This is a genomic window from Hyphomonas sp. (assembly GCF_018402285.1).
In the GTDB taxonomy this organism is placed as follows: Bacteria; Pseudomonadota; Alphaproteobacteria; order Caulobacterales; family Hyphomonadaceae; genus Hyphomonas.
This window is the reverse complement of record NZ_JAGYJH010000004.1, coordinates 57,672-170,336: the sequence shown is the minus strand read 5'-3', so window position 1 is coordinate 170,336 and position 112,665 is coordinate 57,672. Positions and strand designations below refer to the sequence as shown.

The following is a 112,665-nucleotide window of genomic DNA, read 5'->3' as shown; positions in this document are numbered from 1 at the left end:
AGCCGGGCCCGGCTTGCCTACATCATCGATTCCACCTGCGCGCCCGTCAGTGTACTGATCCTTATCAATGGCTGGGGCGCCTTCATCCTCGGCCTGCTGACCGCCAATGATGTCGACGCGCCGCTTGGCGTTCTTGTTGGGTCCATAGGCCTCAACTTTTATGCCTTCCTCACCCTCGTGCTTGTGTTCATGACGGTCGTGACCAACAGGACGTTCGGTCCGATGCGCGCCTTTGATGCCGCGGCTGTCCAGGCCGACTATGTAGATGACAGTCCGCAGCCACAACCGGGCGCGCTCCTGACCTTCATCCTGCCGATGTTGATTCTTGTCGGCGGCGCCATCGGCTTCATGTGGTGGACAGGGAACGGAAACATACTCCAGGGATCAGGCTCCAAGGCCATTCTCTGGTCTGTGATCCTCGCTACCGCGACGGCTTTCCTCCTTGCCGCCCGCAATCGGTCATTGCGCGGCAGCCTGCTCGATACGGGCTTTGACGGCATGGGCAAACTGTTGCCCGCAGTGATCATCATCTTCCTGGCCCTGGCACTGGGTGACAGCCTCAAAGCCCTTGGCACGGGCATTTTTCTCTCCAGCCTCGCCAGCAGCCTGCCTGCCCCCTGGCTGATCCCGGCGGCGCTGTTCCTGACCGCTTCTGTCACCTCCTTCACCACCGGCACCAGCTGGGGAACGTACGGCATTCTGGTTCCGGTCGCCATTCCCCTGGCCGTTGGCGCCGGCATTCCGCTTCCCCTTGTTATAGCCGCTGTCATGGGAGGGGGCGTATTCGGCGATCACTGCTCCCCAATCTCCGACACGACCATCATCGCCTCCCTTGCCTCTGGATGTGATCACCTTGACCATGTGCGCACGCAGTTGCCCTACGCTCTGCTCGCCGGCGGGGCGGCGACAATGCTTTACGTAGCGGCCGGATTGATGGCCTGACGCCTCACCTTGCGGCAGGATGCCCGATTGTCGGTTGATGGGGCTTCGCCCTTGCCCGATGGTCTGATCCAGACAGACACTGGAGGAAATCGATGGCTCGCAACCTGTTTGACCTGACTGGCAAGATCGCCCTCGTAACCGGGGGTAGCCGGGGTCTTGGCTTTGAAATGGTGAAAGCTTTTGCGGAGAATGGCGCCGATGTGATCATCGCCAGTCGCAAGCTGGATGCGTGCGAGGCGGCTGCCGAGCAAGTGCGCACGCTCGGCCGGAAGGCCTTTGCGTTCGCCGCCCATTGCGGACGCTGGGACGACATCGACGCCCTGATCGAGGCCTCCTACGGCCATTTCGGGCGGGTCGATATCCTGGTAAACAATGCCGGTTCCGGCCCGCGAATGGCCAGTCATGAGGTGACCGAAAGCCTTTTCGATTCGGTGCTCAACCTCAACTTCAAGGGCCCGTTCCGGCTCGCCAGCCAGCTGGCCAGGCGCATGGCCGATGGCGAGGGCGGCTCGATCATCAACATCTCGTCCTCGGGAAGCCTGGTGCCTCTGCCCCATGTGGTGCCCTATGGCTCAGCCAAGGCGGCGATCAATGCCATGAGCCTGTCTCTGGCGCATGAATATGCCCCCAAGGTGCGGGTGAACACGATCTGCCCCGGCCCCTTCCTGACCGACATTGCCAAGGCCTGGCCCGAGCAGATGCGCCAATCTGCAGACAACGCCCTGGGCCGCCCCGGATATCCCGAGGAAATCGTCACGGCGGCCCTCTATCTGGCGAGCCCGGCGTCGAGTTTTACGACCGGGTCGCTTCTTCGCGTGGATGGCAGCGCGGCTTGAAAAAGCCCGTCAGATCAGCGCCAGATACATGCAAAAGCCCGCCAATGGCGGGCTTTTTGTCTGCCTGAACGAGGACCAATCCGGCCACTTTCGGATAGTTTAGGCCCTTGCGCGGAGGGCTCCGTATCGATAATGCAATATTATTACATTACTAGAATGAGAGCCTCCCAGATGAAACGTACGCTGCTGCTGACCGCCATTTCCGGTCACCTCCTCACCGGCCTTGCCCTCGCCCAGGATACCGACGCCCCGCGCATCGAAGCGCCCGTCATCGTGACCGCGCCCGGGCCAGAGCGCTCCAGTGACGAGCTCATCGGCAACGCCACGGCCCTTGACCGGTCTGACATCGTCCGACGCCTTTCTGGCACACTGGGCGATACGCTGGCGGGGGAGCCGGGTGTCTCCTCCACCTTCTTCGGCCAGGGCGCGAGCCGCCCTGTGCTGCGCGGCCTCGGCGCCGAGCGGGTGCAGGTGCTGACCAATGGCATTGGCGTCATCGACGTGTCAGCAGCCAGCCCCGACCACCAGGTGAGCGCGGACGGCATCGACGCCGACAAGATCGAGATCCTGCGCGGCCCGGCGGCCCTTGCCTATGGAGGCCAGGCCATCGGCGGCGTGGTGAACGTGATCGACGGCCTCATCGTGGACATGGCGCCCGAAGCCCCCGTCAGCGGCGAAGCCTTTGGGGCCTGGAACAGCGTCAATGAGGGCACCGAGCTTGGTGCCCGGACGAGCTTTGTCGCCGGTCCCCTCGTCTTCTCCCTGTCAGCCTCCCAGCGCGACTTTGGCAACTATGACATTCCCGGCCTCGCCGAGTCCCGCCAGCTGCGCTTCCAGGAAGAACAGGAACATGCCGGAGAGGAGCATGACGCGGAGGCATGAAGAGGAGGAGCATGATCATGAAGAGGCCGGCAATGGCACGCTCGGCAACTCCTCCCTGGACACAAGGACACTGGGCGCGGGCGTGACCTGGGTGGGCGAGCGCGCCTTCGCCGGATTTGCCATCCGCCAGCAAACGTCCGAGTACGGCCTGCCCGGCCATGAACATGCGCATGAACATGCGCATGAAGAAGGCGAAGACGGCGAAGAGGCCGAAGAGGAAGAAGAAAATGCCTTCATCGATTTCGAGCAGACACGCTATGATTTCCGGGGCGGACTGACCTTTGACGGGCCGGTGATCCAGGCGCTCAACGCCACCCTCTCCTATTCCGACTATGCGCACACCGAATTTGAAGCGCCCGGCGAACCGGGCACGGTCTTTTCCTCGGAGGGCATCGAAGGCCGGATCGAGCTGGACCATGCCATCGCAGGCTTTGAAGGCGCAGTGGGCATCCAGTTCCTCGACAAATCTCTGGACGCGGTAGGCGATGAAGCCTTCCTGACTGCGACCGACACCAACTCCATCGCACTTTTCCTCTATGAAACGCGCGAATGGGACAGCGGCTTTGGCATCGAGGGCGGCGCCCGTATAGAGCAGCTGGAGCACGACAATGCCGTGGCCGGACAGGTCGAGTTTGATCTCTTCAGCGCTTCGGCCGGGGTTCACCAGCATTTCGGCGAGGGCTGGTTTGCCGGCGCGCAGCTGGCCTACACCGAGCGGGCGCCGAACGAGAGCGAACTGTTTGCCTTTGGCCCCCACCTCGCCACAAGCCAGTTTGAAGTGGGCGACGCCGGGCTCGGCAAGGAAAAAGGCCTGAATCTGGAAGGCACGCTGCGCTGGCGCTCTGACACGGCCAGCTTCGGCGTCAACCTCTTCCATACGAGCTTCACCGATTTCGTGTTCCTGACGCCCGGTACGATTGAAGAAGACGGCGAACTCATCAGCGAAGAGGACGGGCTGCCGGTGTTCCTGTTCACCCAGGATGAGGCGACCTTCACCGGCGGCGAAATCTATGGCGAATACTATCTGAACAATGGCCCGCTTGCCGCGGACTGGGTTTTCCGCTCCAGCCTCGACTATGTGCGCGCGGAACTCGATGCTGGCGGCGATGTGCCGTTCGTCCCGCCCCTGAGCATCTCGGCAGGCGCAGATGCCGACTGGGGCCTCTTGGAGGCAGGCGCCCAGATCGAATGGGCCGATAACCAGAAATATGTGGGCACCGGACAGCTTGGCACCAGCGACTACACCACGCTCAACCTGCGCGGCGCGCTGAACCTTTCCGAACTCGGCCATGGCAGGGAAGGCACGCAGCTCTTCCTGGAAGTGCGCAATGCCACCGACGAAGAAGTGCGCCTTGCGACATCCGTCCTTCGCGACACCGTGCCTATGCCAGGCCGCAATGTACGCGCGGGGTTACGGTATACGTTCTGATCCAGAAGGGCCTCTCCCGAACCCTCAAACAATAAGCCGCCGAAGCAGAACGCTCCGGCGGCTTCTTTTTAAGCGCACGCTGGCGTGTCAGACGTGGATCACACGGCCCTCGGCATCTAGAACAGCCTCATGCATCGTCTCTGACAGCGTCGGGTGCGGGAAGATCGTGTGGATGAGATCCTGCTCGGTCAGCTCGCCCTGCCGGGCGATGACATAGCCCTGGATCAACTCGGTGACTTCGGCGCCGATCATATGGGCCCCGAGCAACTCGCCGGTCTTCTTGTCAAAGATGGTTTTGACCATTCCATTCTCCGCGCCCAGAGCAATCGCCTTGCCATTGCCGATGAAGGGGAAACGGCCGACCTTGATATCATGCCCCTTGGCCCTGGCGGCGGCTTCGGTGAGGCCCACGCTGGCGACCTGCGGATGGGAATAGGTGCAGCCCGGAACGTTTGACACATCAAAAGGCTCGGCATGGTTTTTACCGTGGATGCCTTCAACGCACATAACGCCTTCATGGCTGGCCTTGTGGGCGAGCCAGGGCGGGCCGGTGAGATCGCCGATGGCATAAAGGCCGGGCACACCCGTGCGCCCGAAGCCATCGACGACGACATGGGTTTTCTCGATTTTCACGCCGAGTGCTTCGAGGCCCAGATTCTCCACATTGCCGACGATGCCAACGGCGAGAATGGCGCGGTCGAACTCCTTGGTTTCCTTCTTGCCGTCCTTCGTGGTGATGTCTGCCGTGAGCGTATCTTTTCCGGGTCTCAGGTTCTCCACCTTGGCGCCGGTGAGGATATTCATGCCCTGCTTTCTGAAATCCTTTTCGGCGAAGGCGGATATTTCGGCGTCTTCCACCGGCAGGATGCGTTCCATCACTTCGGCAACGGTCACGTCCGAGCCGAGCTCGTTATAAAAGCTCGCAAACTCGATGCCGATGGCGCCCGAGCCAATCACGAGGAGACGCTCTGGCATCACATCCGGCGTCATGGCTTCACGGTACGTCCAGACAAGTTTGCCATCTGCCTTGAGCCCCGCCTGCGGAATGTCGCGCGCGCGGGCGCCGGTGGCCAGCATGACATGTTTGGCCGTATATGGCGTATCCTTGCCATCCTTGCCCTTGACGATGACCTTGGGCGCAGGCGCGCCTTTCTCCAGCCGGGCGGTGCCTTCGATCACGTCGATCTTGTTCTTCTTCATGAGGAACTTGACGCCGCCGGAAAGCTGCGCGGCGATACCGCGCGAGCGTTTCACGATGGCTTCGAGATCAAATTCCGGCTTCTCGATTTTCAGACCGAAGGATTTGGCATGCTTGGCCAGATGCAGCACCTCGGCCGAGCGCAGCAGCGCCTTGGTCGGGATGCAGCCCCAGTTGAGACAGATGCCACCGAGGCTTTCGCGCTCCACAATGGCCGTCTTCATGCCAAGCTGGCTCGCGCGGATCGCCGCGACATAGCCGCCTGGGCCGGAACCGATGACGATGAGGTCATATTGGGTGGACATCAGGAATTACCTTTCAGTGCCTTCCACATCGCACGCGCATCATTTGCGCGTTGTTGTGTCGAGAAATAAAGTTCGACCGTGCAGACATATTCAGCTTCACCCTCCGCGACTTCCATGGAAACAGATGAGAGAATTTCAGACGCTCGTGCCGCGCTTTGGCCACTCAGGCTGGATACAAACAAGTCTGCGTCGAATACAGACTGCCGGGCCTCGCATTTGCGATCAATTTCCTGTTCATACGCCAGTGGGCGCATAATCGCTTCAATCTGACCGTCATCATATGTTGGCGCATGCGAACAACCTGCCGCGATCAGAAATCCGAGGATCACAAACCGCCTCACAGCAGCATCGCCTCAGGTGTTTCCACATAGCGCTTGAATGCAGCGAGCCATTTGGCGCCCTCCGCCCCGCCGATGACCCGGTGGTCGCAGGTGAGCGTGACGCTCATGACCGTTCGCGGCACGACATTGCCCTCCTCGTCGACCACCGGGCGCTTCTCGCCGGCGCCGACCGAGAGGATCATGCCTTCGGGCGGGTTGATGATCGAGGCAAAGGATTTGATGCCGAACATGCCGAGGTTCGAGATCGAGAACGTGCCGCCCATGTATTCCTGGGGCTTCAGCTTGCGCTCGCGGGCCCGGGATGCGAGGTCTTTCATCTCTTCGGAGATTTCAGCCAGCCCCTTGGATTCGGCCTTGAAAATCACCGGCGTGATCAGGCCGCCCTCGACCGCGACGGCCACGGAGATGTTGGCGTGCCTGTGATAAGCGATGCCTTTGTCCGTGAACGATGCATTGCAGTCAGGCTCATCGATCAGGGCGAGTGCGGCGGCCTTGATGAGGAGGTCATTAACCGAGACCTTCACGCCTTCACGCGCGGCGTTGTTGATGGCCGCGCGGCTGGTCAGCAGATTATCGAGCGTGATGTCCACGTTCAGCGGGAAATGCGGCACCTGCATGAAGCTCTGCGTCAGGCGCCTGGCGACCGTCCTGCGCATGCCATCGAGCGGCTTGAGCTCGTACGTATCCGGCGCATAGACGCGGTCGTCGAGGATCTGTGGCAGGATGAGGCCATCGGGCGAGGCTGGCGCGGCTGAGCCAGCAGACGCGGCCTGCGCACCCGGCTTGGCGCTTTCCACATCGCGCCTGATGATGCGGCCATGCGGGCCGGAGCCTTTGAGAACCTTGAGGTCGATACCCCTGTTGGCGGCGATACGCTTGGCGAGCGGGGACGCTTTCAGGCGCCCCCCATTATCTGATTTCGCAGGCGCGGCGGTTTGGGCCGGTCCGGGCTTTGCGGCTTCCTTCTTGGGCTCGGTCTTTTTTTCTTCGGCTTTCTTTTCCTCAGCCTTGGGAGCGTCAGCCTTCTTCGGCGCTGCGTCGGCAGACGGCGTCTTTACGGAAGACGCATCCTCGCCCTCCTCGGCGAGCACGGCGATCACGGCATTGACCTTTACGCCTTCGGTGCCCTCGGCAACGAGGATTCTGGCAACCTTGCCTTCATCGACGGCTTCGACTTCCATCGTTGCCTTGTCAGTCTCGATCTCGGCGATGATGTCACCGGACTTGACACTGTCGCCTTCCTTGACGAGCCATTTGGCGAGCGTGCCCTCTTCCATCGTGGGGCTGAGAGCAGGCATGGTGATGTTGATGGACATCAGAATGCTCCTTCACAGACTTTGCGGGCCGCCTCGACAATGTCATCCGCATTCGGAAGACTAAGCGCTTCCAGGTTTGCGGCGTAAGGCAGGGGCACGTCTTTCTGGTGCACGCGGACCGGGGGGGCATCGAGCCAGTCGAAGGCCTCGGCGACGACGGTGGCGGCGATTTCCGCACCGACGCCCATGAATCGCCACCCTTCCTCGCAGCAGACGAGACGGTTCGTTTTCTTCACGCTCTCGATAACGGTGTCTGTATCGAGCGGGCGCAGGGTGCGCAGGTCGATCACTTCCGCGCTGATGCCCTCTTCGGCGAGGCGCTCAGCGGCCTGCAGGGCAAAGCCGACCATGCGGGAATGAGCCACGAGGGTGACATCTGTACCCTCACGTTTCACCGCGGCCTTGCCGATGGGGACGATATAGTCGTCGACATCCGGCACCGGGAAGGACTGGCCATAGAGCAGTTCATGCTCAAGGAAGACGACCGGGTTGGGATCGCGGATGGCCGCTTTCAGGAGACCCTTGGCATCGGCCGCGTCATAGGGCGCTATGACTTTCAGGCCGGGGATCTGGGCGTACCAGGCCGAATAGTCCTGGCTGTGCTGGGCGCCAACGCGGCTGGCAGCGCCGTTGGGGCCGCGGAACACGATGGGGCAGCCCATCTGGCCGCCGGACATGTAGAGCGTCTTGGCGGCGGAGTTGATGATCTGGTCGATCGCCTGCATGGCGAAGTTGAAGGTCATGAACTCGACAATGGGGCGCAGGCCTGCAAAGGCGGCGCCAACGCCAAGGCCGGCAAAACCATGCTCCGTGATCGGCGTATCCACGACGCGGCGATCTCCGAATTCCTGCAGCAGCTCGCGAGTGACCTTGTAGGCGCCCTGATACTGCGCCACTTCTTCGCCCATGACGAAGACGCGCTCATCCTTGCGCATCTCTTCGGCCATTGCGTCGCGCAGCGCGTCACGCACGGTGGTGTCGGTGAAGGTCGTGCCTTCCGGCAGAGAAGGGTCTTTCACAACGGCGGCGCGGGGCTGTTCGGGCGTTTTCGGCTTTGGGTCCTCCTGCTCCGGAACGGCCTGCTTTGCTTCTTTCACGCTGTCCGCGTCAGATACGGCCCCGGCCTTGTCTGCCTTTGGCCTGGAGGGCGCCGCTTTCGTGACATCCTCCCCGTCAGCAGCGAGCACCGCGATGACGGCGTTGACCTTAACATTCTCTGTGCCCTCGGGCACGACGATCTTTGCGAGGACGCCTTCATCCACCGCTTCGACTTCCATCGTGGCCTTGTCGGTTTCGATTTCGGCGATCACGTCGCCGGACCTGATGGCATCGCCCTCTTTCTTAAGCCATTTGGAGAGCGTGCCCTCTTCCATGGTTGGCGACAGCGCAGGCATAAGGATGTCTACGGACATTAATTAGCTCCGGAAAACGGAAGAACCTGAAGGAAAATCATGACGAGGCCCGCCGCGCCAACACCAAAGGCCAGCGAGCGCAGGACAGGCACGCCAAACCAGTAGAGCGGCGCAAAAACGAGACGAGCGAAAAAGAAGATGGCGCAGCCAAGCGCCGTCCATTCATTGTCGCGACCAGTTGCCTCCACGATCAGGACGAGCGGCACAAACAGGCACATCGCTTCGATCATGTTGGCCGTTGCGCGTTTTGCCCGGCCAAACGCCGGGCCCGCTGGAGGAAGGCCGTCCCTCGGACCCAGAAGATCCTTGATCGGGTACTGACGATTTCCGGTTACGACTTCGCCGAGAATGTAAACGAGGAAGAGCGCCACCGTGGCAGATAACCAGGAAAGCTCGACACTCATCCTACAGCCTCTTCGATGAGAACATCCGTCCACAGCTCGCTCGCGTCCGGCTCCGGGCTCTCCAGGGAGAAGTCGGCTGCCTCTTTCACGATGGCCTTGATCTCGTTGTCGATCTTTTTCAGATCGTCTTCGGTCGCATGGCCAAGCTCGATGATCTGGCTTTTCAGGCCCTCGATCGGATCATGGTGCGAGCGGATGTCATCGACCTCTTCCCGCTTGCGATACTTCGCGGGGTCCGACATCGAATGGCCGCGATAACGGTAGGTCTTCATCTCGAGGATGTAGGGACCCTTGCCGCTGCGCGCATGCTTGACGGCCTTTTCGCCGGCTTCACGCACCGCAAGTACATCCATGCCATCAACTTCCTCGCCCTCGATCTCGAAAGAGATGCCGCGCTTGTAAAGCTCGGTCTCGGAGGCATGGCGCTCAACGCTCGTGCCCATCGCGTACATGTTGTTCTCGATCACGTAGACGACCGGCAGCTTCCAGAGGGACGCCATGTTGAACGCCTCGTAGACCTGGCCCTGGTTGGCAGCGCCATCGCCAAAATAGGCAAGGCTGACATTGTCGTTGCCGCGATACTTGTTGGCGAAGGCAAGGCCTGTGCCCAGCGGCACCTGCGCGCCGACGATGCCGTGGCCGCCATAGAAGTTCTTCTCTTTCGAGAACATGTGCATGGAGCCGCCCTTGCCACGGGACAGGCCGCCGATGCGACCGGTCAGCTCCGCCATCACGCCGTTGGGGTCCATGCCACAGGCCAGCATATGGCCGTGGTCGCGGTAACCGGTGATGACCTGGTCTCCCTCTTTCAGGCAGGCCTGCATGCCGGTGACGACCGCTTCCTGCCCGATATAGAGGTGGCAGAAGCCTGCGATCTTGCCCATGCCGTAAAGCTGGCCAGCCTTCTCCTCGAAACGCCGGATCAGCAGCATCTCGCGGTAGAAGGCAAGCATTTCTGCCTTGGTCGCTTTTATGGGTGCCTTTTTTGCACTCTTGGGTTTTGTTGCCATGACGATGTGCCTCCCGGAGGCCCTTATGACGCTGCATTTTTGCAACGACAAGTCAGAGCAACGTTGTCAATTTGCAGAGCTGCGTTCAGGTGTGAGGAGAACAATTTCTCCCGGATAGACGAATGCGAGCTTATCACGGGCCAGTGCCTCGACATAATCGGGGTCGACCGAGCCAGGGGTCAGCCGCCGGATATCGATCCGCAGGAGCTCGATTTCTTTTTGCAATTCAACGAGTTCAGTCTTGCGGGTTTCCAGTTCAATCTGGGCATCCGTCCAACGGCCGAGCCCCTTCTCCCCCGCAAAAGCGTGGAAGGCAAAGTAGAGCACAAGAAGACTGAGCCCGAGGGCCTGGAGCCGTGAAACCATGATCCGACACATACAGGCGCGTAGTAACCAATTTCTTACCCACACAATTTCCGGGCCGGGCGCTGTCTGGCGCCCCCGGCAGATCTCAGCTGGCAATTCCAAACAAAACAGGGTGTTGATCGATTACTTCAGGTCGACCAATCCAATATCCCTGGATCTGGTCGCAGCCGAACCCCGTGACCATCGCCGCAGTTTCAGGGCATTCGATTCCCTCTACTGAACAGATCATTCCAAGCTCATGAGCGAGAGATACAGTCGCCTTGAGAATCTTCTGGATTTCGGTGCGCGCCTTCAGTTCGCCCACAAACTCACGGTCCAGCTTGATCTTGTCGAGCGGTAGCCGGTCCAGCATCGCGAGCGATGAATACCCTGCGCCAAAGTCATCCAGCACGACTCGAAACCCGAGTGCCCGCGCTTCGTTCAGGACCGCGCAGTTCTCTGCCACATTCCGGAAGGCGACCTGTTCGGTGATCTCGAGTTCGATTCGGCCAGGCACAACCCCGTACTGCCGGACCAGAGCCATCAGCTTCTGCAGGAAATAGCTCGAGGTCAGCTGCGACGGCGACACATTGATTGCCAGCGACCAGGCCGTGCCAGAAAGGAGCGGAAGCGCCTGGCGCAGAGTGGACCACATCATTTCATTCAGCAGGCCCAGTCGTTCCGCGATTGGAATGAACTCCTGCGGACCCGGGTCCCTGTCAAAGCCACTGTCGGGCCATCTGGCCAACAGTTCCATCGTGACGATCTTCCCGCTTCTGGCCGAGATGATCGGCTGCAGCGCTGCCCTGATCCGTTCATTGGCCAGCGCCTGCCGGAAAGCGATCTCGATGGCAGAGGAAGTCAGCGCCGCAGAATCAGCGACCGGATCGAATTCCACCAGCCCCAGGCGCTCGACCTTTGCACGCCGCATGGCAACGTCTGCCCAATTGAGAAGGTCTGACGCGGCAGAAGCTGCATCGGCAGCGCGAATCCACCCGATCGAGGCTCCGACAGAAACGACACCTGCTGCCGAAGGGATCGGCGAAACCAGGCTGTTGCGGATTTCGGTCATCTGCCGATCGGCCACTGTTTCATCAGCGGGCAGCGGGCAGAGAAACGCGAATTCGTCACCGCCAAGCCGCGCCGCTGCCACGACGCCGGGATGCTGCTCCAGCCGCCGGGCGATCACTTTGAGAACCTCATCACCGACCGCGTGGCCGAATTCATCATTCAGGGGCTTGAACCTGTCGAGATCGACAAAAGCGATGATGAAGGCAGCGCCCGGCGCCGAATGTGCTTCCACCTTTTCAAAAAAGGATCTTCGATTGTGAAGACCTGTAAGCGGGTCTTCAGCTGCAAGCCGGGCGGTGGTGGCAATCAGGCCGCGCAGCGTTTCGCGGGTGCGCACACCTCGGTATACGCCAGTGCTGAGGTACGCGCAAAGGCTGAACAGCGCCACGCAGGCGACCACTTTCTCTCTGTCGTTCAGAAGTGGATCCGTAACCGCGGAGACAATCATCAGCGCCGCTCCGGCGACAGGAGGAGCGCCGGTTACCAGCGACTGCAGCCTGCTTTCATTGTAGAACAGGGACCCATGGATCAGGATGCCAATCAGCGTCGCTCCGGCGGTCAGCTTGTCGATGAAGTCCCCCCCCAGCCAAAGGGTCAGACACATGCCGGTCCAAAGCGCCGCCCCTGCGCCGAGATGCAGCATGTAAGGGACCAGTCTGGCGCGGTCGGACAGGCTGGTGTCACGCATCCGGTTGGCAAGCCTGAGCTCTGAGAGCTCATTCAGGCAGACCAGCACCACCCACAGCGCAGCCAGATTGAGCGATGCCGAGTAAGCCACCAGAGCAGCGACAACTGCGCAGGCGATCAGGCGGCCAGCCATGTCGGCGGCCAGTCTGCGAACAAGGTCCAGGCTGGTGATCAACTCTCCCTGGAGAGTCCAGCCTGTCCCAAGAATACGATGCCACATAGGACCGCCCCCATATCCTGAGGCGGTTGCTAGCAAATCTGCGTGATTATGTGGCTAACCGGCGCGGCAATCTTTCCGCGCCGGGTTAGGTTTTGTGCAACCAATATGCCCCGTCGCGCCGGTCAGCCTGCGTTGATCCGTGCAAGGCCGGCATACATGCCGATGGGGCCAAGCTCTTCCTCGATCCGAATCAGCTGGTTGTATTTCGCGATCCGGTCAGAGCGGCTGAGCGAACCGGTTTTGATCTGGCCGCAATTGGTGGCGACAGCGAGGTCGGCAATGGTCGAATCCTCGGTTTCACCCGAGCGGTGGGACATGACGGCGGTGTAGCCGTGCAGGTGGGCGAGTTCGACCGCGTCGAGCGTTTCCGACAGCGTGCCGATCTGGTTGACCTTCACGAGGATGGAGTTGGCCGCGCCCTTCTGCAAGCCGATGGCAAGGCGGTCAGGGTTGGTGACGAAGAGATCGTCGCCGACCAGCTGCACCCGGTCGCCGAGCAGCTCGGTGAGCGCCACCCAGCCATCCCAGTCGTCTTCGGCCATTCCGTCTTCAATGGAGAGAATCGGGTAACGGCCGCAGAGGTCTGCCAGATATTGGCCGAACTGTTCGGACGAGAGCGACTTGCCCTCCCCGGCCAGCTCATACTTGCCGTTCTTGTAGAACTCGGTGGAAGCCGCATCGAGGGCAAGGGCAATATCTTCGCCGGGGCGATAGCCTGCCGTCTCGATCGACTTCATGATGAAGCCGATGGCTTCGTCGGTGGAGGCAAGGTTGGGCGCAAAGCCGCCTTCATCGCCGACATTCGTATTGTGGCCGGCATCTTTCAGCGTCTTCTTCAGCGCGTGGAAGACTTCCGCGCCCATGCGCACGGCTTCCGAGATGCTCTGGGCGCTGACCGGCATGATCATGAATTCCTGGATGTCGATCGGGTTGTCCGCATGCGCGCCGCCATTGATGATGTTCATCATCGGCGTCGGCAGGATACGGGCGTTCGCGCCGCCCAGATACCGGTAGAGCGGCAGGGCGGACGATTCGGCGGCGGCCTTGGCCACGGCCAGCGACACGCCGAGGATGGCATTTGCGCCGAGGCGGGATTTGTTTTCGGTGCCGTCCAGGTCGATCATGAGCGAGTCGATCAGGCGCTGGTCGGTTGCGTCCATGCCGGCAAGCTCGTTGCAGATCTCGCCGTTGACGGCGTCGACGGCATTCAGGACGCCCTTGCCATTGTAGCGGCTCTTGTCGCCGTCGCGCTGCTCGTGGGCCTCGTAGGCGCCCGTCGAGGCACCCGAGGGCACAGCTGCGCGGCCCGTGGAGCCATCGTCCAGCGTGACATCGACTTCGACGGTCGGATTACCGCGGCTGTCGAGAATTTCGCGGGCGTGAATGTCGATGATTTCGCTCATGGAGAACGTCCCCTTACCGGCGTTTTGCGTGCAAATGAAAAGCGCCCCCTGCGAAGGTGCAGGAGGCGCCGGAACCCTTAGGCTGGTGCGCTGCTGAGCGCAACCGGGGAACTAGATGTCGTCGCTCGGCTCGAGGATCTGCTTTCCGCGGTACATGCCCGTTTTAAGGTCGATGTGGTGCGGGCGACGAAGCTCACCGGAGGTCGCGTCTTCGATGTAGGTGTTCATCGCCAGACGGTCGTGCGAGCGGCGCATGCGCGTGCGCGATTTCGATTTCTTACTCTTGGGGACTGCCATGGCACTTGCTTCCGGAATCTGGTGGGTCCGCTGCCCAAGAGGGATCGCGGGAAAGCGCGCCTGTTAACGCAGCCAATCGGCGATGGCAAGCGCGAAACGGCATCAATTTCAGCAGCGGGCCGCTTCTCCCCGGGCCAAAACAAAATGGCCGGCCCTAAGGCCGGCCAAGGTATGCAAGAAGGACGTCAGTGCTTTGCCCGGGCAAGCTGCCTGATTTGGCTCTGCGCTGACAGGTTTAGTTAATAAGGGATTAAGTCTGAATATTGGCGCACCGGTGTTGTTATTTGGGGTTCAGGTTCGGGATCACTCGCCTGTGAGGGGAACCGGGAACGCCGCGCGGGAACTGGCCGCAACCGGAGCCGGCGGATTGGCGCGCCGCCCAGGACCGCAGCGGAAGCCTGCTTCAGTCTTCTGCCGGCCGCGTGAAAATGGCCTCAAGGCTGCGCAAATTCATCCCGTTTTTCAGGTAGTTAGCCGGTGTCAGGTTCACCGCCTTGATGACACCCCGCTCGACAAGGGTGCCCTCCCCCGTCTCGGCCGGCACCAGGTCGAAATCGAGGATGTTGATGCAGCCAGTGTCCTGCTCGAAGCCTGCGCTCGCTCCCAGCGGCGCGCCGATCACGTCCGCCAGCAGCATCCGGTTCACGACTTCGTGTGCGACCACGAGCGCCGTTGCCCAGTCAGGACGGGCCAGGAGGTCGGCCAACGCCTCGCGAATCCGGATCAGCGCGTCCGCAAATCGCTCCCCGCCAGGCAGGAAGGCGGCTTCCGGCTCGCCGGCCTGCTCGAAGGTGAACGTCATCACCGCGGCAAGGTGCTCTGCCGAGTGAAAGTCCATGTAGCTGCCTGACCGCAGCTCGCCGAAACGCGCGTCTTCTTCAAGGGCGGGCGCAGTGGGATGCTCGGCCAGCACAAACTCCGCCGTCTGCCGCGTGCGTGCGAGGCCCGAACAGAGGGCAAGATCAAAATGGACTTCGGACAGGGCAACCCCGGCGGCGCGCGCTTCCTCGACGCCCCGCTCGGTCAATGTTGCCACCTTGGGATCGCGCGCGGCGCGCACGGCTGCCGACGTATAGTCCACAAAGCCGTGCCGCATCAGATAGATGCGCCGCCGCCCGGTCGTGCCGGGAAGCGCGCTCATCAGCGCGAGACGCCCCAGTCCCTGAGGATCGCTTCAGTATGTTCACCGAGGCCCGGCGGACGGCCCTGAATGGCGCCTGGTGTCGCGGAGAAGCGCGGCGCGGGCGCAGGCTGAACCACACCCTCGATCTCGACAAAGGTGCCGCGATCAACATTGTGCCTGTAGGCCGGCGCGTCGGCCATCGAGAGCACAGGCGCGTAGCAGATGTCGGTGCCTTCCATAATGGTGTTCCACTCGGCCTGGGTCTTGGTCTTGATCACCGCCATGACCTTCTGCTTCAGCTCCGGCCATTTGGAGCGGTCCATCTGGGCATCGAATGCCGGATCGGTGAGGCCCGCCTTCTCGCGCAGGATCGCGTAGAATTGCGGCTCGATGGAACCGAGTGAAATCCACTTGCCGTCCTTGGTCTCGTATGTGTCGTAGAAGTGGGCGCCGCCATCGAGCATGTTGGCTTCGCGCTCGTCGGTCCATACCCCCATGGCGCGCATGCCCCAGAACATGGCTGTCAGCGAAGCTGCGCCGTCCGACATCGCCACGTCGATAACCTGGCCCTTGCCACCATTCTTGACGTTTATGATCGCCGCCAGAACACCCATCGCCAGATAGAGCGCGCCGCCCCCATAGTCGCCGACAAGGTTCAGTGGCGGACGCGGACGCCCATCGCCGTCGCCCATCGCATGAAGGGCGCCGGTGATGGCGATATAGTTGAGGTCGTGGCCTGCCGAATGAGAGAGCGCGCCGGTCTGGCCCCAGCCGGTCATGCGCCCGTAAACGAGCCTCGGATTGCGGGCGAGCGCCACATCCGGGCCAAGGCCGTTGCGCTCCATCACGCCGGGACGGAAGCCCTCGATCAGGGCGTCGGCCTGCGCGATCAGTTTCAGCGCCACTTCGACATCGGCCGGATCCTTCAGGTTCAGACCGATAGAGCGACGCCCCCGGCCGACGACATCCTCAGCGCGGCCCGGCTTGCCATTACCCGGACGGTCGATGCGAATCACATCGGCGCCCATGTCCGAGAGAAGCATGCCGCAGAACGGTCCCGGACCAATGCCCGCAAATTCAACAATCTTTACGCCCGCGAGCGGCCCTTGAGCCATGACAGGTCTCCCTCATGTCCTGATGTTAATGGTCTGATTAGCGGAACTTTAAGGGTGGCAGGCGCAAAAGGAAGGGGTGCCGCGACGTCGCTCCCGGCCCGATTTCTAAGAGATTTCCGCGAGTTTTCACCGAGTTTCAGGCGCGTACCGGCATGCTGGATTTTTCCTTCTACGATCCTCCCATCGAGGTGGCTGGCGGAAGCCCTCGCCTGGAGCAGATCATGATCCGCCTAAAGGCGGCCGGCCTGCGCCCCTACACCGCGTCCCCCTCCATCGATTACTCTGCGCCCGACCCGCTGTTCGTTGACCGGGAAAGCGCCGCGCCGGAAACACTCGAACGCCTCGGCCGCGCCGCGATGATAGGTACGCCCCGCCAGATTGTCATCCTCAACACGCTGGCCCAGCCCGCGCCCCGGATCGAGGGCGCCATCGAGCTACGGCTCGACAAGGACATGGCAAGCCTGCGCAGCCGCCTTGCCGCCCTTTCCCGCCGCGCCAGCCGCCAGCGCGAAGCCGCTATCCGCCGCGAGACATCCCTGCAGCTCGGCACCAGGCTTCCGCCGGTCAATGTCGATGCCGTCCCGGCGCTGCTGTATCTTGGCGATGGCTCGCCCTTCTTCCTGTCGCTGCAGGGCGCCCTGCGCCATCGAGGCGTGGAAATCACCGCCGCCCTCTCCCGCGCCACAGCGCGCCAGCACATGGCCAGCAAGCGCTTTGCCGCAGCCCTCATCGACCTCAGCATGGCGCATGAGGACGCAAGCGGCATGGGCCGCTGGATATCGGAGGAAGACGGCCTTTCGGGCCTTCCCCTGATTGTTCTAAGCCGTCCGCAGGCAGAGTTTACCGAGCGCGAACTCGCCCTGCTCAGCCACGCAACGGACATCATCGACCCTGACGCTGAAGACGAAGCAAACCTGACCGCTATCGAAACCCATTGCCGCCGTCTGCACGCCAGCGCGCCGATGATGCCCCTGCCCGGCCTCTCTGCCATGGCCGTTACCGACATTGTTTCGGGCCTGTTTACGCGTGGCTTCTTCGAGGCCCACCTGCCGCGCCAGATGGAGGTTGCCGGTGAACAAGCCGAGGCCCTGTCTGTCCTCACGCTGCGCCTAGACGTGGACGCAGCCAAATCCCACACAGCCCAGCGCGCGGCCGGAGACATCATCCGCAGCCAGATACGCGACACCGATTGCGCCGCGCTGGTCCAGCCAGGCGTCTTTACAATTTCCCTACCCGCAACACCTTACCGGGGAGGCGTGCGCCTCGCCGAGCGCATCAATGAGGCCATGGGCCGCGTGGCCGACCATCCCGGCCTCAGCTGGCGCGTTACGGAAAAGCGCAGCTATCACACCCCGCAAACCTTCCTGGCCGCGTCCCTGATCGGTCCCTTTGTCCGGATGCGGATTGCCGCCTAGGCGGCCAGGCGCTCACTCCTCGCTCAGCAATCCGCTCCTGATCGGCTTTGCCCATTTGTCCTCAGGCGCGACCTCCTTGCGGGAAGGCATAGCCGCCACAGCGTCGGTGGATGCTGGTGAAACGATGCCGCAGGCCGCTTCCAGTTCGCGCAGGAACGCCTTGGCGCCTGAAAGCCGCCGCTCCGGCGTGCCGCCAAGTCCCGAATGCACCAGCTTGGAATCGGGTCGCAGTTTCATCTGCGCAGGCCGCGTGCGGACGATCTGCATCAGCTTCTGCGGGTCCATCACGGTGTCGCTGCGGAAGGTGAAGAGCGCGCCTTTCTCTCCCGCATCAAGCTTGGCAATCCCGAGCGTCTTGCACGAAACCTTGATCGCCGTCACATCCAGCAGCTGGCGTGTTTCGCTGGGCAGCGGACCGAACCGGTCGATCAACTCTGCCGCAAAGGCTTCGCGGTCCTGCGCTGTCACGATATCCGACAGGCGCCGGTAGAGCGACAGGCGCACATTGAGATCATCGACATAATCTTCCGGTATCAGGACAGCGACGCCCAGATTGATCTGCGGCGACCAGTCATCGGCCACATCGGCCTCGTCCGACGCCCCGGCGCGCAGCGCCTTGACGGCATCCTCCAGCATCGACTGGTAAAGCTCAACGCCAACCTCTTTCACCTGGCCGGACTGCTGGTCGCCCAGAAGGTTGCCGGCCCCGCGCATGTCGAGGTCATGGCTGGCCAGCTGGAAGCCTGCGCCGAGGGAGTCGAGCGATTGGAGCACCTTGAGGCGCTTCTCGGCGCTTTCCGTGACCACCTTGTCCTTGGGCGTGGTAAAGTAGGCATACGCACGAAGTTTGGACCGACCGACGCGGCCGCGCAGCTGGTAAAGCTGGGCGAGGCCGAACATGTCGGCCCGGTGGATGATCAGCGTGTTGGCACGCGGAATATCAAGGCCGCTTTCGACAATGGTGGTGGACAGAAGCACGTCATACCTGCCCTCATAGAAGGCCGTCATGATGTCCTCGAGCTCCCCCGCCGCCATCTGGCCATGAGCGACGATGAAGGAAACTTCCGGCACATGCGTGCGCAGGAAGTTTTCCAGCTTGTCGAGATCCTGGATACGCGGCGCAACGAAGAAAGCCTGTCCGCCGCGATACTTCTCGCGCAGCAGCGCCTCACGCAGCGTTACGGTATCTTCTTCGGTGATGTAGGTGCGTACCGATAGCCGGTCCACGGGCGGCGTTGCGATGATGGAGAGATCGCGAATACCCGTCAGCGCCATCTGCAGCGTGCGCGGGATCGGCGTCGCCGACAGCGTCAGGACGTGTACGTCCGATTTGAGCTCTTTGAGGCGCTCCTTGTGTTTCACCCCGAAGCGTTGCTCCTCGTCCACGATCATCAGGCCAAGGCGCTTGAACTTCATGTCCTTGCTGAGCACGGCGTGGGTGCCGACGACGACATCCACCGTGCCTTCGGCGAGCCCGTCTCGGGTTTCCCCCGCCTCCCGTGCGCCGACGAAGCGCGACAGCGGACGCACATTCAGCGGCCAGCCGGCAAAGCGCTCCTGGAAGGTCTTGACGTGCTGGCGGGCGAGCAGCGTCGTTGGCGCAATCACTGCCACCTGCTTGCCGCTCATGGCCGCAACAAAGGCTGCGCGCAGCGCCACTTCCGTCTTGCCAAAGCCCACATCGCCGCAGACAAGCCGGTCCATAGGTTTGCCTGATGCAAGATCGCCAAGCACGTCCTCGATGGCCGAAAGCTGGTCGTCGGTTTCCTCATAGGGGAAGCGCGCGGCAAATTCCTCGTAGAGGCCCTGCCCGCTCTGCACGGCGTCCGCGCGCTTGAGTTCGCGGGCAGCCGCGATCTGCATGAGTTCGGCGGCCATCTCAAGGATACGCTTCTTGGCCTTGGCCTTGCGCGTCTGCCAGCCTGCTCCGCCCAGCCGGTCAAGCTGGCTCTCGGACTCCTCGGAGCCATAGCGGCTGATGAGGTCGATATTCTCTACCGGGATGAAAATCATGTCGCCGCCGGCATATTCCAGCTGCAGGCAGTCATGCGGCGCGCCGGTCAGTTCCAGCGTCTTAAGGCCGATATATTTGCCCACGCCATGGTCCACATGCACGACAAGGTCGCCCGGTGTCAGGGAGGTGGCGTCGGTGATGAAGCTCGCCGATTTGCGCTTGCGGCGCGGGGCGGCCAGACGGTCGCCCAGCACATCCGCCTCGGAGATCATCGCCAGGTCCGGCAGATTGAAGCCTTCTTCGATGGGCACTTCGGCCACCGTGAAATCAGTCTTCTTCGCAGCCTCCAGCGAATGGACCTGCGCCAGCGCCGTCAGGCCATGATCGCTGAGCACATTGATGAGACGGTCGGCTGACCCGGTCGACCAGGCCGCAAACACCACCGGCTTGCCGCTGGCATAGAGCGCCCGCGCATGGCCGATCACCGTCTCGAAAATGTTTTGATCCGTCTTCAAACGTTCAGGCGCAAAGTCCCGGCCGCGCCGCCCACCCATGTCGAATGTGTTCGGACCAGGATCAGATGGCGAGAACCGCACCACGGCGTTCGTCGCCAGAAGATCGTCGAGTTCGTCCAGCTCCAGATAAAGCCGTCCCGGCGGCAGGACGCGCGCCTTGCGGATGTCCCCGCCACCCGCTTCGAGACGCGCGGCGTGATAATCGGCGGCCTGAGTCAGGCGCTCATGCGCAGCTTCACTCGTCAGGTGGCCGAGCCCGAACAGGGCGCCCTCGCCCACATAGTCAAACAGCGTATCGACCCTGCCATGAAACAGCGGCAGCCAGGATTCCACGCCCTGACGGCGAATAGAGGCGCGGGCCGCTTCATACATCTGGTCACCTGACGGCGGCCCGAAGACTTCCAGGAACCGGTCGCGGAAGGCTGCCAGCACATTGTCGTTGAACAGGATCTCGCTCACCGGCGCAAAGGTCACCGCCTCTGCCTTGCCGGTAGAGCGCTGTGTCTCGGTGTCGAAGGTGCGGATCGTCTCCAGCACGTCGCCGAAGAAATCGAGCCGGAAGGGTTCACCTGCCGTGGGCGGGAAGATGTCGATGATGCCCCCGCGCACGGCATACTCGCCCTGCTCGCGCACTGTGCCGGACCGCACATAACCATTGAAGGCCAGGTATTCGGTGAGCTCGTTCGCCTTCACGCTCTCGCCGGCGCGGATGGAGAGGGAGGCTTTCCTCAGCGTCTCGCGCGGCGCCGAGCGCTGGACGAGCGCGCCCGCAGTCGTGACCACCAGCAGCGGACCTTGCGCCTTCTCATAGCGCGAGATGCGCGCGAGGCCCGCGCAGCGGCGCGCCGCAACGGCCGGGGTCGGGCTGATCCGGTCATAAGGGAGCACGTCCCATCCCGGCAGGTCCACCTGTTCGAGCCGCGGCGCCGCAAACATCGCCATTCGCCGCGCCGCCTGCGCCAGCCGGTCATCACGCGCGACATAAACGCCAATGCCGCCGCGCTTCTGCAGAGCTTTGCAGAACACGATCAGGTCGGCCCCAAACGGCGCTCCGGCAAAAGCTGCAGGGCCGCTCGAAGATGAAAGGACATCGGCGGGTGTCATGGTTATCTCGTTTTTTGGTGGCCCCCCGGTGTGGTCAGCCACCCCGGGGGGCGTAGCGGAAGCCGATCAGCTGGTCCAGCACCGGCCCTTTATGTTTCTCAGGCACTGCCTCCTGCCCCACAAGCCAGGCGAAGATTTCCCAGTCCGGAATGTCCAGCAGCCGCTCGAACTCGTCGAGGCTTTCCTCGTTCATGCACGCCAGGGTCTCGTCGGCGAAACTGCCCATCAGAAGGTCGAGTTCGCGAAAGCCCCGGCGCCAGGCGCGGAATTTCAGTTTGCTGCGGCGGGAATCGTCCATGAGGGATCTGGTCCTGTTCATTTCGGCCAGAAACTCCAACGGCGTTGGAGTTTTCTGGAGTTTCTTGCCGCCCCGGTGCAGGGCGGTCGGAATTTTTAAGGCCCTTATTCACGGAATTGGCCTGGCGGTACCCAACTAGTTTCGTGTCGCCCCAAAGGCAATTGAAGCGCGGCAGATTGTTCCGCGCGCCGCCGCCGCCTAAACTCGCGCGACGATGCGAGACGAGCGACTCTTTCCGCTGTTTGCCGGCCTTGAGACGCTTACCGGCGTCGGGCCGAAACTGACGCCCCTGCTGCAGAAGCTGGTGGGCGGCAACACTATTTGGGACCTGCTCCTCCACCTGCCCGGCCGCTGGCTTGACCGGCGGGTCCGGGAAAGCTTCGAGGAGACGGTGCCCGGCGAGATCGTCACTGTGAAGGGCGAGGTCCATGCCTATCACCAACCCTTCAATGACAGGTCCCCTCACCGCGTCCAACTCGTTGATTCAACGGGCTTTTTAACCCTCTCCTATTTCCGCGCCGACCCGCGCTGGATGAAATCGCAGTTCCCGGTCGGCGCCACCCGGATCGTCTCGGGCCGTGTCGAGGAGTATCGCGGCGAGCGCCAGATCACCCATCCCGACTTCGTTCTGGACCCCGCCAAGGGCGAGGCCCCGCCTGCCGTGGAGCCGATCTATGCCCTCTCTGCCGGCCTCACCAATCGCCGGGTCCACACCCTCGCCGTTCAGGCCCTTCAAAAAGTCCCAGGCGACCTGCCCGAATGGGCTGACCGCCACCTGGTGACGCAGAAAGGCTGGCCCGCCTTCAAGGATGCGCTGGGCTGGCTGCATGATCCACAGGCCTATGACGAAGACCGCTTCGCCCTGGCACGGGAGCGGCTCGCCTATGATGAAGCTCTTGCCCGCGAAACGGCCTTTGCCCTTGCTCAGGCCGCCCGCCGCCAGCGCCCGGCGCCGGTCATCAAGGCCCCGCCGAGCGCGGTGAACCGCCTGATCGACACGCTGCCCTATCGCCCGACCGGCGCCCAGATGCGCGCCGCTGCCGACATCAGCTCTGACGTTGCACGCGGCTATCCCATGCGCCGCCTGCTGCAGGGTGATGTCGGCGCAGGCAAGACGCTGGTGGCCGCCTTCGCTGCGGTCGAGGCGGCAGCCGCCGGCTTCCAGTCAGCCTTCATGGCGCCAACCGAAGTGCTCGCCCGCCAGCAGTTCGATACGCTCGACACCCTCCTCTCGCCGCTGGGCTACACCGTTGCCGCGCTTTCAGGTCGCGACCGGGGCAGCGCCCGGGAAAGCACATTGATGGGCCTCGCCGACGGCTCGATCCAGATCGTTGCCGGAACCCACGCCCTCTTTCAGGACACGGTCAGCTTCCGCAATCTCGGCCTGATCATCGTCGATGAGCAGCACCGCTTCGGCGTTTCTGACCGGATGAAACTCGCCGGGAAATCGGAAAATCCCCACATGCTGGTGATGAGCGCCACGCCCATCCCGCGCACGCTGGCCCAGGCCGTTCACGGCGACCTCGATGTGTCGATCCTCGACGAAAAGCCACCAGGCCGCAAACCGGTGGAAACCCGCGCCGTGCCGGACTCGCGGCTGGAAGACGTCATCGAAGCCATCGGCCGCGCCCTCAAGCGGGGCGAGCGGGCTTTCTGGGTGTGCCCGCGCGTCGATGTCGAGGAAGACGATTCGTCCGCCGTGGCCCGCCATGCCGCACTGGAAGACGAATTGCAGGTAAAGGCCGGCCTCGTTCATGGCCGCCTGAAACCGGCGGAAAAGGACGGAGCGCTGGAAGATTTCCGCACTGGCAAGACCCGTATCCTCGTGGCCACTACCGTCATCGAAGTCGGCGTCGATGTGCCCGAAGCGACCATCATGGTGATTGAACGGGCTGAAGGGTTTGGCCTCGCCCAACTCCACCAGTTGCGGGGCCGTGTCGGGCGCGGCGACAAGCCGTCTTTCTGCCTGCTGCTGTATCGACCGCCGCTTGGAGAAACGGCGCGCGAACGCCTCGACACGCTCCGGCGCACCGAAGACGGATTTGAAATCGCCGAAGCCGATTTCCGCCTGCGCGGCGCGGGCGACATCCTGGGCCTACGCCAGGCGGGCATGACCGAGTATCGCATCATCGACCTCGCCAGACATGCCGCCCTTCTGGAGATCGCGCGGAAGGATGCCGAAGCGGTTCTGACGGGCGATCCCGAGCGCAAGGGCGAGCGCTGGCAATCCCTGCGCCTCGCCCGCGAGCTGCTCACCCCGCGCGTTGCGCAGGGCGCCGAGACCGGCTCCTGAACGACTTTACTTTGCGGGATTGGAATTTGGCGGGAGCGGCTCACGCGGCGGCTCCCATTCAGGCAGAACAAGGCCGTTGGAGATGATCGCCTTGGCAGCGTCCTCAAGGGACATGTCGAGCCGTATCATTTTGGATTCAGGCAGATAAATCAGGAAGCCGCTGGTTGGGTTCGGTGTGGTTGGCACGAACACGCCGAGATAATCGCTACCCAGCTTGGCTTCCAACTCCCCCTTTACCTTGGCCGTTACGAAAGCGATGCACCAGCTGCCCTCCTTGGGATACTCGACCATGACCACTTCACGGAATTGCCCCGTACTGCCAGTCTGGAAGACGTCCCGTATCTGCTTGAAAACGGAATAGATCGACCGCACGACCGGCACCCGCGCCATGACCCTGTCGGTCACATCGACGAGGTACTTGCCGAGAAAATTTGTCGCCACGGCGCCGAGCAGCGTAAGAAAGACCAGCAGGATGATCAGGCCGAAACCGGGAACGGCATAGTCGAGATAAGTCTCCGGCCGCAGCCCTGCAGGAAGGATGGGCACCACCCAGCTGTCGATCAGGTTGATCAGAAAATCGAGGATCGCAAAAGTTGCCACCATCGGCAGGGCGATGAGCATGCCGGCAACAAACCGGGCCCGCAGCCAGGCGAAAAGCCCCGGCTTTGGCGGCACAGTCACCACCACCATGCCATAGTCCGGCTTTTCGTTCTCTGACATTATCTGCCCCTCTGCCGCTGCGGCCTTCCTCAGCGTTACCGCTTGGCGCGGTTCTTCTTCCGCGCAATTGTGGCGAAGATGGGAACCGTGACCGACATAGAAAAGGCCCTGACTGACTGGGCCAGTGAGCATTATGGCGCAGGCGCAGCGATTACGGGCGTGCGGCGTCTTTCTGGCGGTGCCAGCCAGGAAACCTGGGCCTTTGAAGTCGAGGCGGGTGACAAGGGCGAGGCGCTGATCCTCCGGAGGGCGCCGGGCGGCATTTCTGCGCCGCGCGCTTCTGAAGCCGTCACCCTCGCCACCGAAGCCGCTTTGCTGGGCGCGACGGGCAAGGCCGGTGTGCGCGTACCCGGCGTGCGCCATGTCTCGGCGCCGGGCAGCGCTCTGGGCGAGGCCTTCATCATGAAGCGGATCGAGGGAGAAACCCTTGGCCGCAAGATCCTGCGCGATGCGGAGTATGAGATCGCCCGGACCCGGCTCACCCGGCACTGCGGCGAAGCGCTTGCCGGCATTCATTCGGTGCCGCTGCAAGGCCTGCCCGGCCTGCCGACAAGCCTTGGCCGCAACCAGATCGACAAATACGAGGCGGTCTACCGCGAGTTTGATCTGCCGCGCCCTGTCTTTGAACTCGCCTTCGCCTGGCTGAAAGCAAACGCGCCCGAGCCTGCCCCGCCGGTGCTCGTCCACGGCGATTTTCGGCTGGGGAACCTGATCGTGGATGCCAACGGCCTCGGGGCCGTGCTCGACTGGGAACTCGCCCATATCGGCGATCCCCGCGAGGACATCGCCTGGCTCTGCGTCAATTCCTGGCGCTTTGGCCAGACCGAGAACCGTGTCGGAGGCTTCGGCCAACTCGATGAACTCCTGGACGCCTATGCCGCCGCAGGTGGCGCCCGCTATCGCCCGGCCGACATCGACTGGTGGGAGATCATGGGCAGCCTGAAATGGGGTGTCATGTGCATGACCATGTACGGCGCCTTCAAGACCGGCGCCGACCCAAGCGTCGAGCGCGCTGCCATCGGCCGGCGCGTGTCGGAAAACGAGATCGATCTCATCAACCTGTTTGAGGGACTTGGACGCCATGCATGACGCCCCCTCCGCCAAGGAACTGATCGAAGCGGTCAAGTCCTTCCTCGACAAGACCGCGATGGTCCAGCTGCAGGGCCACGCCGCGTTCCACGCCCGCGTCGCCTCAAACGCGCTTGCCACCGTGCTGCGTGAGATGGAGCTGCGCCCGGCTGCAGAGGCCCGCGAGCGCGACCGCCTGCAGGCGCTTCTGAAGTCGCACGAGGCAGATGTCGGCAAGCTCAACTGCCAGCTATGTGAAGAAATCCAGGTTGGCCGGGTTGACCTCGGCACGCCAGGCCTGTTGACCCACCTAAAATCGACCACAATTGACCAATTGTCTGTCGACCAGCCGGGCTATTCGGGACTTCGAACCGCAGCCCGCTAAAGTGCGAGGAAGCGATGAATAAGTTTGTTTTGATTGGACTGGGCGCCGGGGCACTTGTTGCCGGCGGGATTGCTGCCTGGATGATCACGTCACGGCCCGCGCCCGAACCCGTTCCGGTCGATCCTTACGACTATACCCTGACCGAAAGCTGGGACGCGCGGCCCGCAGAACAACCGCCAGCGGTCTGGGAAGAAGGCTGGGCGATTGATGTGATCCAGCTGACGGTGGACACACGCCGCGATCCTGCAGAGTTTGCTGCTGCGCTCGGCGCCATCGGCCCGGTCTATGCGCCAAAGCTGCGCGCGCCGAATTTTGCCGACGACGCTGCCAGCGCGCTGCAGCAGTATCTTGAGACCAGCAATAATGGCCGCGCCTTCGTGATCGCCAGCAACCAGCCTCTGCCCGCCAGCGCCGTTCCGGTGATCAACACCGACGGAATGGTCCGTGCCCGGTTTGGCGGCTTGCTGTTGCTGGAAGGTCAGGAGGCGGGGTTTGCACCCGGCGTGAACCCGGCGAGTGTGTGCTCTGACAGGTTCGGTGCCGGTGAAGTCTGCGCCGCGTCTGTCGAGATCAAGCGCACGGACGGCGAATGGATTATCGACGGTGAAGGCCCGGTTGGGGGCGCTGTCGTGGACGGGTTTGCAGACTGGCTGGGTGAAAGCGCGCCCAAGCTGGCAGAGCCGCTGGGCGATCTGGAAGAAGTCGACATCATCGACATCCGCCGCCCCGGCCAGACGGACGACTAACCGGTCTTCGCGGCGGCCTGGTTTTCGGGCGCCGCGCGGACGAAAGCCTCAAGCGCCCGGCAGGCAGCATCGACCGCCAAAAGCCGCGGAAAAGCGTCCAGCTCGACCTTGAACCGCCTGGCATTGGCCATTTGCGGGATCAGCGCGATCTCTGCGATGCCAGGCGTATCCCCGAAGAGGAAGGTCTCACCGGCAGAGGCCTGCGCCATCTCCTCCAGGGCGCGGAAGCCCCGCACGATCCATTCGCCGTACCAGCGGGAAATGGCCGCCTCATCAGCGCCGAATTCCTTGCGCAGATAGGCCAGCGGACTGAGATTGTTGAGAGGGTGAATGTCGCACGCGACCACATCGGAAAACGCCCGCGCCTGCAACCGCGCCCACGGATCACTGGGCAGCAACGCCGGTCCCGGAAGGGTTTCTTCGATCCACTCGATGATAGCCATGGATTGCCCGGAGATCCGTCCGTCTGCTTCAAGGGAAGGAACCCTCATCTGCGGATTCAGGTTTCGGTATTCGTCCGTAAGCTGCTCATCCACGCCTCCGAGGATGTTTACCGGCACGAGGCTGTAATCAGCGCCCTTGAGGTTCAGCGCTATGCGCACCCGGTAAGCCGCCGAAGAGCGCCAATAGTCGTAGACACGTATCATGCAATGTCCTCAAGGCCCAGGATGCGGAGCAGCTCCTCGCGCGCCAGGCGGCACTCATCCGCAAAGGCAGGGTCTGCCAGGTCTGCGGGCGAGAGCCGGTCGCGATAGGTCTTGCGGATTGCACCCTGCAACTCGTCAATCAGCGCTTCATCAAGAATGACGCCGGGATGGCACTCGGCCAGTTCATCTTCCGTCATCACCACGCGAAGACGCAGGCACGCCGGACCACCCCCATTGCGCATGGACTGGCGCACGTCGACATACTCCACGCGCCCGATCGGGCCGTTTCCAGCGACCATCTGCTCACAGAATTTTCGGGTTGATGTTACTTCCTGCGCCTCCATCGGCGCGACGAGGACAAGCCTGTCTTCTCCCGGAAACTGAAGCAGCTGAGAGTTGAAGAGATAGGATCTGATTGCATCCTGAAGGGGGACTTCTGCCTCCGGAACCATAACGGGCCTGAGCTCGAACAGACCGGCAGCTGCCCGGCGCAGAGTGTTGATTGTGCCAGACGTATCCTCGAAAGCCGCTTCATGGAAGAACAAGGTATCAAGCGCGCCAACACAGACGACATCGTTGTGAAACGCGCCTGCCGCGATCGCCCGGGCGGATTGCCGGGCAAAAACCGTGCAGGCCGGATCAAGGCCATGGGCGCGCGCTATGGATTCCGATGCAAGGCGCGTCTGACGGGCGGGGAACCCAGCCATTGCCTCACCGGCATCACGTCCATAAACGAATAGTTCGACGCCTTTACCACCATGCTCTGCACAAAGACGGACATGATTTGCCGCGCCTTCGTCTGAAAAGTCCGGATGCGCAGGAAGTGCGCCGTGCACCGCAAAGCGCTGATCGCTCGCGAACAGGGAAAGGAGGGTTGCTGTCGTATCAGGATGTTCCAGACTGCGGTGAAGCATGGTCGACAGGTTGGCGGCGGTAAAATGCAACAATCCGTCGTCGGTGTCGGCTGAGGGCGAAACGGTGGCCGCGTTGGCAGTCCACATGCTGCTCGCCGAATAGGCCGCTTTCAACAGGCGCGGCGCCTGCCTGCCGGCCGCCTCGATAATGCCGTCATCCGAGCCTTTGAAACCCGCGGAGACCAGAAGATCGAAATTGGGACGGTGCAGGGGCGGCAGCACGCCCTGGACAAGCCCCGCGCGCACCAGCAAGCGCATCTTTTCCAGGCCCTGCACCGCGCCTTCACGGGGATTGGACACATCGCCGGCATTCTTCGAACTGGCCAGATTGCCATCCGACAGACCGCCATAATTGTGGCTCGGGCCGATCAGCCCATCGAAATTGACTTCAAATGCTGCGCTCATGCCTCCGCCTCGACGATCCAGGCGGCGGCCTTGAGACGTGTTCGCCCATCGTCTCCAGCCAGCCCCTGCAGTGCCTCAATCAAGGCGACTTTGACAGCAGACGGATCAACGTCCTGTTCGGCAATGGCGCGAGAGAGCGGCCCGATTTCCAGCATGAAGTCCGCTGTTTCACTTGCGCTCCCCCCGGGCAAGACAAGATCGCCGTCCCATGGCTGAATCGAAATGTTCGACCAGCCGCTTTCAGCCAGTATCTTCCTGATGTGATTTGAGTCTCCAAAGGCAAACGGGCCGGGCGTGCCAGGCTCCGGCGGCGTTGGGGGCGTTTTCAGGAGCGGCATCGCCACCTGCAACGGCAACAACGCCCAGGGGTTTTCCTTCAGCGGCCGCCAGCAGGCAAAGCGCAGCCTGCCCTTGGCCTTGATACCGGCATGAATATTCGCGAACGCCGCCACAGGATCGGCAAAGAACATCACCCCGAACCGGGAAACAACCAGATCCACCGGCTCTTTTGGCTTCCAGACGGACGCATCGGCAACAATGAACTCGATCCCGGCACCGACCGCTGCAGACCGCTTCTTCGCCAGCTCGATCAAGGGAACAGAAACATCGACCCCCGTCACCGAGACATTCGCGGCGCTGGCCTTGATGCTCAGCGACAGGGCGCCCGCTCCGCAGCCGATATCGATGACAGCCTGCCCCGGCGACGGAAGCGCCGGCGCGACGATGGCTTCAGCAAAGGGCGCAAGCATCACGTCCATGCGATCGGCGTCGCGAACCCATTTCTGGCCCGCGGCGCCGTTCCAGTAGTCTATCTGCGATGTGTTATCCATTTGGTCCTCTCAGGAAGGAAAGCCGGGCGCCGTCATGCGGACAGCCTTGGGCGCAAGCTGGCTGGCTTGCGGCCAGGCGCAGTAGTCGGCGGCATAATACGCGCCCGGACGGAAGTTTCCTGACAAGCCGGGACCGCCAAAAGGCATGGCGCCACTGGCGCCGGCCGTCGGACGGTTCCTGTTGAGGATGCCTGCCTTCATTTCAGTGTAGGCGCGCGCCCAGAGCGTGTCGTCATCACAGACGAGACCGCCCGACAAGCCATACTTTGTTGCGTTGGCCCGGGCGATCGCTGCATCAAACCCGGACACTCGAACAACCTGAATCAGTGGACCGAACAATTCCTCATCCGGAATATCCTGTGCCTGCGTCACGTCCACGATGCTAGGCGAGACAAAGCCCGTGCCGCTTTGACTGGCGGTCAGCGGCAAGATCGCCTTGCCGCCCCGGGACACAATCATGTCTTGGAAATCCACGGCTTGCCAAGCAGCTTGCTCGGAGACGAGGGGTCCCATGAAGATGTCCGGCGTATTCCAGGCGCCGATCCGGATGCCTTTTGCCCGATCGACAATCGCTTCGATGACAGCATCCCCGAATGCCCCGCTGGGAAGGATCAAGCGGCGCGCGCAGGAGCAGCGTTGGCCCGTTGTCAGGAAAGCAGACTGTGCGGCAATGTCCGCAGCCGCATCCACATCCGAAGGATCCCAGATAATCAGAGGATTGTTGCCCCCCATTTCGAGAGCCAGGATAACCTCAGGCCGTCCGGCAAAATGTTTATGGAAAAACACGCCGGTGGCGGCTGATCCGGTGAAAAGGAGGCCGTTGATCGGCGCCTCGATCAACGCCGCGCCCGTCTCCCGGCCGCCATGAACCACGTTGAGGCAACCCGGCGGAAGGCCGGCGGCCTCAAACGCGCTGGCCATGATTTCGGCAACCGAGGGCGCCAGCTCTGACGGCTTGAATATACAGGTGTTGCCTGCCAGCAGCGCCGGAACGATATGGCCATTTGGCAGATGGCCCGGAAAATTGAAGGGCCCGAAGACAGCCATCACGCCATGCGGGCGATGGGTGAGGCGGGCCTGACCGAACGCAGCCGCCTCGTCGCGCTCGCCTGCCCGTTCTTTCAAGGCCGCCACGGAGACGGCGATCTTGGCTTTCATGGTCGCGGCTTCGGCTTGGGAATCCCACAGCGCCTTGCCCATGTCGCGGCTGATTGCTTCTGCGATGTCGCCTGCGCGTTTGCCCAGTTCTTCCGCATAACGCTCAAGAATGTCGATACGCTCGGAAAGAGGCGTTCTGGACCATCCGGCAAATGCGCGATGAGCTGAGACAACAGCCGCAGCAACATCTTCTGCATCAGCAGACCTTCCCTGCCAGCTGGCTTCACCGGTTGCCGGGCAGGCTTTGCTGAAGGCGGCGCCCCCGCCAGCCCGCCATTTTCCGTCTATGTAAACGCCATCTTTCATCGGTTACTCCGTATCCAGACGCGCGCCTGCGAGCCCGGTTTCAGCCGCAGGGCGTCCAGCACCTCAGCGGAGGCCACCAGACCTGTCTCGTCCCGGCGAATGAACTTGCCGAGGGAAACCCGGAAGTCCGGAATGCGGTTACTGGACAACAGACCCTGGCGGGCGTTCTCGTCGCCATCAACATCGCCTGCCTCGACGGTGACAAGCCGGCTTTCCTGGATCGTCCGTATGTGGCGGCGCTGCGCGGCGACAAGCGGGCCGCCATCGAAGATATCGACCGTACGGTCAAAATCAAAGCCCTCCCATTGCAGGAGCTTGTAGGCGCCAACGCCTTCAGAGTGGCACCGCCCGATGACCTCGCGCGCCTCCGGCGGCAGGAGGTCGACATAGATGGGATAACGCGGCATCAGGTCGACGATGAACTGGTTGTCCGTGGTCGCCGACAGCCGGTCGGCTTCTGCAAAATCCATACGGAAGAAATGCCGGCCGAGACACTCCCAGAAAGGGGACTCGCCGGTATCGTCGACCACGCCGCGAAGCTCTGCGAGCACCTTGTCGCTGAACCGTTCTGGCGCCGCTGCCATCAGGAGGTAGCGTGACTGGGCCGCCAGCCGGCCCGCGCCGCCACCCCTGTGATCGGGCTTCAGGAACAGAGTTCCGACTTCCGTATATCCCACATACTCATTCGTGAGAACGAGCGCGTCCATGTCAAAGCGCAGGTTTCCTGCCGCGTGGCTCGCCTGGGCAAGAGTGATGATGCGATAGTTGAAGAAGGGTTGATCAATACCTGTACCGGCCTTGACGGCGGAACACCCGACGACCTTTCCGGTCGGCACATGTTCCATCATCATCAGATACTTTCCGTACTGAAGATTCTTCTGCCTGCCGTGGAACGCCCGTTCGGATTTCTCCAGCCGCTCGGCGAGGATCGGCTCATCCACGGGGAGGCTGGTAAATCCGGGTCCGGACAATTCGGCCAGCTCCATCAGGGACTGGAGATCATCCATCCGCGACGGGCGCATAACATATTGTGTTGTCATGATCAGCGCCCCATCAATTCCTTGATGCCTTTTGCGTCCATCCGCCCGTCCGCAAGCCTGTTGAGGATCAGCGCGGACAGGGTCGCTCGTTCAGGGAAGCTGTCGACGACGACAAACTCTTCATTGGAATGAATCCGGCCGCCGCGAACACCGAGCGTATCCACATTCGGAACGCCGGCAGCGAAGATGTTGTTGCCCTCACACACGCCGCCCGTATCGACAAACTCCAGATCCAGGCCGATAGCCTGGCCAGTTGCATGCACGGCATCGAACAAGGCCTGCTGCGCAGCGTTGCGCGGTTTGGGCGGGCGATAGAAGCCGCCATGCAGGTGGCCGTGAATGCCGCTCCGCGCCGTGGCTCGGGCAAACAGGCGCTCGACTTCACGCGTCGCCCAGGAAGATGCATCGGCATCGGGCGCGCGCGCACCAAACCGCACGACAGCCAGGTCCGGCACGATATTCACCGGGCCTCCGCCCTCAATCGCGCCGACATTGAACGTGACGCCTTCCCGCTGGCCGTTAAGGCCCTCAAGCCCGACAACCAGCTCGGCCGCAGCCTCGATGGCGCTGCGCCCTTCTTCCTTTGCCCGGCCGGCATGCGCGGCGCGGCCGTGCAGCACGATATCGAACACTGCCGACCCCTTGCGCCCGCCCGACATCGCGCCGGTTTCCATCGCGGGCTCATAGGTCATGCCGATAAGGGCGCCCGATTGTGCCGCCCGCGTCAGCGCAGCGGATGAGGCGAAGTTGCCGATCTCTTCGTCCGGCGTCATGACGATCCTGTAACCCAGACGTTCCTTGAACGGACCTGCTTCAAAGGCCTTGAGCGCTTCCAGCATCAGGCTGAGACCACCCTTCATGTCTGCCATGCCAGGGCCGTTGATCTGGCCGTTTCCGAGATCCTGGATTGTCTCGAACGTGCCGGGCGGAAACACCGTGTCGTAGTGACCCGACATGACGACCTGGATGGGCGCTGAGGGGCGGGAGACGACTTCGATGATCGGCCCGCTATGCATTTCGCAAACGCGGCCGTCAGCGCCGATGTTTTCGAATCCCGGGCCTTCTGTGAGGGCCACGTCCGCCTCAAGGGCTGAAAAGGCATCTGCCAATTTGGGCGCAAGCGTTTTCAGGCCGCCGATATTGTAACTGCCGGTATTGATGGCGGACCAGCCGCGCGTGCGCGCGACCATTTCCGCTGCAGCCGCGGCGAGATGCTCGCGAGCGGCCTCGTCTTCGCGGGTAAGTGAGCTGAGCTGGTTCATGGACCCTTGGTTTCACAGCTGGAGGCAGGCGGCAAGTCTCCGCCCTTCCCCGGCGAAAACAAAAAACGGCCCGGCTTTCGCCGGGCCGTTCTGTCTGGAATTCCAATCGTCCTTACTGAACGATGATGGTGACTTCCGAGCGGCGGTTCAGAGGCTCGCGAACGCCGTCAAGCGTTGCTTTGGCCAGAGCCGTTTCGCCCTTACCGTCCTGGGTGATGAGCGTGTTGGCAATGCCGCGCTCGGTGAGAGCGGATGCAACCACGTCAGCGCGGCGAACCGACAGACGCGCGTTGTAGTCCGCGGCGCCCGAAGTATCGGTGTGACCGACGATCGTCACCGAACCAGCAGCGCAGCCCTCAACCGAGCGGATGTTGGCAACAGCCTGATCGATAACTGCCGAAGCCTGGCTCGTCAGATCCGAACGATCCCACTCGAAGTAAACCACGAACTCCTGGCTGAGTGCGGAGCACTGCTGAGCCAGCGGAGGAGTGGTTTCTTCCGGCGGAGGCGGCGGAGGAGGAGGCGGGGGCGGCGGAGGCGGCGGCGGAGGCGGCGGAGGCGGCGGGGGCGGCGGAGGCGGTGCCGGCGGAGCGCCGAACGCGAAGCGCAGACCCAGGGTCGCCGAGTGATCCGAATAGTCCCCATCATAGCTCGGGCCACCGTGCTTGCCGGCGAAGTCGAGATCTTCAACCGTGAAGTACTTGTAGCCGAGGTCCATGGTCAGACGCTCAGACAGCTTGAAGCCGACGCCGAGCAGGCCCTGATAGGCAATGCCGGTGGATTTGTCGGAGAAGCCGTTCAGCGCGCTGCCGCCAGCGTTGACACGGTTGGACGCTTTTGCGTCGACGCGCGCGCCACCGATGCCGAGACCGATGTAGGGCTGGACAGTGCCACCTTTGTTGAAATCATAGAGGCCGTTCATCATCAGGTCGGTGACGCTGGCGTAACCGTTTGCCAGAAGCGAACCGCCGATTGCACCGTTGGTGTTCTCCGGAACATCCAGCGGGCCAGCGCGGTTGCCGAGAACGCCTTCAAGGCGCAGGCCGTTCGCAAAACCATATCCGAGGCCAACAGAGGCGCCAGCGGTTTCGTTCAGGCTCGACTTATCCGGGATCGTGCCGATCACATCGGTGGCGCCATCCTGGTCAAGCGTGCCTTCGAAGCTGAACTGCGCATCCGCGCGGGCGTACCAGCCGTCTTCGGCGTGCGCAGTGGCGCCAACAGTCGCGAAAGCGGCCGCGGCAGTCGCGCACAACAGAGTTTTCTTCATACTCAATCCCCTTTTGTGTGCCGAATGACGGGATTGTCCTCGGCCGCAGGTTCATAGCGGGTATCAACCGCATGCTTTGGTGTTAAACGTTTTTTCCGCCGTCCGCGAGCATTATTCAGTCCTGTACCCCCGAATGCGGTGGAAATTTTCACTCACCGAGACCCTTTTGCAACAGGTCCAGGAGGCCGTCAAACCACGGTTTCTTAACCCGGTTTGAACAACACCGGCACAACGCCTGCCGCGGGCGTTGGTTCCAAGTAGAATCCATTATTTTACGGGTATTCGTGAATTCCACAGGCCCGGGGGAATTGGGAGAGAAACTTTCACAGATCCGCGCGAATCAACTGGCATTGTCGGACCTGCCTCAGCAGGCCCATGCAAGGCGCGCTACCTTTGATTGCGCATTTGCGCAACGCAAAGCGCCAAGATCAAACTGCGCAATGGTGCCGGAGGGGGAGAGATGGTACCGCCTCTCCGGCTTGAACGGAGGACCTCTGGTTCCACAAACCAGCGCTCTAACCAACTGAGCTAAGGCGGCATCTCTTCCGGCGACATACAGCTACCGGAAAAGGGTTTCAAGCGGCGAGCAAAGGGCCGGAGCCTATTGCCTGCCGAAAAATGATCAGATCTTCACAACCTGATCAAATTCAAGATCAACCGGGGTACCCCGGCCAAAGATCGAAACGGTGACTTTCAGGCGGCCATGGGCCTCGTCGATTTCCTCGACAGCGCCTTCAAAGCCCTGGAACGGACCGTCATTGACCTGGACCTGCTCACCAATCTCGAAGCTGACCTTCGGACGCGGACGTTCAGCCGACGTGTCGGTCGCCTTGCCGAGAATGCGGTCAACTTCCTTCTGGCGGACGGGCAGCGGCTTCTTGCCGCCTTCCGCGCCGAGGAAGCCAGAGACTTTCGGCGTGTCCTTCACAAGGTGGTAGATGTCGTCAGTCAACTGCGCCTTCATCAGGACATAGCCCGGAAAGAAGCGCTTTTCGACGGTCTTCTTTTTGCCGCGTGCCACTTCGACGACCTCTTCGGTCGGCACTTCGATCTCTTCGATCAGGTGCAGGAGACCCTTACGTTCCGCCTGTTCACGAATCGTGGCGGCCACCTTCTTTTCGAAGTTGGAATAGGCGTGGACAATATACCACTTGGCATCAGGCATGGGGCGATCGCGCTCCGGAAGGTCTGGTTGACGTCACAGCTGCCGTCAGGCGCCGCGTACGAAATTCACGAATAAGGCAATGACCGTATCGGTCAGAAAAAGGAAGATGCCGATCAGGATCGACATGATGAGCACGAAAATCGTCGCCTGGATGGTTTCCTGGCGTGATGTCCACGTCACCTTGTTCCCTTCCGCGCGCACCTGGCGCAGGAAGGTCAGCGGTCCAACGCTCTTCTTCTTTTCCTTCTGGTCCTTGACGGCCATGTCACCACTCACTTGAAAGGCGGGCGATTAGCCCTTTTGGGCGCCCGCGTCCACGGCAAATATGCATCCGGCCCCGGTCTGGCGCCTATGCTTGCTGTGGATGTGCGATGAGTTGCCTCCGGAAACAAGCCCCGCCCTGCCCTTCCTGTTCACGATCAGGTCTGACCAAAGGCGCGAGGGGGCAAGCCGGGCACATCAACCTCGACCGCAAAGAGGCTGCCAGACAGGGGCCGCGCGTCGAGCTGCGGGAAGCTGAGACCCGTCCGCGCTGTCGTGATGAACAGGGTGCGCATGTCCTGACCACCGATAGCGCAGCCTGTCGGCAGCGGGGCAGCAAGGATGATCGTCTTGTCCAGGGACCCATCTGGAGTGAAGCGGGCTATGCGGGAAGCCCCATGCAGGCAGACCCAGAGCCCCCCCTCGCTGTCCACCGTCGACCCGTAAGGCAAGCCGCCCAGATCATGGGTGGACGCAAAGGTCCGGCGCCCCGAAAGAGCGCCCGTTTGAACATCAACATCAAAGGCGAGAATTTCCGCCTCGGCCGTGTCGCAGGTGTAAAACGTGCGTCCATCCGGCGAAAACTGAAGGGTCTTGGTCATCAGCACGGAGGGCAGCCGGAGCTGGGTCACGGATTTGTCTGCATCGTAACGGTAATAGACCCCGCTGGGGTCACGTTCTGCCTCATCCATGGTGCCGAACCAGAATGAGCCGTCCGGCGCGATGCCGCCGTCGCTGGTGCGGTTCGTGGGCGGCTCATCCTGCAGGGTGCAGAGGCGCTCATACGCCTCGTTCGCCGGATCGAAGAACCCTATCTCGCGGTCAGCCGCCATAAGGAGATGCCCGCCATAGAGCGCGAGGCTGCTGGCCTTCACCGGCAGGTCATAGCGGCGGGTGTTGCCGGTTTTGGGATTGTACCGGTGCAGCTTGGCGCGGCGCATATCCACCCACCAGAGGAAGCCCTCACTGGGGCTCCAGAGGGGCGCCTCGCCCTGCAGACAGCCGGTGGGCGCAACGCATTCGGGTGACAGGATCATGGCGGCGGCACCATCGCTATGGCTGGAACGGGCGACTTAGTCCTCACCGAGCAGGCCTGCAAGATCGGCGAGTTCAAACAACCCGTCCTGAAGGGCTTCGGTGGCGGAAATTTCATCAACTTCAACGCCCAGGGCATCAAAGGCGAGGCCGTAGGCTTCGCGCAGCGGGCCATCAGCCACGAGCAGCACCTCATCGCCGGGATCGTAATGGGCCGCCACATCGGCGCCGATCAGCAATCCGGCGATCGCCGCCGCCTTGCTGGCAGGGTCCAGCTGGCCGGTATAAATGGCCGCTTCCACCGAGAATACGGGCGGGGCGTCGTCGGTATCGAGGGCGCGCTCGACCCATTCGCGGAAGACGCGGGGATCAAAGGTCTGGGCGGGGCCGTCCTTGAGGGAGAGCGCCCCGGCCGAGAGCAGAAGATCGCGGAGTTCGGAGGTGATTTCGGTGGACAGGCTGAGGATACGGCCATGTTCGAGGTCGTAATGGCGGGTGTGGCGGCCGGCGATGCAGACGGAGGCGTGATCTTCGCCCAGTCCTGCCAGGATTGCTTCCGATCCGCAGGAGATGTCAGGCGGGGAGAGCTGGCGTATCCACGGTACAATCCAGATGCCATCGCGGGCCATAAGGTGACCGGGAAGCACCACAAGCGGGACTGGAATGGCCAGATTGGTGACAGATTGGGACAGAATACCCACATCCCCGGACACAATGACCGGCACGTCCGGCCAGCTGCCCAGCCACTCGCTGACATGGAACCGGATGCGGGAGAGATACTCCGAAGGGGCAACCCGCTCAGGTTCGTGCAGGACGGTGGACGAGAGAATTTCTCCCGCCTCATCATAGGCCCAGGCCGAAAGCCGGGAGCCGGACCAGTCCAGGCCAATCAGCGCGAGGCTGTCTTTCATCTCAATTGCTTCCTGATGGCCGGGGCTTGTGATCTCACTGCTCCGGTTTGGGCCAGTGATGCGGAAGGCGCAAGCAGCAAGATGCCCTATTGCTCTTGCCGGAGAGGCGAAGGAGCCTAAACACGAGGCCAAGACAGAAGACGGAGCCGCGCCGAATGTCCTCCCCCCCGACCAATCCCACCGAGGCGGCAGAGGCCCTGCTGACCCTGATCGGCATCATGGCGCGCCTTCGCACGCCGGTGACGGGCTGTCCCTGGGATCTGGAGCAGACCTTCGAGACGATTGCCCCCTACACGATCGAAGAATCCTATGAAGTAGCCGACGCGATCGAGCGCGGCGACATGGGGGATCTGCGCGAGGAGCTGGGCGACCTTCTGTTCCAGGTGATCTTTCACAGCCGGATGGCCGAGGAGGCCGGCGAGTTTGCACTCGTGGATGTCGTGAACGCGATCAACGCCAAGATGATTCGCCGCCACCCGCATGTGTTCGAGGCCGCCGACGGGCGCGATGCAGGCGGCCAGACCCTCGCCTGGGAAGAGATGAAAGCGGCCGAACGCGCCGCCAGGGGCCGGAAGGCGGAAGACACCAGCGCGCTTTCCGGAGTGGCGCTGTCCCTGCCGGCCCTGCTGCGGGCCGAGAAGCTGCAGAAGCGGGCGGCGCGGACGGGTTTTGACTGGACCGAAGCGTCGCACATCTTCGACAAGCTGGAAGAAGAGACCGCCGAGGTGAAAGAGGCGATGGCGAGCAGGGACGCCGACGCGATCGAAGACGAGATCGGCGACCTTCTTTTTGTTGCGGCCAATCTGGCGCGGCGGCTCGCGGTCGATCCCGAGCAGGCGCTGCGGCGGGCGAACGCAAAGTTCGAGCGACGGTTCCGGGCGATGGAAGCGGCGGCAACAGACGCGGGCGTCGACTTCACGGCGCTGAGCCTGGATGAGCAGGAAGCCTACTGGCAGGCTGTCAAGAAGGGGGAGCGAGGGTAAAAGCCCCTCCTACCCCAGAGAGACAGACGCCGCGAGCTCCGGAAATTCCGCGCGGAACTGGCCGAGGCGTTCAGAGGACACCCGGACCGCAAGTGTGGTCGCCCCATCTTCGTTCTGGGTTTCGGTGAGCACTTCGCCGTTCTGGTGCAGCCAGGCGCGGGCCTTGCCCTCTGCCGGTCCAAGCAACAGGGTGATTTCCGTCCGTCCCCGGAGGAGAGATTTTTCGATCAATGCCAGGAGGGCGCCAAGGCCCGCGCCTGTCAGCGCAGAAACGGCCGCGGCAGGAGGATCATCCGTCATGGCGGCGAGCGCCGTGAGCGAGCCGGCGCGTTCCGGAGGGAGCGCGTCCATCTTGTTCCAGGCTTCGATCATCGGCGGCAGCGCCAGACCGGACTCTTTCTCCAGACGCTCCAGCACCAGGGCGACATCTTCCGCCTGCTCCATATCCGAAGCGCTCGCGCGATCGCGGACATGGATGAGAAGGTCTGCCTGCAGCGACTCTTCAAGCGTGGCCTGAAAGCTGTCGATCAGGTGAGTGGGCAGGTCGGTGATGAAACCGACCGTGTCGATGAGCGCGGCTTCGCCCAGCGTTGGCAGGTCGAGCCGCCGGATGGTCGGGTCCAGCGTGGCGAAGGGCATGTCCTTGGCGAACACATCCGAGCCGGTGAGGCGGTTGAAGAGAGTGGACTTGCCGGAGTTGGTATAGCCGACAAGCGCAATGACGGGCTTGCCGGAGCGGCGGCGCCCTGCCCTCTGCACTTCGCGCGTGCGTTTCACGTCATCTAGATCACGGCGCAGACGGACGATCCTGTCGTCCAGCATCCGGCGGTCTGCTTCCAGCTGGCTTTCGCCGGGACCAGAGAGGAAGCCGCCGCCCCCGCGCTGGCGCTCAAGATGGGTCCATGTGCGCACGAGGCGGGAGCGTTCATAGAGGAGGCGCGCCAGTTCGACCTGCAGGCGCCCCTCTTTGGTGCGGGCGCGCAGACCGAAGATTTCGAGGATAAGCCCTGTGCGGTCGATCACCTTAACCCCGAGGCGCTTTTCGAGGTTTCGCTGCTGGACCGGCGTCAGCGAGGCATCGATCACAGCAAGGGTGGCGTTGGTTTGGGTGATGTCTTCCGCCATCCTGTCGAGCAGACCGCCCGACAGGAGGAAGGAGGAATTCACCTGACGGACATGATCGGGACGAATAAAGCCAAGCTCGCAGCCAAGAGCCTCGACGAGACCGGCGGTTTCAGACAAACGATCCGGACCCGGCCGGTCTTTCGGCGTGAACCACGGGATGACGACGCCGGCGATTTCCGGCGCGGGGAGGCGGTCAATCAGTTTTTCGGTCAATTCAGGATCAGTCTCCGCCCATTTCCTCATCGAAGAGCTGGACGGGCGCGCTCGGCGCAATGGTCGAGATCGCGTGCTTGTACACCAATTGCGGTGGACGCCCGTCGCCACGAAGCAGGATACAGAAATTGTCAAACCAGGTGACAACACCCTGAAGTTTTACACCATTGACGAGGAAGACGGTGAGCGGCGTGCGCGACTTGCGGACGGCATTGAGGAATGTGTCCTGGAGGTTCTGCTTCTTATCGGCGGACATCTTTTTTTCTTTCTTGTTTTGTTATTTATCCTGCGCAGCTAAGAGCTTTGCTTACCCTGCGCAAGGGTGTTCCCCCTTTACCCCCGCCAGAAGCTCAGGGAAAGGGCCGGAAGCACGGTCAGAATTTCAACCCTGCCCAAAACCATGGCAATACTAAGCAGTATCTGGCCCGCCGGACCCAGATTGTCCGTAGCCTGCCCGATCAGCCCGCCGGAACTGGTCAGCGCCCCGATCGAAAGGCGAATCGATTCCTCGAACGGAACCTCCAGGAAAGCCAGCACCGTGATCACCGAGAATACCGCCCCGGCATAGACGATGAAGTAAACCCAGACGCCGATGACGCTGCGCTCGTCCAGTTCCCGGTCGCGGAATGTGAAACTCAGGATCGAGCGGCGATAGCCAAGCTGTCGGAACTCTTGCCCGGCACGCTGGCCCAGCACGATGAAGCGGGCGATCTTGATGCCCCCGGCTGCCGACAGCGCCGAGCCGCCAATCAGCGCCGGCAGCACGGCAAGGGTGAGCGGAATTTCCGCGTCGCGGGCGGCGGCCGAGAGGGGGATGCCGGAGGTCGAGAGGCTGGTGAGCGACCAGGCGAGGCCCGCATCCAGGGAAATGCCCAGGGGGATCAATGCGGCGGCAAAGATCAGCATCAGCACGAAGAAGACGACCGTTTCAGGATCCGTGACGGCCGTTTTAACCGCGCCGATACGCAGCGGCAACCAGACGGCCAGCCCCAGCGCGCCGATGCCGAGGCCAAACGCCATGATCACACTGGCGACCGGATTGGGCGGCAGGACGCTTTCTGCATCCGGCAGGACAAGCCCGGTGGAAACGACGCTGACAGCATCTGCGAGGGCGCGCACCGGGGGCACGCCCGCCATCAGCAGGAGGATCAGGATGAAACTGATCGTGATGCCGAGCATCATGCCGACCCCGGTGTAGATGCGGGCCATCGCGTCGAAATAGCTTGTGTCTGGAACGGTGAAGAGGACCGTGCGGTGGATGCCCGGGCCACCGAGATTAATCGCCGCGAAGACACCAGCCGCCATCACGACAGCGGCGAAGGTGCCCAGAAGATGCAACAGCCCGCGCCAGTAGAGCAGGCTGACAGGCCAGGACCTGTCCGGGAATTCAAGGATGGAATGGCCGGTTGTCGTGAGGCAGGAGGCAGCCTCAAAGAGCGCGACGGCGATAGAATTGTTGGCCACTCCGAACACGAACGGCAGGGCGGCGGCCACCGGGGAGAGGAACCACCAGAGCAGGACGACAGCCAGCGCGTCTGACGGGCGCGCGCGGCGGGACGGTTTGGGCGCGAGCAGCAGCACGCTCGAGGCGAAGACTGCAATGCCGAGGGCGGCAGCGCCGAAGGAGATGATCTGCGGAGTTTCCCCAAGCGCCCAGGCAAGCAGCGCAGCCGACGCCGCGCATCCTGCCAGGATGAGCATCAGCAGGGCCAGAACACGGACGACCGACGAATAGTTCATGGATCAGAAATAGTCCGGGTTCACCCGGAAGAATTTCTCTACACTGCGCACCATCTCCGCCTCATAGAACAGGATGAGATGATCTTCCGGGCGCACCGTGACGTCATCATCGGCCATGATCACCTGATTGCCGCGAATGACGGCGGCGGCTGTCATGCCTTCGGGCAGGTCGTCATAGCCGAGCGGCTTGCCGATGAGGGAGGAGGTTTCCAGTGTCACCCCTTCGGCCACTTCGGCCATGCCGTCTTCCAGGGACTGGAGATTGAGGATGCGGCCCCGGCGCATGCGCATCAGGATCTGCGACACGGTGAGCGCGCGCGGATCAAGCACTGTGTCGACGCGCATGTCGGAGGCGAGGCCGGCGAGTTCGGGCGAGTTGATGAGGGCGAGCGCGCGCTTGGCGCCGGCGCGTTTGGCAAGGTTGCTGATCAGGAGGTTGGCCTTGTCATCATCGGTGATGGCGATGACGAAGTCTGCCCGGTCAACACCGCCTTCAGCGAGGATTTCGGGATTGAGGCCATCCCCCTGAATGACGATGGAGCGTTTGACTTCGGAGACGGCCTTGTTGGCGCGCTCGGCATTGCGCTCGATCAGGCGGACGCGGATATGGCTTTCCCGTTCCAGCATCTTGGCGACGTGCAGGCCTACATTCCCTCCGCCGACGATGACGACGTGATCGAGGCGGCTCTGCTCGGTACTGAAGATCGAGGTGAGGCGGCTGGCATGGGCATCCAGCACGGCGACATAGGCGCGGTCACCGGACTTGAGGACATCCTTGCCACGCGGGGCATGGATCGCGTCGCCCCGGCCGATGCCGATAATGCGGGCAGAAAGGTCCGGGAACAGACCTTTCATCTGGTCAACGGCAACATCGATCAGAGGATTGTCGGCGCGCAGCTCGAAGCCGAGCAGCTTGACCTGCCCGCCAGCGAAATTGGCGCTCATGATCGTGCCCGGGGTGCGAAAGCGCTGGAGGATGGCGTCGCCGACCTCGGCTTCCGGCGAGATGACCATGTCGATGGGCAGGCCTTCGCGGGAGAAGATATTTTTCCAGGCAGGCTCGAGATAAGAGCGGTCGCGCACACGGGCAATCTTGAAGGGCACCGAGAACAGCGTATGAGCGATCTGGCAGATCACCATGTTGATTTCATCGAAATGGGTGACCGCTATGATCATCTCGCAATCGCCGGCCCGGGCGCGCTTGAGCACATCGGGATGGGCCGCGTGACCGATGATGCCGCGTACGTCGAGATCGATCGAGACCTGGTCTACAAGGTCTGCGCTCTCATCAATGATGGTAATCTCGTGCTTTTCTCGCGCAAGGCGGCGGGCAATCCCCTGCCCCACGCGCCCGGCGCCGCAGATCAGAACGTGCATATCTTCATGCCTTCAGCGTCTGGCTCAGGTATCGTTACGAACGCCCGTGGATATCCCCAAAGCCTTTAATTTTCGGTGCAGTGCAGAGCGCTCCATACCGATGAACTCGGCCGTGCGCGAGATGTTTCCGTTAAAACGGGTGATCTGGAGGCTAAGATATTCGCGCTCGAACTGCTCGCGCGCGTCGCGCAGGGAAAGGCCGACAAGCTCGGCAGAGCCCGCTTTGGCCGCCGGCGAGGGGCCTCGGCCCTGATCGCGGGGCAGTTCATCGACGCTGATCGGACGGGTCGCATCGGCGGGTGACAGGATCAGGATCCGCTCGACCATGTTGCGGAGCTGGCGGATATTGCCAGGCCATTCCATCGACTGAAGCACGGCAAGGGCTTCGGTGGTGAAGCTGCGATGGGTGAGGCCGGAGGTCTCGGCGATGCGCTCACAGAAATAATTGGCAAGTTCCACGATATCGTCCCGGCGCTCGGACAGGGACGGCACGCGCAGCGGCACGACACTGAGGCGATAGTAAAGGTCTTCGCGGAAGTTGCCGGACTCAATCTCGGCTTTCAGGTCTTTCGTCGTCGCCGCCATCACGCGCACATCGACGCTGACATCAGAGCGCCCGCCGACGCGCTGGAACCGCTGCTCGGTCAGGACGCGGAGGATCTTGTTTTGCGTGCCGATGGGCATGTCGGCGACTTCATCGAGCAGCAGCGTGCCGGTATGAGCGCGCTCGAACAGGCCGACGCGCACGGTGCGGCCGGTCTGGTCTTCCTCGCCGAAGAGGGCATTTTCCATCTGGTCGGGCGCGATGCTGGCGGCGTTGACCACCACGAAGGGGCCATCTGCGCGGCCGGAATTCTTGTGGATGAGACGCGCGGCGAGTTCCTTGCCGACACCGGCCGGGCCGGAAATCAGGACGCGCGAATTGGTTGGTGCGACCTTGTCGAGCGAGGCGCGCAGAGCAGCGGCGGCCTGGCTGTTGCCGATCCAGCGCTCTTCATCGCCCGTGCGGTTCCTCAGCGCAGCGTTCTCATAGCGCAGGGCCGCCGCCTCGATGGCACGCTCCACGACCAGCATAAGGCGGTCGGCCTTGATCGGCTTTTCGATGAAGTCGAACGCGCCGCGCCGGATGGCGGCGATGGCGGTTTCGATATTGCCGTGCCCGCTGATCACAATGACCGGCAGGATCGGGTCGATCGATTTGAGGTATTTGAGCAGGGAGAGACCGTCCATGCCGCTGCCCTGCAGCCACACGTCGAGGATCACCAGGCGCGGCGTGCGCGAGCGGACTTCTTCCAGCGCGCGTTCAGCCGTGTCAGCTGTGCGCACGGCATAGCCTTCGTCGCCAAGGACGCCAGCCATCAGTTCACGGATATCCGGCTCATCATCAACGACAAGGATGTCGAGCGCCATCGGGTACTCTCCTCTACAAACTCAGGGGATAGGGCGCGCGGCCATCGCCGGCGCCCTCTTCTATGGACATGTGGTCAGACTGCATGGCCAGCGCACCGTTTTCCGGCAGCAGGACGCGCACGCGCGCGCCCCGAAGCCCGTCCAGCCGGTTCTGCAGGGAAATGGAGCCGCCATGATCCACAATGATGCGGTTCACGATGGCAAGGCCGAGGCCGGTGCCTTTTTCTCGCGTGGTTACATATGGTTCCAGAAGACGGTTTCGCACTTCGGCCGGGAAGCCGGGGCCATTGTCCTCGATGACGATCTCCAGCCCGCGCGAATCCCTTTGCAGGAAGATGCGAATATGGCCGGACACGTCATTTTCGATCGGCTGGCCTTCGATGGCTTCAGCCGCGTTCTTAAGGAGGTTTCCGAAAGCCTGGCCCAGCAGCCGGTCATCGCCGAGGAAGGGCGCCGTTTCGAGCCCCGTTTCCATCGCAATGTCGATGTCCGGCGAGACGACGCTCTGTGAAAAGATCGCCTCCTGCAGCAGCTCGCGCATGTCGAAGGGCGCAACGCTGGGCTTGGGCATGCGGGCGAAGGAGGAAAATTCCTCGACCATGCGGGCAATGTCGTCGACCTTGCGCAGGATGGTTTCGATACAGCGGTCGAACACGCCGTCCGGATCGTCGATCTTCGGGCCATAGCGGCGCTTGAGACGTTCCGTGGACAGCATGATAGGCGTCAGCGGATTTCGGATTTCATGAGCGATACGGCGGGCCACATCGCGCCAGGCGAGCTGGCGCTGGGCGTTGACGAGGCGGGTGGTGTCGTCAAACGTGATGACGCAGCCACCGCCCGGGCCAAGCGCCGTCTTGAGCCGGATATTGCGGGTTTCTCCGCCGATGCTGAGGTCGAGCGTTGCGTCTACCGGCGCGTCCCGCTCGATCGTGTCGCGCACGAACCGCTCGAACTCGGGCACCACCTGCGACAGCGGCTTGCCTTCCTCAATGCCTGACAGACCCAGCAGTTCTGCGGCCGAACGGTTGGCCAGGCTGATCAGGCCGTCCGGGCCGATCCGCATGACGCCGGCGCCGAGCTCTGCCAGAAGGGTCTCGACGAAACGGCGGCGGTCTTCCTCATCGTTCCGGGCACGGATCAGGGCTTCGCGCTGGCTCGAGAGCTGCTCGGTCATCGCGTTGAACGAGTGGCCGAGGGCATGCAACTCGTCGACCGGGCCGGTGACGGGCACGCGGACGCTGAGATCACCGTCCCGCACAGTATGCGCGGCCGCAGCCAGGCGCCCGATCGGGCCAGTCACACGGCCAGCAGCCTCAAGGCCGAGACGGCCCGCCAGCAGGAGAACCAGACCGGCGATCTGGGCATAGCCGATGACGAAGATGATCTGCAGCCGGCCGCCGCTGCGCTTTGCGGCGTAGTATTCTTCGAGCGCGGCTTCGGCTTCGCGCAATGAGCGCGCCGCGTTCCGGTCAAAGACCTTCACCGCATAGATATAGCCGTCCGTGGGCGCGGTGATCCGGATGAGGGCGGTGGCGAGGCCGCGGCTCTCATAAAGCGTTGTGGCCACGGCGCCTTCATCAGCTTCCAGATATGCCGATTTGGGCGGCAAAAGAAGGATCGGGTCCTGAACGCTGGCCTCGGCGATGAGATCTACCCCATCCGCTCCGAGAAGCGCGATGGTGAGGAATTCCCGGCTGGCGAGTTCCGTGCGCAGGCCATCGAAGAAGGCGGTTGAGGCGTAGTCATAGATCGCACCGTCGCCCTCCTCCGTTGCCGGCGCTGTGGCGAGGCTCTCGTCCACCTGGCGGGCAAAGGTCTCCACATCCATGGCGGCGAGCCGCATGTCGGAATCAAAGGTGGCCTGGAAGTTCTCGACATAGGTGCGGAAGATTTCCGCATTCTGCTCCATCAGGTGGTCGACCCGCTCACCGAGCCACCGGTCGAGGCCGCGCGTGATGAAGGTGCCCATGAAGACGGCAACCACCATGGCCGGGATCAGCGCCGAGAAGCCGAACAGGAGGACGAACCGGCGGGCGAGCTTGCCGCTGCCATCTTCCTTGCCGACGCGGATCTGGAGATATTCGCGCGTCACAATGACGGCGAGCACGATCAGCAGGATGAAGTTGAGACCAAGCAGCCAGGGCGTTGCACCGGCGGTCGGATCATCCGGCACGACGCCGGCAATGGCGATAAAGGTGGCAAACACCGCGACAAGGGCCGCGATGATGAAGAGACCTTCAAAGAGGGCCCAGCTCGCCTTGTAGGCTTGGGAGTTTGTTGCCGTCGACACTCAGTTCCGATTCTGCTGGCCCCCAGCCCCGTTGCAAACAGGACACATGTTAAGTGTCCCGGCCGCAACAGTGGTGCACTAAAACCACAGATCGGCGGATCGTCAATCAGTCTTCTGCAATGCCAAGGGCGTTGATCTTGGCCCGCAACGTATTGCGGTTCATGCCCAGCAGCTGAGCGGCGCGCACCTTGTTGCCAGAGGTGACCGACAGGGCGAGGCGGATCAGCGGGCGCTCGACCCGGTTAACCACGGATTCGTGGACATTCGAGCCCTCGCCTTCACCGCCCGAGACGAGATCACCCATCACATAGCGGTGCAGGAGGGCCTCGATCTCGGCCTCAAAGCCAAGGCTTGCCCCGGTCTGTTCGGCGACACCCATCCGCATCTCGCGCTCGACATCCATCACGGTGATGACCGAATCAGAGCTCAGAACGGCGAGGCGCAGGACAAGGTTTTCAAGCTCGCGCACGTTGCCCGGCCAGTCATAGGCCGCCATCAGGTCGAGCGCGGACTTGTCGAAGGTGCGGGCCGCCAGCCCCTGGCGCTGGGCGCGGATAAGGAAGGCGCGGGCAAGCTCGGGGATGTCTTCCTTGCGCTGACGCAGCGGCGGAATGGAGAGGCGCATCACGTTCAGGCGGTAGTAGAGGTCTTCCCGGAATTTGCCGTCTTCCACGAGGCGGCCGAGATTGCGCCGGGTGGAGGCGATGAGGCGGGCGCCGCCCGGTTCGCGCAGCAGTTTCACAAGCTGAGCCTGGGCTTCGGCGGGCAGGTCGCCGATTTCATCCAGATACAGCGTGCCGCCCTTCAGATGGACGGCGCCGCCATTGCCGTCCGAGCCAAAGAGTTCGCGGTTTATTTCGGCGGGCGGCATGGCGGCGAGGTCGAGGGCGATGAACTGGCCGCGCTTGGACTGGCCGAGCTGGTGGATGGCGCGCGCGGCGAGTTCCTTGCCAGTGCCGCTTTCCCCTTCGATCAGGACGGTGAGGTCGGTGTTCATCACCTTGGCGATGAGGCGGTAGACTTCCTGCATCGTGTCGGAGCGGCCGATCAGCGGCAGGCCGGCATCGGCAACGGCTTTCTGGGCATCAGGATGGATCGATCGCTCCGGCGCAGGGACCGATTTGAGCGCGCGGCGCACCAGGCTGGAAAGGACGTCGATGTCGAACGGCTTGGGCAGGTAGTCGAAGGCGCCATGCTCTGCGGCGGAAGCGGCGGTGAGGATGGTGTTCTGACCGCTCATGACGATGAAGGGCAGGTCTGGCCGCGCGAGCTTCATGGACGGCAGAAGATCGAAGATCGACGTGTCGCCCAGATAGACGTCGGTGACGACGACATCGCCCTCGCCGTTGCGCACCCAGCGCTGGAGCGCGTCAGGCGAGCTGGTGGCGCGGACTTCATAACCGGCGGACACCAGCGTCTGGTTCACGACGAGCCGTATGCTGGCATCGTCTTCTGCGAGGAGTACGGTCTTGTCGGCCATTGAGATTTCAAGCCTCCGAAAGCGGCAACAGGATGGTGAAACGGGTTGCTCCGGGCTGGCTGTCCACACGGATTTGCCCGCCATGAGCGTTGATGACTTCACTGACGATGGAGAGGCCAAGGCCCCGCCCGCCGGATTTGGTGGACTGGAACACATCGAAGATCGTGGCCTGGTGCTCGCGCGGGATGCCCTGGCCATTGTCCTCGATGGAGATCAGCATCGCGCGGCGCAGGCCCGAGCCGAGGCGCGCCTGGCGCATGGCGAGACCGGCAGCATAGGCCGTGCGGATGACGACCTCACCTTTGCGGCCCCCATCAGAGGCGGCTTCGGCCGCATTGCGGACGATGTTCTGGAAGGCCTGCTGGAGATGGTCGGGATCGCCCATCATGTCTGGCAGCGAGGGGTCAAAGTCGCGGCGATACTCCACGCGGGCGCCCATGGCGGCGCGCTCCGAGGCAATCACCTTGTCGAGCAGGGCATGCACGTTGCAGGCCTGCATGCGCGGGGCGGAGAACAGCTCAAAGGCGGAGAGACGGTTGACCAGACGCTCGATGCGGCGGGCCTCGTCCTTGATGATGTCGAGGAGTTCGCTCTGGCCGGCATGGGCCTGGCGCTCGAGCAGCTGGGCGGCGCCGATGATGCCGGCGAGCGGGTTCTTCACCTCATGGCCGAGGATACGCCCGAACCCGGCAGCCCCGGCGACGCCTTCCCCGGAATCGCGCGAGGGCGCTTCGGCCAGGGCGAGGATGAAATTGCCGCCCTCGACCGTACGGATGCGGACATCGCAGATGGTGCGCACCTGCATCGAGGGACCGGCGACCGGGGTGGACGGGGCGGTGATCTCGGCGGGGTCGCGCTCGGCCCGGTCGATCAGCTCGAACAGGATGGAGTCGTGAAACACCACTTCGCTGAGCGGCCGGCCGACGAGCGCGCGACGCGACAGCTTGAACATGTCCTCGACCGCGGGGTTCACATTCGCGATGCGGCGGCGCTGGTCGATATGCAGCAGCGCGATGGGGGAAAGATCGGCAAGGCCTGAGGGCTTCTGGCCGGTCAACGTACTCATTTGACTTCTGCCCTTTCCAGCACCTTTCCGAGATAAACCTCGCGCAGCGCGGCAATCAGTTCGCCGGCGTCGCCGACCCGGCAGAGATCAGCGCGCAGCTGCCGGCGCCCGGACGCAGGCAGATCGATTTCAAGCTTGTCGATGGCGGCGGAGACATGCTTGCGCACCATCTTCAGGCCGAGGCCGGGGCCATAAAGACCAGCGGCATCGGAAATCTGCTCGCAGAGGCTGGCGAGCTGTTCCCTGAGGCCCGGCTTGCGCCAGGCCCGGCCTTCAAGCAGGGCGGCCACTTCGCCGATGAGCCAGGGACGGCCCATCGCGGCGCGGCCGAGCATGACACCCTGGGCGCCGCTCTGGGCGAGGGCTTCGCGGGCCGAGGCCACACAGGTGATGTCGCCATTGACGATGACGGGCAGGCTGACCGCCTCGACCGTGGCGCGGACGGCGGCCCAGTCGGCGGCGCCGGTGTAGAACTGGCAGCGCGTGCGGCCGTGGACGGTGAGCATCTGGATGCCCTTCGCCTCCGCCATCCGGGCAAGGTCGGGAGCATTGAGATTGGCATCATCCCAGCCGAGGCGCATTTTCAGGGTGACCGGCCGTTTGCCGGCGCCCTGGAGGGCCGCATCAATGATCTCGCCTGCCAGCGGCAGGTCGCGCATCAGGGCGGAGCCGGACTGGCCACCGGTGACCTGTTTGGAGGGGCAGCCCATATTGATGTCAATGACATCAACGCCCGCTTCAGCCATTAGGACGGCGCCGGCGAACATGTCTTCAGGGCGGCGGGCGGCAAGCTGGACGATCCAGTGGCCCTGCCCTTCATGCCGGCAGGTGCGGCGGACGACATCCGGGCGGGCCTGGGCGAGGGTTTCTCCGGCGACCATTTCCGACACCACGGCCGGGGCGCCGAAATGCACCGCCTGCCGCCGCATGGGGGCGTCGGTTGCGCCGGACATGGGCGCGAGCCAGACCCGAGGTGCCTTAAAATTGGTCATATACTTATGTTTCCCACTTTTCATTTTTTCGCAAGCGCACAATTCGAGGGCAAATATTTCCCTATTTCGAGACGTTTCGTGGAGTAGCCAGCCGCCCACGGGTCGCTTACAAGCCGGTTCATGACCGAGACAGTCGCCATAATCGTTGCCGGAGGCCGGGGCCAGCGGGCAGGCGCAGAGCGCCCGAAACAGTGGCAAATGCTACTGGGGAAACGGGTGATCGACTGGTCGATCGAGGCGTTTGTCCACCATCCGCAAGTCTCGCAGCTTGTGATCGTGGCCGGGGCGGACCTCGGCCCGCTGCCGGAGAGCTCAAAGATTCTTCAGGCAAAACCAGGCAATACGCGCACGCTGTCTGTGCTCAGCGGGCTGGCGGCGGCGACCGTCTCCGAAGACGCCATTGTCCTTATCCATGACGCAGCCCGGCCCGGGATTGATGCGGCGACGATCTCCAGCCTGATTGCGCGCCTGCAGGACCCATCGGTGTCAGGGGCGGCCCCCGCGATGCCAGTTGCGGACGCCCTGAAGTCCAATACAGGACAAAACTGGACAAATATGGACAGGACCGGCCTCGTCCGGGTCCAGACACCGCAAGCCTTCCGGCTGGGCGAGATCCGCGCCGCGCTTTCTGCGGCCGGACCCGACCTCGTCGATGACCTGACCGCCATCGAGGCCGCCGGCGGGAAGGTCGAGATGGTGTCCGGCTCGGCGCGGCTGACCAAGATCACCTATCCGGAGGATTTCGACATGCTGGCCCGCCTCCTCTCCCCGACCGGCGCCCCGCGCATCGGCAAGGGTTATGACGTGCATGAGTTCGAGGCGGGAACGCACGTGACCCTGTGCGGTGTGGCTATCCCGCATATCGCCAGGCTGAAAGGCCATTCGGACGCTGATGCGGCCTGGCATGCGCTGACTGATGCGATCCTCGGCGCGGTGGCGCTGGGGGACATCGGCGACCACTTTCCGCCGTCTGACCCGCAATGGAAGGGCGCCGATAGCGGCCTCTTTCTCAAAGAGGCCCAGAGGCTCGCCGAGGCAAAGGGGTATGTGATAGCCAATTGCGACATCACGGTGATCTGTGAGGCGCCCAAGGTGAAGCCCCACCGCGAGGCGATGCGGGCGCGCACGGCAGAACTTCTCGGGCTTCCTCTGGATGCCGTCAGCGTGAAGGCAACGACGACCGAGGGGCTGGGCTTTACAGGTCGGCGCGAGGGAATTGCGGCGGAGGCAGTGGCGCTGTTGATGCCGGTCTGAAGCCCCCGCCCTGCCCTTACCTTGCGGCATTATTTTCAATGCGCCGCCTTCATGAGAGCTTCCCCGGCAAAAGAAGACCGGGAGGAAGACATGGACGATATTCTTATCACCGAGAAACGCGGGCATGTGACCGTGCTGACGCTGAACCGGCCGGAGGCGATGAATTCGCTCGATTATGAGCTCTATGACGCGCTGGAAGACGCAGTGCGCAGCTCGGATGCGCGGGCGATTGTGATTACCGGATCGGGCACGCGGGCGTTCTGCGCCGGGGATGACGTAAAGAAGATCCTCTCCAAGGGCGCGCCGGTGACGCCGGAGCGGGCGGCTAAGGCGAAGAATACCGGCGGGCTGACGCCGGCCGCCGACGCCCTTCTGTATACAGATATTCCGGTCATTGCAGCGATCAATGGCTTTGCGCTCGGCTGGGGCGCGGAGCTGGCGATCATGGCGGATATACGGGTGATGTCGGAGACAGCGAAGATCGGCGAGATTTTCGTGACGCGGGGGCTCTGCTGTGACGCGCCGGGGCTGGGGCGGCTGGCCCAGCTTGTGGGCCGGGAGAAGGCGAGCGAGCTCTTGTTTACCGGCGACGTGATTGATGCGCCGGAGGCGAAGGCGATTGGCCTGGTGGGCCGGGTGGTGGCGCCGGGTGATCTGATGCCGACGGCACTGGCACTGGCGGAGAAGATCGCGGCGAACCCGCCCCAGGCAGTCAAGTCGCTGAAGGCCGGCCTGCGCCGCACGCTGGACCCCGACTGGCGGGACACGGGCAAATGGGCGATCACCGAAATCCGCCGCCTGATGCAGACGGCGGACGCAAAGGAAAGCGCCGCCGCCTTCATCGAGAAGCGAAAACCGGTCTTCACGGGCAACTGATCGGGCGTTAAGGCTAGGCCCATGTTTCCAGATCGCCTTCGTAACCTCGCCATGCTGGTGCTCGATGACGCCGAGCGCGCCCGCCTGAAGATCGTCACTGCAGAAAGCTGCACCGGGGGGCTCGTTGCCGCGCTGCTGACCGATATTGCCGGGTCCTCCTCCGTGTTCGAGCGGGGCTTTGTGACCTATTCCAACAAGGCCAAGGAGGAGATGCTGGGCGTGCCCGGCGATGTTCTGGCCGATTTCGGAGCCGTCTCCGAGCCGGTGGCGCGGATGATGGCCGAAGGGGCAATGTCCAACAGCCGGGCGAATATTTCCGTGGCGATCACGGGCGTGGCGGGGCCCGGTGGCGGAACACGGATGAAACCGGTAGGTACCGTCCACATTGCCTGCGCGCGGGAGAACCGGGCGATCATTCACGAGATGCTGCAGTTGGGCGACATCGGCCGCGAAGGCATTCGCATGGCAGCGGTCGAGACGGCGCTGAATTTGATTCAGGCGCAGACCCGGTAGGCTTATTGCGGTTAAGGCAACCCGCTCTCCCACGGGCTTGGCCTCCCTCACGGGTAAGGCGCTCTCATGGCTGCCGACCCCTGCAATCTAACTGGTCAGGCAAAAGATGACCTACAAGGGTTTGGGAGGAATTACGCTTGGGGCGTGGAATAGCGCCGCCGGGCTTCTTCCAGGAAGGCGCTCAGAATGCGGTCTACGGCCAGATCGTGATTGGCGGCGGCAAGGAAGCTGATGATGGGGTTGCGGAATTCGTAATTGATTTCAAGAGAGACATCCGAGGCGCCGTGGACGCTTTCGGTTATGCGCCATTCGGCGAAGAGCTTGCGGAAAGGCCCGCGCACGAGAGAGGCTGTAACGCGCCGGGCAGGCTCATCGGCGACGACGCGGGTGGTGAAGCGTTCGGTGAACCCCTTGAAGCCGACGACCGCTTCGCCGAGGCATTCAGTGACGCCGGGGCCGGCGGCGCGGACATCCGACACACGCAGGGCGGTGATCCATTTTATGAAATCGGGATAGCGGGCGATATCCGAGACCAGCGCAAAGCATTGCGGCGGCCCGTAAGGCACACGGAGGGTCTTGGTGAAACGGGGCATACCCTACGCTTTGCGGGCAGCGAGATAGGCATCGCGCGCGGCGCGCAACTGGGCGAAGTCTTCGCCGGCATGGTGGCTGGAGCGCGTGAGCGGGCTGGCCGAGACCATCAGGAAGCCCTTGGCGCGGGCGATTTCTTCATAGGCCTTGAATTCTTCCGGCGTGACGAAGCGGTCAATCGCGGCGTGTTTGCGGGTCGGCTGCAGATATTGGCCGATGGTGAGGAAGTCGACGCCAGCAGAGCGCATGTCGTCCATGACCTGCATCACCTCTTCCTTGGTTTCGCCGAGGCCGACCATCAGGCCGGACTTGGTGAACTGGCCGGGGTCGCGGTCCTTCACCTTCTGCAGCAGGCGGAGGGAATGGAAATAGCGCGCGCCGGGGCGGATGGTGAGATAGAGCCGCGGGACGGTTTCCAGATTGTGGTTGAACACATCCGGCCTGGCATCGATGACGCGGTTTTCCCAGCCATCCTTGCGCAGGAAATCAGGCGTCAGGATCTCGATGGTGGTGCCCGGTGAGCGCGCGCGGATGGCGTTGATGGTGTTGACGAAATGCATGGCGCCGCCGTCTTCCAGATCGTCGCGGTCAACGGACGTGATCACGACATGGGAGAGGCCCATTTCGGCGACAGCCTCTGCCACGCGGGCAGGCTCGTCTTCTTCCACGCCGGGCCTGGGCTTGCCGGTGGCGACGTTGCAGAAGGAGCAGGCGCGGGTACATATTTCGCCCAGGATCATCATCGTGGCGTGTTTCTTGTCCCAGCACTCGCCGATATTGGGGCAGCCGGCCTCTTCGCAGACGGTGACGAGGCCCTTCGACTTCACGATATTGCGGGTCTCGTTATAGCCCTGCGAGGTGGGCGCCTTGACGCGGATCCAGTCCGGCTTGCGCAGGACGGGCGTGTCAGGCCGCGCCTGTTTTTCGGGGTGGCGCGGGCGCGGGGCGCCGGAACGGGTGTCGATGAGATTGGCCATGAGAAGGAAATGGACCTTTCCTACGATTCCATCAAGCGCCGGCGGCTGCAGATGACCCATGCAGGAGGCGATACCGCGCGCCCTGCCATACTGGCAATATCTGTTGCAGATATGACGCAACATGACAGAATATTACAAAAATCGGCCAGAGCCGGAATGATTCAGGGCGGAAACCTATGCAGCAATCCATCCAGCCACTGGTGCCCGCACCGCTTGTCTACAAGCCGCAGCGCACCCGTACGGACCTTTTCTCCGCGCTTATTCGCGCCTCGCGCGAATTTGGCGCCGGAAAGACCATTATCGTCGACGGCGACGAGCGGGAGCTTTCCTACAAGGAGATCATCCGGGCCGCTTTCGGGCTCGGCTCAGCGCTGAAAAAAGGCACCAAACGGGGCGAGGCCGTCGCCATCATGCTGCCGACCGGGGCCGGGGCGGTGATCGCGTTTTATGCCGTAAGCGCGTTCGGACGCGTGCCGGCAATGCTGAATTTCACCGCCGGATCGAAGAACCTGAAGGCGGCATTGAAGGCCTCAAAAGTGAAGCGTATCGTCACGGCGCACAAATTCGTGGAGTTGGGCGGGCTGGAGACACTGATCGCAGACCTCTCAAAGGTTGCCGAGATTATCTACCTGGAGGATGTGCGCGAGGGATTGTCGCTGGGCAACAAGCTGACGGCGGTCGCCGGGACGATCCTGCCCGGGCTGGTGGCGGCAGGGCCCAGCCACAACAAGCCCGCCGTGATCCTGTTCACCTCCGGCACAGAGGGCGACCCCAAGGGCGTTGTGCTGAGCCATGAGAATGTGATGGCGAATGTCGAGCAGGTGCGGGCGCATATCGGGCTTGGTCCGGATACGGATGTATTGTTCAACCCGCTGCCGACATTCCACTGCTTTGGCCTGACGGTGGGCGCGGTGTTGCCACTGGTGGCGGGGATCAAGGTATTGTTCCACCCTTCCCCGCTGCAGCCGAAGGAAATCGTGCGGCGGATCAGGGAGAGCAAAGCCTCCATCCTGCTGGCGACCGATACGTTCATTTCCCAGTATGCCCGCACCGCGAGCGACGGAGACATGGACTCCATACGTCTCGCCGTGTGCGGAGCCGAGCGCGTCAAGGACGAGACGCGCGGTTATGTGCGGCGTAAGTTCAATATCGAAATCCTGGAAGGCTATGGCGTGACCGAAAGCTCACCGGTGGCCGCCGCAAACAAGTGGGAAGACAACCGTCCGGGAACGGTTGGCGTGCTGATGGCGGATATCGAGGCGCGGCTGGTGCCTGTGGAGGGCATTCCCGATGGCGGGCGCCTTCACATCCGGGGCCCCAACGTGATGATGGGCTATGTGCGCGCGTCCAATCCCGGTGTTATCGAGCGGCTGATCGACGGGTGGCATGACACCGGCGACATTGTGAACATCGACGAGGACGGGTTCATTCGCATACTGGGCCGGGTGAAGCGGTTTGCGAAGATCGGCGGGGAGATGGTGTCGCTGGCGGTGGTTGAGAACTGCGCGGCAGCGGTGTGGCCCGACAACATGCATGCGGCCGTGACCCTGCCCGACCCGAAGAAAGGCGAGCAGGTGATCCTGCTCACCGATGCACCCGACGCAAAGCGTGAACCGATCCTCGCCTGGGCCCAGAGCCATGGCGTTCCGGAAATATCGGTGCCGCGGCGGGTGTTCCGCGTGGCGGCTATCCCGGTGCTCGGCACCGGCAAGGTTGATTATGGCGCAGTGCGGATCGAGGCCGAAAGGCTGATGAACGACTAGGCGGCGTTCCTCAGAGCGGCTTCGGTCTCCTCATCCATGAATTCGCGGATCAGGGCGCCGGTTTCTTCCGAACGGGTGACCAGGAAGAGGTGGCCGCCGCCTTCGATAACTTTCAGTCGCGAGTCCGGCAGGGCAAAGTTCAGGATGTGGCCGTTGGCCAGCGGGACGATGGAGTCTGCGTCACCCATGATGACAAGTGCCGGCATCCTCAGGAAACGGATGAACGGCAGGCTCGACCAGCCCGCAAAGGCGAGGATCTGGTAGAGGTAGCCTTTGGGGTCTGGCGGCATGAGATTGTCGATATGTCCACCAGCGGACTCGTCGGCCGCATCACCATAGAGCTTGGCGAAGTTTTCGCGCATGAATTCGGGATCGGAATAGCGGCGTGTATCGACCATCTTTGACAGCGAGGCCGGGCGGCCGGGGATCATGGTGACGCCGGCGGTCGTGGCGCACAGAATGAGGCGTTTGACGCGGCTGCGATACTGGAAGGCAAACTGCTGGGCGAGCGCGCCGCCCCAGGAAACGCCCATCACGTCCATCTCGTCGATGCTGTAGCGGTCCACCAGCTTGCGAATCCAGCGGGCGAGCATCCAGTGGCGGTAGGGCCATTGAGTGACCGGGCTGCAGCCGACGCCGGGAACATCGAGGGTGAGTATCTCCCGGTCGGGAAACATGCCGCCGAGACCGGAAGCAAGCTCGAGATTGGCGCCGATGCCGTTGAAGAAGACAAGCGGGCGGCCTCCCGGCTGCCCGTCCACCGGCCAGTGGGCCACGCGCAGGACAACGCCGTCGACGTCTTCCATCGTGATGACAGGTTTGCGGGGGGAAGTTGGCATCAGCGTGTCTTTCAGTAAGGGCCTAGTCGTTGAAGACGTAGCGGCCCGGCGCTGCATAGATGGGGGGGAAGGCTTCGTTGCCAACCTCTTTAGGTGCAGCTTTCAGAGGGCCCGAGCGCGCCTTTAGCCACTGGCCCCAGAGCGGCCACCAGGAACCGGCCTGTTCTTCGGCATTTGCGGCCCATTCATCCGCCGACGGCTTGATTTCCTTGCCCCGGAAATACTTCGCCTTCGGATTTCCCGGTGGGTTGATCAGGGACTGGAGATGGCCGCTGGAGGAGAGGACGAACTCGATATTCTTCGAGCCGAGCAGCGCGGGCGTGCGATAGCAGGCCTTCCAGGGGGTGATGTGGTCTGTGACACCGGCAACCACGAAGGCGTCCGCCGTGACCTTGCTGAGGTCTGCCATATGACCGGCGACTTCGACCTTGCCCGGATTGTCGAAGGGCTGGTTGAGGGCCACGTCGAGATAATCGGAATGCAGCGCGGCGGGAAGATTGGTCGTGTCGTTGTTCCAGAAGAGAACGTCATAGGGCGGAGGATCTTCGCCCATCAGATAATTGTTGACGACATAGTTCCAGATAAGGTCGTTCGGTCGCATCCAGGCGAACATCCGGGCAAGATCATCGCCCTTCAGGATGCCGCGCGCCTTGGAATACTTCCGCGCGATTTCAAGGCTGCCATCGGAGACGATCTGACCGATGTCGCTGTCGTCGCGCTGGGGATTGAGGACGCAGACCATGAAGGTGAGCGAGTTGATGCGCTTGTCGCCGGCGGCGGCCAGCAGGCTGGCGAAAGTGGCCGTGGTGATGCCGCCAGAGCAGGCGCCCGAGACGTTGAGCCTCGGTGATTTGGTGATCTTGCGGACGACTTCGCTCGCCTGGATCAGGCTGTCGATATAGTCGACAAGGCCCCAGTCCTTGTGCTTTTTCGTCGGGTTGCGCCAGGAGATGACGAAGGTCTGCTGCTCCATCGCGAGGAGAAACTGGACCATCGACGTCATGGGGGTGAGATCCATGGCGTAGAATTTGTTGATCTGTGGTGGGATGATCAGGATCGGGGTCTTGTGGACCTTCTCGGTGAGCGGAGCATACTGGATCAGCTCCAGCATCTCATTCTTCCAGACTACCTGCCCTTTCGAGACGGCAAGGTTTTCCCCGACCTTGAAGGGCCGCTTGTCGACCTGGGCCGGGAGGCCGCCATTCTTCGTGAGGTCATCGTAAAGATTTTTCATGCCCTTGAGCAGGGAGAGACCACCAGAATCCACGACGCGCTTGGTGGCGGCCGGATTGCCCACGAGGGAATTGGTAGGGGCCAGGGCATCGGTAATCATGCCCATCACGAATTTTGCGCGGGCCTGTTCAAGCTCCCCCATCTGGATTTCGTTCACCCAGCTGTGAAGGTGTTCCTGGGTGGCGAGGTAGGCCTGCATGCCGCGCTTGTAGAATGGGTTGTGCTCCCAGGCGGGGTCCTTGAAGCGGCGGTCTTTCTTGTCGGCTTCCCGGGAGGACTTGCCAAGCAGGATCTGCGTGTTTTCGGAGGTGATCTTGCTGACGGTTTTTGCGGTCGTGACCGGGTTGGTCATGGTCGAGCGCAGCATCATGCCGACAGCGCCGAGCAGTTCCTGGCGGTTGAAACCGCCCAGTAGCGGGTTCAGCGCGGCAGTGTTTTCAGCGGCATTTCGCGCGATTTCGTCTTTTGGTGACGTCACGGTATCTTCTCCCCAAGGCTTCCGGTCTGTCACCGGGTTCCTGTCCCAGCCGCCGGTTTTAACCATGATCCCTTTCCATTCCTGAAAGAGAACACGGCAAAATTTATGACAAAATTCGTTTCACAGTCAGTATTCTCTGTCAAACAGCAGTTCCTGCCATGAAAACACGCGATCGTATCCTTCAGGTGAGCCTGCTTCTCTTCAATGAAGAGGGCGAGGCACAGCTGTCTTCTGTAGATGTGGCCAACGCGCTCGAGATAAGCCCGGGCAACCTCTATTATCACTTCAAGGGCAAGGATGCGATCATCCGGGCCCTCTATGACCGGTTTGAAGAGGAGATGCACATCATCCTGCGCGGCTCCAGCGGGGGCGTTGCCTCGATCGAGGACAACTGGGTCTACATCTATATCCTGCTGGAAGAGATATATGACTTCCGCTTCTTCTACCGGGACGTGGCCGGCCTTCTGGACCGGTATCCCGACCTTGCCGGGCGCTTCCGCGGATTGATTGCCGAAAAGCGCCAGACCATCCTTCGCATCCTCGATGACCTCACCCGGCTTGGCGTCATCGACATCGATCCGCGCCTGAAGCCTCCGCTTACGGACCAGGTCATCACCACGCTGACCTTCTGGCTGGCGGGGGATACGCTGTCCCGGGAAACCCATGACGGCCCCGCCCTGATCCACAATACCGTGTTCCAGGTGATGTGCCTCATCGTGCCCTATATGGGCGCGGGCGGCCCCGCCGCGCTAAGCGGCATGATCCGACATTTCAAGGAAGCAAAGTCCTGATCCGGACGTTTCGAGCAAGGCGGGACACCCTTCTGGCATCCCGCCTCATCTCGGATTTCGAGCTTTAGCTGGCGAGCTTCTTCGCCTGCTTGGCCCACTCGCCCTTCAGCACGCGGCCGCGGGCGCCGATCTCAGCGTCGAGCGCTTCGAGTTCGGCTTTCTTCATGGCGGCAATCTGCGCAAAGCGCGTGACGCCGGCAGCGTTGAGCTTTTTCGCCATCGCCGGGCCAACGCCGGTGATCTGCGTCAGGTCGTCAATGACCTCTGCTTCGATGGGCTCCATAGCGGCTTTGACGGCCTTGCTGGCGCGGGTGGCGACCCGCTTGGCAGTCTTGGCGACATCTGCGCCGGTTTCCGAAGCAACCGCTTCGATCTCGGCGGTGAGACGGGCGATGCGCTCCTTCAGGTGAAGGTCGCTGGCCTTGGTGCGGGCCTTGGCGGTGACGCTGGCGACTTCGTCTTCCAGCTTTTCAACGCGGCGCGCGAAGGCTTCGCGGGCCGTGCCGAAACCGTTGACGCCGAGCAGGTCGCGCATGCGCTCCATGCGGGCTTCAAACCGGGTCTGGGCTTTCGACTGGAACTCACGGGCAGATTCAACGGCCTTGGCGACATTGCCGGAGGCTTTGGTGAAGCTTTCATTGCCGGCGAGGCGGGCGCGAACGTCCTGTTCGATTTCGGCGCCGCGCTTGACGAGGTCTTCAAAGACATCTGCCGACTGTTTGTTCACGACGGTGGCACCAGCCAGCGCGCTGTCATAGGCTTTGCCATAGGCGCCTACGCCGGCGAGCCAGATCTTGTAGGCCATCTCGCTGGAGTGACTCTCGATTGCCTTGCCTGCAGCTTCAGCTTTGGCACGGGCGGCTGTTTTGGTGGTCTTCTTGGCCATGAATATCTCCCTGGCGGCTTGGTTCATGACGCCGGATGTAGGGAAAAAGTCTAGAAAGCGCATACTAATCGAACGCCAGCGCTTGAATCCCGCTGCGGAAGGCCTCTATCCACTGGGAGACAACAAAGGAGACCTCCGATGAGCGCAGTTGATTATCAGGTGGACGGCAAGACCTATGAAGGCTGGCTGGCCCTGCCCGAGGGCAAGACGAATGTGCCGGTCGTGGTGATCGCCCATGCCTGGGGCGGGCTGACCGATAACGAAAAACAGAAGGCCGCCATCATCGCGAAAGAGTTCGGCTATGGAGCCTTTGCCATCGATGTTTACGGCAAGGGCAAGCGCGGCGCGAGCGTGGAAGAATGCCAGGCGCTGATGAACCCGCTGGTGGGCGACCGGGCTGAGTTGCAGCAACGGCTGGCCGGCGGCCTGGCTGCGGCCAAGGCGCAGGCAGGCATAGACGGGGCCAAAGCAGCCGCCATCGGCTTCTGCTTTGGCGGGCTGTGTGTGCTGGACATGGCGCGGGCGGGCCATGACGTTCTGGGCGTTGCGTCCTTCCACGGACTTTTCCGCCCGGCCGAGAACATCCCGCAGCCCAAGATCAAGGCCAAGGTGCTGATCGAGCATGGCTGGCTGGACCCGATGGCGAAGCCGGAGGATTTCCTGGCGATCTCAAGCGAGTTTGCGGGCGCTGACTGGCAGGCGCATGTGCACGGTCATTCCTATCACTCGTTCACGACCCTGGGCGCCAACAATCCGGAGATGGGCACGATGTACAACGCTGACGCCGACCGGCGAAGCTTTGCGTATCTCAAGACATTCCTGGCCGAGCTTTTTGGCTGATCGCCTGCCTTGGTAATCCGGTTACGGAAAAGGCGGGAACCTGGTTCGGGTTCCCGCCTTTTTCTGTCTGGCCGGAATATCAGCTCAGTCAGCGCGCAGGGCGTAGCCGGCGGAGCGAACGGTGCGAATGGGGTCTTCACCACCTTCCTGCCGGAGGGCCTTGCGCAGGCGGCCGACATGTACGTCGACCGTGCGGGCCTCAACGTAGACATCCGAGCCCCAGACGGTATCGAGCAGCTGTTCGCGCGAGAAGACGCGGCCGGGATGCTGCATGAAATAGTCGAGCAGGCGGAATTCGGTGGGGCCGAGATGAATGTCGGCGCCATTGCGGGAGACGCGATGGGCGACGCGGTCGATCTCGATATCGCCGACGGTGATGCGGTCTTCCTTCAAGCCGGGACGGATGCGGCGCAGGACGGCGCGCACGCGGGCCATGAGCTCGGTGGTCGAGAAGGGCTTGGTGACATAATCGTCCGCGCCCGTATCAAGTCCGCGGATACGGTCGCTCTCTTCACCGCGGGCGGTGAGCATGATGATCGGGAGGTTGGGATTGACGCCGGTGGCGCGGACGCGGCGGCAGATTTCGATGCCGCTCACCTTGGGCAGCATCCAGTCCAGCAGCAGCAGGTCCGGGGTGCGTTCATCGATCATCATCAGCGCTTCTTCGCCGTCAGCCGCGATCGCGACGTCATAATCCTCCCGCTTGAGGTTATAGAGCAGAAGCTCGGAGACGGCGCTTTCGTCTTCTGCGACAAGCACGTAGGGTTTCATCATTCGGCTCCGTAGTATGTTCCGGTGGGCGTCAGACCTGGTCCAGCTTCGGCCGTTCCATGGTCGACAGGTAGTCTCCGACGGCCTGATAATAGACAAACTCAGCCACGTTGGTGCAGTGATCGCCGATCCGTTCAAGGTTCTTGGCGACGAAGAGCATATGGGCCCCGGCGCTGATGCGGCGCGGGTCCTCGATCAGGTAGGTCAGCATTTCGCGAAACACGGCGTTATAATGCTGGTCGATGTCATCGTCGCTCGACCAGACATTCCTTGCGAGGGCGGCGTTCCCGGTGGCGTAAGCGTCGAGCACCTCATTGAGCTGGCGGGCAACCGGACGCGACATGCGCAGGATGGCGTTGCGCATTTCCACGCTGACATAATCATCAAGGCGCAGGGCACGCTTGGCGACGTTCTTGGAGAGGTCACCGATACGCTCAAGCTCGTTGGAGATTTTCAGGGCGGAAAGGATCATGCGCAGGTCATGGCCCATCGGCTGGCGGCGCGCGATGAGGCTGACGATCTGCTTTTCAATCTCGGCTTCGATCACATCCACCTGAGGATCGCGGGCGATGACTTCCTTGGCGAGGACACCATCATTCGAGCTGAGCGCGCGGCAGGAATCGGTGATCATCGTTTCGACGATGCCGCCCATGCGCATGATGTCGGAGGAGAGCTTGTCGAGCTCATCCGAATAGGCCGAGACGATATGGTCGGACATGTCCTGCTCCCTCAGCCAAACCGGCCGGTGATATAGTCTTCCGTGCGCTTTTCGCGCGGATTGGTGAAGATCTGCTCTGTCTCGCCCATCTCGATCAGGTTGCCGAGGTGGAAGAAGGCCGTACGCTGACTGACTCGGGCCGCCTGCTGCATGGAGTGGGTGACGATGACGATGCAGTAGCGCTTGCGCAATTCGTCGATCAGTTCCTCGATCCGGGCCGTGGCGACGGGGTCCAGCGCCGAGCAGGGCTCGTCCATCAGGATGACTTCCGGGCGGACCGCAATGGCGCGCGCGATGCAAAGACGCTGCTGCTGTCCGCCTGACAGGCTGGTGCCGGGCGCCTGAAGGCGGTCCTTCACCTCTTCCCAGAGGCCGGCGCGGCGCAGCGACTTCTCAACGATGGCATCAAGGTCTTCGCGGCTGCTCGCGAGGCCATGGATGCGCGGGCCATAGGCGATATTGTCAAAGATGGATTTCGGGAACGGGTTGGGCTTCTGGAACACCATGCCGACGCGCGAGCGCAGGAGGACGGCATCGATCGAATGGTCGTTGATGTTCTGCCCGTCCATCAGGATCTGGCCGTCGACGCGGCAGCTCTCGATGGTGTCATTCATCCGGTTCAGGCAGCGCAGGAAGGTGGACTTGCCGCAGCCCGACGGGCCGATCAGCGCCGTGACGGCGCGGTCCGGGAAGGACAGGGAAACATTATGAATGGCCTGGGTTGGACCGTAGAAGACGTTGATGTCCCTGCAATCGATACGGGGCGCGGCGGCGGGCAGCGCGTCTGCCGTGGGGGGTGTCACCGTGCCGGCGGCCTGTGGTGTGTGATCGGTATCCATTACCATCTCCGCTCGTATTTACGTCTCAGGAATACCACCAACCCGTTCATCAGCAAAAGCACTGCAAGAAGAATGACGATCATGGCGGATGTCATAGGCTCCCAGGCACGCTCTGCATTGTTCGACCAGGTGAAGATGAGGACCGGCATGACGGTGGATTCGTCTGTCGGTCCTTTGGGCACATCGCCGACGAAGGCCACCATGCCGATCAGCAGCAGCGGGGCAGTTTCCCCCAGCGCGCGGGCCATACCCAGGATGGCGCCGGTGAAGATGCCGGGCGCGGCAAGCGGCACGACATGGTGGAACACCGTCTGCATCTGCGAGGCGCCGATAGCGAGCGCGCCCGAGCGCACAGACGGGGGAACAGCCTTCAACGCAGCGCGAGAGGCAATGATCACCACCGGGAATGTCATGAGCGCGAGCACGAGCCCGCCGACCAGCGGCGCAGACCGGGGCATGCCAAGGAAGTTGAGATAGACCGCCGCGCCCAGCAGGCCGAACACGATGGAGGGAACGGCGGCCAGATTGTTGATGTTGACTTCGATGAAGTCCGTCAGGCGGTTTTTGGGGGCAAACTCTTCCAGATAGACCGCTGCAAGGATGCCGATCGGGATGGCAACCAGTGCTGTAACGAGCATGGTGAACAGCGAGCCGACAAGAGCAGCGAGTCCCCCGGCGAGTTCGGGATAGGTGGAATCCGAATTGGTCAGGAGGCTCCAGCGCGGCTCGCGGGAAATGCGGCCCATCTCCTTCAGGGCAAGGGTCCAGGCGATCTGCTGATCGGACACGACGCGCTGGGCTTCAGGGAGCGCGATAATGCGGGCGGTGGCATTGCCGGAGCGGAAATCGTCCAGTGTGCCGGTGAGCAGCTCAAGGCTGGCGGCGTCTGGCTGCAGATCAGACAGGCGGCCGGTCGAGCTACCTGCAGTGAGGAGCACCGAGCCTTCTGACAGGTCTGCGCCATCAGCTTCGAGCGACGTGATGGCGCTCAGAATGGGCGTAAAGGCCCCCTGCCCCTCAAGACGCGCGAGACCGGCTTCCTGCTGGCTGGCAGACGAGAGGCTTCCCACGCGGACGCGGCGTTCGGGGAATGCCTGGCCTTTGAGGTATAGGTCAAGATCATCGTTCAGCGGAGCCGAAACGGTCATCTCGTTGCCGATCAGCTGAGGTTCAGCAGCGACTTTCCTTGCGGCCGGAAGGACGGCGAGGCGCGTGATGAATTCGGACGCTTCAGTGCGGCTGGCGCGGTCGAGGTCCGCCTCGGGGAAGGTCTCAAGAAGATTGTTGCGCACGAGGCTCCAAAAGCCATCGACATTGCGGGAGATTTCTTCGGGCGTGTCTTCGCCGGGCGGGGCGATGACGGCGCGGTCGAGCGTCACGTCGTAGCGCGCAACATGGTAGGTGGCCGCCGAGACGGCCTGCGAACCGATCGACAGGGCGAGCATCACCAGCGCGCCGAGCGCCAGGACAATGGCGCCCATACCGTAATAGCGGAAGCGCACGTCGGCGGCGCGGCGGCGCTTCAGGCGCTTGATGGCCTCGGGGCTGGAAAAGGTGGAGGGGGCCGGATCAGTCATACTTTTCCCGGTATTTCTGGACGACGCGGAGGGCGATCACGTTGAAGAGGAGCGTCACGGCGAAGAGGACGAGGCCGAGGGCGAAGGCCGACAGCGTCTTGGGATCATCAAAGCCGGTCTCGCCGGTCATCAGGGAGACGATCTGGACGGTGATGGTGGTGAGGTCGGAGGTCGGGTCCATCGAGATACGGGCGCTTTTGCCAGCCGCCATAACCACGATCATGGTTTCGCCGATGGCGCGCGAGACCGCCAGCAGCAGCGCAGCGATGATGCCCGGCAGCGCGGCGGGAACCACGACGTTGCGGACGGTTTCCGATTTGGTGGCGCCAAGTGCGTAGGCCCCGTCGCGCAGGGTTTGCGGCACGGCGTTGATCACGTCGTCCGACAGCGAAGACACGAACGGGATAACCATGATGCCCATGACGAGGCCGGCTGCGAGCGCGCTGGTCGGCTGGGCCGCAAGCAACGGTTCTGTCGTCAGGCCGATATTGATCAGGGTCTCGTTGATCCAGATGGCGAGGCCGCGAACGGCCGGCGCGACGACGAGCAGGGCGAAGAAGCCGTAAACCACGGTGGGGATACCGGCGAGGATTTCGAGGATCGGCTTGATCCAGCCGCGGGCTTTCGGGCCGGCATATTCGGACAGGTAGATCGCCGAGAAAAGGCCGATGGGCGCGGCGACCAGCATGGCGATGAGCGCGATCGTGAAGGTGCCGAAAAAGAGTGGCAGGGCGCCGAACTCGGCCTCGGTCTGGGCATTCCAGCGCGTGCCGAACAGGAAGTCCCAGATCGGCACGGCACGGAAGAACTGGATGCTCTCGTAGAGAAGCGAGGTGACGATCCCGACGGTCGTGGCGATGGCAACGGCCGCGCAGAGGAACAGAACCGTCTCCATGCCGCGCTCGACCAGGGAGCGGGCGCGGAAGCTTGTGCCCAGGCGGCGGCGGGAAAAGATCAGCCCGCCCAGCGCGCCGATCACCATCAAGGCAAGAGCGCCAATGTTGAGGCTGCCGCGTATTTCAAGATAGCGATGGGTGACCGCGGTGAAGACAAGGTCGGTGCCGGTGTCCTCGCGCGCGAGGGCAGCCTGGGCGACGGAGTCCAGGTAGGTCTTCATCTCTGCATCCGAGAGCAGGTCGAAGGCCGGGGGTAACTCGCTGACCAGCTGGTTGCGGGAGATGCCTTCTGCGCCGATGGCATAGGCCAGGGCAACAAGAACTGCCGGGACCAACGCCCACATGGCGACGAAATATCCGTGATAGTTCGGCCGGGAATGCAGCGACTGTTCACCAGACAGGAGAATGCGCTCGGCGCGTACCCGTCCGGCGAAAAAGGCGATGGAGGCAAAGACCGCGATAAGGGCGATCAGGAGCCAGCCCATGGGCAGATGACCGAGCTGCTGGAGCATTCATTCCTTCCGGGAGTTACGCAGCCCCAAATAGAAGAAGGCCGCGACAGTTATGTGACACTCTTCTGTATTTCCTGACGCAGCGGCCCTCTATTGCACCGGCCCTTCAAAACCTCCATGTGTTGGCCATGACACACAATCAGGATTCAAAGGCCATCTGGCACGGAACGACCGTTCTTGCCGTGCGCAAGAATGGCAAACTTGTGATGCTCAGCGACGGTCAGGTGTCGATGGGCCAGACCATCATGAAGGGGAACGCCCGCAAGGTGCGCCGGATAGCCGGCGGGGCGATTCTTGCCGGCTTTGCCGGAGCAACCGCCGACGCGTTTACCCTGTTCGAGCGGCTGGAAGCCAAGCTGGAGCGCTTCCCCGAGCAGTTGCAGCGCGCAGCCGTGGAACTGGCCAAGGACTGGCGAACGGAGAAATACCTCCAGAAGCTGGAAGCCCTGCTGATCGTGGCGGACAAGAAGAGCACGCTGGTGATCACCGGGGCGGGCGATGTGCTGGAACCCGAGCACAATGTTGTCTCCATCGGATCGGGCGGCAATTTCGCGCTGGCAGCGGCGCGCGGGCTTTACGACTATGAGGACGATGCCGAAGTGATCGGGCGCAAGGCAATGCAGATTGCCGCCGACATCTGCGTCTACACCAATGGCCATTTCAGCGTTGAAGCGCTGGATGTTTGACCGGTCCGACCTGCGCGCGGCCGAAGAGGCGGGCATCCTCACGCGGGATCAGTCCAGCCGGCTGGAAGCCTTCCTGATCGCCCGGAGCGACCCGGCCGTGAAGGGCGCCGCCAGCCAGCCGGAGAACCTGCGCTTCCTCAACAACTTCAATGACATCTTCATCACGATCGGGATCGTGATCCTGGCCATGGGTCTGACAGCGATTACCGCGCTGGTCTTCGGGCCTCAGTTCTGGGGCATGGTAACCGGCGGCCGGGCGGGCGCGTTTGGCGCGCTGATCCTGATGCCGGTGGCGGGCGTGATGTGGCTGATCGCCGAGTATTTCGGCAAGCGCCGGCGGATGCTGTTGCCGACCATGGCGGCGATCACGGTTTTCACGGGCTATTCTGGGCTTTCCATCGGCATGGTCTCCAGCGGGCTCACCGGCATGAATGCGGAGACCGTCACGAGCCTTGGCAGCGCATGGTCGACGCTTGGCAAGTCCGGACTTGGCACCTTCCTCGGCTGCGGGGCAGTTGCCGCGCTGGCCTGGCTGCGCTTCCGCCTGCCCTTCTGCATGTTCCTGATGGCCGTTTCTGCGGCGGCGGCAGCCTACACTTTTGCCGGTTTCTTCGGCGATGCGGGGCTGGTGTTTGGCGGGCTGCTCTCGCTGCTGATCGGCATTGCCACGCTGGCAGCCGCGATCTGGTTTGACCAGAAGGACCCGGGCCGGATTACCCGTCTTTCGGACAATGCCTTCTGGTTGCACATCGCGGCGGCGCCGCAGATCATTCTCGGCCTGCGGGGCATGGTGATGGGATCCCCGGCCGCCAGCCCCGATACGGCAGAAGCCATCGTGCTGCTGGCAGGGCTGGCTTTCCTCGGCCTGCTGTCTCTGGCGCTCAACCGCCGGGCGCTGATCGTTTCCAGCCTGCTGAGCTTCTGGCTGGCGCTGGGCGAAGTCGTCAGCGCCGCAGGCGGAGGATCGTCCATGACCTTCATTTCAACGGCGCTGCTCCTGGGAACCGGCATCATCGTGCTGGGCGGGGGCTGGCATACCGCGCGGAGCGGCCTTCTCAAGGTGCTTCCCCGGCAGGGCCTGCTTGGCCGGGTCTTCCCGCCTGAAGCAGCCTGACCTTTTTCATTTTTTACGACACCGAGACCGACTTCATGAAACATCTGACGCCCCGCGAAATCGTTGCCGAACTTGATCGCCATATCGTTGGCCAGAATGCCGCCAAGCGCGCCGTTGCCATTGCCTTGCGCAACCGGTGGCGGCGCAAGCAGGCACCCGACAACCTGCGCGGCGAAATCACGCCCAAGAACATCCTCATGATCGGCCCGACAGGCGTGGGCAAGACGGAAGTGGCCCGGCGCCTTGCGCGGCTCGCAAACGCTCCCTTCCTGAAGGTCGAGGCGACGAAGTTTACCGAAGTGGGCTATGTCGGCCGGGACGTTGAGCAGATCGTGCGCGATCTCGTCGAGGCCGCCGTCGGCATGATCCGGGAGCAGAAGCGCGCGGGCGTCGAGCAGGCTGCCCGTGACAAGGCCGAGGAGCGGCTGCTGGACGCGCTGGTCGGCGCCGAGGCGCAGGCCTCCACCCGCGAAGTGTTCCGCCGCAAGCTGCGCGGGGGCGAACTGGACGACAAGGAAGTCGACATCGACTTTGCCGACACACACAACCCGATGCAGATGCTGGACCTTCCCGGCCAGGGCGGATCGATGAGCATGATCAATCTCGGCGACATGCTGGGCAAGGCAATGGGCGGGCGTACCAAACGTGTCCGCACGACCGTGCGCGAGGCGGCAAAGCCGCTGGTGACCGAGGAGGCCGACAAGCTTGTGGACGAGGACCAGATCGTGCGCGAGGCAATCATGGCAGTCGAGGAAGACGGGATCGTGTTCCTCGACGAGATCGACAAGATTGCTGCACGCAAAGACCGTGGCGGAGCGGATGTGAGCCGCGAGGGTGTGCAGCGCGACCTGTTGCCGCTGATCGAGGGCACGACCGTTTCAACCAAGCGCGGAGCGGTGAAGACCGACCATATCCTGTTCATTGCGTCCGGCGCATTCCACGTCGCCAAGCCATCAGACCTGCTGCCCGAACTTCAGGGCCGCCTGCCGATCCGGGTGGAGCTGGAGCCACTGACGCGGGACGATCTGCGGCGCATTCTGGTGGAGCCGGAGGCTAGCCTCATCCGTCAGTATGAGGCGCTGATGACGGCGGAGAATGTGACGCTGGTGTTTGAGGACGCCGCCATAGACCGGATCGCGGACATGGCCGAAGCGGTGAACAAGACCATCGAGAATATCGGTGCGCGGCGCCTTCAGACGATCCTTGAGCGGCTGCTGGACGAGATCAGCTTCGACGCGCCCGACAAGGGCGGCGAGACGTTTACGATCACGGCGGCTTATGTCGACGGGAAAGTCGGCAGCCTGGCCGGGAACGCGGATCTGTCGAAATTCATTCTGTAGGGAGACGGAGCGGGACTTAGCCCTCAACCGCCGTGCGCCGGACGGGGAGGTGTTTCTTGCCCCATTCCTTCATGATGGCCAGAGCCGGGCGGAGTTCTTCGCCCTTGGCGGTCAGGACATAGTCAAAGCGTTTGGGCGCCGTGCAATAGGCGCGGCGCTCCAGGACGCCGACCTCAACGAGGCGCTTCAGACGGTCTGCGAGCAGATGCCGGGTCATGCCGCCGGAGGCTGCAAACTCTTCGAATTTGGTCTTGCCGAGATAGCAATCGCGCAGGATCAGCAGGGTCCAGCGGTCTCCGACGATGGAGAGCGTCCGCGCGACCGGGCACCAGTTATCGTTGAGTTCTGACCATTTCATGAAGGCGAGTGTAACTCACCCAAACGAAAGTTCCAGAAAGAAACGCTGGGGTTTCGCGACTTTTCGGGAGTTCACACGCAGATTCCGGCCGCTTCGGCCAGCTCCTTGTAAGAGACGGCCGGGCGCGGGCCGATATGCCCGATGACTTCGGCGGCGGCGATGTGGCCGAGGCGGGCACAGGTGGCCAGGGGCAGGCCGCGGGCAATGCCGAAGAGGAAGCCGGCGGCGTACTGGTCGCCCGCGCCGGTCGTGTCGACCACGGCGTCTACCGGCTCTGCCGGAACGATGATGGGCGCCCCCTCCCCGAACACGACAGAGCCTTTTTCGCTGCGTGTGACCGCAGCAACGGCGCAATCGGCATGCAGGGCCTGAAGGGCGGCGTCAAAATCACTGGTTTCGTAGAGCGAGAGAAGCTCAGCTTCGTTGGCGAACACGATGTCGGCGAAGCCTTTTACAAGGTGGCGGAAGCTGGCGCGGTGGCGGTCGACACAGAAGCTGTCAGACAAGGTGACGGCGACCTTGCGACCAGCGGCCTTGGCGATCTCTGCAGCGTAGACGAAGGCTTCCTTGGCTTCGTCGCGGTCGAACAGGTAGCCTTCAAGATAAAGGATCTGGCCGCTGCGGACGAGGTCTGCGTCCACGTCTTCCCGGGAGAAGAGGACCGAGGCGCCGAGGAAGGTGTTCATGGAGCGGTGGCCGTCATCCGTCACGAAGATGATCGAGCGGGCCGTGGCGGGGCCGCCTTCCAGGGGGCGGGTGTGGAAGGGCACACCGGCCTTCATCATCTCGCGCATGAACTGGTGGCCGAGATCATCCTTCGAGATCTTGCCGATATAGGCCGCCTTGCCGCCGAAGCTGGAGAGGCCGGCAATCGTGTTGGCGCCGGAGCCGCCGGAGGTGATGACAGCATCCCCCGCGAGGGCGGTGAGCTCCTCCGCGCGGGGTTCCTCGATCAGCTGCATGGCATCCTTGTGGATGCCAAGGCGGGCGAGGAAGGCGTCATCTGCGCGAGCGAGAACATCCACGATGGCATTGCCGAGGCCGACGACGTCGAATTTTGCTGCGGTCACAGTGCGGGACTCCTGGAAACATCTTGAAAACTCAGGTGGTCCGCGCCTTGCCAGACACAGCGCGTGGACACAAGGCCTGCAGGCGGCTAGAGCGCACCAAAGACCGGGACTGACCCGGCGCCCGCAGCCGAGAGCCATCCCAGACCATGAAGAAAATCGCCTATCTCGCCAGCCGCGTGACCATTCCCGGCTCGATTGTCCGCCGCACGGATGCCTTCGAACATGATTTCACCATGGACGCGCTCAGGCCTGCCTTCGAGGCACGCGGCATGGGGATCGAAGACGTCTGCTGGGACGACACCAGGGCCGACTGGGCAAGCTTTGACGCGGCCATCATCGGCACGACCTGGGACTATTGGGACCGGCTGGAAGAGTTTCTTGCCGCGCTCGACATGATCGGGACGAAGACGCGCCTCATGAACCCGGCCTCGCTCGTGCGCTGGAATTGCCGGAAGACCTATCTGCGGGAACTCGAAGCACGGGGCGCGAAGCTGATCCCGACGCTGTGGCTGGACAGCTGTGGCCCGGCAGAGGTGGCGGCGGCATTTGAGGCGCTGGGCGCCGAGACACTGGTGTTCAAGCGCCAGGTTGGCGCAGGCGCCAAGGGCCAGCACAAGCTGACGCGCGGCGACGCGGTTCCGGAGATGGCCCATGCGATGATGGCCCAGCCTTTCCTGCCGATGATCCAGAAGGAAGGCGAGCTGTCTTTCATCTTTATCGACGGCGAATTGTGTCATGCCCTCATCAAGCGGGCTCAGCCGGGCGACTACCGCATCCAGTCCAGCTATGGCGGACGTGAGGAAGTACTTCATCCGTCTGCCGAAGACCTTGCGGCGGCATACGCGATTATCGGCGCACTGGACGAGGCCCCGCTCTATGGCCGGGTCGACATGCTGCGCGGTGAGGATGGCAGCCTGCTGCTGATGGAACTCGAAGTGATCGAGCCCTACCTTTATCCGAAGGAAGGCCCGGAGCTGGGCGAGCGGATGGCCGCTGCCCTGGCCCGGCGGATCAGCCTCGCTTAACCGGTCGAAGCCAACCGGCATTCCACACCGGTCAGGGGATACATCGCGCCGGTTGCCCGGTCCTGGACGTAGCACTCGCCGTCCAGGAGGATGATGTCGAACATCGCCGGAAGCGCCGGGCTGTTGCCTTCCAGGGGCCCGGGCGGCGGCGGCAGGACGGAGACGAAGGTATCGCGCGTCAGATCGCCGGCGCCGAGTTCGATCTGCGCCCGGTCTACTGCGGCGGCAAGAACGCCGGTGACGGTTGCCATGGTTTCAGGCGACGTATTCGTCAGGACGGCAGGCTTGGGCGTGCCCTGGCAGGCTGAAAGGCCGGCCAGAAGCGAAACACTCAGAATACGGTATTTCATGGCGAAGCGTCCTTATCTGCCCGGAGGCATGGTCATGTCGCGATTGGTTTCCATCACGGAGGGCTGAGGGAACTCAAACCCGGAGCCCGCCGTTGAAACTTCAGACCGCCGGGCGCTGGCCGGGCCAGCCTCAGCCACTGCCGAGGGACAGGCGAGCGAGCCGCGATAGCTCAGCGCCGCAGCCAGCAGGCGCTCATCGGGATCGCCCAGCTCGCGGGTATAATCATCCGCCACCTGACATCCTGGCAGGCGCACGCCGAAGGAAGCCGGGGAGTTGTTCGGGATGAAGCCATCTGCGAAATCGCCGAACCCCTGCCCGTTTACGCCCTGGAACTGGATGGTGTAATAGGTCTCGCCGCAATTGTCCGTAGGGTAGAAGCCGAAGGGTTTTCCGCAGGTCGTGTTGCCGATCAGGATGACCTCGACCCCGATACCGCGCAGGCCATTGATGACCGCTTCGCTGGCGCTGCAGGTGGAGCCTGTCGAGAGAACGAATACGCGTGGCAGGTTAAGGGATGGCAGGGCGGTTCCGTTGGTGACCGTGAAACCGAGGCCTGTTGTGTAGAACGGAACGGGCTCGTTGATCGCGCCGGTGACCGGATTGCGATTTCCGGCGGCCGCGTTGAAGCGCAGGCGCTCGAACACCTGGTTCTGCGTGCGCGTGTTGCCGGCCACCATGTAGCTCAGCTGCGAGGCAACGGCGAGCAGGCCTCCGCCATTGTAGCGCAGGTCAAGCACGAGATCGCTGACACCGGCAGACTGCATCTCAAGCATGGCCTCATAGATGTCGCGCTCGCTGGCGAAAGGACTGAAGGTGTTGAAGAGGATATAGCCAACATCCCCGGACGGCGTGTTGATGATCCTTGTGCGGTTTACTGGCTTCCGGGCAAGGTTCACGGACGTCAGCGTGACATCGCGGGTCACCCCGTCAGGGTCCTGAACGGTAAAACTGTTCGTCAATCCTGCCGTGGCGGGAAACAGGGCCGCGTTGAGCTGGTCGATTTCGGACTGCGAGTTGCTGTTTACAAGGTCGATGCCGTTGATGCGCAGAATGCGGGACCCGCGTTCAAAATTTGGCTGGCCACCGGCTTCAGCAGAAGCAGGCGAATTGGGCTCGGTAAAACGGATGCGGAAGTCGCGCGGCGGAGACGTTGAAAATGCCACATAGTTCGCCCCATAGGTCGCCGTGGGCGCGGCGTTGCGGGCGGCCAGATATTCGGTGGTCGGCTCGCTGAAATGGAAGTCGTCCTTCTCCTTGCCCGACGGGGTTGTCGCGAGCGTGCGCAGGACAGCGAAGTAATCGCGACGGCTGGCGAAGTTGGCCGGGTTGCGGTCGGTGACTTCGGTATTCCAGAGATAGGTTTCGTTGGTCCAGGAGCGCAGCCAGAAGCGTTCGTCGAGCGCCGTGCCCTGAATATCCGGGAAAGTGTTGCCTTCGATGTCCTGGCCAATGCGGCGCACTTCGCAACGGTTCTTGAAGTTGCTGGCAGGCTGGAACACGCCCTGCGTCCAGGTGGTGCCTGCCGGCGGGGGGGGCGGAGGAGGAGGAGGAGGCGGTGGCGGTGGCGGTAAAACGGCGGCGCCGCCCCCGCCGCTTCCGCCGCCGCCGCCACAGGCCGCAAGCCAGACGGGCGCCGCCAAAGCCATGAGCGCAAGTGCAACAACCTTTGCAGACCCTGCATTGAAGCGCTTGTTGCGCATGAATTCGTTCCCTCTTTCAGTTTCTTTATGGAAAGGATTTGCCGACAGACCGCGCAAGGTCAATTCAATTTTCGGATGAAGGCGGCCTGGCAGGTTTTTTTGGCCCCAATGACGAACGCCCTGCCGGGTCCGGCGTCTTGGGTTTGAAGGCACACAGGTCTGCGATCACGCACTGCCAGCAGTCCGGGGTACGCGCCTTGCAGACATAGCGCCCATGCAGGATCAGCCAATGATGGGCGCCCTTCTTGAATTCGGGCGGCGTAATGCGTTCCAGTCCGGCTTCGACATGGTCGGGCGTCTTGCCCGGGGCAAGGCCAGTCCTGTTGGAAACCCTGAAGATATGGGTGTCCACAGCGATGGTGGGCTCGCCGAAGGCTTCGTTCATGACGACGTTCGCGGTCTTGCGGCCAACGCCCGGCAGGGTTGTGAGCTCATCGCGCGTGCGGGGCACCTCGCCGCCAAACTCATCCAGGATCTTCGCGCTGAGCGCGATGACGTTCTTTGCCTTGTTCCGCCAGAGGCCGATGGTCTTGATATATCCGGCCACGCCCTCCTCGCCGAGGGCGAGCATCTTTTCCGGCGTATCGGCTACGGCGAACAGTTTTCGCGTTGCCTTGTTGACCCCCACATCGGTCGCCTGCGCGGAAAGGGCGACAGCGACCAGCAGCGTGAACGGGTTCACGAATTCCAGCTCCGTCGCCGGATCGGGCCGGTCAGCGGCAAGCGCCGCGAAGAGTCCTGCGGCCTTGGCGCGCGTGAATTTCGAGCGCGGGGCGGCTTTGGCGGGTTTTCGGGAAGGCTTGGATGTCTCGGGCATAAGGTGAGGCATAGAGCGCCCTTCCCGCGGCGCAAGGGCGTGCTAAATCTCCCGCTCATGCTGACCCCGCCTGAAACCATCTATATGGACGCCGTGCTGACCCCCAACCGGTCACTCAGCCGGAATGGCTTCCTTATCGCAATGACAGCGATAGCCGTAACCTTCTTCCTGACAGGGCTGATCTTCCTGTCGATGGGCGCGCTGCCGGTCCTGGGCTTCATGGGGCTCGACATCCTCGCCATCTGGCTGGCTTTCCGCATTTCCTTCCGCCGCCAGAAGGAAGAAACCCGCGTGACCGTGACGGCGCGGGCTATCCGCCTTCATCACAAGGACGCCAAGGGGCACGAAAAGCGGGCCGAATTGCCCTCCGCCTTTGCCCGGGTTGAACTGGACGAGCCTGCCGGCCCGGCGAGCTGGCTTCGAATCGAGCACGGCAAAACCGCCTGGATCATCGGGCGTTTCCTGACCCCACCGGAGCGCAGCGACTTGGCAAAGGCCCTGCGAAAGGCCCTTCAGGCCGCAAGGTCCGAGCGCTATCCCGTCTGAAATTCAAAAAAATGACGCAAGCGTCATGGTTTTTTCAAAAATCCTGTGTTAAAAACTTCCCCAGCGACGCGATACGCCCCGCCAAGAGGGTGGGAAAACTGGAGGAATGCACATGGCCGCCGATACCGTTTCTTTCGTCAATCACCCGGCGCTGCAGCGCCCGAAGGTGACCGAGCGCGAGCCGCTCCACCCGCACAATGCACGCTTTGGTGCGGAGATTCCGCCCGCCGGCGAGATTGATCTTTCCACTCTGGACCTGATTGACGGCGAACTCTGGCGCCAGGGCAAATACTGGGACCGGTTCGAGCGCCTGCGCAATGAAGACCCGCTTCACTATTGCCCGGACAGCTTCCCCGGCCCGTTCTGGTCTGTCACCCGCTATGAAGACGTTATGGCGATCGACACTGATCACAAGCGCTTCTCCTCCAGCTGGGAATATGGCGGCATCACCCTGGGCGAGCCGATCAGCGATTTCGAGATGCCGATGTTCATCGCCATGGATGAGCCGCGCCATTCCGAGCAGCGCAAGACCGTGCAGCCTGCCGTCGCGCCGGACATGCTGAAAGTCTACGAGCCGCTGATCCGTTCGCGTACGCAGGGCCTGCTGGACTCCCTGCCCGTCAACGAACCGTTTGACTGGGTCGACAAGGTGTCAGTCGAGCTGACTACGATGATGCTCGCCACGCTCTTCGACTATCCGTTCGAGCGCCGCCGCGACCTCACCCACTGGTCCGACGTGGCCACCGGGATGCACAATCCCGACATCTGCCCAGGCGGTGAGGAAGAGTGGAAAGCCACCATGATGAACTGCCTCATGACCTTCATGGGCATCTATCAGGAACGCCAGCAACAGCCGCAGAAGCCGGACCTCATGAGCCTGCTCGCCCATGGCGAGAAGACCAAGAACATGACGCCGATGGAACTGCTCGGCAACGTCATCCTGCTGATCGTCGGCGGCAACGACACGACCCGCAACTCGATGACAGCCTCGGTCTATGCGCTGAACAAGTTCCCCAAAGAGTATGAGAAGCTGAAAGCTGATCCCTCGATCATCCCGAACATGGTTTCGGAGACAATCCGCTGGCAGACGCCGCTCGCCTACATGCGCCGCACCGCGCTGGAAGATGTCGAGATGCACGGCAAGACGATCAAAAAGGGCGACCAGGTCGCCATGTGGTATGTCTCGGCCAACCGCGATGAGCGCTTCTGGGACAAGCCCAACGACTTCATCGCCGACCGCCCCGATGCCCGCCGCCACATTTCCTTCGGCTTTGGCATTCACCGCTGCGTTGGCAACCGTCTCGCCGAACTGCAGCTGCGCATCCTCTGGGAAGAGATCATGGAGCGCTTCGACCATATTGAAGTGCTGGCCGAACCTTCACTGAACCAGAACGCCTTTGTGAAGGGCTACAACTGGATGCCGGTCGTGCTTCACCCGAAGTAAGGCTTGGCGACCGCCGCAGCACCTGATTAGACCTCCTGTCAGATCTGACAGGAGGTTTTTTCATGGACGTTACCAAAGCCGTCGAACAGCGGATTTCCACGCGGGGCTTCCTGCCTGATCCGCTGCCTCTGGAAGACGTCAAAGCCTGGCTGACAACGGGTCAGCGCGCGCCGTCAGGGGGCAATACCCAGCCCTGGCGCGTCATCGTGGTGACCGGTGCGGAAAAGGACAAGGTGATCGGGATTGCGCAGGAAAAGCTCGCCGCCAGTCCAGGCGGAGAGCCGACCGACCGTCCGATCTATCCCAAAGGCCTCTGGGAGCCGCATGAAGCGCGCCGCCGCCGCGTGGGCGAGATGCTGTATGAAGCCCTCGAAATTCCGCGCGAGGACAAGGCCGGGCGCCTGCGCTGGTTTGCCAACAATTTCCGTTTCTTCGGCGCGCCGGTGGCCGTGTTCCTCGTGATCGACGAGCGGATGGGCCATGGCCAGTGGGGGCATGCCGGCATGTACCTGCAAACGCTCGCCCTGCTGGCAGAAGAGCGCGGCTGGGGCACCTGTTTCCAGGAATGCTGGGGTATCCTGCGCCCGACACTGAAAGAGCATTTCGGTCTTGGCCCGACAGAAATGATCTGGTGCGGGGTTGCCGTTGGCAAACCGGACCCCAGCGAGAAAGCCAACACGCTCTATGCCGAGCGCGCCTCTGTCGACGAAATTGCCGAATTCCGAGGGTTCTAGACACCCGCCCGCCTAAATCCTGCCTCAAGGGCGCGGTTTGATCGGCAGGATGATCACGCGCCGAACCCTTCTGGCCACAGGCCTTGCCCTGCCCCTTCTGCCCTCAGTGGGCTTTGCCGGGACAGAGCCAGACTGGACTGCCAGCCTTCTGCGTGCGGCAAGGGCGCAGATCGGCGTCACGACCGGATATGACCCCGCCTATGTGACGCTTGACTATCCGGGCGGGGACATACCTCGGAAAACCGGTGTGTGTACGGATGTGATTATACGCGCCTATCGCGATGCCTTTGAGGTGGACCTGCAGGCGCTCATCCACGCGGACATGAAGGCGAACTTCGCAAGCTATCCGAATAGCTGGGGCCTGACGCGCGCCGACCGCAACATCGACCATCGGCGCGTGCCAAATCTCGAGCGCTATTTCACCCGGAATGGCCTGAAGCGGGAAGCGCCGGGGCGGCGGGAGGACTGGCAGGCGGGCGATCTTGTGACCATGCGTCTGGGCGGGCGCCTTCCCCATATCGCGATCTTCTCAGGACATCATCCGGTGACGGATCGCGCACTCTACATTCACAATATCGGCGGGGGCACGCGGGAGGAAGAAATCCGCACGGATTATGACAGCCCGATGCGGTTTCGCTTTCCGCCGCCCGACGCGTGAAGGCTGATATCAGACACCAACGGGCCAAGGCTGGAAATCCAGCCGCAGCGGGCGCGGCGTCCTGACGGCAACAGCGCCGGCAAAACCCGGCCGGGGATCAAACGCCAAGAGCCGCCAGGGGCTGGCATCCCCGTCTTCCCAGTCCGTTGTCACAAGGCGAGGCACATCTGGCTGCGCAATATCGATTGTAAAGCTCCTGCCGGACACGGACAATCCGGTTCCGCGCGCTTTCAGAATGGCTTCCTTTGCAGTCCAGTATCGGAAGAATGCCTGCGCCTGCTTGTCTTCAGGCTCAGCCTCCAGTGCTGCGACTTCGGGGGCGGAGAACATCATCTTCGCCACGCCCTCCGGCAAGGCCTTTATCTCTTCCACATCTATGCCGACGGGGGCGCTACAAATCGCAAAAGCAGCGAGACTGGCGCTGTGGCTGAGATTGAACGAAAACGGACAGTCCGGACCACAGAGAGAGGGGCGCCCATGAGGGCCTGCCTCAAATACCAGCCGGGATGCCGGCACGCCCAGGGATGAAGCAAGTATGTTCCGCATTCCGGCGCGGCCGGCGATCCAGCGGCGCCTCAGTTCTGCGGTTGCGAACCTGTCGGCGCGCCTGATTTCATCTTCGGACAGACATTCTGCAAGATGCCGGGCCTGCTGCTGGCTGATATCCAGATCCCAGACCCAGATATTGACGGGCAGTTCGCCAGCTTCCGTCATCAATCGCTTCTTTCTGCCTGCAGGCCTGATTACTCGTCCTCGCGCCAGGCATCCATGGGCTGCTGTGGCACCCGGGTTTCCTTGCGCAGCCGCATGACGGCGGCCTTGATGTCGGCGCCATCGAATTCGTCGACTTCTTCCCGGGCCCGCTCCGGCGCTCGGGTATAGGCGAAAACGCTGACAGAGCCGTCCTCTTCAAACTCGTCTTCGACCGCGGCTTCCGGCGCAGAGCTGGAAACTTCCTCCGCCTCCGACGTTTCAGGGGCTGGCTCGCTTTCGGCCTCGTCTTCATCCGACACAAAGTCCGTTACGAAGGATTCAGTGTCAGCCAGTTCACCCAGATCATTGATCAGGATGTCGTCCTCGGTGAGCGCTTCCTCATCGGGCATCTGGAAGCCGGACGGGATCACGTCGGAGAGCAGACCTTCGGCTTCAAGGTCTGCCTTGCCCGGCAGCGTGTCCAGGCTTTCGAGGCCGAAATGCTCGAGGAACTTGTCGGTTGTGCCATAGCAGATCGGCAAGCCGGGTGTCTTGCGGCGTCCGCGGGTGCGTACCCAGCCGGTTTCGAGCAGCGTGTCGATCACGGTCCTGGCGACAGCCACGCCGCGCACGGCCTCGATCTCAGCACGCGTGACGGGCTGGCCATAGGCGATGATAGAGAGGGTTTCCATCGCGGCCTGGCCGAGTTTTTTCTGGACCTGACGCTCTTCCACAAACAGCCAGGAAAGATCCTGCGCCGTCTGAAACCGCCATTTCCCGGCCACCTCGACCAGGTTCACGCCCCGCTTTGCATACATTGCGCGCAGAGCCATCAACACTTCTCCCGCCTCAACTCCCTGAGGCAGAACCTGCGCCACCTGATCTGCTGAAAGCGGCTGGCCGGCCGCAAACAATACGGCTTCAGCGCGGCGAACGCCTTCAGCAACGAGCTCTTCGCGTGTACCTTCAAAGGCAGGGGTCGTCAGGCCCGGAAACTCCGCCTGCGGATCGTGAGCGTCCTGTTCGTGTATGGTCTCATCGGTCATCATGTGCATCTCAAGCGATTGCATCGGCCATCTCCGGCGGACGGGCGGCAATGCGGCGCATATAGATCGGCGCGAAATGGGTGTCCTGGCGCAAGTCCACCTCGCCGTCACGCGTCAGCTCAAGTGCAGCAGAAAAAACGCTGGCTGTGACGGAGCGCTCGGGCACTTCAGGATTGATGTCGGTCATGGCGGTCCGGATATCGGCAAGGCTTGCCCACTGGTCGAGCTGCTCACGCAGGCCGCGCAGCGTGGTGCGCGCCTGTTCCAGCGGCAGGACCATCTGCTGTTCGATCCGGTGAGGGCGCTCCTTCTCGCGCCGGTCGCGGATGGTGGCCAGCGCCGTGGACAGATCATAGAGCGAGGCGGTGTATTCGGTATGCTTGACGACCTTGGGCTGCTCGGTCTCGCCGCGCAGGAAAACGACACGGTCGAGCACCGGGCCGGCCTCCAGCTCGCGCACGGCCTGACGCATGGCGTCGAGGCGCTTGAGGCGGAAGGCGAGCCGCGCGGCCATTTCTTCGCCGGTGGGTTCGTCTTCTTCGAGCACTTCTGGCTTTGGCAGCAGCAGGCGCGACTTCATGAAAGCGAGCCAGGAGGCCATCAGGAGATAGTCGGCAGCGATGTCGATCCGCTTGGTGCGCGCATCCTCGACAAAGGAGAGATATTGCTCGGCGAGGCTCAGCATGGATATCTGCAGCAGGTTCACCTTCTGGCGTCGGGCGAGCTCCAGCAGAAGATGGAGCGGGCCTTCATAGCCGCCGATCTCGACATTGAAGATGTTGACGCCTTCGGCGTCTTCGGCCCCTGCCGAGAGGGCATCAATGGAGATCGTGTCGCTGCTCATGCCATGGCTCCCGGCGGGGGGATCAGCTCGTGAAAGCGTTTCCACGCGGGCGCGGGCTCGAAAGGCTGGGCCTTGCCGGCGATGGCGTCGGCAGCGGCCGCGCGGACAGCTGCCTTACCGGAGAGATGCGGCGCAGCCTTGGCCACTTCGGTCATCTCGGCGAGGATGGCCTCAGCGTCCTTCAGGAAGCCCGAACAATGCAGCAGCACATCGCAGCCAGCGGCAATCGACGCGTCTGCGCGCTCTGTGAGGGTCCCGCCCAATGCCTTCATCCCCAGATCATCCGTCATCAGGAGGCCATCAAAGCCGATTCGGCCGCGGATGATGTCCTGAATCATGATCTTTGAGACGGTGGCCGCCTTGCCAGGATCGTATGCTTCGTAGGCAATGTGGGCCGTCATCGCCATCGGCGCATCAGCCATGCGGGCGAAGGCGTCGAAATCCTTGGCGAGTTCATTCTGGCCGGCACTGACGCGCGGGAGTTCGAGATGGCTGTCGGCCACGGAGCGGCCATGACCGGGGATATGCTTGATGACGCCGGCAACGCCCCCGGCGGTGAGACCATCAAGGGCGGCGCGGGCGAGGTCTGCGGCCTGCTCAGGCTCGGAGCCGAAGGCACGGTCGCCAATGACGTCATGCGCGCCGGGGACGGGCAGGTCGACCACGGGCGAGCAATCAGCATGGATCGACAGGGCAGCCAGTTCTGAGGCGATCAGGCGGTGTCCAAGCCAGGTGGCGTCCCGGCCCAGCGCCTGGTCCTGTTCGTAGAGGGCGGCATAATCCGCGCCGCGCGGAAACAGCGGCCATTCCGGCGGCTTTAGGCGGGCAACCCGGCCGCCTTCCTGGTCAATGAAGATCAGCGTCTCGCGGCCTGTGGCATTCCAGATATCGGCGACAAGCCGGCGCACCTGCATCCGCGAGACGCAGGAGCGGCCCATCAGGATGACGGCCCAGGGGTTTTCCGCCGCAAACAGCGCAGCTTCGCCAGGGGTCAGCTCCGGACCCGATACACTGAGAATACAGGCTTTCACGACTTATCCCGTCACCACGATGCAATTTGCCCCGGATTCCTTGATCGCCTCGCAGAAGGCTACCGCTTCGGCGCGATCGGCAAAGGCACCAACGCGGAGACGGTAGAACACGCCTTCAGAGCCGAGGTCTGCCCGCTGAATCCGCTTCGAGGCGCCATGATACAGTTCCGGGGCCGATGAGGTCACGCGGCGCCATGCAGTTTCGGCTGCTTCTTCCGACCGCAGGGCGGCAATCTGGACCAGGAACTCCCCGGTTTCGGTGAAGGTGAAGCGCGCCTGCGAGGAGAGCGGCTCGATGGGCTCGGGAGGCTTGATGGTCACGGCCGCAATCTGCTGCCGGGGCTCGGGACCTTCTGCGGCTGGCAGCTCGGTTACCGGCAGGGGCGCAGGCGCCGGGCTGACCGTTTCAGCAGCGGGCACGTCAAGGGGCGCAGGCCGCAGATCCTGCGGCGGGCCGCCCGCCAGAGCGCCGGCCGGCGCCGTGGTTGCGGCCGCAAGCCTAACGCCCGCCTCGCGCTCGGACGCGTCCATGGCATCGTAGAACTGCTTGTCGGTATGCTCGATGGGCTTGCCACCGGGGTCGGCCGGCAGCTGCTTGAAGGGCTGGGGCTCCGCGATGATGCTGGGAATGCCATCTGTCGGCGGGCGCACGCCCTGCCTGTAGGTGTTCCAGACCACGCCGCCAAAGATCAGCAGCACGCCGATGGCCAGCGTCAGGATCAGCGGCCCGCGCGCAGCTTCGTCTTCGCGTACGTCAAATCCGCGATAATCGTCCTCGAACGGGTTTTCACGGCCTGCCATGTCCGATCGGCTCATGGAAGAACTCCTTGGAATCAATCACCTAGGTTAATTTTTAGGGGAGTTTCCTTAACGAGCCTTGAAGAGGACCCGTTACAACCGTGGAAAACATCCCATCTGCCTAGGTCAGGGCGCTGGTGTCGAACAGGCGGCGGTACTCTTCCAGGGCGTAGGTATCGGTCATCCCGGCCATGTAGTCACAGACGATCCGGGCCCGGCGGGCGCCCTCTTCCTTCATGGCGAGGCCATTCCAGGGTGGCGGAAGGGTCTGGGGCTCGTTCAGGAATACCTCGAACAGGTCTGCCAGCACGCGCTTGGCCTTAGAGCGCATCCGGTTGACCCTGTAATGCTTGTACATTCTGGCATAGAGGAAAGTCCGCAGGGCGCGCTGGGGGCCTTCCAGGCTCTCGGAAAAACCAATCAGGGGCTCACCCAGGGCGCGCACTTCGGCAGCCGACTGGGGCTTGAGGCGCTGAACGCGGGACCGGGTCTCCAGAATGAGGTCGTTGATCCAGAGGCCGATGAGGCGGCGGACGGCTTCATAGGTCACCATCCGGTCGTCCAGATCCCGGTATTCCATGCGAACGCCGCGGAAAACATCTCCGACAACAGGGAGTTCCAGCAGGTCATCCACTGTGAAAAGGCCCGCGGCGATGCCATCGTCGATGTCGTGGTTATTGTAGGCGATGTCGTCCGAGAGGGCGGCGACCTGGGCTTCGGGGCCGGCGAACTGGTCGAGTTCGAGCTGTTCGAGGGGGGCAAAGTCGCGGAAGGCGATGGGGAGGGCTGTCACGGGGGTGTCAGGACCGGTCAGGGGGCCGTTGTGCTTGACGAGGCCTTCGAGCGTTTCCCAGGTCAGATTCAACCCGTTAAACAGGGGATAGCGGCGCTCAAGACGCGTCACGATGCGCAGCGACTGCGCATTGTGATCAAAGCCCTCATAAGGCTCCATGCAGGCGTCGAGCTGGTCTTCCCCCGCATGGCCGAAGGGCGGATGGCCGAGATCATGGCTGAGCGCAAGGGTTTCGGCGAGGTCTTCATCGAGCCCCAGCGTGCGGGCAATGGTTCTGGAAATCTGCGCAACTTCAAGGGAGTGGGTCAGGCGCGTGCGGAAATGATCGCCCTCATGGGCGACGAAAACCTGGGTTTTCTGCTTCAGCCGGCGGAAGGCCGTGGAGTGGATAATCCGGTCCCTGTCCCGCTGGAACGGGGTGCGCGTGGCCGACGGTGCCTCCTCGAAAAAGCGCCCGCGGCTGTCTTCATGACGTGTTGCGTAAGGGGCTCTCTTTTCCATCAAGGAATTCGTCCTTATGTTAGGCCCATGACCGAGACCATTGCCCCGGATGTGACACTGACTGCGTCTGCTGCGAAGCGGATTAATGCGATTCTCGCCAAACAGGACGGCGCCGCCTTCCTGCGCGTGTCTGTGGAAGGCGGGGGATGCTCCGGCTTCTCCTACAAGTTTGACTTCGCGCCTGCGGCCAATGCGGATGATCGCGTGATCGAACGCGACGGGGCAAGGGTGCTGATCGACGAGATGAGCCTTGAGTTCCTGCAAGGCTCGGAGATCGACTTTTCAACCGAGCTGATCGGCGCGGCGTTCAAGATCAAGAACCCGAACGCAACCGCCGCCTGTGGCTGCGGGACCAGTTTTTCGGTCTGAAGAAGCTCCAGTGAAAACTCCAACGGCGAGGCAAACTCTCCAACGCGGTTGGTGTTGTCTTTTGCGGGCTGTTCAAGGCGCGCGCCTGCCGCTGGGGGATGGCTTAGACAGAGGGCGGGGGTGCGCTAGCCTCACCGTCACCATGATGAGGGGGAGATACCATGTCCGCGCCGACACCGTTCAAGGTCAATGTTCCAGACGCCAGGCTCACCGAGATACGGGCGGGCGTGGAGCGCTACAAATGGTTTCCTGCCCCGGCCAATGAGCAAGGCTTTGCCTATGGCATGTCGACCGCAGTGATGAAGGACATTCAGCGCTATTGGCTGGAGACCTATGACTGGCGGGCGGCGGAGGATGAGCTGAACCGGTGGCCGCAATTCACCGCCGAGGTGGACGGGCTGAGCATTCATTTTGTGCACGTGGTTGGCGAGGCCAAGGGGAAGCGTCCGCTCCTGATCACGCATGGCTGGCCGGGCAGCATCTATGAGTTCTGGCAGGCGATCGGGCCGCTGGCTTTCCCGTCCCAGCATGGCGGCCAGGCGGAAGACGCGTTTGATCTCGTGATCCCGTCCCTGCCCGGCTATGGCTTTTCCGGAAAGCCCGCCTCACCGCTGGGCCAGCGGGCGACGGCGGCGATGTGGGACACGTTGATGCGGGAAGTGCTGGGCTATTCCAGCTATCTGGCGCAGGGAGGGGATTGGGGCTCGATGGTTACCTCCTGGATTGGCAAGAACCATGGGACGCAGGATGGCAAGGGCGGGGCGAAGGCGATCCATCTCAACATGATGAGCTTCCGGCCGACCCCGGCGGTTCCTCAGACGGCAGAGGAAACACAGTGGCTGCAGCATTCGCAGATGATGATGCAGGCAGAGGGCGCCTACCTGATGCAGCAGGCGACCAAGCCGCAGACGCTGGCGATGGCGCTAATGGATTCGCCGATGGGCACGGCGGCGTGGATTCTGGAGAAGTTTCACGGCTGGAGCGATCTTTCGCAGCGGGACCTGTTTGAGGTCTACACACGCGATCAGCTTCTGACGAATGTGATGATCTACCTCGTCAATGACGCGATTGCGACAAGCGTCTGGTATTACAATGCCCTTTTCCAGGAAGGCGGCAATGGCTTGCCCGAGGGCGAGCGCTGCGAAACACCGACGGCTTTTGCGAGCTATCCTGGCGAACGCTACATCGTGGCGCCGCCGAGGAGCTGGGCGGACCGGGCCTATAATATTGCTCGGTGGACGGAGATGCCGCGCGGGGGGCATTTTGCGGCAATGGAAGCGCCGGAGGTTTATGTGGCGGATGTGAGGGCTTGGGCGCGGGAGGTGGGGTGAGGCCCTGCCAGGGCCTGCTCGCCCTTCGACTTCGCTCAGGGTGAGCAAGGTCTTGTGATGGCCCTAGGCGCGCAAATCCCGGCCCATATTCTGCAATACGGCGTTGGCGAATTTGGCGTCGCCTTCGTCGAAGAAGTCATGCGCGAGGGAGACGTACTCGTCGAGGATCACCGCGTCGGAGAGTTCCGGATGCGCGATGAATTCAGCGGCGCCCGCGCGCAGGAGGGCGCGCATGGTGGCATCGAGGCGGGTCAGCTTCCAGCCCTCCGCGAGGCGCGCGAGGATGGCGGTATCGATCCTTGCCTGATGTTCGACCACGGAGTTTACGATGGACTTGAAAAGGTCCGGGTCCGCGTCTTCGATGGGAACGCCTTCCGGGCCGAGGCCCAGACGGTCTTCCATGAATTCGCGGATCGTGGCGCGGGCAGATTTCTCCGTCTGCTCCATTTCATAAAGTGCCTGAACCGCCGCGAGACGCGCGCCGGCCCGGCGTGCGCGCGTAACGTCGAAGGGCATTTTCTGGGTCATCAGCCGATCAGTTCTTTGCGGAACTTGATCATGGCGAGGCAGGCCTTGGCCGCTTCGGCGCCCTTGTTGTTGCGCTTGCGGTCTGCGCGCGCGAGGGCCTGGGCTTCGTTTTCAACCGTGAGGATGCCGTAGCCGATGGCCTGACGGCGCTGGACGATCAGGTCCATCAGGCCGCGGGCGCTCTCGCCGCAGACATAGTCATAATGGGTGGTTTCACCGCGGATGACGCAGCCGAGCGCGATGGCGCCATCAAACCGGCCGGCATCCGCCGCCATGGCGATGACGCCCGGGATTTCAAACGCGCCGGGAACTTCCATCACGGTGACCTTGGCACCGGCGGCTTCGAGCACTTCCATCGCGCCCGCTTCCAGCTCGTCGCTGATATGTTTGTAGTAGCGCGAAATCGCGACAAGTACGCGGTCGGCCATGTCAGGTAGTCTCCTCGCTCAGCTGGCGCCAGCCCTCTATCGTCAGACCGTATCCGTCAAGCCCCGCAAGGCGGGTGGGCTGCGTGTCGGACAGGTAAATCATGCTGCGAACGCCCAGTTCCCGCAGGATCTGCGCGCCGATGCCGTATTCGCGCAGGGGCGCGGAGGGGTCTCGGGGGGCGGCGGATTTGAGGCCGAGGCGCTCGGCAATGGCGCCGGGCTGCATCGTGTTGACGAAGACAACCACGCCGGGCTCGGGCGCATTTGCGATGAGGCGCATGGCCTTTGCCACGAGCCCCGAGCGCGCCCCCTTCTCTCCGAGGATGTCAGAGAGGATGTCCGTGCGGTGGACGCGGACGAGGGTGGTGGTGTCGGGCCTGATGTCGCCATGGACGATGGCGATGTGCTCGGAATTGTCCATCGTGTTGCGGAAACAGACGGTGCGGAAGCCGGTTCCGTAATCGGATTCCAGCGGCGCCTCGATGCGGCGCTCCAGGAAGCGGTCGTTCTGGCGGCGCCAGGCGATCAGGTCTGCGATGGTGCCGATCTTGAGATTGTGCAGCTGGGCGAAAGCGACAAGCTCCGGCAGACGGGCCATCGAGCCGTCATCATTCATGATCTCGCAGATCACGCCGGCCGGATAGAGCCCGGCCATGCGGGAGATGTCCACGGCCGCTTCGGTGTGGCCAGCGCGGACGAGCGTGCCGCCCTCCTTGGCGATCAGCGGGAAGATGTGGCCGGGGCTGACGATGTCGTCTTCGTCCTTGGTCGGATCGATGGCGACTGCAATCGTCCGGGCACGGTCATGCGCGGAGATGCCGGTGGTGACGCCCTCTTTGGCTTCGATGGAGACGGTGAAGGCCGTGCCCATGCTTTCGCGATTGTTGCGGGTCATCATGTCGAGGCGCAGCGTGTGGCCGCGCTCCTGCGTCATGGCGAGGCAGATGAGGCCGCGGCCATAACGGGCCATGAAGTTGACCGCTTCGGGCGTGGCAAACGTGGCCGGGATGATGAGGTCGCCCTCATTTTCGCGGTCTTCGGCGTCCACCAGGATGAACATGCGGCCGTTGCGGGCGTCTTCAATGATTTCCTCGATCGAGGAAATCGCGGCGGTGAATTCGCTGCTCATTTGGTTTCAGCTCCCTTGCGGCGCATCGGCGCCGATCATCCGCGCCACATAGCGCGCCAGCATATCGATTTCGAGGTTTACCCGTGTGCCCGGCTTCAGCGCGGCGAGGGTGGTGACGTCCCATGTGTGCGGGATGATGGCGACCTGGAAGTCTCCGTTCTCAAGCGCAGCGGCCACAGTGAGCGAGACGCCGTCGATCGCGGCCGAGCCCTTTGTGGCGAAGTAGCGCGAGATGGCGGCGGGCGGGCGGATGGTGACGCGGAAGGACTGGCCTTCAGGTTCGACCGATACGATCTCGCCGACGCCGTCGACATGGCCGAAGACGAAATGGCCGCCGAGTTCATCGCCAAGCTTGAGGCTCTGCTCAAGGTTGACGCGCGTGCCTTCCTGCCAGCCGCCCAGGATGGTTTTCGACAGGGTTTCCGGGACGGCCTCGACCGCAAACCAGGCGCCGCGCTCGGCTTCTCCTTTCTCTACGACCGTCAGGCAGACGCCCGAATGGAGGATGGAGGCGCCCATGGCGATCTGGGCGAGAGGATAGCCGCTCTCGACCTCAAACCGGGTGAGGCCGTTGCGGTGCTCCGCTTTGCGGACAGTGCCGACATCGGTGACGAGGCCCGTGAACATGGTTTGTATCCTGCTGCCTATTGCTCAGATCGAACATAAGTGTCGAGGACGTCATCCCCAATCCGTTCCGCAGCGACAGGGCGCCAGCGTGCCGCAGATTTCAGGTCTGACAGCCCCAAAGCCCCGAGGGCGGGCAGGCCTTCGCCGCCGATCAGGATAGGCGCGCGGAACCAGGCGATCTCGTCAACAAGTCCTGCGCGGATGAAGGTGGCGGCCAGGGTGCTGCCCCCTTCGATGAGGAGGCTGCGCAGGCCTTCGGCTTCGGCGCGGCGGACAAATTCGCCAGCGTCCATGCGTACGCCATTTCCGCAGCGCCACACGTCAATGCCGGCGGCGGCCAGGGTCTCGCTGCCCTGCCCCGCCGTGACGGCAACGACGCGGCCAAGCTCTGTCGATCCGGCAAGGCGCGAGGCGGTGGGCAGGCGGGCCTTGGAATCGGCGACAATGCGGACGGGTTGTCTGGCCGGGAGCGGAACCGTGCGCGCGGTCAGCAGCGGATCATCAGCCAGGACAGTGCCGATGCCGACCATGATGGCATCGTTTTCTGCGCGCATCTGGTGGCCGCGGGCGCGTGAGGCGCTGGAGGTGATCCACTGGCTGGTGCCATCGGCGAGCGCGATGCGTCCGTCCAGTGAGGACGCGATCTTAAGGGTGATGCGGAGGCTTTTCATTTTCCGGCCGCGTCGTCGTCTTCGTCGTCGAGCGCGGCCTTTTCGATGAACTGGGCGAAGTCGCTGGGATCCTTGAAGTCGCGGTAAACGCTGGCGTAGCGGACATAGCCGACCGGATCGACACGCTTGAGCGCTTCCATCACCAGTTCGCCGACTTCCGAGGACGGGACTTCGTTCTCCCCGCCGCTTTCAAGCTTGCGGACGATGCCGGAGACCATCTGGTCGATCCGGTCGCGGTCCACAGGCCGTTTGCGCAAGGCGATTAGGATGGAGCGCTGGAGTTTTTCACGGTCGAACAGGCTGCGCTTGCCGTCACGCTTGACCACGATGATCTCGCGCAGCTGCACGCGCTCGAAGGTGGTGAAGCGCGCGCCGCAGCTTTCGCAGACGCGGCGGCGGCGCACAGCGGTATCGTCTTCCGCCGAGCGGCTGTCCTTTACGGAGGTGTTTTCAGAGCCGCAGAATGGACAGCGCAAAGCCGCTCAGCCCCCCAGGCCTTCATAGATGGGGAAGCGCGCGGTGAGCGTCTTCACCTCTTCACGGACGCGGGCTTCGACAGCTTCGCTGTCGCCATTGGCAAGTGCTTCGACGATCTCGCCAATCCATGTGCCGATCTGGATGAACTCGCCTTCGCGGAAACCGCGCGTGGTGCCGGCGGGCGAGCCGACCCGGATGCCGGAGGTGACCGTGGGCGGGGCCGGATCGAACGGGATGCCGTTCTTGTTGCAGGTGATATAGGCGCGCTCGAGGGCCGCTTCGGCGTCGCGCCCTGTGACGCCTTTGGGGCGCAGGTCGATCAGGGCGAGATGGGTGTCGGTGCCGCCGGAGACGACATCGAGACCGGCAGAGAGGCAGGCCGCAGCCATGGCGCGGGCATTGGAGACAACCTGTTCGACATAGGCCTTGAAGTCCGGCGTGAGCGCTTCACCGAAGGCAACAGCCTTGCCGGCGATGACATGCATCAGCGGGCCGCCCTGGATGCCGGGGAAGATGGCCGAGTTGATCTTCTTGGCGAGAGCCTCGTCATTGGTGAGGATCATGCCGCCGCGCGGGCCACGCAGCGTCTTGTGCGTGGTGGTCGTGGCGATATGGCAATGGTCGAGCGGGTTGGGGTGGACACCGCCTGCGACGAGCCCCGCAAAGTGGGCCATGTCAACAAGGAAGATGGCGCCGACATCATCGGCAATCTCGCGGAAGCGGGCAAAATCGATCTGACGGGGATAGGCCGAGCCGCCGGCGATGATCATCTGCGGGCGGTGGGCACGGGCAAGGCGCTCGACCTCTTCAAAGTCGATCAGGTGGTCGTCCGGGCGCACGCCATACTGGACAGCGTTGAACCATTTGCCCGACTGGTTGGGCTTGGCGCCGTGGGTCAGGTGACCACCGGCGGCGAGGCTCATGCCGAGGATGGTATCGCCCGGCTTCAGCACAGCCTGGAATACACCCTGGTTGGCCTGGCTGCCGGAATTGGGCTGGACGTTTACGAAGCCGCAGTTGAACAGCTTTCTGGCGCGCTCGATCGCGAGTTCCTCGGCAATGTCGACGAATTCGCAGCCGCCATAGTAGCGCTTGCCGGGATAGCCTTCGGCATATTTGTTGGTGAGGATCGACCCCTGCGCCTCAAGGACGGCGCGCGAGACGATGTTTTCCGAGGCAATCAGCTCGATCTGGTGTTGCTGGCGTGTTGCCTCTTTGGCGATGGCGGCAGCGATCTCGGGATCGCGGTCGGCCAGACCCATCGAGAAAAAGCCCCCGGACAGCGTTTCTGTAACTTGCGCCGAATCTGCCATGGGAGCCTCCTTTGTGCCGGACAGGCGGTGTTTACGCGGTGCGGCAGGTGTGGGCAACTGCGACTCGAAGCTCTGCCGACTTTCAACTATAATGGAATAGTTCTCGCCACTGCGATGAAAAAGATAGGCCGATACTTTACGAGCCTGCGCGTTTATACTTAGACATGGCAAGAATTTCGAGAATCGCTGCAACGATTACAGGACGCATGGGGTGGACAATGATGGATCCTGAAGACATCGGTCCTTTGGAAATGACCGTGGAGATTGTCTCTTCCTATGTGACAAACAATTCTGTGCAGTCGGGACAACTGCCAGATCTCATCAAAAGCATACACGCGACCCTGATCAGCCTCACGAATACTGCACCCGCTCCAGTTGAGCATCAGGACCCTGCTGTTCCCGTCAACAAATCGGTGACACCGGAATTCCTGATCTGCCTGGAAGATGGGGCGAAGCTGAAGATGCTGAAACGCTATCTGCGCACCCGGTTTGACATGACGCCGGAAGAATACCGTGCGAAATGGGGCCTGCCGGCGGATTATCCGATGGTCGCGCCCAATTATGCCAGGTTGCGCTCAAAGCATGCCAAGCAGATCGGCCTCGGCAAAAAGCGCTGACAGAAACGCGAAATGGCCCGGCAGAACCGGACCATTCAGGAGACCACTCTGGCCAGTTCGTGCCAGTTCGTGCCAGAACCTGCACTTACGCGGCCTTGTCTAGACCCAGCTGTTTCCAGACTGCGAGGATGGCAGCGACCAGCTCATCCATCATCACTTCGTCATGCACCGGGCTCGGCGTGAAGCGCAGGCGCTCAGTTCCGCGCGGAACGGTGGGATAGTTGATCGGCTGAACGTAGATGCCGAAGTCAAAAAGCAGCGTGTCGGAGAGGGCCTTGCAGCGCTCAGGGTCACCCACCAGCAACGGAACGATGTGGGAGGGCGAGTCCATCACAGGCAGGCCCGCATCGCGGAATTTCTGCTTCAGGGTCGCGGCCTTGTCCTGATGGACGGCACGCAGGCGACGGCCTTCATCGGTGCGCAGCTTGCGGATGCTGGCGAGAGCGCCGGCGGCCATGACCGGACAGGTCGAGGTGGTAAAGATGAAGCCGGACGCCATCGAGCGGATGGCATCGATGACGCTGGAATGGCTGGCGATATAGCCGCCCATGACGCCATACGCCTTGGCGAGGGTGCCTTCCATGATATCGATCCGGTCAGCCAGGCCGAGCATTTCGGCAACACCCGCGCCCTGCTCTCCGTACATGCCGACGGCATGAACCTCATCGAGATAGGTGATGGCGTTGAATTCCTGGGCGAGGTCGCAGATCTCTTCCATGCGGCCGAAATCGCCGTCCATGGAGTAGACACTTTCAAACGCGATCAGCTTGGGGCGGTCCTTATCGTCCAGCTCCAGCAGCGCGCGCAGATGGTCGACATCGTTGTGGCGGAAGACACGGTATTCGGCGCCGGAGCGGCGGATCCCTTCGATCATCGAGGCGTGGTTGAGCGCGTCGGAATAGATGATCAGGTTGGGAAGTATCTTGCCCAGCGTCGAGAGGGTCGCCTCATTGGAGACATAACCGGAAGTGAAAAGGAGCGCGGCTTCCTTACGGTGAAGGTCGGCGAGCTCCTGCTCCAGATCGACGTGGAAACGTGTGGTGCCGGAGATGTTGCGGGTGCCGCCAGAACCGGCGCCGAAGCTGTCGATCGCTTCGTGCATGGAATTGATGACATCGTCATCCTGGCCCATTCCCAGATAGTCGTTTGAGCACCAGATGGTGACTTCCCGCTCACCCGCTTCAAACCGCGCGGTGGCCTTGGGAAAACGGCCCTTGTGACGGTGAAGGTCGATGAATACGCGGTATCGTCCTTCGCTGTGAATGGCGCCAAGGGCGTCTTCGAAGGCTTTAAGATGCTTCATGGCGCGACTCTGAACTCTTTTCGACTATGACCATGTTTAACTTGGGTTACCGGAGGCATATTCCGGCAACCCATTTAGTCTAATCAGGAAAAATACCTATGCGGCATAACCGGGCAGATCGCGGTCCAGCTTGCGCAGGAGGGCGGGCCAGACGAGCATCTCGGTGAGCTTCGACATGCCGTGGCTGTTCTCGGTCATACCGCCCTGCCCGGCGACCTTCTGCTGAAGGCCGGTGTCGCACTCCAGAACGCCCTCTCGCCCGGCCGACAGCGCCATGATCTGCATGTTGCAGGCGCGCTCCAGGAAGAACATGCGCGTGAAGGTGATTGCCGCCGTTTCGCCGCAGGTGAGTGTGCCGTGGTTGCGCAGGATCATGGAGTGTTTCTTGGGGCCGAGATCGCGCACAAGGCGCTCGCGCTCGTCCAGATCAAGGGCAATGCCTTCATAGTCATGGTAGGCGACATCTTCGCGCACGACCATGGCCGTCTGGCTGAGCGGCAGGAGGCCTTCCTTCTGGGCCGAAACCGCCACGCCCTGATCGGTGTGGACGTGCATCACGACGTGCGCATCTTCCCGGGCCGCATGAATGGCCGAGTGGATGGTGAAGCCGGCCGGATTGATCATCGCGTCGGTTTCCTGAACGATGTTGCCGTCCAGATCGACTTTCACCAGGGACGAGGCGGTGATTTCCTCGAAGAAATAGCCATAGGGATTGATCAGGAAGTGATGTTCCGGGCCGGGCACGCGGTGGGAGATGTGGGTGAAGATCATGTCGTCCCAGCCGTAAAGCGCGGTGAGGCGGTACATCGCCGCGAGATCGACACGTGCCTTCCATTCGGCTTCGCTGACGGAATTGCGGATGTCGATTTTACCTGCGCCATCGGCCATGATCGTGTTCTCCCTGGATGCGTTTTTATGAGCGGGGTGTGGGCGGTTGAAGTGCGTTTGCGATGATAAAAGTAAACGACTTCGCGGCCGAGCGCCAGATTCAGATGACGCGCGCGTCACTTTTTGCCGCAAGGGAAAGCCCGCGGCCGGGTTTTCCCGGACATACTGCGGGCGCCTTGACGGGTGGGGCAAAACATTCCCACATGCCGCCGCATGACCCTGCTGCGTATTGCTTTTTATGCTTCCAAACGGCCTGAGGCGCAGCAGGTGCTGCCGCTGTTGCGGGACAAATATGGCCATTTTTCCGAGGAAGAGGCCGAGGTGATCGTTGCCCTTGGCGGGGACGGCGCAATGCTGGACACGCTGCGGCGGCGCTTTGATGACGGCAAACCGGTCTACGGGATGCATCTCGGCACGGTCGGCTTCCTGATGAACGACTATCATCCAGAGGGCCTGATCGAGCGGATCGAAGCGGCCGAGCGGGCGACGCTTTCGCCTCTGCGGATGCAGGCAACCGACCTTAACGGGACGGTCCACCGGGCGATGGCAATCAACGAGATTTCGCTGCTGCGCCAGACGGCGCAGTCGGCCCGGCTGAAGATCATCGTGGATGGCCGGGTGCGGATGGAGGAGCTGGTATGTGACGGGCTGATGGTGGCGACACCGGCCGGGTCGACCGCCTACAACCTTTCTGCCCATGGCCCGATCCTGCCGATCGGGGCGAAACTGCTGGCCCTCACGCCCGTGAGCGCGTTCCGGCCCCGGCGCTGGCGCGGCGCGCTGCTGAAGGCAGAAGCCCGGGTGGATATCGAAGTGATTCACCCAGGCCGGCGGCCGGTTTCAGCCTCCGCCGACAATGAGGAAGTGCGCGATATTGCCAGGGTGACCGTGGAAACCGACCCCGCGCGCACCCTGAAAGTGCTGTTTGACCCCGGCCATGCGCTGGATGAGCGCATTTTGAGGGAACAGTTTGCTTTCTGAGGCAATTTCAAAGCCTTGCGTCAGCCTAATGTTAAATTTTGTTGGTTAACTTCAGTCCTTCAGAAACGAGGGTGGAGTTATGCTGGGTAAGTTGCTCAAGGGTCTCGAAACAGCCAAGTTGAACCGCAAGCCGGCGCAAGCCGTCGCGGCGCCGGACATCTCAAGAGTGCTGCGGGCCTCTTTCCCGCCGCAGGCTCAGACCGATCCCTTCGTCGAGCAGGCCGCCGACAACTACGAACAGGAAGTAGCGCCTGACGCTGTTTCCCTCGCAGAACCTGCCTTTGAAGCCAACCCTGAAGTCATGGAAGCCCAGGCCGAGGAAGCGCTCGATGCGCTGACCGAAGAGTTTGAAGGCTGGATGCGCAATGATCTGGAAAAGATGCGCGATGCCTGGCGCGTGGCACACAAGCCCCATGCCAATGCGGACGACTACCGCACGCTCTATACCTGCGCGCACAATATCCGCGGCGCGGCTTCCTCTTATGGATACCCTGCTGTTTCGCGCCTGTGCGGATCACTCTGCGACCTGCTGAGTGGCACACGGCCGGGAGAAAACAGCGCGCTGATCAACCTGCATATCGAAGCCTGCCGCGCCGCCGTAGGCGCCGGCCCTCAGGGCGAAGGCTCCGAGTCGGTTGCCGACGCCGTATGCGAGGCGCTGGAAAAGCGCGTTGCGATGAAGGTTGCCGCGGCCAGCTAGACCTTGACGTTCGAGAGCAGCTCGACCGTCTGTCCGTATCCGGCCTCTTCAGGTATGAAGAGGCAAGGCGCGCCGGCTTCTGTCTTGCCGGGCTCGGGCAGGACGGTGACAACCGGCTGGCCGCCGAAATGGCGCTCTGCGTGCTCAAGTGACTGCACCTGGGCAAGTTTCACAAGGTTCATCCGTGTCGGGAAGATGATGGTCGCCTGACCGGCTTTTTCCTGTTCGAGCGCGTCGGTCGCCGATAGCCAGACGGCGTCGGTGGTCTCGCGCCCGTCATGGGCGGCGATCTGGCCGCCAGGCGCGCGGGCGATATAGAAATGCGTGTCGAAGCGTTTGGCCATCATCACCGGCGTGATCCAGTGGCCGAAATGAATGAGCCGGTCGAGCGCCAGCGCCAGGTCATGCTCTCGGATCAGGTCGAGGAACGGGATTTCGCCGCGATCAACGGCGGCGCGGTGGGGGGCGAGCTTGTCGGCAATGTCGGCGCCCACGAGCGGGGCCCCTGCGCCGAGCGATTTTCGGTGGCGCGCCAGGACGATGCCGGATTCTTCATAGGCCTCCCGGATGGCGGCGATGCGCGCGTCCTGCTGGATGGGGCCGAAATCGCCGTCCGTATACGCATCCCAGCCAGGATCAGTGTCGCCTGCATGGGCTTTTCCGCCCGGAAAGACCAATGCGCCCGCGGCAAAGTCGATCTCGTAATGCCGCTTCACCATCAGCACTTCGGGCGCCCTGACGCCCTCTCTTAAAAGGAGGATTGTTGCCGATAGCTTTGCGTCTGGCGGAGTTTGGGCGGTCATCTGATGCCTCTTTATGTTCAATTTCCGGCAAATTCACCGGGTCTCTTCCGCGTGATGTTCAGCTTGCTCCGTTAGGGAAGGCAATAGCGATAAACGACTTCGGAGATGCCCGCGTGACTTCCCTCAATGTCCATGCCCCTGCCCCACGGCTTGAACAGGGCGGCGTCCGGCTCGTTCCGGTCGTCCACCTGCTGGCCGGCGACATGCTGGGCATGGCCGCAGAAGAAGCCGTGGAGTTTGAAGAACGCGTGAGCTTTGGCCCGGCAACGGGCAATGCCGCCGACGCTGACCCGGCCAAATGGCTGGCTGACCGGCTGGTGCAGATTGCGTCTGCAGCGTGGAATGACAATGCGCTCGGCCGCCCGATCCTGGTGCCCGCGCCGATGACGGCGCTTGCCCACGCCAATACTGCGGTTGCCTGTGACGCCGCCGTGCGCCGGACGACGATGTGCCAGCAGGAATTCTGCCTGATGTTTAAGGACACCGCCTTTGCGGGCGAAACAGTTGACTGCACGAGCCGCGTGACGCGGCTGCGCAAGGTGGGCTTCCGTGTGGGCATCGACATGCGCCGCTCCTGGCATACGCCGCTCAGCGAGGGTCTGCGCCTGATGATCGACACGATCCGGGTGGACGCAGACACGCTGGAGACGTCCGCCGATCTTCAGGAGACCGTGGCGATTGCCCGGGAATCCGGGATTCTGGTGGTAGCGGACAATGCCAGCTGGCGGGATGGCGAATTCCTGGAGGCGACCGGTGTTTCCGGCGCCGTTGCTCCGCGCACGGACGCTTAAGCGGCGTCAGTGCCGGTGTTTCCGGCTTCTTCGCGGGCCGCCATTTCGGAATAGAAATCCAGCTTGTCGAGCAGGTAGTCGAGGTCATCCTTGGGGATCGCCTGGAACTGCGTAAGCACGCGCTCGATCATCCGGGCACGGAATCGGGCGCGATCATTCGGCCCGCCGTCATGCACGGTTTCATGATAGACATTCACCGCCGCCTTGAAGGCCGGAAGCATCTTGCGCGGCAGGCCGGCATGATCGAACACGGCCTGCAGGCCCAGCGGGCCGGCATCATGGATCATCAGCCAGACGCGCTGATGCGCCACGCCGGAGAGTTCTGACAGGGCATGCTCCACGAACGGCATCTGACCGCAGCAGAGCGCCCGCATGATAAGCGAATGGGTGAGCCGGCCGTTGAGGTTCAACTGGGAGACGAAACGCGGCAGGTCATGCGAGCGGCCCGCCTGCTCGACCAGGTCGATCGTGGCACGCTCGCGCGCACTGGCAGCCAGATCAATGGCGAGCTGGGCCGGGAGTTCATGGCGGTTGACCAGCATGTCGAAGAGCTGGCCGGAGACGAGCGAGACCATTTTCTCGGCGATGTGAACTGGGATGAAATCCCGTCGGATGAGACCGGACTGAACGACTTCATCTGAGCCGAAGCGGGAGAGCGCGTCGCCATAGGCCTTGTCGCTCCATTCGGCAGTCTGGTTTTCGGCAAGCGCGCGGACGGCTTCGACGGCGCCATGCTCGGAGATGACTTCGGAAAGGGTGATGGAGACCGCTTCGCGCCCGGCGATGGCGGCCTGCTTTGCAGCGGTCACGGAGAGAACGAGTTCGACGAGGTCGTCCTCGGTGAAGACGGGCGATTCTTCCAGGATCGGGATTGCGACGGCTTCGATGTCGCGGGCGAGCTTGAGGGCGATCTCACGCGGAATGATAGGCGAGGAGCGCAGGGTGACGGCGAGCGTGCGGCGGACAAGGTCTGCTGCGTCACTGGCAAGGATCGTGATGATCTCGCGGGCGAAGTCTTTCTCGCGGTCGCTGAGGACATCGAGGCCGATCCGGCGGCACAGCCTGTGGGCTACCGACGCGCGCTGCTCGGGCGACTCGCCTTTCATCAGCCGGTGGATGTCCTGCTGGGTCAGTTGAGGGCGGAGGCTCTGGACGCTCATGGGTAACTGGAATCCCGGTCAATTTACTACGGCAACCTCTGCGAAGCCGGTTAACAGGAATTTACCAGAACGTCCCGAATGAAAGAACCCGGCCAAAACAAAACCGGCCAGTCTTTCGACTGGCCGGCCTGGAATGCGTTGTAAGAAAAAGACTTACTCTTCGTCTTCCTTGAAAAGCTCTTCGCGGGTGACGGTCTTTTCCTCAACCTTTGCCGTGTCGAGGATGTGGTCGACGACCTTGTCTTCGTAGATCGGAGCGCGCAGCTGCGCCATCGCGCCGGCATTCTTCTGGAAGAACTGGACGACTTCACGCTCCTGGCCCGGATACTGGCGGGCTTCGCGGATGAGGGCCTGGTTCACTTCAGCTTCGGAGATGCGTACGTCTGCAAGGCGGCCGATTTCGGCGAGCACGAGGCCAAGGCGGACGCGGCGCTCGGCGATCTTGCGGTACTCGGCGCGCAGCTCTTCTTCCGGCTTGGTCTTTTCAGCGTCAGAGACGCGGCCAGCGTCCATTTCACGCTGCAGCTGTTGCCAGATCTGGTCGAACTCCTGATTGACCATGCCGGGCGGCAGATCGAAATCATGCGCCGCGTCGAGCTTGTCGAGCAGGTCGCGTTTCGCTTTGGAGCGGGAAGCGACATTGTGCTCGTTCTGGAGCTGATCCTTCACGAGACCGCGCAGCTGCTCAAGGCTTTCAAGGCCAAGGCCGGTGGCGAACTCTTCGTTGATCTCCGGCGTCTGCGGGGCGCGGACTTCGTGGATCTTGGTTTCGAACACAGCGGCTTTGCCGGCGAGGTTTGCCGCCGGGTAGTCTTCCGGGAAGGAGACGTTGAGGTCTTTCTCATCACCCGCCTTCACACCCAGAAGCTGTTCTTCAAAGCCCGGGATGAAGCGGTTAGCGCCCAGAACCACCGATTGCTGCTCGGCCGAGCCGCCGTCAAACACTTCGCCATCGATCTTGCCGACGAAGTCGACGATCACGGCGTCGCCGTCCTGGGAAGCTTCGCCTTCAGCGCGCGGCTCATATTTCATGTTCTGCTCGGCGATGCGCTTGAGCGCCTCGTCGATCTGTTCGTCCGCGATCTCGGCGACCGGGCGATTGATGGTCAGGGTTGCAATGTCGACCGGGGTGAATTCCGGCATGACATCGACGTTCATCTCATAGGACAGGTCTGCCTGACCGGTGACCACTTGCTCGATGTCGGCCTGCATGTCGACATTGGGCTGTCCGGCGGGGCGCAGCGAGTTTTCCTCAAGCGCCTTCTGGTTGGTCTCGTTGACCAGCTTGTCGATGACTTCGCCCATGAGGTCGCGGCCATACATCTTGCGCACGTGAGCGGCGGGCACCTTGCCAGGGCGGAAGCCCTTGAGGCGCATTTGCGGGCGGATTTCCTCGATGCGGGCATCGAGTTTCGCCTGCAGCTCGCTGACCGGCACCTTGACCGCAAAGGTGCGGCTAAGACCTTCTGCCTTGGTCTGTGTCACTTCCATGGGACATTCTTCCGTCTATTGGGCGGCGCGGCGCACGCCAGAATGCGCGCCCGGAGCCTGCTGTACCTGCCTGAAGCGGCGGCTTATGTCACAGGCACAAGGCCCTGTCCACGCCGGCTTCACGGGATATGCAGTGGCGTCAGATGACCCTGCGGAAGGCTGCCAGGTGGGTCTGCGGGGGCCTCTCTGACAGGTGGGCCGCCCCTGTTCCGGGGAAAGCTGAAACGCCCGAGGCAGCAGGTTTCCGGAAGCCATGCCGGTTCCTGCGCCCATCTGGCACATCAATTGCTCCAAGAGGGCGCAATGGCGTGCATCAGGGGGACCTGAGGAGCGGTCAAACATAACGCGACAAGCGGGTGGATCATGCCGGCGATCGCCGGCGCCGCTTTTGACGACGAGAAAACGCCCCATGCAGGTTTTCGGCGTTCTGACTGGGGGCATGACGGGGCTCAACGCTGCGCTTGCGGGCGCTTCTGGCTCACGCAGACGCGCAGCGCCGGGGCCTCTGCCCCGATTTTGCGGCTGGCAGAGATCGGCGAGGCCTTACTGCATCTATCCGGATATGGGTTCAGTCGCGCATCCAGAGGATGCCGGAAGCGGGGCATCAGGGCGCACTGCACGCCGCAAGGAGATGTCACCTGCTCGGAACCTGAAGAAATTGCAGAGTATGGTGCTGACCGGTCGGGCGGGAAGATCTGCCCCTGCCCCGGGTGATGGCGCCCAGATTAATTCTTATACGGAATACTTTTTGAATCTTGCCGATTGGGACCCTGCGCCTCGTGCCTTGAGGTCCTCAGGCGTCGGCTGCGCAGAGCTGCACACCGGGAGATCAGGCTGGATTCCATCGGCCAGCGGGAACTAAGCAAGCCCCGTTGCAGGCCACGCCCGTGTAGCGTAGGAAGCCCGAACATGCGGATGTGGCGGAATTGGTAGACGCACTGGATTTAGGTTCCAGCGCCGCAAGGTGTGAAGGTTCGAGTCCTTTCATCCGCACCACAATAAATATGGCCGGAAAGCTGCTACAGCCCTCTGGCAGGCAGGCCAGCATGCGCCATATGGACGGCTCCCCCGCTCCAAGGCTGTTTCCTCCGCCAGACATGACTTTTCAGATCATCCCGATGACACCGGCGCATATTGCCGAGGCGGTCCGCGTGCAGGCCCAGGCCTTCCCCGAGGATCTGCGGGAATCGCCGGAGGTATTTGCGAACCGGATGGAACGCTTCGGAGCGTATTTCCGGGTCGTCTTCATGGGTGACCGGATGGTGGGGTACATGATCTCCTTCCCCTGGAAGCTCGGCGATACGCCCGTCAATAACGAGACATTCCCGGCCGATCTGCCCGAACCCGACTGCTTCTATATCCATGACATCGCCATCCTGCCCGAAGCGCGGGGGGCAGGGATTTCGAAGGCCATGCTGGACGACGCCTACCAGACCGCACTCCGGCTCGGTTTTGATGCCGTCAGCCTGGTTGCGGTCGGTCAGTCGGGAAACTTCTGGGACAATGCCGGCTTTGTGCCCTACATGCAGGTCGGTCCCCAGAAGCTTGGCCGTGTGCTTGAAATCTACGGCCCCGGCGCGCGCCTGATGGCGCTGCCGATCTGAGCTCAGCCCAGCTCCCCGTGAAGCGCGCTCAGGATGATGGGCAGCTGCATCTCGATATCCTCGGCGATGAGGCCCGCGCCAACCCGGCGGCCGGCCTCGCCGTGGAGCCAGCAGCCAATGGCTGCGGCAACGAACGTATCCACCCCCTGCGCCATGAAAGCGGCGATGATACCGGCAAGCACGTCGCCTGAGCCCGCAGTGGCGAGCCAGCGGGTCGCGTGCGTGTTGACGAGCGCGTTGCCGTCGGGCTGGGCAATGACGGTGTCGGCGCCCTTCAGAAGGATGACGCAGCCTGCCTTGACGGCGGCGGCACGGGTTGCCTGCACCTTGTTGTCGCTGGTGGCAAGGAGGTCTCCGAAGAGGCGCGAGAACTCGCCTTCATGCGGGGTGAGGATGTCGGTCGGGCGGAGCTGCCGGAACAAGGCATCCGGGTCGTCGCCGAAGATGGTCAGCGCATCCGCGTCCAGCGCCACACGGGCCGGGCCCTTGAGCAGGGCTTCGACATTGGCGCGGGTGGCTTGCGTCAAACCGGCAGCCGGGCCGATGACCATGGCCGTGGACCGCGCCGCGTAGGCGGCCAGGTCTTCCGGCGTGACAAAGGGCGCAAGCATAATGGCCGTGAGGTGGGCTGCATGAACACCGGCTGCATCAGGGGGCGACAGAACGGTCACGAGCCCCGCTCCGGCGCGCAGGCCCGCCCTGGCCGTAAGCCGGGCAGCGCCGGTATTCCAGGGGCCGCCGCTGACGACCTTGAGATGCCCGCGCTGGTATTTGTGAACCCCAAAGCCCGGTTGCGGCATCTTGCTGTGCCAGAGGGCGGGGCTGTTCTCTGCCAGCGCCGTCTGCACGGCCACCCCGATATCTGCGACCATGACGGCGCCGGAAAATGCCGAGCCCGGAAGCAGGACATGGGCCGGGCGCAGTGCGGCGAAGGTGAGGGTTGCCTCTGCCCTGAATGCAGGACCGAGGGGTTTGCCGGTGTAGCCGTCGATGCCGGAGGGGACGTCGACAGAGATGACGCGGCCCCCGCGCTCGGCGAGCATGGCGGCGGAGCCTTCGAGCGGGCGTTTGAGGCCCGCGCCGTAGAGGGCGTCGAGGACGAGTTCGGGCTCAGAGGACAGGGCCTCTTGCAGCGTGTGGACGGGTCCCTCCCACATGCTGGCAGCGCGGGCCGTATCCCCGGTGAGTTCGCTGACAGGATGTGTGCAGAAGACTTCAACATTCCGCCAGAATTTCGCAAGCCTTGACGCGGCAATGAAGCCGTCGCCGCCATTACCCCCGGGGCCGCACAGTACCTGAATACGGCCATCTGGCCAGTGAGCATGGACGAATTCAGCGACTGCCTCGCCCGCCCTTTCCATCAGCGTGAAGCGGCCGGTTCCGGCGTTGATCACGGCCTGCTCGGCGGCACGCATCTCCTGCGGTGTAAGTATCGGCCTTCCCATGGGCCGCCTCATAGCACGCGGGTTGCAGATTCGCTCCCGTATTCTGCAACACGCAGGACCCCGCCGCGGCGTTCAAGTCGGGTAACAGAGCAGTGGCCGGGACGGAAAACCGTCACGCGGTCATCGCCTTCCAGCGCGCCAACCAGCGCATTGATCGCGACAAAATGGGAAAAAACGGCAACACCGTCAGCCAGATTGGTTACAGTTTCGGCCATTCTGAACCGCCAGGCGACAAGATCAGGGCCAGCTTCGGACCATGTACCGGCCATCAGGCCACGCAGCCAGGCGACCCGGTCTTCGACCCCTTCCGGGGTTGCGATCTCCGAAACATCCGGCACCACTTTCGCGGTGAGACCGGCGCGGGCCTCGAAGGGCCGGGCCGTTTCGCGGCAGCGCTGCATGGGGCTTGAAATCGCGCTTGTCGCGCCGAGCTTTTCGAGGATGCCTGAAACGGCCTCCGCCTGCCCTTTGCCCAGATCGCTCAGGCCGGGATCGGGGTGGTCTCCCCAGCTCGCGGCCGCTTCGCCGTGGCGGATAAGGAAGATCACGCGGCGACGGGCTCGCTAAGTTTGCCGGCGTCCGACAGCTGGGTCTTCGCGCTGTAACCATGGGCGGTGAGCACACTGAGCGCGTGGTGATAGGCAACGGGCTTGCGGATCCCGAGACGCGCGCGGGCGTCTTCCAGAGGTTCTTTCATGAGGGCGACAATGTCCTGACGCATGATCTTCCGGGCGGCCGCGCCATTGCGCTTGCCTTCCCAGAAACAATCCATGATTCGCGCGGCCTTGGGGGCGTTTTTCCCAATGGTGCGGCAGCCCATGAAGGCAATAAACAGGACGCCGTTGCCGGGGTTCTGGCTATAGGTGAAAGCGAGGAGCGAAGCTTCACCGAGGGCGTCGCGGTTATAGCCGGACAGAACGTGGAACAGGTCATGAGTATCGCGCAGGCGATTGCCGAACCAGAGATAGTCGTCGTCAAAGTCCGGCTGGCCGGCGCGGTGCTTGAGGCTTTCCTCAACGAGGCCCTGCGCGGTGAGGCCTTCGCGCTCCATGAAGTCTACATAGGCCCGCCCGACCGTACCCTCCGGCAGCTTCCGGATCCAGGAATGGTCATCGAGAACCGGCGGCAGGTAGATGCGCTCCCTGAGGAGTTGGCGCCCCTCGGGGCTGGCGACAAAGGCGGCAAAGTTCTTTTCAAAGGAGCGCCCGTTGAGCGCTTCGATGATGTGGAACACCTGTTCGGTGTCCTCCTTGTTGGCGATCAGCTTCTGCATGTGATGCCAGGCCTTCAGGGGCTGGAACCGCGACCGTTTCCGGTCGGGATGGACAACGATTTCGAGGTCCTGAACGGCCATATTGAGCATTCCTCATGAAGTCACAGGTTAACGCTGCGTAGCACAATCTGGCGCCGCAAGAAAGTGACGCTAGCGTCATTTTACTGCTTTTCCGTGAATTTGCGGGCGCCCAATCTTTAATCAATGATGCACAATCTTTAATCTCGCGATCACAGCGAACCAAATTGCGGGCACCCCCCTATCGCTTCAGGCGGGAACACCTCATACGCACGGATGGACTCTAAACCCGACGGCTGGGGAGAAACCACGCAATGAAAAAAATCGAAGCGATCATCAAACCGTTCAAACTCGACGATGTGAAAGAAGCACTGCAGGAAATCGGTCTGCAGGGCATGACCGTCATCGAGGCAAAAGGCTTCGGCCGCCAACGCGGCCACACCGAACTCTATCGCGGCGCAGAATATGTCGTGGACTTCCTTCCGAAACTGAAGATCGAAGTTGTGCTGCCCGACAGCGCCGTGGAAGGCGCAGTGGAAGCCATCAAGAAGGCCGCCCACACCGACAAGATTGGCGATGGCAAGATTTTCGTCTCTGACGTAATTGATGCTGTCCGCATCCGGACCGGCGAAACGGGCGACTCGGCGCTCTGATCGATCCCTGCGGGGCCAGCCACACGGCGCAGGCCCCGCAAAACACCGCACCGAAAAACGCTCATTAGAAGGCAAAAAAAATGGCAGATGATCTTCTCAAGCTTATGAAGGAACAGGACGTCCAGTATGTGGACCTGCGCTTCACCGATACGCGCGGTAAGCTCCAGCACGTGTCCTTCCATAAGGACATGGTGGACAAGAGCTTCTTCGAAGACGGCCAGATGTTTGACGGCTCCTCGATCGCTGGCTGGAAAGCCATCAACGAATCCGACATGCTTCTGAAGCCGGATCCGAAAGGCGCGTTCATCGACCCGTTCTTCCAGCAGACCACACTCGTGGTGTTCTGCGACATCCTGGACCCGATCACCGGCCAGGCTTACAACCGCGACCCGCGCACCACCGCCAAGAAGGCAGAGGCCTATCTCGCCGCTTCCGGCGTTGGCGACACCGCTTTCTTCGGACCGGAAGCGGAGTTCTTCATCTTCGACGACGTGCGCTGGTCGACCGACCCGCACAACACGGGCTACTCGTTCGACTCGACCGAACTGCCAGCAAACACCGGCCGTGAATACCCGATGGGCAACATGGGCCACCGTCCCGGCCCGAAGGGCGGCTACTTCCCCGTCCCGCCGATCGATTCTGAGCAGGACATGCGCGGCGAGATGCTGTCGATCATGGGTGAAATCGGCCTTGAGCCCGAGAAGCACCACCATGAAGTGGCACCGGCCCAGCATGAGCTTGGCCTGAAATTCTCGACGCTGACAGTCATGGCTGACCGGATGCAGCTCTACAAATACGTGATCCACCAGGTGGCCGCGTCCTATGGCAAGACGGCGACCTTCATGCCCAAGCCGATGTACAAGGACAATGGCTCGGGCATGCACGTTCACCAGTCGATCTGGAAAGGCGGCAAGCCGCTGTTCGCCGGCGACAAGTATGCCGACCTCTCCGAGATGTGCCTCTACTATATCGGCGGCATCATCAAACACGCCAAGGCGCTCAACGCGATCACCAACCCGTCGACCAACTCCTACAAGCGTCTGGTCCCGGGCTATGAAGCCCCTGTGATGCTGGCCTATTCGGCACGCAACCGCTCGGCCTCGATCCGCATTCCCTACGGCTCGAACCCGAAAGCCAAACGTATCGAAACCCGCTTCCCCGACCCGATGGCCAACCCCTATCTCGCCTTTGCGGCGCTGCTGATGGCCGGCCTCGACGGCATCGAGAACAAGATCCATCCCGGCGACGCGATGGACAAGGACCTCTACGACCTGCCCCCGGCAGAAGCGAAAAAGATCCCCCAGGTTTGCGGCTCGCTGCGCGAAGCCCTTGCGGCCCTCGACGCAGATCGCGCCTTCCTCAAGAAGGGCGGCGTGTTCGACGACGAGCAGATCGATGCCTACATCGAACTGAAGATGGAAGAGAACATGAAGTACGAACTCCATCCGCACCCGGTCGAGTTCGACATGTACTACAAGAACTAGAACGCGGGGTTCTGGTTCCTGGTCAGAGGCCGGCATCCTGACGGATGCCGGCCTTTTCCTTGCCGCAATGGCATGGCACCCAAACGTCCATGACCTCCCTGAAACTTGCGCTTCTGCATGGCGCTCATATCTTCTGGCCATTCGCCCTGCTCTGCCTCTGGACGATTTTCCGCGGGCGCGGGGGCCTTCGCCGGCTTGCCGGAGCAGCGCTTGTCCTTAGCCTGCCGCTCGCCTGGGCACGCTTTGGGGAACCGAGCCTGCTGCTGGTGCATGAGGACACAATAATCCTGCCCGGCGCGAGCGCCTCGTCCCCTTCCATCAAGATAGCCCTGTTTGGCGACCCGCATATCGGCCTGTTTCCCAACGCGATGCCGCTCGCGCGGATCGTTGACCGGATCAATGCGCAGCATGTTGATGCCGTGTTCCTGGCAGGCGACCTGACATATTATCCGGAGGCGGAGGATCTACCCGGGAAATTTGCGGCGCTGGCAGGCCTTGAGGCGCCACTCTTCGCCGTATTCGGCAATCATGATGTGGGCTTTCCCGGAGAGAACCTGACCGGGCCACTGATGCGCGTCCTGCAGGAGGCGGAGGCGCGGGTGGTGCACAACCGGGCGCTGGAGGTGGAGATCGGCGGAGAGGCCGTGATCGTCTCGGGCGCTTCGGACCTGTGGGAGCGGCGGCAGGATTTCGGGTTTCATGCCAGCCTGCCGGAGGGCGTTCCGGTCATCCTGCTGACACATAATCCGGACACGGCCTATAATGTGCCTGACGACTTCCGGTACGATCTGATGCTGGCCGGGCATACGCATGGCGGTCAGGTGCGCATTCCCGGACTGTTTCAGCGGATGATCCCCGTGCAGGGGCCGTTCGACAAGGAATTGCACCAGTTCCAGACCCCGGCGGGCGAGCGGCTGATCTATGTGACAACGGGAACAGGCATGACCGGTCTGCCGATGCGCTTCCTGATGCCGCCGAGAATTGATGTCCTGACGGTGCACTTTCCGGAATGAAGAACGCCCGCCTGAAAACCAGGCGGGCGTTTTGAACTTGTGCGTGGACTAGAAGGTATCAGCCCGCTTCGGTCTGGCTCTTGGACGCGTGAACGTAGAGCGGCTCGGCATTTCCGTCGACCACTTCAGCGTTGATCACGACTTCTTCCACCCCGCGCAGATTGGGCAGTTCGAACATGGTATCGAGCAGGATCGATTCCATGATCGAGCGCAGGCCACGGGCGCCTGTCTTGCGTGTGATGGCGCGGCGGGCAACAGCGACGAGTGCTTCGGGCGTGAAGGTCAGCTGGACGTTTTCCATGTCGAAGAGGCGCTGATACTGCTTGAGCAGAGCATTCTTCGGCTGGGTGAGGATCTGGATCAGGGCTTTCTCGTCGAGATCCTCAAGTGTCGCCAGGACCGGCAGACGGCCGATGAATTCCGGGATGAGACCGAACTTCTGAAGGTCTTCCGGCTCGACTTCGCGGAGCGTGGCACCCACACCGCGCTCTTCGCCGCTCTTGATGGTGGCGCCAAAGCCGATCGAAGCGTTCTCGCCGCGCGCCGCGATGATCTTCTCGAGGCCGGCAAAAGCGCCGCCGCAGATGAAGAGGATGTTCGTCGTGTCGACCTGCAGGAATTCCTGCTGGGGATGTTTCCGGCCGCCCTGGGGCGGTACGGCGGCAACCGTACCTTCCATGATCTTGAGCAGCGCCTGCTGGACGCCCTCGCCCGACACGTCGCGCGTGATCGAGGGGTTGTCCGACTTGCGGGAAATCTTGTCGATCTCGTCGATATAGACGATGCCGCGCTGTGCGCGCTCAACGTTGTAATCAGCCGACTGAAGCAGCTTCAGGACAATGTTTTCCACGTCCTCGCCGACATAGCCCGCCTCGGTGAGCGTGGTCGCATCAGCCATGGTGAAGGGCACGTCCAGAATGCGCGCCAGTGTCTGGGCCAGCAGCGTCTTGCCGCAGCCTGTGGGGCCGACGAGCAGGATGTTGGACTTCGACAGTTCCACGCCATCGGTTTTGCCCGCATGCGAGAGGCGCTTGTAATGGTTGTGCACGGCGACCGAGAGGATCCGCTTGGCATAGCGCTGGCCAATCACGTAATCGTCGAGGACATCGCAGATTTCCTGGGGTGTCGGGACGCCGTCGCGGGACTTGATCGCAGAGGTTTTGTTTTCCTCACGGATGATGTCCATGCAGAGTTCGACGCATTCATCGCAGATGAACACGGTCGGCCCGGCAATGAGCTTTTTGACCTCATGCTGGCTCTTCCCGCAGAAGGAGCAGTACAGCGTGTTCTTTGAATCGCCGGAGCCGTTTGGTTTGGTCATGCGGTCCTCACTGCCATACAAGGCTTAACGTGGGCTTTAAGCCCCTGCCAAGCATGGTCTTTTCCTAGACAATAAACCTGTTCGCCTGCCCTGCAAGGGCTGGGCCGCACCTTGTCCCACAGGGGATTATTTTTCGTCTTCAGCGGTGCGGCGTTCATAAACCTTGTCAACGATCCCGAATTCCATGGCTTCTTCAGCCGTAAGGAAGGTGTCGCGATCGAGCTTTCTTTCAACTACATCGTATTCCTGGCCGGTGTGGCGGACGTAAATATCGTTCAACCGCCGCTTGAGTTCGATGATTTCCTCGGCATGGCGCTCGATATCGGTGGCAACGCCCGAATAACCGCCAGACGGCTGGTGCAGCATTACGCGGGCATTCGGAAGAGCAATACGCATGCCCTTCTCGCCCGCAGCCAGGAGCAGTGACCCCATGGACGCGGCCTGGCCGATGCAGACTGTGGAGATCGGGCAGCGGACATATTGCATCGTGTCGTAGATCGCGAGCCCGGACGAGACATAACCGCCGGGGCTGTTGATATACATGGCGATTTCGCGCTTCGGGTTCTCCGATTCGAGGAACAGGAGCTGCGCCGTGATGAGAGAAGCGATGCCGTCATCAATCCCGCCGGTCACGAAAATGATCCGCTCCTTGAGGAGGCGGGAGAAGATGTCAAACGCGCGCTCGCCACGGCTCGTCTGCTCGACGACCATCGGAACAAGGTTGAGAGCGGTCTGAATTGATGTCGACATAAAAATGGCCTTGTGGATCAGGGCTGAATCGCCACCTGCAGGATTGGCAGATGCCTTTATATTTGTCCATTCGCTGGCCACCGCAAGGCCGCGCCTGCTGTGGAAAAGCGCTCAATCCCTAACGGAACGGCCAGCGGCCGCTCCCACTGGGCAAGGGAGCGGCCGGATTGTCCATGAAAGCAGCGTAATCGGCGATCACCTTGCCCCTCTGATTGTCGCTCAGAAGAACATGGTAGCCGTCGGGATAGTAGACCGTGCGAACATGGGACGGAAACCGCTTCCCCGTGCGGCGGGGCCCTTCCGGGGGTACAACGCGGTCATGCGCGCCATAGGCGGCAAGAACCGGAAGCGCATCGGGAAGGCGGGCTGCCGCTTCGTGGGCACGCTCCATAAGCGTAACAGCCCCTGCAAGCTGGTCGACACGGTTTTCCGTTGCATGCAGCGGGTCGGCATCCTGCAGGGAGATGAAGGCTGCATTGTCTGACATCCGGGGCTTCACCAGCGCCGGCGGGCGCACGACAAGTCCGGGGCTGAGCGCCGTCATCAGCTTGAGCGTGCCCCTGAACACCGGGGACAGCGCGCCCCAGCCCCGCAGGCCGGGCCCTGACAGGATGAGCCGGTCTGCCTCCGGAGGCCTGGGCGAGGCAAAGGCCGTAATCGCGACGGCCGCGCCCATCGAGATGGCAATCACCGTGAGGGTGGCGCCCGGGTGGCGGGCGCGGGCGAGGCGAGTGGCCGTGCGCAGGTCTTCCCGCATCAACTCTTCAACCGGCCAGAGGCCGCGGTTCACCGATCGGCCAAACCCCCGCTGGTCATAGGCATAAACGACCCTGCCCTGCGCGGCCCATTCGGGCGCAGCCAGACGAAACTCGCCAGCATAATTGTTCATGCCGTGAATGCCGACGATCACATGATCGGGGGGTGGGCCCGGCGCCGGGCTCCAGACCGTCAGGCCGAGCCGGGCCCCATCATGGGCCAGCATGGCATCTTCATCGTCAAGAAAAGCCGGCATCCTGCGCCGTCAGCAGGCGACGGGCGGACGATCCACCGACGCCCAATGCGTGCAATCCTTGCGGAACGGCCACTCGCCTTCGCCGCTCGGGAGCGCCGAGGCGGGACCTTTCATGAAGGCAAGATAGTCGGCATGGACACGCTCTGCCTGGAGATCGCGCAGCAGCATGTGATAGCCATCGGGGTAGTAGACGGTGCGGACATGGGAGGGGAGGATTTCGGCAGTGCGGCGCACGCCGTTTTCCGGAATGACGATGTCGCGGGCCCCATAAGAGATCAGCGTCGGCACGCCCGGCCTGAGCCGTGCGGCAGCCGAATTGGCGTTTTCCATGAGCGCGACGAGGCCATAGACCTGATCAATCCGCGTCCGGTAGGTCATGTGCGGGTCCGACCATGTCCGGCGGAGCATTGCGTTGTTGTCCGATGGCTCGATCTTCACGAGGCCAACGGGCGGCACAACCAGCCAGTCCGGATTGGCATAGGCCGAGGCCCAGAGGCTGACCCGGTAAAGCGGGTTGATCGCGCCCCAGCCGCGCAGGCCCGGACCGGAGACGATCAGCCTGTCGGCCCTCGGCGGGCGGTCTGAACCAAATGCCGTCATTGCAACAGAGCCCCCCATCGAGATGCCTACAACCGTGATGGTGGCATCCGGATGCCGGGCGCGGGCGACATCCACAGCTGTGCGCAGGTCTTCGCGCATCAGTTCCTCTACCGGCCAGATTCCCTTGTTGGGCGAGCGGCCAAAGCCCCGCTGGTCGTAGGCGTAAGTGGTGACGCCATGCCTGGCCCAGTAAGGCGCGGCCATATGGAAAGCGTTGGCATAATCATTCATGCCGTGAACACCCACGACGACATATTCCGGGGTATCGGTTCCTTCGGCCGGCCAGACGGTCAGCCCCAGACGGGCGCCGTCCTGGGAAATGAACTGGTCACGCTCGGGAATGAAGGCGGGAGACACCTGGGCAGCCGGGCTGAGCGCCCCCTGCGTGACCGGCGTGGCGCAGGCAGCGACCGCGACTGAAAGCGCGGCGGCCATACCGGCCACGAGCCGGAAAACGGCGATGCCGGAAGGGCGAAGGCAAGCTGGCATGGCGTCAACTCTCATATTGTCCCCCCAATGATGCGTCTCATAGCCGGAAGGTGATGAACGCTGGCTGACAAATGGGCGTGTTTTGTGGCCAAGACAACCGGCGCATGGCAACGCGCCTGCCCCAGCCGGTTGCTTGCCCGTCCGGCGCTGGCGTGCGAGACCGGGACAACACAGATTCCAGACGGGGAACCGTTCACATGAACATCAAACACCTGACCCTCTCAGCCGCCGCACTTGCGCTTGCTGCCTGCGCGCCTTCGACGCCAACAGAGCCCGTTGCGCCGCCCGAAGTGGCCGAAACACCCGCAGAAGAGCTGCTTTTGCCGCTGCCGGAAGCCACCACGACCGAGATCACGCCGGCGGATTTGGCCGTCCGCGTCAAGACACTGGCCGATGACGTGTTTGAAGGCCGCGGCCCCGGCACGCCAACGGGCGAAGCCTCAGCCGCCTGGATCGCGGCCGAGCTGGCCCGCATCGGGCTGGAGCCCGGGGGCGACAATGGCAGCTGGTTCCAGGAAGTGAAAATGGTCAACCAGACCGTTGATCCGGCGAACTCGAGCTTTGTCCTGACCTGGCCCGACCAGGAAGAGCTTTCGCTCGACCTGAAGGATCAGGCCGTTGTCTGGACGAAACACCAGAACACCGACCACATCACGTTCGATCCGACAGATGTCGTCTTCGTCGGATACGGCGCCGTCGCGCCGGAATATGGCTGGGATGATTATGCCGGCCAGGACTATACCGGGAAAACCGTGCTGATCCTCGTCAATGACCCGGGC

110 protein-coding genes and 2 tRNA genes (2 of these 112 running past the window's edge) are annotated in these 112,665 nt (G+C 62.6%); 36 read left to right on the top strand and 76 right to left on the bottom strand.

What is annotated here, in order from left to right:
- The 4 genes from KG722_RS10590 to KG722_RS10580 form a co-directional block, all read left to right on the top strand.
- Positions 1-942: the 3' portion of a Na+/H+ antiporter NhaC family protein gene (locus tag KG722_RS10590; protein ID WP_213271755.1), read on the top strand. 417 nt of this gene lie to the left of the window's left edge; only the last 942 of its 1,359 coding nucleotides appear in the window; the start codon falls outside the window, past its left edge; the stop codon is at positions 940-942.
- Between the two features lie 92 nt (positions 943-1,034).
- The gene (locus KG722_RS10585) at positions 1,035-1,778 is read left to right on the top strand and encodes a glucose 1-dehydrogenase (protein WP_213271754.1); all 744 of its coding nucleotides are present in this window, start codon (positions 1,035-1,037) and stop codon (positions 1,776-1,778) included.
- Between the two features lie 171 nt (positions 1,779-1,949).
- Positions 1,950-2,660 (top strand): TonB-dependent receptor plug domain-containing protein, encoded by a 711-nt coding sequence (locus tag KG722_RS15125; protein ID WP_300998421.1) that lies wholly within the window; start codon positions 1,950-1,952, stop codon positions 2,658-2,660.
- Positions 2,644-4,089 carry a TonB-dependent receptor gene (locus KG722_RS10580; RefSeq protein WP_300998420.1) on the top strand — a complete coding sequence of 482 codons (1,446 nt, stop codon included), beginning with the start codon at positions 2,644-2,646 and terminating at the stop codon, positions 4,087-4,089. Before KG722_RS15125 ends, KG722_RS10580 begins: the two co-directional genes overlap by 17 nt.
- A gap of 87 nt (positions 4,090-4,176) precedes the next feature.
- On the opposite strand, the gene lpdA is transcribed toward KG722_RS10580, so the two are convergent.
- The 12 genes from lpdA to KG722_RS10520 all read right to left on the bottom strand — a co-directional run bounded on the left by lpdA (position 4,177) and on the right by KG722_RS10520 (position 16,336).
- A complete protein-coding gene (gene lpdA / locus KG722_RS10575) occupies positions 4,177-5,592 on the bottom strand; it encodes a dihydrolipoyl dehydrogenase (RefSeq protein WP_213271753.1) in 1,416 nt (471 codons plus the stop codon).
- Positions 5,592-5,921 (bottom strand): hypothetical protein, encoded by a 330-nt coding sequence (locus KG722_RS10570; RefSeq protein WP_213271752.1) that lies wholly within the window; start codon positions 5,919-5,921, stop codon positions 5,592-5,594. The genes lpdA and KG722_RS10570 overlap by 1 nt, the downstream gene beginning before the upstream one ends.
- A gap of 8 nt (positions 5,922-5,929) precedes the next feature.
- Positions 5,930-7,249 (bottom strand): pyruvate dehydrogenase complex dihydrolipoamide acetyltransferase, encoded by a 1,320-nt coding sequence (locus KG722_RS10565; protein WP_213271751.1) that lies wholly within the window; start codon positions 7,247-7,249, stop codon positions 5,930-5,932.
- A complete protein-coding gene (locus tag KG722_RS10560) occupies positions 7,249-8,661 on the bottom strand; it encodes a pyruvate dehydrogenase complex E1 component subunit beta (RefSeq protein WP_213271750.1) in 1,413 nt (470 codons plus the stop codon). Before KG722_RS10560 ends, KG722_RS10565 begins: the two co-directional genes overlap by 1 nt.
- Positions 8,661-9,065 (bottom strand): MAPEG family protein, encoded by a 405-nt coding sequence (locus KG722_RS10555; protein WP_213271749.1) that lies wholly within the window; start codon positions 9,063-9,065, stop codon positions 8,661-8,663. The genes KG722_RS10560 and KG722_RS10555 overlap by 1 nt, the downstream gene beginning before the upstream one ends.
- Positions 9,062-10,075 (bottom strand): pyruvate dehydrogenase (acetyl-transferring) E1 component subunit alpha, encoded by a 1,014-nt coding sequence (gene pdhA / locus KG722_RS10550; protein ID WP_213271748.1) that lies wholly within the window; start codon positions 10,073-10,075, stop codon positions 9,062-9,064. The genes KG722_RS10555 and pdhA overlap by 4 nt, the downstream gene beginning before the upstream one ends.
- 66 nt (positions 10,076-10,141) lie before the next feature.
- Positions 10,142-10,441 carry a septum formation initiator family protein gene (locus tag KG722_RS10545; protein ID WP_213271747.1) on the bottom strand — a complete coding sequence of 100 codons (300 nt, stop codon included), beginning with the start codon at positions 10,439-10,441 and terminating at the stop codon, positions 10,142-10,144.
- 85 nt (positions 10,442-10,526) lie between these two features.
- On the bottom strand, positions 10,527-12,353 hold the full coding sequence (locus KG722_RS10540; protein WP_213271746.1) for an EAL domain-containing protein: 1,827 nt from the start codon (positions 12,351-12,353) through the stop codon (positions 10,527-10,529).
- Between the two features lie 167 nt (positions 12,354-12,520).
- Positions 12,521-13,801 (bottom strand): phosphopyruvate hydratase, encoded by a 1,281-nt coding sequence (gene eno, locus KG722_RS10535; RefSeq protein WP_213271745.1) that lies wholly within the window; start codon positions 13,799-13,801, stop codon positions 12,521-12,523.
- Between the two features lie 111 nt (positions 13,802-13,912).
- Entirely contained in the window at positions 13,913-14,098 is a 186-nt protein-coding gene (gene rpmF / locus KG722_RS10530; RefSeq protein ID WP_213271744.1) for a 50S ribosomal protein L32, read from the bottom strand.
- A 403-nt stretch (positions 14,099-14,501) separates the two neighbouring features.
- Positions 14,502-15,239, bottom strand: coding sequence for a histidine phosphatase family protein (locus KG722_RS10525; protein ID WP_213271743.1), 738 nt, complete (start codon positions 15,237-15,239; stop codon positions 14,502-14,504).
- Positions 15,239-16,336 (bottom strand): CaiB/BaiF CoA-transferase family protein, encoded by a 1,098-nt coding sequence (locus KG722_RS10520; protein ID WP_213271742.1) that lies wholly within the window; start codon positions 16,334-16,336, stop codon positions 15,239-15,241. The genes KG722_RS10525 and KG722_RS10520 overlap by 1 nt, the downstream gene beginning before the upstream one ends.
- A 152-nt stretch (positions 16,337-16,488) precedes the next feature.
- Between KG722_RS10520 and KG722_RS10515 the strand changes: the two genes are divergently transcribed.
- Entirely contained in the window at positions 16,489-17,751 is a 1,263-nt protein-coding gene (locus KG722_RS10515; RefSeq protein ID WP_213271741.1) for a hypothetical protein, read from the top strand.
- Between the two features lie 12 nt (positions 17,752-17,763).
- Here the strand turns inward: KG722_RS10515 and mfd are convergent, their stop codons facing one another.
- Both mfd and KG722_RS10505 read right to left on the bottom strand, forming a co-directional pair.
- Positions 17,764-21,324 carry a transcription-repair coupling factor gene (gene mfd / locus KG722_RS10510; protein ID WP_300998419.1) on the bottom strand — a complete coding sequence of 1,187 codons (3,561 nt, stop codon included), beginning with the start codon at positions 21,322-21,324 and terminating at the stop codon, positions 17,764-17,766.
- Positions 21,325-21,358: 34 nt separating this feature from the next.
- Entirely contained in the window at positions 21,359-21,622 is a 264-nt protein-coding gene (locus KG722_RS10505) for a succinate dehydrogenase assembly factor 2 (RefSeq protein ID WP_213271740.1), read from the bottom strand.
- A 214-nt stretch (positions 21,623-21,836) separates the two neighbouring features.
- On the opposite strand from KG722_RS10505, the gene recG reads away from it, so the two are divergent.
- Positions 21,837-23,915, top strand: coding sequence for an ATP-dependent DNA helicase RecG (gene recG / locus KG722_RS10500; protein ID WP_213271739.1), 2,079 nt, complete (start codon positions 21,837-21,839; stop codon positions 23,913-23,915).
- Positions 23,916-23,921: 6 nt separating this feature from the next.
- Here the strand turns inward: recG and KG722_RS10495 are convergent, their stop codons facing one another.
- Entirely contained in the window at positions 23,922-24,635 is a 714-nt protein-coding gene (locus tag KG722_RS10495; protein WP_213271738.1) for a DUF502 domain-containing protein, read from the bottom strand.
- A gap of 78 nt (positions 24,636-24,713) precedes the next feature.
- On the opposite strand from KG722_RS10495, the gene KG722_RS10490 reads away from it, so the two are divergent.
- Genes KG722_RS10490 through KG722_RS10480 form a run of 3 tightly spaced genes read left to right on the top strand, consistent with a single transcriptional unit; the run spans position 24,714 to position 26,834 of the window.
- Entirely contained in the window at positions 24,714-25,724 is a 1,011-nt protein-coding gene (locus KG722_RS10490) for a phosphotransferase family protein (RefSeq protein ID WP_213271737.1), read from the top strand.
- Positions 25,717-26,088, top strand: a complete 372-nt coding sequence (locus tag KG722_RS10485; RefSeq protein WP_213271736.1) for a DUF6285 domain-containing protein — start codon at positions 25,717-25,719, stop codon at positions 26,086-26,088. Before KG722_RS10490 ends, KG722_RS10485 begins: the two co-directional genes overlap by 8 nt.
- A gap of 14 nt (positions 26,089-26,102) precedes the next feature.
- Complete coding sequence (locus tag KG722_RS10480; RefSeq protein ID WP_213271735.1) at positions 26,103-26,834, top strand: hypothetical protein; 732 nt, start codon at positions 26,103-26,105, stop codon at positions 26,832-26,834.
- On the opposite strand, the gene maiA is transcribed toward KG722_RS10480, so the two are convergent.
- The 12 genes from maiA to KG722_RS10420 all read right to left on the bottom strand — a co-directional run bounded on the left by maiA (position 26,831) and on the right by KG722_RS10420 (position 38,038).
- Positions 26,831-27,481, bottom strand: a complete 651-nt coding sequence (gene maiA / locus KG722_RS10475) for a maleylacetoacetate isomerase (RefSeq protein ID WP_213271734.1) — start codon at positions 27,479-27,481, stop codon at positions 26,831-26,833. The genes KG722_RS10480 and maiA overlap by 4 nt on opposite strands.
- Positions 27,478-28,800, bottom strand: coding sequence for an N-succinylarginine dihydrolase (locus KG722_RS10470; RefSeq protein WP_213271733.1), 1,323 nt, complete (start codon positions 28,798-28,800; stop codon positions 27,478-27,480). The genes maiA and KG722_RS10470 overlap by 4 nt, the downstream gene beginning before the upstream one ends.
- Complete coding sequence (locus tag KG722_RS10465) at positions 28,797-29,630, bottom strand: class I SAM-dependent methyltransferase (RefSeq protein ID WP_213271732.1); 834 nt, start codon at positions 29,628-29,630, stop codon at positions 28,797-28,799. Before KG722_RS10465 ends, KG722_RS10470 begins: the two co-directional genes overlap by 4 nt.
- A gap of 9 nt (positions 29,631-29,639) precedes the next feature.
- On the bottom strand, positions 29,640-31,094 hold the full coding sequence (astD, locus tag KG722_RS10460) for a succinylglutamate-semialdehyde dehydrogenase (protein WP_213271731.1): 1,455 nt from the start codon (positions 31,092-31,094) through the stop codon (positions 29,640-29,642).
- On the bottom strand, positions 31,091-32,134 hold the full coding sequence (locus KG722_RS10455) for an arginine N-succinyltransferase (RefSeq protein ID WP_213271730.1): 1,044 nt from the start codon (positions 32,132-32,134) through the stop codon (positions 31,091-31,093). The genes astD and KG722_RS10455 overlap by 4 nt, the downstream gene beginning before the upstream one ends.
- A 2-nt stretch (positions 32,135-32,136) precedes the next feature.
- Complete coding sequence (locus KG722_RS10450; RefSeq protein ID WP_213271729.1) at positions 32,137-33,396, bottom strand: hydrolase; 1,260 nt, start codon at positions 33,394-33,396, stop codon at positions 32,137-32,139.
- A gap of 112 nt (positions 33,397-33,508) precedes the next feature.
- Positions 33,509-34,666, bottom strand: a complete 1,158-nt coding sequence (locus KG722_RS10445) for an outer membrane beta-barrel protein (RefSeq protein WP_213271728.1) — start codon at positions 34,664-34,666, stop codon at positions 33,509-33,511.
- A 461-nt stretch (positions 34,667-35,127) separates the two neighbouring features.
- A tRNA-His gene (locus tag KG722_RS10440) sits at positions 35,128-35,204 on the bottom strand.
- An 84-nt stretch (positions 35,205-35,288) separates the two neighbouring features.
- A complete protein-coding gene (gene nusG / locus KG722_RS10435) occupies positions 35,289-35,831 on the bottom strand; it encodes a transcription termination/antitermination protein NusG (RefSeq protein ID WP_213271727.1) in 543 nt (180 codons plus the stop codon).
- 45 nt (positions 35,832-35,876) lie between these two features.
- Positions 35,877-36,095: a preprotein translocase subunit SecE gene (gene secE / locus KG722_RS10430; RefSeq protein WP_213271726.1), complete on the bottom strand. Its 219-nt coding sequence runs from the start codon at positions 36,093-36,095 to the stop codon at positions 35,877-35,879.
- Positions 36,096-36,250: 155 nt separating this feature from the next.
- A complete protein-coding gene (locus tag KG722_RS10425) occupies positions 36,251-37,129 on the bottom strand; it encodes an SMP-30/gluconolactonase/LRE family protein (protein ID WP_213271725.1) in 879 nt (292 codons plus the stop codon).
- 36 nt (positions 37,130-37,165) lie between these two features.
- Positions 37,166-38,038, bottom strand: a complete 873-nt coding sequence (locus tag KG722_RS10420; RefSeq protein ID WP_213271724.1) for a 2-dehydro-3-deoxygalactonokinase — start codon at positions 38,036-38,038, stop codon at positions 37,166-37,168.
- A gap of 155 nt (positions 38,039-38,193) precedes the next feature.
- On the opposite strand from KG722_RS10420, the gene mazG reads away from it, so the two are divergent.
- On the top strand, positions 38,194-39,021 hold the full coding sequence (gene mazG / locus KG722_RS10415; protein ID WP_213271723.1) for a nucleoside triphosphate pyrophosphohydrolase: 828 nt from the start codon (positions 38,194-38,196) through the stop codon (positions 39,019-39,021).
- Between the two features lie 9 nt (positions 39,022-39,030).
- Here the strand turns inward: mazG and hflX are convergent, their stop codons facing one another.
- The 9 genes from hflX to KG722_RS10370 form a co-directional block, all read right to left on the bottom strand.
- Entirely contained in the window at positions 39,031-40,359 is a 1,329-nt protein-coding gene (hflX, locus tag KG722_RS10410) for a GTPase HflX (protein WP_213271722.1), read from the bottom strand.
- 7 nt (positions 40,360-40,366) lie between these two features.
- Positions 40,367-40,615, bottom strand: a complete 249-nt coding sequence (gene hfq / locus KG722_RS10405; RefSeq protein WP_011647005.1) for an RNA chaperone Hfq — start codon at positions 40,613-40,615, stop codon at positions 40,367-40,369.
- A 77-nt stretch (positions 40,616-40,692) separates the two neighbouring features.
- Entirely contained in the window at positions 40,693-42,099 is a 1,407-nt protein-coding gene (locus tag KG722_RS10400; RefSeq protein ID WP_213271721.1) for a potassium transporter TrkG, read from the bottom strand.
- Positions 42,100-42,102: 3 nt separating this feature from the next.
- On the bottom strand, positions 42,103-43,476 hold the full coding sequence (gene trkA, locus KG722_RS10395; protein WP_213271720.1) for a Trk system potassium transporter TrkA: 1,374 nt from the start codon (positions 43,474-43,476) through the stop codon (positions 42,103-42,105).
- A 24-nt stretch (positions 43,477-43,500) separates the two neighbouring features.
- On the bottom strand, positions 43,501-44,886 hold the full coding sequence (locus KG722_RS10390; RefSeq protein WP_213271719.1) for a sigma-54 dependent transcriptional regulator: 1,386 nt from the start codon (positions 44,884-44,886) through the stop codon (positions 43,501-43,503).
- A 13-nt stretch (positions 44,887-44,899) separates the two neighbouring features.
- Positions 44,900-47,176, bottom strand: coding sequence for an ATP-binding protein (locus KG722_RS10385; RefSeq protein ID WP_213271718.1), 2,277 nt, complete (start codon positions 47,174-47,176; stop codon positions 44,900-44,902).
- A 106-nt stretch (positions 47,177-47,282) separates the two neighbouring features.
- A complete protein-coding gene (locus KG722_RS10380) occupies positions 47,283-48,656 on the bottom strand; it encodes a sigma-54 dependent transcriptional regulator (RefSeq protein WP_213271717.1) in 1,374 nt (457 codons plus the stop codon).
- 7 nt (positions 48,657-48,663) lie between these two features.
- Positions 48,664-49,722: an ATP-binding protein gene (locus KG722_RS10375; protein ID WP_213271716.1), complete on the bottom strand. Its 1,059-nt coding sequence runs from the start codon at positions 49,720-49,722 to the stop codon at positions 48,664-48,666.
- The gene (locus KG722_RS10370) at positions 49,719-50,714 is read right to left on the bottom strand and encodes a tRNA-dihydrouridine synthase (RefSeq protein ID WP_300998418.1); all 996 of its coding nucleotides are present in this window, start codon (positions 50,712-50,714) and stop codon (positions 49,719-49,721) included. The genes KG722_RS10375 and KG722_RS10370 overlap by 4 nt, the downstream gene beginning before the upstream one ends.
- Positions 50,715-50,834: 120 nt before the next feature.
- Between KG722_RS10370 and ispF the strand changes: the two genes are divergently transcribed.
- The 3 genes from ispF to KG722_RS10355 all read left to right on the top strand — a co-directional run bounded on the left by ispF (position 50,835) and on the right by KG722_RS10355 (position 53,357).
- On the top strand, positions 50,835-51,968 hold the full coding sequence (gene ispF / locus KG722_RS10365; RefSeq protein WP_213271714.1) for a 2-C-methyl-D-erythritol 2,4-cyclodiphosphate synthase: 1,134 nt from the start codon (positions 50,835-50,837) through the stop codon (positions 51,966-51,968).
- Positions 51,969-52,058: 90 nt separating this feature from the next.
- The gene (locus KG722_RS10360) at positions 52,059-52,844 is read left to right on the top strand and encodes an enoyl-CoA hydratase-related protein (protein ID WP_213271713.1); all 786 of its coding nucleotides are present in this window, start codon (positions 52,059-52,061) and stop codon (positions 52,842-52,844) included.
- A 21-nt stretch (positions 52,845-52,865) separates the two neighbouring features.
- Positions 52,866-53,357, top strand: a complete 492-nt coding sequence (locus tag KG722_RS10355) for a CinA family protein (RefSeq protein WP_300998417.1) — start codon at positions 52,866-52,868, stop codon at positions 53,355-53,357.
- Positions 53,358-53,488: 131 nt separating this feature from the next.
- Here the strand turns inward: KG722_RS10355 and KG722_RS10350 are convergent, their stop codons facing one another.
- Positions 53,489-53,950 carry a type II toxin-antitoxin system RatA family toxin gene (locus KG722_RS10350; RefSeq protein ID WP_213271712.1) on the bottom strand — a complete coding sequence of 154 codons (462 nt, stop codon included), beginning with the start codon at positions 53,948-53,950 and terminating at the stop codon, positions 53,489-53,491.
- A gap of 3 nt (positions 53,951-53,953) precedes the next feature.
- A complete protein-coding gene (gene lipA / locus KG722_RS10345; RefSeq protein ID WP_213271711.1) occupies positions 53,954-54,925 on the bottom strand; it encodes a lipoyl synthase in 972 nt (323 codons plus the stop codon).
- A 176-nt stretch (positions 54,926-55,101) separates the two neighbouring features.
- Between lipA and KG722_RS10340 the strand changes: the two genes are divergently transcribed.
- Positions 55,102-56,688, top strand: a complete 1,587-nt coding sequence (locus tag KG722_RS10340) for an AMP-binding protein (protein WP_213271710.1) — start codon at positions 55,102-55,104, stop codon at positions 56,686-56,688.
- On the opposite strand, the gene KG722_RS10335 is transcribed toward KG722_RS10340, so the two are convergent.
- Positions 56,685-57,527, bottom strand: a complete 843-nt coding sequence (locus tag KG722_RS10335) for an alpha/beta fold hydrolase (RefSeq protein ID WP_213271709.1) — start codon at positions 57,525-57,527, stop codon at positions 56,685-56,687. The two genes, KG722_RS10340 and KG722_RS10335, sit on opposite strands and share 4 nt — an antisense overlap.
- A 22-nt stretch (positions 57,528-57,549) precedes the next feature.
- On the bottom strand, positions 57,550-59,238 hold the full coding sequence (locus KG722_RS10330; protein WP_213271708.1) for an alpha/beta fold hydrolase: 1,689 nt from the start codon (positions 59,236-59,238) through the stop codon (positions 57,550-57,552).
- A gap of 158 nt (positions 59,239-59,396) precedes the next feature.
- Between KG722_RS10330 and KG722_RS10325 the strand changes: the two genes are divergently transcribed.
- The gene (locus KG722_RS10325) at positions 59,397-60,029 is read left to right on the top strand and encodes a TetR/AcrR family transcriptional regulator (RefSeq protein WP_213271707.1); all 633 of its coding nucleotides are present in this window, start codon (positions 59,397-59,399) and stop codon (positions 60,027-60,029) included.
- A 64-nt stretch (positions 60,030-60,093) separates the two neighbouring features.
- On the opposite strand, the gene KG722_RS10320 is transcribed toward KG722_RS10325, so the two are convergent.
- On the bottom strand, positions 60,094-60,915 hold the full coding sequence (locus KG722_RS10320; protein WP_213271706.1) for a phasin family protein: 822 nt from the start codon (positions 60,913-60,915) through the stop codon (positions 60,094-60,096).
- Positions 60,916-61,053: 138 nt separating this feature from the next.
- Here KG722_RS10320 and KG722_RS10315 point away from each other — a divergent pair, with 138 nt between their 5' ends.
- Entirely contained in the window at positions 61,054-61,755 is a 702-nt protein-coding gene (locus KG722_RS10315; protein ID WP_213271705.1) for a dienelactone hydrolase family protein, read from the top strand.
- An 84-nt stretch (positions 61,756-61,839) separates the two neighbouring features.
- On the opposite strand, the gene phoB is transcribed toward KG722_RS10315, so the two are convergent.
- The 5 genes from phoB to pstC are packed head-to-tail and all read right to left on the bottom strand — an operon-like array spanning position 61,840 to position 67,068.
- Positions 61,840-62,526, bottom strand: a complete 687-nt coding sequence (phoB, locus tag KG722_RS10310) for a phosphate regulon transcriptional regulator PhoB (protein WP_213271704.1) — start codon at positions 62,524-62,526, stop codon at positions 61,840-61,842.
- Between the two features lie 31 nt (positions 62,527-62,557).
- The gene (gene phoU, locus KG722_RS10305; protein WP_213271703.1) at positions 62,558-63,244 is read right to left on the bottom strand and encodes a phosphate signaling complex protein PhoU; all 687 of its coding nucleotides are present in this window, start codon (positions 63,242-63,244) and stop codon (positions 62,558-62,560) included.
- A gap of 11 nt (positions 63,245-63,255) precedes the next feature.
- Positions 63,256-64,083, bottom strand: a complete 828-nt coding sequence (gene pstB, locus KG722_RS10300) for a phosphate ABC transporter ATP-binding protein PstB (RefSeq protein WP_300998416.1) — start codon at positions 64,081-64,083, stop codon at positions 63,256-63,258.
- A complete protein-coding gene (gene pstA, locus KG722_RS10295) occupies positions 64,083-65,660 on the bottom strand; it encodes a phosphate ABC transporter permease PstA (protein ID WP_213271702.1) in 1,578 nt (525 codons plus the stop codon). The genes pstB and pstA overlap by 1 nt, the downstream gene beginning before the upstream one ends.
- On the bottom strand, positions 65,653-67,068 hold the full coding sequence (pstC, locus tag KG722_RS10290) for a phosphate ABC transporter permease subunit PstC (protein WP_213271701.1): 1,416 nt from the start codon (positions 67,066-67,068) through the stop codon (positions 65,653-65,655). The genes pstA and pstC overlap by 8 nt, the downstream gene beginning before the upstream one ends.
- A gap of 128 nt (positions 67,069-67,196) precedes the next feature.
- Between pstC and hslV the strand changes: the two genes are divergently transcribed.
- From hslV to hslU, 3 genes are read left to right on the top strand one after another with little or no spacing between them, the layout of a single operon-like run.
- On the top strand, positions 67,197-67,754 hold the full coding sequence (gene hslV / locus KG722_RS10285; protein WP_213271700.1) for an ATP-dependent protease subunit HslV: 558 nt from the start codon (positions 67,197-67,199) through the stop codon (positions 67,752-67,754).
- Positions 67,747-68,868, top strand: a complete 1,122-nt coding sequence (locus KG722_RS10280; protein ID WP_213271699.1) for a hypothetical protein — start codon at positions 67,747-67,749, stop codon at positions 68,866-68,868. Before hslV ends, KG722_RS10280 begins: the two co-directional genes overlap by 8 nt.
- A 35-nt stretch (positions 68,869-68,903) precedes the next feature.
- Positions 68,904-70,208, top strand: coding sequence for an ATP-dependent protease ATPase subunit HslU (hslU, locus tag KG722_RS10275; RefSeq protein ID WP_213271698.1), 1,305 nt, complete (start codon positions 68,904-68,906; stop codon positions 70,206-70,208).
- A 16-nt stretch (positions 70,209-70,224) separates the two neighbouring features.
- Here the strand turns inward: hslU and KG722_RS10270 are convergent, their stop codons facing one another.
- Positions 70,225-70,566: a helix-turn-helix domain-containing protein gene (locus tag KG722_RS10270; protein WP_213271697.1), complete on the bottom strand. Its 342-nt coding sequence runs from the start codon at positions 70,564-70,566 to the stop codon at positions 70,225-70,227.
- A 71-nt stretch (positions 70,567-70,637) separates the two neighbouring features.
- Positions 70,638-71,636, bottom strand: coding sequence for a PfkB family carbohydrate kinase (locus tag KG722_RS10265; RefSeq protein ID WP_213271696.1), 999 nt, complete (start codon positions 71,634-71,636; stop codon positions 70,638-70,640).
- Between the two features lie 146 nt (positions 71,637-71,782).
- Here KG722_RS10265 and KG722_RS10260 point away from each other — a divergent pair, with 146 nt between their 5' ends.
- On the top strand, positions 71,783-72,661 hold the full coding sequence (locus tag KG722_RS10260; protein ID WP_213271695.1) for a hypothetical protein: 879 nt from the start codon (positions 71,783-71,785) through the stop codon (positions 72,659-72,661).
- On the opposite strand, the gene KG722_RS10255 is transcribed toward KG722_RS10260, so the two are convergent.
- The 3 genes from KG722_RS10255 to nth form a co-directional block, all read right to left on the bottom strand.
- Positions 72,658-73,011, bottom strand: a complete 354-nt coding sequence (locus tag KG722_RS10255) for a hypothetical protein (RefSeq protein ID WP_213271694.1) — start codon at positions 73,009-73,011, stop codon at positions 72,658-72,660. The two genes, KG722_RS10260 and KG722_RS10255, sit on opposite strands and share 4 nt — an antisense overlap.
- A gap of 12 nt (positions 73,012-73,023) precedes the next feature.
- Entirely contained in the window at positions 73,024-74,712 is a 1,689-nt protein-coding gene (locus tag KG722_RS10250) for a S41 family peptidase (RefSeq protein WP_213271693.1), read from the bottom strand.
- A gap of 64 nt (positions 74,713-74,776) precedes the next feature.
- On the bottom strand, positions 74,777-75,541 hold the full coding sequence (nth, locus tag KG722_RS10245; protein WP_213271692.1) for an endonuclease III: 765 nt from the start codon (positions 75,539-75,541) through the stop codon (positions 74,777-74,779).
- 27 nt (positions 75,542-75,568) lie between these two features.
- Between nth and KG722_RS10240 the strand changes: the two genes are divergently transcribed.
- The 4 genes from KG722_RS10240 to KG722_RS10225 all read left to right on the top strand — a co-directional run bounded on the left by KG722_RS10240 (position 75,569) and on the right by KG722_RS10225 (position 78,911).
- Complete coding sequence (locus tag KG722_RS10240) at positions 75,569-76,075, top strand: DUF2244 domain-containing protein (RefSeq protein WP_213271691.1); 507 nt, start codon at positions 75,569-75,571, stop codon at positions 76,073-76,075.
- Between the two features lie 112 nt (positions 76,076-76,187).
- A complete protein-coding gene (locus tag KG722_RS10235) occupies positions 76,188-77,519 on the top strand; it encodes a cytochrome P450 (protein WP_300998415.1) in 1,332 nt (443 codons plus the stop codon).
- 62 nt (positions 77,520-77,581) lie between these two features.
- Positions 77,582-78,253, top strand: coding sequence for a nitroreductase (locus tag KG722_RS10230; RefSeq protein WP_213271690.1), 672 nt, complete (start codon positions 77,582-77,584; stop codon positions 78,251-78,253).
- A gap of 49 nt (positions 78,254-78,302) precedes the next feature.
- A complete protein-coding gene (locus KG722_RS10225) occupies positions 78,303-78,911 on the top strand; it encodes a DUF1287 domain-containing protein (RefSeq protein WP_213271689.1) in 609 nt (202 codons plus the stop codon).
- A gap of 9 nt (positions 78,912-78,920) precedes the next feature.
- On the opposite strand, the gene KG722_RS10220 is transcribed toward KG722_RS10225, so the two are convergent.
- The 6 genes from KG722_RS10220 to KG722_RS10195 form a co-directional block, all read right to left on the bottom strand.
- Positions 78,921-79,625, bottom strand: a complete 705-nt coding sequence (locus KG722_RS10220) for a 4'-phosphopantetheinyl transferase superfamily protein (protein ID WP_213271688.1) — start codon at positions 79,623-79,625, stop codon at positions 78,921-78,923.
- 29 nt (positions 79,626-79,654) lie between these two features.
- Complete coding sequence (gene scpB, locus KG722_RS10215; protein WP_213271687.1) at positions 79,655-80,674, bottom strand: SMC-Scp complex subunit ScpB; 1,020 nt, start codon at positions 80,672-80,674, stop codon at positions 79,655-79,657.
- Positions 80,661-81,494, bottom strand: coding sequence for a ScpA family protein (locus KG722_RS10210; protein WP_213271686.1), 834 nt, complete (start codon positions 81,492-81,494; stop codon positions 80,661-80,663). Before KG722_RS10210 ends, scpB begins: the two co-directional genes overlap by 14 nt.
- Positions 81,491-82,525 (bottom strand): beta-N-acetylhexosaminidase, encoded by a 1,035-nt coding sequence (gene nagZ, locus KG722_RS10205; RefSeq protein WP_213271685.1) that lies wholly within the window; start codon positions 82,523-82,525, stop codon positions 81,491-81,493. Before nagZ ends, KG722_RS10210 begins: the two co-directional genes overlap by 4 nt.
- A 3-nt stretch (positions 82,526-82,528) precedes the next feature.
- Positions 82,529-83,341, bottom strand: a complete 813-nt coding sequence (locus KG722_RS10200) for an SPOR domain-containing protein (RefSeq protein ID WP_213271684.1) — start codon at positions 83,339-83,341, stop codon at positions 82,529-82,531.
- A gap of 103 nt (positions 83,342-83,444) precedes the next feature.
- On the bottom strand, positions 83,445-84,617 hold the full coding sequence (locus tag KG722_RS10195) for a deoxyguanosinetriphosphate triphosphohydrolase (RefSeq protein WP_213271683.1): 1,173 nt from the start codon (positions 84,615-84,617) through the stop codon (positions 83,445-83,447).
- Positions 84,618-84,644: 27 nt separating this feature from the next.
- Between KG722_RS10195 and erpA the strand changes: the two genes are divergently transcribed.
- Together erpA and KG722_RS10185 are read left to right on the top strand one after the other, a co-directional pair.
- The gene (erpA, locus tag KG722_RS10190; protein ID WP_213271682.1) at positions 84,645-84,986 is read left to right on the top strand and encodes an iron-sulfur cluster insertion protein ErpA; all 342 of its coding nucleotides are present in this window, start codon (positions 84,645-84,647) and stop codon (positions 84,984-84,986) included.
- A gap of 161 nt (positions 84,987-85,147) precedes the next feature.
- Positions 85,148-86,317: an epoxide hydrolase family protein gene (locus tag KG722_RS10185; RefSeq protein WP_213271681.1), complete on the top strand. Its 1,170-nt coding sequence runs from the start codon at positions 85,148-85,150 to the stop codon at positions 86,315-86,317.
- 63 nt (positions 86,318-86,380) lie between these two features.
- On the opposite strand, the gene nusB is transcribed toward KG722_RS10185, so the two are convergent.
- The 7 genes from nusB to glyA are packed head-to-tail and all read right to left on the bottom strand — an operon-like array spanning position 86,381 to position 91,490.
- Entirely contained in the window at positions 86,381-86,845 is a 465-nt protein-coding gene (gene nusB, locus KG722_RS10180) for a transcription antitermination factor NusB (RefSeq protein WP_213271680.1), read from the bottom strand.
- The gene (gene ribH, locus KG722_RS10175; RefSeq protein ID WP_213271679.1) at positions 86,845-87,273 is read right to left on the bottom strand and encodes a 6,7-dimethyl-8-ribityllumazine synthase; all 429 of its coding nucleotides are present in this window, start codon (positions 87,271-87,273) and stop codon (positions 86,845-86,847) included. The genes nusB and ribH overlap by 1 nt, the downstream gene beginning before the upstream one ends.
- Before the next feature lies 1 nt (position 87,274).
- On the bottom strand, positions 87,275-88,402 hold the full coding sequence (ribB, locus tag KG722_RS10170) for a 3,4-dihydroxy-2-butanone-4-phosphate synthase (protein WP_213271678.1): 1,128 nt from the start codon (positions 88,400-88,402) through the stop codon (positions 87,275-87,277).
- A 6-nt stretch (positions 88,403-88,408) separates the two neighbouring features.
- Positions 88,409-89,029: a riboflavin synthase gene (locus KG722_RS10165; protein ID WP_213271677.1), complete on the bottom strand. Its 621-nt coding sequence runs from the start codon at positions 89,027-89,029 to the stop codon at positions 88,409-88,411.
- A 17-nt stretch (positions 89,030-89,046) separates the two neighbouring features.
- A complete protein-coding gene (locus KG722_RS10160; protein WP_213271676.1) occupies positions 89,047-89,700 on the bottom strand; it encodes a RibD family protein in 654 nt (217 codons plus the stop codon).
- A complete protein-coding gene (gene nrdR / locus KG722_RS10155) occupies positions 89,697-90,176 on the bottom strand; it encodes a transcriptional regulator NrdR (protein ID WP_213271675.1) in 480 nt (159 codons plus the stop codon). Before nrdR ends, KG722_RS10160 begins: the two co-directional genes overlap by 4 nt.
- A 6-nt stretch (positions 90,177-90,182) precedes the next feature.
- Positions 90,183-91,490: a serine hydroxymethyltransferase gene (gene glyA / locus KG722_RS10150; protein WP_366910228.1), complete on the bottom strand. Its 1,308-nt coding sequence runs from the start codon at positions 91,488-91,490 to the stop codon at positions 90,183-90,185.
- A gap of 218 nt (positions 91,491-91,708) precedes the next feature.
- Here glyA and KG722_RS10145 point away from each other — a divergent pair, with 218 nt between their 5' ends.
- Entirely contained in the window at positions 91,709-92,107 is a 399-nt protein-coding gene (locus KG722_RS10145) for a MucR family transcriptional regulator (protein ID WP_366910233.1), read from the top strand.
- 85 nt (positions 92,108-92,192) lie between these two features.
- Here KG722_RS10145 and hemA read toward each other — a convergent pair whose 3' ends face one another.
- Entirely contained in the window at positions 92,193-93,410 is a 1,218-nt protein-coding gene (hemA, locus tag KG722_RS10140) for a 5-aminolevulinate synthase (RefSeq protein ID WP_213271674.1), read from the bottom strand.
- A 96-nt stretch (positions 93,411-93,506) separates the two neighbouring features.
- Entirely contained in the window at positions 93,507-94,298 is a 792-nt protein-coding gene (locus KG722_RS10135; protein ID WP_213271673.1) for a class II aldolase/adducin family protein, read from the bottom strand.
- A gap of 213 nt (positions 94,299-94,511) precedes the next feature.
- Here KG722_RS10135 and KG722_RS10130 point away from each other — a divergent pair, with 213 nt between their 5' ends.
- Positions 94,512-95,279: an NAD kinase gene (locus tag KG722_RS10130; RefSeq protein WP_213271672.1), complete on the top strand. Its 768-nt coding sequence runs from the start codon at positions 94,512-94,514 to the stop codon at positions 95,277-95,279.
- A 79-nt stretch (positions 95,280-95,358) separates the two neighbouring features.
- Positions 95,359-95,979 carry an Hpt domain-containing protein gene (locus KG722_RS10125; RefSeq protein ID WP_213271671.1) on the top strand — a complete coding sequence of 207 codons (621 nt, stop codon included), beginning with the start codon at positions 95,359-95,361 and terminating at the stop codon, positions 95,977-95,979.
- Here the strand turns inward: KG722_RS10125 and KG722_RS10120 are convergent.
- On the bottom strand, positions 95,976-96,782 hold the full coding sequence (locus tag KG722_RS10120) for an NUDIX hydrolase (protein ID WP_213271670.1): 807 nt from the start codon (positions 96,780-96,782) through the stop codon (positions 95,976-95,978). The two genes, KG722_RS10125 and KG722_RS10120, sit on opposite strands and share 4 nt — an antisense overlap.
- Positions 96,783-96,895: 113 nt before the next feature.
- Here KG722_RS10120 and KG722_RS10115 point away from each other — a divergent pair, with 113 nt between their 5' ends.
- A complete protein-coding gene (locus tag KG722_RS10115) occupies positions 96,896-97,573 on the top strand; it encodes an EAL domain-containing protein (RefSeq protein WP_213271669.1) in 678 nt (225 codons plus the stop codon).
- Here the strand turns inward: KG722_RS10115 and KG722_RS10110 are convergent.
- Together KG722_RS10110 and tig are read right to left on the bottom strand one after the other, a co-directional pair.
- Positions 97,570-98,733, bottom strand: a complete 1,164-nt coding sequence (locus KG722_RS10110; protein ID WP_213271668.1) for a DUF2336 domain-containing protein — start codon at positions 98,731-98,733, stop codon at positions 97,570-97,572. The two genes, KG722_RS10115 and KG722_RS10110, sit on opposite strands and share 4 nt — an antisense overlap.
- A gap of 153 nt (positions 98,734-98,886) precedes the next feature.
- The gene (gene tig / locus KG722_RS10105) at positions 98,887-100,224 is read right to left on the bottom strand and encodes a trigger factor (protein ID WP_213271667.1); all 1,338 of its coding nucleotides are present in this window, start codon (positions 100,222-100,224) and stop codon (positions 98,887-98,889) included.
- A 911-nt stretch (positions 100,225-101,135) separates the two neighbouring features.
- On the opposite strand from tig, the gene KG722_RS10100 reads away from it, so the two are divergent.
- Positions 101,136-101,220, top strand: a tRNA-Leu gene (locus KG722_RS10100).
- 101 nt (positions 101,221-101,321) lie between these two features.
- Positions 101,322-101,828, top strand: coding sequence for a GNAT family N-acetyltransferase (locus KG722_RS10095; protein ID WP_213271666.1), 507 nt, complete (start codon positions 101,322-101,324; stop codon positions 101,826-101,828).
- A gap of 2 nt (positions 101,829-101,830) precedes the next feature.
- Here the strand turns inward: KG722_RS10095 and KG722_RS10090 are convergent, their stop codons facing one another.
- From KG722_RS10090 to KG722_RS10080, 3 genes are read right to left on the bottom strand one after another with little or no spacing between them, the layout of a single operon-like run.
- Complete coding sequence (locus KG722_RS10090) at positions 101,831-103,273, bottom strand: NAD(P)H-hydrate dehydratase (RefSeq protein ID WP_213271665.1); 1,443 nt, start codon at positions 103,271-103,273, stop codon at positions 101,831-101,833.
- 8 nt (positions 103,274-103,281) lie between these two features.
- Positions 103,282-103,821, bottom strand: coding sequence for a histidine phosphatase family protein (locus KG722_RS10085; RefSeq protein ID WP_213271664.1), 540 nt, complete (start codon positions 103,819-103,821; stop codon positions 103,282-103,284).
- Entirely contained in the window at positions 103,818-104,627 is an 810-nt protein-coding gene (locus KG722_RS10080; RefSeq protein ID WP_213271663.1) for a Coq4 family protein, read from the bottom strand. The genes KG722_RS10085 and KG722_RS10080 overlap by 4 nt, the downstream gene beginning before the upstream one ends.
- Positions 104,628-104,878: 251 nt before the next feature.
- On the opposite strand from KG722_RS10080, the gene KG722_RS10075 reads away from it, so the two are divergent.
- The 3 genes from KG722_RS10075 to KG722_RS10065 all read left to right on the top strand — a co-directional run bounded on the left by KG722_RS10075 (position 104,879) and on the right by KG722_RS10065 (position 107,714).
- Complete coding sequence (locus KG722_RS10075) at positions 104,879-105,217, top strand: P-II family nitrogen regulator (protein ID WP_011647079.1); 339 nt, start codon at positions 104,879-104,881, stop codon at positions 105,215-105,217.
- A gap of 80 nt (positions 105,218-105,297) precedes the next feature.
- Complete coding sequence (glnA, locus tag KG722_RS10070; RefSeq protein ID WP_213271662.1) at positions 105,298-106,701, top strand: type I glutamate--ammonia ligase; 1,404 nt, start codon at positions 105,298-105,300, stop codon at positions 106,699-106,701.
- A gap of 89 nt (positions 106,702-106,790) precedes the next feature.
- Positions 106,791-107,714: a metallophosphoesterase gene (locus KG722_RS10065; RefSeq protein ID WP_213271661.1), complete on the top strand. Its 924-nt coding sequence runs from the start codon at positions 106,791-106,793 to the stop codon at positions 107,712-107,714.
- A gap of 58 nt (positions 107,715-107,772) precedes the next feature.
- On the opposite strand, the gene clpX is transcribed toward KG722_RS10065, so the two are convergent.
- The 4 genes from clpX to KG722_RS10045 form a co-directional block, all read right to left on the bottom strand.
- Entirely contained in the window at positions 107,773-109,035 is a 1,263-nt protein-coding gene (gene clpX, locus KG722_RS10060; RefSeq protein ID WP_213271660.1) for an ATP-dependent Clp protease ATP-binding subunit ClpX, read from the bottom strand.
- A gap of 126 nt (positions 109,036-109,161) precedes the next feature.
- The gene (locus KG722_RS10055; protein WP_213271659.1) at positions 109,162-109,785 is read right to left on the bottom strand and encodes an ATP-dependent Clp protease proteolytic subunit; all 624 of its coding nucleotides are present in this window, start codon (positions 109,783-109,785) and stop codon (positions 109,162-109,164) included.
- A gap of 118 nt (positions 109,786-109,903) precedes the next feature.
- A complete protein-coding gene (locus tag KG722_RS10050; protein ID WP_213271658.1) occupies positions 109,904-110,797 on the bottom strand; it encodes an alpha/beta fold hydrolase in 894 nt (297 codons plus the stop codon).
- Between the two features lie 9 nt (positions 110,798-110,806).
- Entirely contained in the window at positions 110,807-111,886 is a 1,080-nt protein-coding gene (locus KG722_RS10045; protein WP_300998413.1) for an alpha/beta fold hydrolase, read from the bottom strand.
- A gap of 197 nt (positions 111,887-112,083) precedes the next feature.
- On the opposite strand from KG722_RS10045, the gene KG722_RS10040 reads away from it, so the two are divergent.
- On the top strand, positions 112,084-112,665 hold the beginning of the coding sequence (locus KG722_RS10040; protein WP_213271657.1) for a M28 family metallopeptidase. The gene runs 1,155 nt beyond the window's last position; only the first 582 of its 1,737 coding nucleotides appear in the window; the start codon lies at positions 112,084-112,086; the stop codon falls past the right edge of the window.

Excerpts from the sequence above, each read along its gene's own strand:
- KG722_RS10585 (WP_213271754.1), top strand. The coding sequence starts at position 1,035 with ATGGCTCGCAACCTGTTTGACCTGACTGGCAAGATCGCCCTCGTAACC.
- KG722_RS15125 (WP_300998421.1), top strand. The coding sequence starts at position 1,950 with ATGAAACGTACGCTGCTGCTGACCGCCATTTCCGGTCACCTCCTCACC.
- KG722_RS10580 (WP_300998420.1), top strand. The coding sequence starts at position 2,644 with ATGACGCGGAGGCATGAAGAGGAGGAGCATGATCATGAAGAGGCCGGC.
- lpdA (WP_213271753.1), bottom strand. The coding sequence starts at position 5,592 with ATGTCCACCCAATATGACCTCATCGTCATCGGTTCCGGCCCAGGCGGC.
- KG722_RS10565 (WP_213271751.1), bottom strand. The coding sequence starts at position 7,249 with ATGTCCATCAACATCACCATGCCTGCTCTCAGCCCCACGATGGAAGAG.
- KG722_RS10560 (WP_213271750.1), bottom strand. The coding sequence starts at position 8,661 with ATGTCCGTAGACATCCTTATGCCTGCGCTGTCGCCAACCATGGAAGAG.
- KG722_RS10555 (WP_213271749.1), bottom strand. The coding sequence starts at position 9,065 with ATGAGTGTCGAGCTTTCCTGGTTATCTGCCACGGTGGCGCTCTTCCTC.
- pdhA (WP_213271748.1), bottom strand. The coding sequence starts at position 10,075 with ATGGCAACAAAACCCAAGAGTGCAAAAAAGGCACCCATAAAAGCGACC.
- KG722_RS10545 (WP_213271747.1), bottom strand. The coding sequence starts at position 10,441 with ATGGTTTCACGGCTCCAGGCCCTCGGGCTCAGTCTTCTTGTGCTCTAC.
- eno (WP_213271745.1), bottom strand. The coding sequence starts at position 13,801 with ATGAGCGAAATCATCGACATTCACGCCCGCGAAATTCTCGACAGCCGC.
- rpmF (WP_213271744.1), bottom strand. The coding sequence starts at position 14,098 with ATGGCAGTCCCCAAGAGTAAGAAATCGAAATCGCGCACGCGCATGCGC.
- KG722_RS10525 (WP_213271743.1), bottom strand. The coding sequence starts at position 15,239 with ATGAGCGCGCTTCCCGGCACGACCGGGCGGCGGCGCATCTATCTGATG.
- KG722_RS10520 (WP_213271742.1), bottom strand. The coding sequence starts at position 16,336 with ATGGCTCAAGGGCCGCTCGCGGGCGTAAAGATTGTTGAATTTGCGGGC.
- KG722_RS10515 (WP_213271741.1), top strand. The coding sequence starts at position 16,489 with ATGCTGGATTTTTCCTTCTACGATCCTCCCATCGAGGTGGCTGGCGGA.
- mfd (WP_300998419.1), bottom strand. The coding sequence starts at position 21,324 with ATGACACCCGCCGATGTCCTTTCATCTTCGAGCGGCCCTGCAGCTTTT.
- KG722_RS10505 (WP_213271740.1), bottom strand. The coding sequence starts at position 21,622 with ATGGACGATTCCCGCCGCAGCAAACTGAAATTCCGCGCCTGGCGCCGG.
- recG (WP_213271739.1), top strand. The coding sequence starts at position 21,837 with ATGCGAGACGAGCGACTCTTTCCGCTGTTTGCCGGCCTTGAGACGCTT.
- KG722_RS10495 (WP_213271738.1), bottom strand. The coding sequence starts at position 24,635 with ATGTCAGAGAACGAAAAGCCGGACTATGGCATGGTGGTGGTGACTGTG.
- KG722_RS10490 (WP_213271737.1), top strand. The coding sequence starts at position 24,714 with ATGGGAACCGTGACCGACATAGAAAAGGCCCTGACTGACTGGGCCAGT.
- KG722_RS10485 (WP_213271736.1), top strand. The coding sequence starts at position 25,717 with ATGCATGACGCCCCCTCCGCCAAGGAACTGATCGAAGCGGTCAAGTCC.
- KG722_RS10480 (WP_213271735.1), top strand. The coding sequence starts at position 26,103 with ATGAATAAGTTTGTTTTGATTGGACTGGGCGCCGGGGCACTTGTTGCC.
- maiA (WP_213271734.1), bottom strand. The coding sequence starts at position 27,481 with ATGATACGTGTCTACGACTATTGGCGCTCTTCGGCGGCTTACCGGGTG.
- KG722_RS10470 (WP_213271733.1), bottom strand. The coding sequence starts at position 28,800 with ATGAGCGCAGCATTTGAAGTCAATTTCGATGGGCTGATCGGCCCGAGC.
- KG722_RS10465 (WP_213271732.1), bottom strand. The coding sequence starts at position 29,630 with ATGGATAACACATCGCAGATAGACTACTGGAACGGCGCCGCGGGCCAG.
- astD (WP_213271731.1), bottom strand. The coding sequence starts at position 31,094 with ATGAAAGATGGCGTTTACATAGACGGAAAATGGCGGGCTGGCGGGGGC.
- KG722_RS10455 (WP_213271730.1), bottom strand. The coding sequence starts at position 32,134 with ATGACAACACAATATGTTATGCGCCCGTCGCGGATGGATGATCTCCAG.
- KG722_RS10450 (WP_213271729.1), bottom strand. The coding sequence starts at position 33,396 with ATGAACCAGCTCAGCTCACTTACCCGCGAAGACGAGGCCGCTCGCGAG.
- KG722_RS10445 (WP_213271728.1), bottom strand. The coding sequence starts at position 34,666 with ATGAAGAAAACTCTGTTGTGCGCGACTGCCGCGGCCGCTTTCGCGACT.
- nusG (WP_213271727.1), bottom strand. The coding sequence starts at position 35,831 with ATGCCTGATGCCAAGTGGTATATTGTCCACGCCTATTCCAACTTCGAA.
- secE (WP_213271726.1), bottom strand. The coding sequence starts at position 36,095 with ATGGCCGTCAAGGACCAGAAGGAAAAGAAGAAGAGCGTTGGACCGCTG.
- KG722_RS10425 (WP_213271725.1), bottom strand. The coding sequence starts at position 37,129 with ATGATCCTGTCACCCGAATGCGTTGCGCCCACCGGCTGTCTGCAGGGC.
- KG722_RS10420 (WP_213271724.1), bottom strand. The coding sequence starts at position 38,038 with ATGAAAGACAGCCTCGCGCTGATTGGCCTGGACTGGTCCGGCTCCCGG.
- mazG (WP_213271723.1), top strand. The coding sequence starts at position 38,194 with ATGTCCTCCCCCCCGACCAATCCCACCGAGGCGGCAGAGGCCCTGCTG.
- hfq (WP_011647005.1), bottom strand. The coding sequence starts at position 40,615 with ATGTCCGCCGATAAGAAGCAGAACCTCCAGGACACATTCCTCAATGCC.
- KG722_RS10400 (WP_213271721.1), bottom strand. The coding sequence starts at position 42,099 with ATGAACTATTCGTCGGTCGTCCGTGTTCTGGCCCTGCTGATGCTCATC.
- trkA (WP_213271720.1), bottom strand. The coding sequence starts at position 43,476 with ATGCACGTTCTGATCTGCGGCGCCGGGCGCGTGGGGCAGGGGATTGCC.
- KG722_RS10390 (WP_213271719.1), bottom strand. The coding sequence starts at position 44,886 with ATGGCGCTCGACATCCTTGTCGTTGATGATGAGCCGGATATCCGTGAA.
- KG722_RS10380 (WP_213271717.1), bottom strand. The coding sequence starts at position 48,656 with ATGGCCGACAAGACCGTACTCCTCGCAGAAGACGATGCCAGCATACGG.
- KG722_RS10375 (WP_213271716.1), bottom strand. The coding sequence starts at position 49,722 with ATGAGTACGTTGACCGGCCAGAAGCCCTCAGGCCTTGCCGATCTTTCC.
- KG722_RS10370 (WP_300998418.1), bottom strand. The coding sequence starts at position 50,714 with ATGACCAATTTTAAGGCACCTCGGGTCTGGCTCGCGCCCATGTCCGGC.
- ispF (WP_213271714.1), top strand. The coding sequence starts at position 50,835 with ATGACCGAGACAGTCGCCATAATCGTTGCCGGAGGCCGGGGCCAGCGG.
- KG722_RS10360 (WP_213271713.1), top strand. The coding sequence starts at position 52,059 with ATGGACGATATTCTTATCACCGAGAAACGCGGGCATGTGACCGTGCTG.
- KG722_RS10355 (WP_300998417.1), top strand. The coding sequence starts at position 52,866 with ATGTTTCCAGATCGCCTTCGTAACCTCGCCATGCTGGTGCTCGATGAC.
- KG722_RS10350 (WP_213271712.1), bottom strand. The coding sequence starts at position 53,950 with ATGCCCCGTTTCACCAAGACCCTCCGTGTGCCTTACGGGCCGCCGCAA.
- lipA (WP_213271711.1), bottom strand. The coding sequence starts at position 54,925 with ATGGCCAATCTCATCGACACCCGTTCCGGCGCCCCGCGCCCGCGCCAC.
- KG722_RS10340 (WP_213271710.1), top strand. The coding sequence starts at position 55,102 with ATGCAGCAATCCATCCAGCCACTGGTGCCCGCACCGCTTGTCTACAAG.
- KG722_RS10335 (WP_213271709.1), bottom strand. The coding sequence starts at position 57,527 with ATGCCAACTTCCCCCCGCAAACCTGTCATCACGATGGAAGACGTCGAC.
- KG722_RS10325 (WP_213271707.1), top strand. The coding sequence starts at position 59,397 with ATGAAAACACGCGATCGTATCCTTCAGGTGAGCCTGCTTCTCTTCAAT.
- KG722_RS10320 (WP_213271706.1), bottom strand. The coding sequence starts at position 60,915 with ATGGCCAAGAAGACCACCAAAACAGCCGCCCGTGCCAAAGCTGAAGCT.
- KG722_RS10315 (WP_213271705.1), top strand. The coding sequence starts at position 61,054 with ATGAGCGCAGTTGATTATCAGGTGGACGGCAAGACCTATGAAGGCTGG.
- phoB (WP_213271704.1), bottom strand. The coding sequence starts at position 62,526 with ATGAAACCCTACGTGCTTGTCGCAGAAGACGAAAGCGCCGTCTCCGAG.
- phoU (WP_213271703.1), bottom strand. The coding sequence starts at position 63,244 with ATGTCCGACCATATCGTCTCGGCCTATTCGGATGAGCTCGACAAGCTC.
- pstB (WP_300998416.1), bottom strand. The coding sequence starts at position 64,083 with ATGGATACCGATCACACACCACAGGCCGCCGGCACGGTGACACCCCCC.
- pstA (WP_213271702.1), bottom strand. The coding sequence starts at position 65,660 with ATGACTGATCCGGCCCCCTCCACCTTTTCCAGCCCCGAGGCCATCAAG.
- pstC (WP_213271701.1), bottom strand. The coding sequence starts at position 67,068 with ATGCTCCAGCAGCTCGGTCATCTGCCCATGGGCTGGCTCCTGATCGCC.
- hslV (WP_213271700.1), top strand. The coding sequence starts at position 67,197 with ATGACACACAATCAGGATTCAAAGGCCATCTGGCACGGAACGACCGTT.
- KG722_RS10280 (WP_213271699.1), top strand. The coding sequence starts at position 67,747 with ATGTTTGACCGGTCCGACCTGCGCGCGGCCGAAGAGGCGGGCATCCTC.
- hslU (WP_213271698.1), top strand. The coding sequence starts at position 68,904 with ATGAAACATCTGACGCCCCGCGAAATCGTTGCCGAACTTGATCGCCAT.
- KG722_RS10270 (WP_213271697.1), bottom strand. The coding sequence starts at position 70,566 with ATGAAATGGTCAGAACTCAACGATAACTGGTGCCCGGTCGCGCGGACG.
- KG722_RS10260 (WP_213271695.1), top strand. The coding sequence starts at position 71,783 with ATGAAGAAAATCGCCTATCTCGCCAGCCGCGTGACCATTCCCGGCTCG.
- KG722_RS10255 (WP_213271694.1), bottom strand. The coding sequence starts at position 73,011 with ATGAAATACCGTATTCTGAGTGTTTCGCTTCTGGCCGGCCTTTCAGCC.
- KG722_RS10250 (WP_213271693.1), bottom strand. The coding sequence starts at position 74,712 with ATGCGCAACAAGCGCTTCAATGCAGGGTCTGCAAAGGTTGTTGCACTT.
- nth (WP_213271692.1), bottom strand. The coding sequence starts at position 75,541 with ATGCCTCACCTTATGCCCGAGACATCCAAGCCTTCCCGAAAACCCGCC.
- KG722_RS10235 (WP_300998415.1), top strand. The coding sequence starts at position 76,188 with ATGGCCGCCGATACCGTTTCTTTCGTCAATCACCCGGCGCTGCAGCGC.
- KG722_RS10230 (WP_213271690.1), top strand. The coding sequence starts at position 77,582 with ATGGACGTTACCAAAGCCGTCGAACAGCGGATTTCCACGCGGGGCTTC.
- KG722_RS10225 (WP_213271689.1), top strand. The coding sequence starts at position 78,303 with ATGATCACGCGCCGAACCCTTCTGGCCACAGGCCTTGCCCTGCCCCTT.
- KG722_RS10220 (WP_213271688.1), bottom strand. The coding sequence starts at position 79,625 with ATGACGGAAGCTGGCGAACTGCCCGTCAATATCTGGGTCTGGGATCTG.
- scpB (WP_213271687.1), bottom strand. The coding sequence starts at position 80,674 with ATGCAATCGCTTGAGATGCACATGATGACCGATGAGACCATACACGAA.
- KG722_RS10210 (WP_213271686.1), bottom strand. The coding sequence starts at position 81,494 with ATGAGCAGCGACACGATCTCCATTGATGCCCTCTCGGCAGGGGCCGAA.
- KG722_RS10200 (WP_213271684.1), bottom strand. The coding sequence starts at position 83,341 with ATGAGCCGATCGGACATGGCAGGCCGTGAAAACCCGTTCGAGGACGAT.
- KG722_RS10195 (WP_213271683.1), bottom strand. The coding sequence starts at position 84,617 with ATGGAAAAGAGAGCCCCTTACGCAACACGTCATGAAGACAGCCGCGGG.
- erpA (WP_213271682.1), top strand. The coding sequence starts at position 84,645 with ATGACCGAGACCATTGCCCCGGATGTGACACTGACTGCGTCTGCTGCG.
- KG722_RS10185 (WP_213271681.1), top strand. The coding sequence starts at position 85,148 with ATGTCCGCGCCGACACCGTTCAAGGTCAATGTTCCAGACGCCAGGCTC.
- nusB (WP_213271680.1), bottom strand. The coding sequence starts at position 86,845 with ATGACCCAGAAAATGCCCTTCGACGTTACGCGCGCACGCCGGGCCGGC.
- ribH (WP_213271679.1), bottom strand. The coding sequence starts at position 87,273 with ATGGCCGACCGCGTACTTGTCGCGATTTCGCGCTACTACAAACATATC.
- ribB (WP_213271678.1), bottom strand. The coding sequence starts at position 88,402 with ATGAGCAGCGAATTCACCGCCGCGATTTCCTCGATCGAGGAAATCATT.
- KG722_RS10165 (WP_213271677.1), bottom strand. The coding sequence starts at position 89,029 with ATGTTCACGGGCCTCGTCACCGATGTCGGCACTGTCCGCAAAGCGGAG.
- KG722_RS10160 (WP_213271676.1), bottom strand. The coding sequence starts at position 89,700 with ATGAAAAGCCTCCGCATCACCCTTAAGATCGCGTCCTCACTGGACGGA.
- glyA (WP_366910228.1), bottom strand. The coding sequence starts at position 91,490 with ATGGCAGATTCGGCGCAAGTTACAGAAACGCTGTCCGGGGGCTTTTTC.
- KG722_RS10145 (WP_366910233.1), top strand. The coding sequence starts at position 91,709 with ATGATGGATCCTGAAGACATCGGTCCTTTGGAAATGACCGTGGAGATT.
- hemA (WP_213271674.1), bottom strand. The coding sequence starts at position 93,410 with ATGAAGCATCTTAAAGCCTTCGAAGACGCCCTTGGCGCCATTCACAGC.
- KG722_RS10135 (WP_213271673.1), bottom strand. The coding sequence starts at position 94,298 with ATGGCCGATGGCGCAGGTAAAATCGACATCCGCAATTCCGTCAGCGAA.
- KG722_RS10130 (WP_213271672.1), top strand. The coding sequence starts at position 94,512 with ATGACCCTGCTGCGTATTGCTTTTTATGCTTCCAAACGGCCTGAGGCG.
- KG722_RS10125 (WP_213271671.1), top strand. The coding sequence starts at position 95,359 with ATGCTGGGTAAGTTGCTCAAGGGTCTCGAAACAGCCAAGTTGAACCGC.
- KG722_RS10120 (WP_213271670.1), bottom strand. The coding sequence starts at position 96,782 with ATGACCGCCCAAACTCCGCCAGACGCAAAGCTATCGGCAACAATCCTC.
- KG722_RS10110 (WP_213271668.1), bottom strand. The coding sequence starts at position 98,733 with ATGAGCGTCCAGAGCCTCCGCCCTCAACTGACCCAGCAGGACATCCAC.
- tig (WP_213271667.1), bottom strand. The coding sequence starts at position 100,224 with ATGGAAGTGACACAGACCAAGGCAGAAGGTCTTAGCCGCACCTTTGCG.
- KG722_RS10095 (WP_213271666.1), top strand. The coding sequence starts at position 101,322 with ATGACTTTTCAGATCATCCCGATGACACCGGCGCATATTGCCGAGGCG.
- KG722_RS10090 (WP_213271665.1), bottom strand. The coding sequence starts at position 103,273 with ATGGGAAGGCCGATACTTACACCGCAGGAGATGCGTGCCGCCGAGCAG.
- KG722_RS10080 (WP_213271663.1), bottom strand. The coding sequence starts at position 104,627 with ATGGCCGTTCAGGACCTCGAAATCGTTGTCCATCCCGACCGGAAACGG.
- KG722_RS10075 (WP_011647079.1), top strand. The coding sequence starts at position 104,879 with ATGAAAAAAATCGAAGCGATCATCAAACCGTTCAAACTCGACGATGTG.
- glnA (WP_213271662.1), top strand. The coding sequence starts at position 105,298 with ATGGCAGATGATCTTCTCAAGCTTATGAAGGAACAGGACGTCCAGTAT.
- KG722_RS10065 (WP_213271661.1), top strand. The coding sequence starts at position 106,791 with ATGACCTCCCTGAAACTTGCGCTTCTGCATGGCGCTCATATCTTCTGG.
- clpX (WP_213271660.1), bottom strand. The coding sequence starts at position 109,035 with ATGACCAAACCAAACGGCTCCGGCGATTCAAAGAACACGCTGTACTGC.
- KG722_RS10055 (WP_213271659.1), bottom strand. The coding sequence starts at position 109,785 with ATGTCGACATCAATTCAGACCGCTCTCAACCTTGTTCCGATGGTCGTC.
- KG722_RS10050 (WP_213271658.1), bottom strand. The coding sequence starts at position 110,797 with ATGCCGGCTTTTCTTGACGATGAAGATGCCATGCTGGCCCATGATGGG.
- KG722_RS10045 (WP_300998413.1), bottom strand. The coding sequence starts at position 111,886 with ATGCCAGCTTGCCTTCGCCCTTCCGGCATCGCCGTTTTCCGGCTCGTG.